Origin of the sequence: Streptomyces sp. NPDC048644, from assembly GCF_043199105.1 — a bacterium.
In the GTDB taxonomy this organism is placed as follows: domain Bacteria; phylum Actinomycetota; class Actinomycetes; order Streptomycetales; family Streptomycetaceae; genus Streptomyces.
In genome coordinates this window covers 1-115,343 of the sequence record NZ_JBICVO010000019.1, presented here as the reverse complement: position 1 = coordinate 115,343, position 115,343 = coordinate 1, and the positions used below count along the sequence as shown (strand labels likewise).

The 115,343-nt window shown below is 73.3% G+C and carries 94 protein-coding genes (1 of these 94 running past the window's edge); 52 read left to right on the top strand and 42 right to left on the bottom strand.

The window, feature by feature from the left end; genetic code table 11:
* On the bottom strand, window positions 1–76 hold the beginning of the coding sequence (locus ACGFNI_RS31605) for a hypothetical protein (protein ID WP_393688520.1). It extends 131 nt beyond the left edge of the window; 76 of the gene's 207 nt are visible here — the first part of the coding sequence; it begins with the start codon at window positions 74–76; its stop codon lies beyond the left edge, outside the window.
* A gap of 121 nt (window positions 77–197) precedes the next feature.
* Window positions 198–1,745, bottom strand: a complete 1,548-nt coding sequence (locus ACGFNI_RS31600) for an AMP-binding protein (protein WP_393688518.1) — start codon at window positions 1,743–1,745, stop codon at window positions 198–200.
* Window positions 1,746–2,099: 354 nt separating this feature from the next.
* On the opposite strand from ACGFNI_RS31600, the gene ACGFNI_RS31595 reads away from it, so the two are divergent.
* Window positions 2,100–4,190, top strand: coding sequence for a SpoIIE family protein phosphatase (locus tag ACGFNI_RS31595; RefSeq protein ID WP_393688516.1), 2,091 nt, complete (start codon window positions 2,100–2,102; stop codon window positions 4,188–4,190).
* Between the two features lie 98 nt (window positions 4,191–4,288).
* Window positions 4,289–5,374, top strand: coding sequence for a hypothetical protein (locus tag ACGFNI_RS31590; RefSeq protein WP_393688514.1), 1,086 nt, complete (start codon window positions 4,289–4,291; stop codon window positions 5,372–5,374).
* 25 nt (window positions 5,375–5,399) lie between these two features.
* Here ACGFNI_RS31590 and ACGFNI_RS31585 read toward each other — a convergent pair whose 3' ends face one another.
* The 5 genes from ACGFNI_RS31585 to ACGFNI_RS31565 form a co-directional block, all read right to left on the bottom strand.
* A complete protein-coding gene (locus tag ACGFNI_RS31585; protein ID WP_393688512.1) occupies window positions 5,400–5,987 on the bottom strand; it encodes a MarR family winged helix-turn-helix transcriptional regulator in 588 nt (195 codons plus the stop codon).
* A 95-nt stretch (window positions 5,988–6,082) separates the two neighbouring features.
* A complete protein-coding gene (locus ACGFNI_RS31580; RefSeq protein WP_393688510.1) occupies window positions 6,083–6,952 on the bottom strand; it encodes a carbohydrate ABC transporter permease in 870 nt (289 codons plus the stop codon).
* A complete protein-coding gene (locus ACGFNI_RS31575) occupies window positions 6,949–7,884 on the bottom strand; it encodes a carbohydrate ABC transporter permease (protein WP_393688508.1) in 936 nt (311 codons plus the stop codon). Before ACGFNI_RS31575 ends, ACGFNI_RS31580 begins: the two co-directional genes overlap by 4 nt.
* Window positions 7,865–9,241 carry an ABC transporter substrate-binding protein gene (locus ACGFNI_RS31570; protein ID WP_393688506.1) on the bottom strand — a complete coding sequence of 459 codons (1,377 nt, stop codon included), beginning with the start codon at window positions 9,239–9,241 and terminating at the stop codon, window positions 7,865–7,867. Before ACGFNI_RS31570 ends, ACGFNI_RS31575 begins: the two co-directional genes overlap by 20 nt.
* A 159-nt stretch (window positions 9,242–9,400) precedes the next feature.
* A complete protein-coding gene (locus ACGFNI_RS31565) occupies window positions 9,401–10,162 on the bottom strand; it encodes a DeoR/GlpR family DNA-binding transcription regulator (RefSeq protein ID WP_393688504.1) in 762 nt (253 codons plus the stop codon).
* Between the two features lie 446 nt (window positions 10,163–10,608).
* Here ACGFNI_RS31565 and ACGFNI_RS31560 point away from each other — a divergent pair, with 446 nt between their 5' ends.
* Together ACGFNI_RS31560 and ACGFNI_RS31555 are read left to right on the top strand one after the other, a co-directional pair.
* Window positions 10,609–11,037 (top strand): STAS domain-containing protein, encoded by a 429-nt coding sequence (locus ACGFNI_RS31560; RefSeq protein ID WP_393688502.1) that lies wholly within the window; start codon window positions 10,609–10,611, stop codon window positions 11,035–11,037.
* Between the two features lie 128 nt (window positions 11,038–11,165).
* Window positions 11,166–11,930 carry a FadR/GntR family transcriptional regulator gene (locus tag ACGFNI_RS31555; RefSeq protein WP_393688501.1) on the top strand — a complete coding sequence of 255 codons (765 nt, stop codon included), beginning with the start codon at window positions 11,166–11,168 and terminating at the stop codon, window positions 11,928–11,930.
* Here the strand turns inward: ACGFNI_RS31555 and ACGFNI_RS31550 are convergent.
* Window positions 11,896–12,825, bottom strand: coding sequence for a LysR family transcriptional regulator (locus ACGFNI_RS31550; RefSeq protein WP_393688499.1), 930 nt, complete (start codon window positions 12,823–12,825; stop codon window positions 11,896–11,898). The genes ACGFNI_RS31555 and ACGFNI_RS31550 overlap by 35 nt on opposite strands.
* Before the next feature lie 315 nt (window positions 12,826–13,140).
* On the opposite strand from ACGFNI_RS31550, the gene ACGFNI_RS31545 reads away from it, so the two are divergent.
* From ACGFNI_RS31545 to ACGFNI_RS31535, 3 genes are all read left to right on the top strand, one after another.
* Window positions 13,141–14,343, top strand: coding sequence for an NAD(P)/FAD-dependent oxidoreductase (locus ACGFNI_RS31545; RefSeq protein WP_393688497.1), 1,203 nt, complete (start codon window positions 13,141–13,143; stop codon window positions 14,341–14,343).
* Window positions 14,344–14,391: 48 nt separating this feature from the next.
* On the top strand, window positions 14,392–15,798 hold the full coding sequence (locus ACGFNI_RS31540; RefSeq protein WP_393688495.1) for a 2-oxoadipate dioxygenase/decarboxylase family protein: 1,407 nt from the start codon (window positions 14,392–14,394) through the stop codon (window positions 15,796–15,798).
* A gap of 78 nt (window positions 15,799–15,876) precedes the next feature.
* On the top strand, window positions 15,877–17,460 hold the full coding sequence (locus ACGFNI_RS31535) for an aldehyde dehydrogenase family protein (protein ID WP_393688493.1): 1,584 nt from the start codon (window positions 15,877–15,879) through the stop codon (window positions 17,458–17,460).
* A 30-nt stretch (window positions 17,461–17,490) separates the two neighbouring features.
* Here ACGFNI_RS31535 and ACGFNI_RS31530 read toward each other — a convergent pair whose 3' ends face one another.
* On the bottom strand, window positions 17,491–18,252 hold the full coding sequence (locus ACGFNI_RS31530) for a hypothetical protein (protein ID WP_393688491.1): 762 nt from the start codon (window positions 18,250–18,252) through the stop codon (window positions 17,491–17,493).
* Between the two features lie 2 nt (window positions 18,253–18,254).
* The gene (locus tag ACGFNI_RS31525) at window positions 18,255–18,839 is read right to left on the bottom strand and encodes an RNA polymerase sigma factor (RefSeq protein WP_393688489.1); all 585 of its coding nucleotides are present in this window, start codon (window positions 18,837–18,839) and stop codon (window positions 18,255–18,257) included.
* A gap of 542 nt (window positions 18,840–19,381) precedes the next feature.
* On the opposite strand from ACGFNI_RS31525, the gene ACGFNI_RS31520 reads away from it, so the two are divergent.
* On the top strand, window positions 19,382–20,203 hold the full coding sequence (locus ACGFNI_RS31520; RefSeq protein ID WP_393688488.1) for an SAM-dependent methyltransferase: 822 nt from the start codon (window positions 19,382–19,384) through the stop codon (window positions 20,201–20,203).
* A 39-nt stretch (window positions 20,204–20,242) separates the two neighbouring features.
* On the opposite strand, the gene ACGFNI_RS31515 is transcribed toward ACGFNI_RS31520, so the two are convergent.
* From ACGFNI_RS31515 to ACGFNI_RS31475, 9 genes are all read right to left on the bottom strand, one after another.
* Window positions 20,243–20,665 (bottom strand): PTS-dependent dihydroxyacetone kinase phosphotransferase subunit DhaM, encoded by a 423-nt coding sequence (locus ACGFNI_RS31515; protein WP_393688486.1) that lies wholly within the window; start codon window positions 20,663–20,665, stop codon window positions 20,243–20,245.
* The gene (dhaL, locus tag ACGFNI_RS31510) at window positions 20,662–21,228 is read right to left on the bottom strand and encodes a dihydroxyacetone kinase subunit DhaL (RefSeq protein ID WP_393688564.1); all 567 of its coding nucleotides are present in this window, start codon (window positions 21,226–21,228) and stop codon (window positions 20,662–20,664) included. The genes ACGFNI_RS31515 and dhaL overlap by 4 nt, the downstream gene beginning before the upstream one ends.
* Before the next feature lie 140 nt (window positions 21,229–21,368).
* Window positions 21,369–22,361 (bottom strand): dihydroxyacetone kinase subunit DhaK, encoded by a 993-nt coding sequence (gene dhaK / locus ACGFNI_RS31505; RefSeq protein WP_393688484.1) that lies wholly within the window; start codon window positions 22,359–22,361, stop codon window positions 21,369–21,371.
* A gap of 136 nt (window positions 22,362–22,497) precedes the next feature.
* Window positions 22,498–23,499: a 3,4-dihydroxyphenylacetate 2,3-dioxygenase gene (hpaD, locus tag ACGFNI_RS31500; protein WP_393688482.1), complete on the bottom strand. Its 1,002-nt coding sequence runs from the start codon at window positions 23,497–23,499 to the stop codon at window positions 22,498–22,500.
* Window positions 23,496–24,986, bottom strand: coding sequence for a 5-carboxymethyl-2-hydroxymuconate semialdehyde dehydrogenase (gene hpaE / locus ACGFNI_RS31495; protein WP_393688480.1), 1,491 nt, complete (start codon window positions 24,984–24,986; stop codon window positions 23,496–23,498). Before hpaE ends, hpaD begins: the two co-directional genes overlap by 4 nt.
* Entirely contained in the window at window positions 24,983–25,915 is a 933-nt protein-coding gene (dapA, locus tag ACGFNI_RS31490; protein WP_393688478.1) for a 4-hydroxy-tetrahydrodipicolinate synthase, read from the bottom strand. The genes hpaE and dapA overlap by 4 nt, the downstream gene beginning before the upstream one ends.
* Window positions 25,912–27,390, bottom strand: coding sequence for a fumarylacetoacetate hydrolase family protein (locus tag ACGFNI_RS31485; RefSeq protein ID WP_393688476.1), 1,479 nt, complete (start codon window positions 27,388–27,390; stop codon window positions 25,912–25,914). Before ACGFNI_RS31485 ends, dapA begins: the two co-directional genes overlap by 4 nt.
* Window positions 27,390–28,841, bottom strand: a complete 1,452-nt coding sequence (gene hpaB, locus ACGFNI_RS31480; protein ID WP_393688474.1) for a 4-hydroxyphenylacetate 3-monooxygenase, oxygenase component — start codon at window positions 28,839–28,841, stop codon at window positions 27,390–27,392. Before hpaB ends, ACGFNI_RS31485 begins: the two co-directional genes overlap by 1 nt.
* Window positions 28,842–28,873: 32 nt before the next feature.
* Window positions 28,874–29,383 (bottom strand): flavin reductase family protein, encoded by a 510-nt coding sequence (locus tag ACGFNI_RS31475; protein ID WP_393688472.1) that lies wholly within the window; start codon window positions 29,381–29,383, stop codon window positions 28,874–28,876.
* Between the two features lie 246 nt (window positions 29,384–29,629).
* Here ACGFNI_RS31475 and ACGFNI_RS31470 point away from each other — a divergent pair, with 246 nt between their 5' ends.
* Window positions 29,630–30,169, top strand: coding sequence for a MarR family winged helix-turn-helix transcriptional regulator (locus ACGFNI_RS31470; RefSeq protein WP_393688470.1), 540 nt, complete (start codon window positions 29,630–29,632; stop codon window positions 30,167–30,169).
* A 57-nt stretch (window positions 30,170–30,226) separates the two neighbouring features.
* On the opposite strand, the gene ACGFNI_RS31465 is transcribed toward ACGFNI_RS31470, so the two are convergent.
* The 4 genes from ACGFNI_RS31465 to ACGFNI_RS31450 all read right to left on the bottom strand — a co-directional run bounded on the left by ACGFNI_RS31465 (window position 30,227) and on the right by ACGFNI_RS31450 (window position 33,793).
* A complete protein-coding gene (locus ACGFNI_RS31465) occupies window positions 30,227–30,964 on the bottom strand; it encodes a Clp protease N-terminal domain-containing protein (RefSeq protein ID WP_393688468.1) in 738 nt (245 codons plus the stop codon).
* 82 nt (window positions 30,965–31,046) lie between these two features.
* Window positions 31,047–31,760, bottom strand: coding sequence for a M24 family metallopeptidase (locus ACGFNI_RS31460; RefSeq protein WP_393688466.1), 714 nt, complete (start codon window positions 31,758–31,760; stop codon window positions 31,047–31,049).
* A 63-nt stretch (window positions 31,761–31,823) separates the two neighbouring features.
* Window positions 31,824–32,633 carry a sugar phosphate isomerase/epimerase family protein gene (locus tag ACGFNI_RS31455; RefSeq protein ID WP_393688464.1) on the bottom strand — a complete coding sequence of 270 codons (810 nt, stop codon included), beginning with the start codon at window positions 32,631–32,633 and terminating at the stop codon, window positions 31,824–31,826.
* A gap of 5 nt (window positions 32,634–32,638) precedes the next feature.
* A complete protein-coding gene (locus ACGFNI_RS31450) occupies window positions 32,639–33,793 on the bottom strand; it encodes a DUF993 family protein (protein ID WP_393688462.1) in 1,155 nt (384 codons plus the stop codon).
* Window positions 33,794–34,111: 318 nt separating this feature from the next.
* On the opposite strand from ACGFNI_RS31450, the gene crcB (ACGFNI_RS31445) reads away from it, so the two are divergent.
* From crcB (ACGFNI_RS31445) to ACGFNI_RS31390, 12 genes are all read left to right on the top strand, one after another.
* On the top strand, window positions 34,112–34,576 hold the full coding sequence (gene crcB, locus ACGFNI_RS31445; RefSeq protein WP_393688562.1) for a fluoride efflux transporter CrcB: 465 nt from the start codon (window positions 34,112–34,114) through the stop codon (window positions 34,574–34,576).
* Entirely contained in the window at window positions 34,573–34,926 is a 354-nt protein-coding gene (locus ACGFNI_RS31440; protein WP_393688461.1) for a DUF190 domain-containing protein, read from the top strand. Before crcB (ACGFNI_RS31445) ends, ACGFNI_RS31440 begins: the two co-directional genes overlap by 4 nt.
* Window positions 34,923–35,300, top strand: coding sequence for a fluoride efflux transporter CrcB (gene crcB / locus ACGFNI_RS31435; RefSeq protein ID WP_393688459.1), 378 nt, complete (start codon window positions 34,923–34,925; stop codon window positions 35,298–35,300). Before ACGFNI_RS31440 ends, crcB (ACGFNI_RS31435) begins: the two co-directional genes overlap by 4 nt.
* 248 nt (window positions 35,301–35,548) lie before the next feature.
* Window positions 35,549–36,985, top strand: coding sequence for an MFS transporter (locus ACGFNI_RS31430; RefSeq protein WP_393688457.1), 1,437 nt, complete (start codon window positions 35,549–35,551; stop codon window positions 36,983–36,985).
* A gap of 79 nt (window positions 36,986–37,064) precedes the next feature.
* Entirely contained in the window at window positions 37,065–38,627 is a 1,563-nt protein-coding gene (locus tag ACGFNI_RS31425; protein ID WP_393688455.1) for an FGGY family carbohydrate kinase, read from the top strand.
* A 77-nt stretch (window positions 38,628–38,704) separates the two neighbouring features.
* Complete coding sequence (locus ACGFNI_RS31420; RefSeq protein ID WP_393688454.1) at window positions 38,705–40,378, top strand: FAD-dependent oxidoreductase; 1,674 nt, start codon at window positions 38,705–38,707, stop codon at window positions 40,376–40,378.
* Entirely contained in the window at window positions 40,375–41,928 is a 1,554-nt protein-coding gene (locus ACGFNI_RS31415) for an FAD-binding oxidoreductase (RefSeq protein WP_393688452.1), read from the top strand. The genes ACGFNI_RS31420 and ACGFNI_RS31415 overlap by 4 nt, the downstream gene beginning before the upstream one ends.
* Before the next feature lie 43 nt (window positions 41,929–41,971).
* Window positions 41,972–42,622 carry a glycerol-3-phosphate responsive antiterminator gene (locus ACGFNI_RS31410; protein WP_393688450.1) on the top strand — a complete coding sequence of 217 codons (651 nt, stop codon included), beginning with the start codon at window positions 41,972–41,974 and terminating at the stop codon, window positions 42,620–42,622.
* Window positions 42,623–42,627: 5 nt separating this feature from the next.
* On the top strand, window positions 42,628–42,930 hold the full coding sequence (locus ACGFNI_RS31405; protein ID WP_393688448.1) for a putative quinol monooxygenase: 303 nt from the start codon (window positions 42,628–42,630) through the stop codon (window positions 42,928–42,930).
* On the top strand, window positions 42,927–44,066 hold the full coding sequence (locus tag ACGFNI_RS31400) for a zinc-binding dehydrogenase (protein ID WP_393688446.1): 1,140 nt from the start codon (window positions 42,927–42,929) through the stop codon (window positions 44,064–44,066). Before ACGFNI_RS31405 ends, ACGFNI_RS31400 begins: the two co-directional genes overlap by 4 nt.
* A gap of 862 nt (window positions 44,067–44,928) precedes the next feature.
* Window positions 44,929–46,128, top strand: coding sequence for an acyl-CoA dehydrogenase family protein (locus ACGFNI_RS31395; protein ID WP_393688444.1), 1,200 nt, complete (start codon window positions 44,929–44,931; stop codon window positions 46,126–46,128).
* Between the two features lie 115 nt (window positions 46,129–46,243).
* Window positions 46,244–48,361: a tetratricopeptide repeat protein gene (locus ACGFNI_RS31390; protein WP_393688442.1), complete on the top strand. Its 2,118-nt coding sequence runs from the start codon at window positions 46,244–46,246 to the stop codon at window positions 48,359–48,361.
* Between the two features lie 36 nt (window positions 48,362–48,397).
* Here ACGFNI_RS31390 and ACGFNI_RS31385 read toward each other — a convergent pair whose 3' ends face one another.
* Entirely contained in the window at window positions 48,398–49,705 is a 1,308-nt protein-coding gene (locus ACGFNI_RS31385; protein WP_393688440.1) for a glycoside hydrolase family 27 protein, read from the bottom strand.
* 190 nt (window positions 49,706–49,895) lie between these two features.
* Between ACGFNI_RS31385 and ACGFNI_RS31380 the strand changes: the two genes are divergently transcribed.
* From ACGFNI_RS31380 to ACGFNI_RS31360, 5 genes are all read left to right on the top strand, one after another.
* Window positions 49,896–51,467 carry a phytoene desaturase family protein gene (locus ACGFNI_RS31380; protein ID WP_393688438.1) on the top strand — a complete coding sequence of 524 codons (1,572 nt, stop codon included), beginning with the start codon at window positions 49,896–49,898 and terminating at the stop codon, window positions 51,465–51,467.
* 118 nt (window positions 51,468–51,585) lie between these two features.
* Window positions 51,586–52,689: an NAD(P)H-dependent flavin oxidoreductase gene (locus tag ACGFNI_RS31375; protein ID WP_393688436.1), complete on the top strand. Its 1,104-nt coding sequence runs from the start codon at window positions 51,586–51,588 to the stop codon at window positions 52,687–52,689.
* Window positions 52,690–52,729: 40 nt separating this feature from the next.
* Window positions 52,730–54,289: an acyl-CoA synthetase gene (locus ACGFNI_RS31370; RefSeq protein ID WP_393688434.1), complete on the top strand. Its 1,560-nt coding sequence runs from the start codon at window positions 52,730–52,732 to the stop codon at window positions 54,287–54,289.
* Window positions 54,290–54,371: 82 nt separating this feature from the next.
* Window positions 54,372–55,919, top strand: a complete 1,548-nt coding sequence (locus tag ACGFNI_RS31365; RefSeq protein ID WP_393688432.1) for a fatty acyl-CoA synthetase — start codon at window positions 54,372–54,374, stop codon at window positions 55,917–55,919.
* Between the two features lie 269 nt (window positions 55,920–56,188).
* Window positions 56,189–56,983 (top strand): VOC family protein, encoded by a 795-nt coding sequence (locus ACGFNI_RS31360; protein WP_393688430.1) that lies wholly within the window; start codon window positions 56,189–56,191, stop codon window positions 56,981–56,983.
* A gap of 260 nt (window positions 56,984–57,243) precedes the next feature.
* Here ACGFNI_RS31360 and ACGFNI_RS31355 read toward each other — a convergent pair whose 3' ends face one another.
* Window positions 57,244–58,077 (bottom strand): class I SAM-dependent methyltransferase, encoded by an 834-nt coding sequence (locus tag ACGFNI_RS31355; RefSeq protein ID WP_393688428.1) that lies wholly within the window; start codon window positions 58,075–58,077, stop codon window positions 57,244–57,246.
* Between the two features lie 124 nt (window positions 58,078–58,201).
* On the opposite strand from ACGFNI_RS31355, the gene ACGFNI_RS31350 reads away from it, so the two are divergent.
* Window positions 58,202–58,834, top strand: a complete 633-nt coding sequence (locus ACGFNI_RS31350; RefSeq protein ID WP_393688426.1) for a chorismate mutase — start codon at window positions 58,202–58,204, stop codon at window positions 58,832–58,834.
* A 126-nt stretch (window positions 58,835–58,960) separates the two neighbouring features.
* Here the strand turns inward: ACGFNI_RS31350 and ACGFNI_RS31345 are convergent, their stop codons facing one another.
* Entirely contained in the window at window positions 58,961–60,589 is a 1,629-nt protein-coding gene (locus tag ACGFNI_RS31345; protein WP_393688424.1) for an acyl-CoA synthetase, read from the bottom strand.
* Between the two features lie 164 nt (window positions 60,590–60,753).
* Between ACGFNI_RS31345 and ACGFNI_RS31340 the strand changes: the two genes are divergently transcribed.
* The 6 genes from ACGFNI_RS31340 to ACGFNI_RS31315 all read left to right on the top strand — a co-directional run bounded on the left by ACGFNI_RS31340 (window position 60,754) and on the right by ACGFNI_RS31315 (window position 66,055).
* The gene (locus tag ACGFNI_RS31340) at window positions 60,754–61,554 is read left to right on the top strand and encodes a crotonase/enoyl-CoA hydratase family protein (RefSeq protein WP_393688422.1); all 801 of its coding nucleotides are present in this window, start codon (window positions 60,754–60,756) and stop codon (window positions 61,552–61,554) included.
* Between the two features lie 118 nt (window positions 61,555–61,672).
* Window positions 61,673–62,620, top strand: coding sequence for a Zn-ribbon domain-containing OB-fold protein (locus ACGFNI_RS31335; protein ID WP_393688421.1), 948 nt, complete (start codon window positions 61,673–61,675; stop codon window positions 62,618–62,620).
* A gap of 11 nt (window positions 62,621–62,631) precedes the next feature.
* Window positions 62,632–63,684 carry a thiolase domain-containing protein gene (locus ACGFNI_RS31330; RefSeq protein WP_393688560.1) on the top strand — a complete coding sequence of 351 codons (1,053 nt, stop codon included), beginning with the start codon at window positions 62,632–62,634 and terminating at the stop codon, window positions 63,682–63,684.
* Window positions 63,681–64,844 carry a thiolase domain-containing protein gene (locus ACGFNI_RS31325; protein WP_393688420.1) on the top strand — a complete coding sequence of 388 codons (1,164 nt, stop codon included), beginning with the start codon at window positions 63,681–63,683 and terminating at the stop codon, window positions 64,842–64,844. The genes ACGFNI_RS31330 and ACGFNI_RS31325 overlap by 4 nt, the downstream gene beginning before the upstream one ends.
* A 173-nt stretch (window positions 64,845–65,017) precedes the next feature.
* Window positions 65,018–65,413: an ACT domain-containing protein gene (locus tag ACGFNI_RS31320; protein WP_393688418.1), complete on the top strand. Its 396-nt coding sequence runs from the start codon at window positions 65,018–65,020 to the stop codon at window positions 65,411–65,413.
* A gap of 141 nt (window positions 65,414–65,554) precedes the next feature.
* Window positions 65,555–66,055, top strand: a complete 501-nt coding sequence (locus ACGFNI_RS31315) for a hypothetical protein (protein WP_227049134.1) — start codon at window positions 65,555–65,557, stop codon at window positions 66,053–66,055.
* Window positions 66,056–66,127: 72 nt separating this feature from the next.
* Here the strand turns inward: ACGFNI_RS31315 and ACGFNI_RS31310 are convergent, their stop codons facing one another.
* Window positions 66,128–68,155 carry an N-acetylmuramoyl-L-alanine amidase gene (locus ACGFNI_RS31310; RefSeq protein ID WP_393688416.1) on the bottom strand — a complete coding sequence of 676 codons (2,028 nt, stop codon included), beginning with the start codon at window positions 68,153–68,155 and terminating at the stop codon, window positions 66,128–66,130.
* Between the two features lie 358 nt (window positions 68,156–68,513).
* The gene (locus ACGFNI_RS31305) at window positions 68,514–69,647 is read right to left on the bottom strand and encodes an aminoglycoside phosphotransferase family protein (RefSeq protein ID WP_393688414.1); all 1,134 of its coding nucleotides are present in this window, start codon (window positions 69,645–69,647) and stop codon (window positions 68,514–68,516) included.
* A gap of 287 nt (window positions 69,648–69,934) precedes the next feature.
* Here ACGFNI_RS31305 and ACGFNI_RS31300 point away from each other — a divergent pair, with 287 nt between their 5' ends.
* Window positions 69,935–71,458, top strand: coding sequence for a hypothetical protein (locus ACGFNI_RS31300; RefSeq protein WP_393688412.1), 1,524 nt, complete (start codon window positions 69,935–69,937; stop codon window positions 71,456–71,458).
* A 230-nt stretch (window positions 71,459–71,688) separates the two neighbouring features.
* Here ACGFNI_RS31300 and ACGFNI_RS31295 read toward each other — a convergent pair whose 3' ends face one another.
* Window positions 71,689–73,134: a PP2C family protein-serine/threonine phosphatase gene (locus ACGFNI_RS31295; RefSeq protein WP_393688410.1), complete on the bottom strand. Its 1,446-nt coding sequence runs from the start codon at window positions 73,132–73,134 to the stop codon at window positions 71,689–71,691.
* 359 nt (window positions 73,135–73,493) lie between these two features.
* Here ACGFNI_RS31295 and ACGFNI_RS31290 point away from each other — a divergent pair, with 359 nt between their 5' ends.
* Entirely contained in the window at window positions 73,494–74,918 is a 1,425-nt protein-coding gene (locus ACGFNI_RS31290; RefSeq protein ID WP_393688408.1) for a HEAT repeat domain-containing protein, read from the top strand.
* A 68-nt stretch (window positions 74,919–74,986) separates the two neighbouring features.
* Window positions 74,987–78,601, top strand: coding sequence for a hydantoinase B/oxoprolinase family protein (locus ACGFNI_RS31285; RefSeq protein ID WP_393688406.1), 3,615 nt, complete (start codon window positions 74,987–74,989; stop codon window positions 78,599–78,601).
* Window positions 78,602–78,632: 31 nt separating this feature from the next.
* On the opposite strand, the gene ACGFNI_RS31280 is transcribed toward ACGFNI_RS31285, so the two are convergent.
* The 3 genes from ACGFNI_RS31280 to ACGFNI_RS31270 are packed head-to-tail and all read right to left on the bottom strand — an operon-like array spanning window position 78,633 to window position 80,940.
* Window positions 78,633–79,514 carry a biotin-dependent carboxyltransferase family protein gene (locus tag ACGFNI_RS31280; RefSeq protein ID WP_393688404.1) on the bottom strand — a complete coding sequence of 294 codons (882 nt, stop codon included), beginning with the start codon at window positions 79,512–79,514 and terminating at the stop codon, window positions 78,633–78,635.
* Window positions 79,511–80,167, bottom strand: coding sequence for a 5-oxoprolinase subunit PxpB (pxpB, locus tag ACGFNI_RS31275; RefSeq protein ID WP_393688402.1), 657 nt, complete (start codon window positions 80,165–80,167; stop codon window positions 79,511–79,513). The genes ACGFNI_RS31280 and pxpB overlap by 4 nt, the downstream gene beginning before the upstream one ends.
* Window positions 80,164–80,940, bottom strand: coding sequence for a LamB/YcsF family protein (locus ACGFNI_RS31270; RefSeq protein ID WP_393688400.1), 777 nt, complete (start codon window positions 80,938–80,940; stop codon window positions 80,164–80,166). The genes pxpB and ACGFNI_RS31270 overlap by 4 nt, the downstream gene beginning before the upstream one ends.
* A gap of 352 nt (window positions 80,941–81,292) precedes the next feature.
* Between ACGFNI_RS31270 and ACGFNI_RS31265 the strand changes: the two genes are divergently transcribed.
* The 7 genes from ACGFNI_RS31265 to ACGFNI_RS31235 all read left to right on the top strand — a co-directional run bounded on the left by ACGFNI_RS31265 (window position 81,293) and on the right by ACGFNI_RS31235 (window position 92,092).
* Window positions 81,293–82,036, top strand: a complete 744-nt coding sequence (locus ACGFNI_RS31265) for a GntR family transcriptional regulator (RefSeq protein ID WP_393688398.1) — start codon at window positions 81,293–81,295, stop codon at window positions 82,034–82,036.
* A 208-nt stretch (window positions 82,037–82,244) separates the two neighbouring features.
* Window positions 82,245–82,958 carry a DUF969 domain-containing protein gene (locus ACGFNI_RS31260; protein WP_393688396.1) on the top strand — a complete coding sequence of 238 codons (714 nt, stop codon included), beginning with the start codon at window positions 82,245–82,247 and terminating at the stop codon, window positions 82,956–82,958.
* The gene (locus tag ACGFNI_RS31255) at window positions 82,955–83,923 is read left to right on the top strand and encodes a DUF979 domain-containing protein (protein ID WP_393688394.1); all 969 of its coding nucleotides are present in this window, start codon (window positions 82,955–82,957) and stop codon (window positions 83,921–83,923) included. The genes ACGFNI_RS31260 and ACGFNI_RS31255 overlap by 4 nt, the downstream gene beginning before the upstream one ends.
* A 64-nt stretch (window positions 83,924–83,987) precedes the next feature.
* A complete protein-coding gene (gene pcp, locus ACGFNI_RS31250) occupies window positions 83,988–84,632 on the top strand; it encodes a pyroglutamyl-peptidase I (RefSeq protein ID WP_393688392.1) in 645 nt (214 codons plus the stop codon).
* Between the two features lie 152 nt (window positions 84,633–84,784).
* The gene (locus ACGFNI_RS31245) at window positions 84,785–86,326 is read left to right on the top strand and encodes a hypothetical protein (RefSeq protein ID WP_393688390.1); all 1,542 of its coding nucleotides are present in this window, start codon (window positions 84,785–84,787) and stop codon (window positions 86,324–86,326) included.
* A gap of 73 nt (window positions 86,327–86,399) precedes the next feature.
* Window positions 86,400–87,317, top strand: a complete 918-nt coding sequence (locus tag ACGFNI_RS31240) for a hypothetical protein (RefSeq protein WP_393688388.1) — start codon at window positions 86,400–86,402, stop codon at window positions 87,315–87,317.
* Between the two features lie 59 nt (window positions 87,318–87,376).
* On the top strand, window positions 87,377–92,092 hold the full coding sequence (locus tag ACGFNI_RS31235; protein ID WP_393688387.1) for a hypothetical protein: 4,716 nt from the start codon (window positions 87,377–87,379) through the stop codon (window positions 92,090–92,092).
* Window positions 92,093–92,172: 80 nt separating this feature from the next.
* On the opposite strand, the gene ACGFNI_RS31230 is transcribed toward ACGFNI_RS31235, so the two are convergent.
* Both ACGFNI_RS31230 and ACGFNI_RS31225 read right to left on the bottom strand, forming a co-directional pair.
* Window positions 92,173–93,258, bottom strand: a complete 1,086-nt coding sequence (locus ACGFNI_RS31230) for an S-(hydroxymethyl)mycothiol dehydrogenase (RefSeq protein WP_393688386.1) — start codon at window positions 93,256–93,258, stop codon at window positions 92,173–92,175.
* A gap of 238 nt (window positions 93,259–93,496) precedes the next feature.
* A complete protein-coding gene (locus tag ACGFNI_RS31225; protein ID WP_393688384.1) occupies window positions 93,497–94,303 on the bottom strand; it encodes an IclR family transcriptional regulator in 807 nt (268 codons plus the stop codon).
* Between the two features lie 162 nt (window positions 94,304–94,465).
* Between ACGFNI_RS31225 and ACGFNI_RS31220 the strand changes: the two genes are divergently transcribed.
* Window positions 94,466–94,798, top strand: a complete 333-nt coding sequence (locus ACGFNI_RS31220; RefSeq protein WP_393688382.1) for a bifunctional 3-phenylpropionate/cinnamic acid dioxygenase ferredoxin subunit — start codon at window positions 94,466–94,468, stop codon at window positions 94,796–94,798.
* A 10-nt stretch (window positions 94,799–94,808) separates the two neighbouring features.
* Here ACGFNI_RS31220 and ACGFNI_RS31215 read toward each other — a convergent pair whose 3' ends face one another.
* Window positions 94,809–95,291, bottom strand: a complete 483-nt coding sequence (locus ACGFNI_RS31215; RefSeq protein ID WP_393688380.1) for a hypothetical protein — start codon at window positions 95,289–95,291, stop codon at window positions 94,809–94,811.
* Window positions 95,292–95,594: 303 nt separating this feature from the next.
* Here ACGFNI_RS31215 and ACGFNI_RS31210 point away from each other — a divergent pair, with 303 nt between their 5' ends.
* The 6 genes from ACGFNI_RS31210 to ACGFNI_RS31185 all read left to right on the top strand — a co-directional run bounded on the left by ACGFNI_RS31210 (window position 95,595) and on the right by ACGFNI_RS31185 (window position 101,823).
* Window positions 95,595–98,402, top strand: coding sequence for a nitrate- and nitrite sensing domain-containing protein (locus tag ACGFNI_RS31210; RefSeq protein WP_393688378.1), 2,808 nt, complete (start codon window positions 95,595–95,597; stop codon window positions 98,400–98,402).
* Window positions 98,399–98,842: a roadblock/LC7 domain-containing protein gene (locus ACGFNI_RS31205; protein WP_393688376.1), complete on the top strand. Its 444-nt coding sequence runs from the start codon at window positions 98,399–98,401 to the stop codon at window positions 98,840–98,842. The genes ACGFNI_RS31210 and ACGFNI_RS31205 overlap by 4 nt, the downstream gene beginning before the upstream one ends.
* Window positions 98,843–98,855: 13 nt before the next feature.
* Window positions 98,856–99,269: a DUF742 domain-containing protein gene (locus ACGFNI_RS31200; protein ID WP_393688374.1), complete on the top strand. Its 414-nt coding sequence runs from the start codon at window positions 98,856–98,858 to the stop codon at window positions 99,267–99,269.
* A gap of 182 nt (window positions 99,270–99,451) precedes the next feature.
* Entirely contained in the window at window positions 99,452–100,321 is an 870-nt protein-coding gene (locus ACGFNI_RS31195) for an alpha/beta fold hydrolase (RefSeq protein WP_393688372.1), read from the top strand.
* A gap of 62 nt (window positions 100,322–100,383) precedes the next feature.
* Window positions 100,384–101,001, top strand: coding sequence for a TetR/AcrR family transcriptional regulator (locus ACGFNI_RS31190; protein WP_393688370.1), 618 nt, complete (start codon window positions 100,384–100,386; stop codon window positions 100,999–101,001).
* A gap of 213 nt (window positions 101,002–101,214) precedes the next feature.
* The gene (locus ACGFNI_RS31185; protein ID WP_393688368.1) at window positions 101,215–101,823 is read left to right on the top strand and encodes an ATP/GTP-binding protein; all 609 of its coding nucleotides are present in this window, start codon (window positions 101,215–101,217) and stop codon (window positions 101,821–101,823) included.
* A gap of 169 nt (window positions 101,824–101,992) precedes the next feature.
* Here the strand turns inward: ACGFNI_RS31185 and ACGFNI_RS31180 are convergent, their stop codons facing one another.
* The 5 genes from ACGFNI_RS31180 to ACGFNI_RS31160 all read right to left on the bottom strand — a co-directional run bounded on the left by ACGFNI_RS31180 (window position 101,993) and on the right by ACGFNI_RS31160 (window position 109,046).
* Window positions 101,993–103,738, bottom strand: a complete 1,746-nt coding sequence (locus ACGFNI_RS31180) for an EAL domain-containing protein (protein ID WP_393688366.1) — start codon at window positions 103,736–103,738, stop codon at window positions 101,993–101,995.
* A 112-nt stretch (window positions 103,739–103,850) separates the two neighbouring features.
* The gene (locus ACGFNI_RS31175) at window positions 103,851–105,041 is read right to left on the bottom strand and encodes a lipid-transfer protein (protein WP_393688364.1); all 1,191 of its coding nucleotides are present in this window, start codon (window positions 105,039–105,041) and stop codon (window positions 103,851–103,853) included.
* Complete coding sequence (locus ACGFNI_RS31170) at window positions 105,038–105,496, bottom strand: Zn-ribbon domain-containing OB-fold protein (RefSeq protein WP_393688363.1); 459 nt, start codon at window positions 105,494–105,496, stop codon at window positions 105,038–105,040. The genes ACGFNI_RS31175 and ACGFNI_RS31170 overlap by 4 nt, the downstream gene beginning before the upstream one ends.
* Window positions 105,497–105,587: 91 nt before the next feature.
* A complete protein-coding gene (locus tag ACGFNI_RS31165) occupies window positions 105,588–106,460 on the bottom strand; it encodes a M15 family metallopeptidase (RefSeq protein WP_393688361.1) in 873 nt (290 codons plus the stop codon).
* A gap of 81 nt (window positions 106,461–106,541) precedes the next feature.
* Window positions 106,542–109,046, bottom strand: a complete 2,505-nt coding sequence (locus tag ACGFNI_RS31160; RefSeq protein ID WP_393688359.1) for a glycoside hydrolase family 31 protein — start codon at window positions 109,044–109,046, stop codon at window positions 106,542–106,544.
* A gap of 346 nt (window positions 109,047–109,392) precedes the next feature.
* Here ACGFNI_RS31160 and ACGFNI_RS31155 point away from each other — a divergent pair, with 346 nt between their 5' ends.
* Both ACGFNI_RS31155 and ACGFNI_RS31150 read left to right on the top strand, forming a co-directional pair.
* Window positions 109,393–111,411: an acetoacetate--CoA ligase gene (locus tag ACGFNI_RS31155; protein WP_393688358.1), complete on the top strand. Its 2,019-nt coding sequence runs from the start codon at window positions 109,393–109,395 to the stop codon at window positions 111,409–111,411.
* A 115-nt stretch (window positions 111,412–111,526) separates the two neighbouring features.
* Window positions 111,527–112,453, top strand: a complete 927-nt coding sequence (locus ACGFNI_RS31150; RefSeq protein WP_393688356.1) for a hypothetical protein — start codon at window positions 111,527–111,529, stop codon at window positions 112,451–112,453.
* 96 nt (window positions 112,454–112,549) lie between these two features.
* Here ACGFNI_RS31150 and ptsP read toward each other — a convergent pair whose 3' ends face one another.
* Both ptsP and ACGFNI_RS31140 read right to left on the bottom strand, forming a co-directional pair.
* Window positions 112,550–114,220 (bottom strand): phosphoenolpyruvate--protein phosphotransferase, encoded by a 1,671-nt coding sequence (ptsP, locus tag ACGFNI_RS31145; protein WP_393688354.1) that lies wholly within the window; start codon window positions 114,218–114,220, stop codon window positions 112,550–112,552.
* A 78-nt stretch (window positions 114,221–114,298) separates the two neighbouring features.
* A complete protein-coding gene (locus ACGFNI_RS31140) occupies window positions 114,299–114,748 on the bottom strand; it encodes a PTS glucose transporter subunit IIA (protein ID WP_393688353.1) in 450 nt (149 codons plus the stop codon).
* Window positions 114,749–115,343 lie beyond the last annotated feature (595 nt).

Genomic DNA, 115,343 nt, shown 5'->3' with positions numbered 1-115,343 from the left:
CCATGGCGGTGCCGGCGCCGCTCAGGATGATGGTGGCGGCGAGAGCGGTGGCCGAGATGACGGCGCGGATGCGCATGGATACTCCTCATGGGTTCGCGGAGATACTGGCATGGACAGAGATCACCTTCGCGAACCACTTCAAAACGCCCACTACTCCGATCGTGTGAGCCGCCCGGTCAGCGGAAGTTGACGCCCCGTCAACGACGGGCCGCCTCCTGCTCGGCCTCGGCCTGCACCCGCAGCAGCTTCTTGTCCGGCTTGCCCGCGTCGGTCAGCGGCAGCGCGTCGGTGAAGGTGAGGTGGGCCGGCTCGTACATGGCACCGCGCTCGGCGCGCACCATGTCGCGCAGCTGCTGCGCGTCGACCTCGCTGCCGGGTGCGGGGATCACGACGGCGTGCACCTGCTCCATCCGGTCCGCGTCCCGGACGCCGAAGACAGCGCTCTGCCGGACCTGCGGGTGCGTGTTGAGCAGGTCCTCCAGCTCGGTGGTGTACACGTGGCCGCCGACCACGACGATCATGTCCTTGATGCGGTCGACGATCGTCAAGTAGCCGTCGGTGTCGAGGAATCCGATGTCGCCGGTGTGCACCCAGCCGTCCCGCAGGACCTCGGCGGTCAGCTCGGGCTGCTTCCAGTAGCCCTTCATGATCATGTCGGAGCGTACGCAGACCTCGCCGTGCTCGCCGGGCGGCAGGTCGCGGCCCTGTTCGTCGCGGATGGCGACCTCGACGTCGGGCAGCACCTTGCCCGCGGAGCGCAGCCGGTCGGGCCGCTCCGGGTCGTGGTCGTCGGGCAGCAGGATGCTGATGCCGCCCGCCTCGTTCTGGCCGTAGCCCTGCATCAGGACCGGGCCGAAGGCGCGGATCGCGTCGGCGATGCGGGTGGGGGACGCCTGGCAGCCGCCGTAGGTCAGCCGGCGCAGGCTGCTGGTGTCGGTGTGCTGCGCGTCCGGGTGGTCCATCAGCTGGTAGAGCAGCGGCGGCAGCATGAACAGGTCGGTGATCCGCTCGCGTTCGATGGCGGCGAGGGCGGCGGCCGGGTCGAAGTCGTCGAGCAGCACGACGGTGCCGCCGGCGTTCAGAGTGGAGTCGGCCATGATGCCGGCGGCGTGCGCGAGGGTCGTGCAGACCAGCTGACGGGGCGGCTCGGCGTCCCCGGGGATGACCCGGTGGAGCCAGCGGGCCTGGGAGAAGGTGCTGCAGATGCCCTTGGGGTGGCCGGTGGTGCCGCCGGTGTGGCGGATGGTGCAGACGTCCTCGGGCCGTGCGTCGCCCGCGAACGGCTCGGCGCTCTGCCCGGCGGCCAGCTCCAGCAGGTCGGTGCCGGTCTTCGCGGGGCCGAGCGCGAGGATGGCTGGGACCGGCGCCAACTCCGTGACCTCGATGGCCCGTTCGGTGTAACGGGGGTCGACGATCAGAGCCTGGGTCTCGACGTCGCGCACGATGGCGGCCTGGGACTCGGCGGAGAGCTTGTTGTAGAGGTGGTTGACCCGGCAGCCGATGAGGTTGGCCGCGTAGCGCGCGGCGATGGTTTCCGGCGCGTTACCGCTCAGCAGGGTGACCGTCCGGCCGCGGCCCACGCCCTGGGCCCGCAGCGCCCGTGCCATCCGGTAGACGAGATCGCGCAGCTCACCTGCGGTGACCCGGCGGCCTTGGTGGACCAGTGTCTGACGCCCGGGGTCGACGCCGAGTGCGTCGAGGTTCTCTTCCACGTAGGTGCGGAAGGGCTGGGCAGCTGCTGGCATGGCGGGATTCCTCCTGAGACCGGGTGGCCCTGGCCGGGCGGTCCGGTGGGCGGTATACAGGTATTTAGTTGCTGGAGGCAACTAACCTCACGTTAATGGTCACGGATCAACAACTCCAATCCGATGGACGGGATCCGGACGTTGTGCGGCAGCCGCCGAACGGGCCCCGGACGGACCGGGTCGGCAGGGGCGCGAGGTCCGTCGAAGGGTCGCTCGACGGCGCCCGGCGCCGGGCATGGCCGAGTCGCGCCGCGGGAGGGATGATGGTGCGCAACGGCAGCACGGCAGGAAGGAACCGGTGTGCAGGAGCGCCACGGCTGCCGGTGGCCGGGCGCCGGCGGAAGGAGTGCCTGGATGGGTGCGACCGACGCGTTCCCCGACGACGTGGACCCCGTCGGGGCGGGCCCGTCCGGCCCCGGCGGCCTGCTGGACGCGCTGGGCGTGGCCGCCGTGATGCTGGACGCGAACGGCCGGATCGCCCTGTGGAGCCCGCAGGCGGAGGAGCTGTTCGGTTGGAGCGCGAAGGAGGCGCTCGGCGTGCCGGCCGCCAAACTCCTGGTGCCGCCGGACCGCCACGACCTCGTCCTTGACCTGTTCGCCCAGGTCATGGCCAGCGGCGAGACCTGGGCCGGAGTCTTTCCTGTGCGGCACAAGGACGGCGACACCCGGCTCGTCGAATTCCGCAACATGCGGCTCACGGACGAACAGGGCCACTCCTACGCACTCGGCCTCGCCACCGACCGGAGCGTGCTGCGCCGCGTCGAGCAGGATCTGGCGCTTTCCGTACGGCTGGTGGCGCAGTCGCCGATCGGCCTCGCGGTCCTGGACACCGACCTGCGCTACGTCATGGTCAACCCGGCTCTGGAGCGGATCAACGGCATGCCCGCGTCCGCGCACGTCGGCCGTGACGCGCACGAGGCGCTCGGCTTCCTGGACACCGCCACCATCACGGCCAGCATGCGCAAGGTGCTCGCCACCGGCACGCCGCGGCTCAACCAGTTCCTCGTCGGATACCCGCCCGACGACCCCGGCAACGAGCACGCCTGGTCGGTGTCCCACTACCGGCTCGAGGACCCGGGCGGCAGGGTGCTCGGCCTGGCGACGTCGGTCGTGGACGTCACCGAGCAGCACCGGGCCGCATCCGAAGCGGCGCGGGCCCGCCGCCGGCTCGCCGTCATCGCCGACGCGTCGGCCACCGTCGGCACCACCCTCGACGTCGACCAGACCGCCCACGAACTGGCCGACGTCATCGTGCCCGAGCTGGCCGACCTCGCCGCGGTCGACGTGCTCGACGCCGTCCTGGACGGCAGGCGCCAGGCCACGCTCGGCCCCGGCGACGCCGCCCGCTTCCGCGCGCTCGCGGTGGCCGCCGCCTTCCCGACCGACGCCGCGCAGGCCGCCGACCCGGCGGGGCAGATCGCCTCCTACGACGCCGACCGCGTCATCACCCGCTGTGTGACCACCGGCAGGCCCGTCCTGATAGCGCGGGTACGGGACGAGGACCTGGAGCGGATCGCCGTCGACAGCCAGGGGGCCGCCCTCCTGGCGCGGGCCGGGCTCCGCTCCTACCTGGCGGTGCCGCTGACCGCACGCGGTGAGGTGCTGGGTGCCCTCTCGCTCTACCGCGTCCGCAACGAGCTGCCGTTCGACGAGGACGACGTGGTGCTCGCCGTCGAACTGTCCGCCCGCGCCGCCGTCGCCATCGACAACGCCCGCTCGTACCAGAGCGAACGCCGCACCGCGCTCACCCTCCAGCGGCACCTGATGAGCCATGCACCGCCGCAGCCGACCGGCATGGAGATCGCCCACCGCTACCAGCCGGCCCGCGCCGCGGGTGAGATCGGCGGCGACTGGTTCGACGCCATCCCGGTGGCCGGCGACAAGACGGCCCTGGTCGTCGGCGACGTCATGGGCAGCGGCATCAACGCCGCCGCCACCATGGGGCAGTTGCGCACCACCACCCGCGCGCTGGCCGACCTCGACCTCGAACCCGCCCAGCTCCTGCGGCATCTGGACCACATCGCCGCCGGGCTCGACCCGGCCTTCGCGACCTGCGTGTACGCCGTCTACGACCCCCGCCGCCAGGAGTGCCGCATCGCGAGCGCGGGACACCTGCCGCCCGTCGTCGTCCGGCCTGGCCGCCGCCCCGAACTGCTCGACCTGCCGACCGGCGCCCCGCTCGGCGTCGGCGGCGTCCCGTTCGAGCAGACCGTCGTCGCCCTGCGCCCCGCCGACCAGTTGGTGCTCTACACCGACGGGCTGGTGGAAACCCGCGACGAATCGATCGACACCCGCCTGGAAACCCTCGTCGACCTGCTGGCCGTCCCGCGCGACGACCTGGAGGAGCAGTGCGACCGCCTGCTGGGCGCCCTGCGGCAGCCGCACGGCCACGACGACGTCGCCCTGCTCATCGCCCGCGCCACGGGGGCCGACGCCGTCCGGTAGCCCGCCGCCCTCCGGTGTGCGATGTGCCTCCCCGCCGCGGGGTTTCGGCCCGCGCCCACCTGGAGATGCGCAGGTGCACGGCAGCGTACGGAGGCGACATGGCTGAGGACGAGACGGACGGCACACCCGCGATACCCGACGAGGAATCCCCGGCCGGTATACCGGTCCCGCGTGCGGCGGGCGGCGCGCGGCGGCCCGCCCGCCGCACCCTGCTCGCCGCCACCGCGGCGGCCGGCGTCGGGCTGCTCGCCGCCTGCGGCGACACCGGGAGCCGCGCCGACCCGGCCCCCGGAGCGGAGCCGTCGCGCGGCACGGGCCGGGCGTCGCCCGCCCCGTCGGGCACCGGTCCGGCGTCGGGAAAGTCCGCGCATCCGGGGAGGAAACACCCTGAACTCCCGCGCGGCGGACGGGAATTGTTCCCACGCCACCGGCTGGTGGGCTTCTGCGGTCTGCCCGGCGCCGCGGCGCTCGGCAGGCTCGGGACCGGGGATCCGGACGAGCGGGCCGACGAGATCGAGAAGCGGGCCCGTGCGTACGCAGGGGACCGCGAGGTGCTGCCGGTACTCGAACTCCTCGCGGTGGTCGCGACCGCGGCGCCGGGTCCTGACGGCCGGTACCGCTCGCGGACGCCGGACGCGACGATCCGCCGCTTCCACCGGATCGCGGCCGGCCACCGGGCACTGCTGCTGCTCAACATCCAGCCGGGTCGCGCCCGCGTGCTCGACGAGGTCAAGGCGCTGCGCCCCTGGCTGCTCCGCCCCGACGTGGGGCTCGCGCTCGACCCGGAGTGGGAGATGGGGCCAAGGGAGGTGCCGGGCGACCGTTTCGGCCGTACCAGCGGGCGTGAACTGACCGGCGTGGCCGACTACTTGTCCCGCCTGGTCGCCGCGCACGATCTGCCCGAGAAGCCGCTGGTCTTCCACCAGGTGGCCGCGTCCGTCCTGCGCCAGGAGTCCGCGCTGCGGCGCAGGCCGGGAGTCGCCCTGATCAAGAGCGCGGACGGGATCGGCTCCCCCGACCTGAAGCGGGCCACCTGGCGGCGGCTCGTCGGCAGCCTTCCCGCCGGCGTCCACACCGGCTTCAAGCTCTTCTACGAGGAGGACGCGGAAGGCAGCAGCCGCCTGATGACCCCCGACGAGGTGCTGGCCCTGAGGCCGCGGCCGGAGTACGTGATGTACGAGTGAGCGGGCGGTGGCGGGCCGGCCGCGGTCACCGTGGCGCAGTGCCGTCGGCGCCACCGTGCGCCGTCCCGGGGCCGCCGGGGGAGCGGTCCGCGTCGACCGGCGCCGCGTCGGGCCGGCCCAGCGGGTAGGGGCCGGACGCCGCGCCGGGTGCGGGGGGTTCGTCGCCCGCCGCGGTGAAGGCGTCCAGTGCGTCGACGAGCGCGGTGCGCTGCTCCGGAGCCAGCCGGCCGACGATGCGGGCGATCTCGCGGCGGCGGCGTGCGGTGACCTCTTCGACGATGCGCCGGCCCTGGCCGGTCAGCCCCAGCCGGGTCTCGCGGCGGTCACCCGGGTTGACCCGCCGCTCGGCGAAACCGGCGGTGATCAGCCGGTCGGCCATGCGCATCGCGGTGGACGGATTGACCCCCAGCCAGTCGGCGACCTCGACGAGCTTGGCCGTGCCGTGGCTGGACAGCGCGACCAGCAGCCGGAACTGCGGCAGCGTCACCCGGCCTTCCACCGCGGCCAGCGAACGGGCGGAGACCGCCACCAGGACGCGGGACGCGGTCAGCACCGCGCGGGTCACGGCGTCGACGTCATCGGGCTGCCCGGAGGGGGGTGCGGCTGCGTCCATGCCCCTGTTCTATCCCGGGGTGGCCCGCCCCGCCGGGCCGGGGGCGGCGGGGCGGGCCGCAGCCCGGCCGCCGCCTCCCGGCCCGGGGCGGCCCGCTACTTCACCGCACCCAGGGACAGGCCCTGGACGAGCTTGTCCTGGGCGGCGAATCCGGCGATCAGCACCGGGAGCGAGATGACGGTGGCGGCGGCGCAGACCTTGGCGAGGAACAGGCCCTGGCTGGTGACGAATCCGGTCAGGAACACCGGCGACGTCCCCGCGACGATGCCCGTCAGGACGCGGGCGAACAGCAGCTCGTTCCAGCTGAAGATGAACGAGATCAGTGCGGTGGCGGCGATGCCGGGCATGGCGACCGGCGCGACGATGCGCAGCAGAGTGGTGCCGAGACCTGCACCGTCGATGGACGCCGCCTCCAGCATCTCGACGGGCACCTCGGCGAGGAAGGACCGCATCATCCACACCGCGATCGGGAGGTTCATCGAGGTGTAGAGGATGACCAGCAGCCAGATGCTGTCCAGCATCCCGGTGTTCTGCGCGACCAGGTAGATGGGCAGCAGTCCCGCCACCAGCGGCAGCATCTTGGTGGAGAGGAAGAAGAACATCACGTCGCTCCACTTGCGCACCGGCCGGATCGACAGGGCGTAGGCCGCCGGCACCGCGAGGAGCAGGACGAGCAGGGTGGAAACGACCGAGGCGGTCAGCGAGTTGATCAGCGGCGGCCAGGGGCTGATGCCGGTGCCCGCGCCGAAGAACTCGCGGTAGCCGTGCAGGGTGAGCGGGGCGGCGATGCTCGGCGGGTTGGTCGCCGCGTCCTGCTCGCTGTGCAGGGACGTGAGCACCATCCAGGCGACGGGCAGGAAGAAGGCGATGCCGCACAGCCAGGCGACCAGGCCCAGCAGGCTGCCACGGCGGCGCCGCCTACGCAGCGCGGGGGAAGCGGAACGGGTCGGGGACGCACTGCTCATCGGGTGACCTCCTCGCGCAGCAGGGACGACACCGCGCGCAGCGCGAACGTCGCCACCAGCAGCGAACACAGCACGACGACGACGCCCTGTGCGGACGCCCGTCCGTAGTCATGGGCCTGGTAGAAGGTCTGGTAGATGGTGTAAGGGAGATTGGCCGTTCCCAGGCCGCCCGAGGTGATGGTGAAGACCGCGTCGAAGTTCTGCACGACGTACACCGTGCCCAGCAGGGCGGCGAGTTCGAGATAGCGGCGCAGGTGGGGCAGCGTCAGATAGCGGAAGACGTCGAAGGTCGTGGCCCCGTCCATCCGGGCCGCCTCGACGGCGTCGGTCGGCCGGCTCTGCAGCCCGGCCAGCAGGATCAGCATCATGAACGGCGTCCACTGCCAGATCAGCGACACCTCAACGGCGGCCAGCGGCGAATCGGTCATCCAGTCGGGCTGCGGCGGGTTGTCGCTGCCGAACAGGCCCCATATCCAGGACAGGCAGCCGTTGATGAACCCGTACGACGCGTTGTACAGCGCGTGCTTCCACAGCAGGGCGGAGGCGACAGGCACCACCAGGAACGGCGTGATGAGCAGGGTGCGGACGATGCCGCGACCGCGGAAGCCGCGGTCGAGCAGCAGCGCGAGCCCCAGGCCGAGCAGCAGGCTCACCAGCACCACGGTCACGGTCAGCAGCACGGTCGTGCCGACCGACGCGCGCATCGCCGGGTCCGTGAACACCGCCGCGTAGTTGTCGAAGGCGGCGAAGCCGCGGTTGTCGGGGGCCAGCGCGTTCCAGCGGGTGAACGAGATCACCACGGTGGCCACGAACGGCAGTTGGGTCACGATGATCAGGAAGACCAGCGCGGGCAGCAGGGGCGCACGGCGCGCCCAGTCCTTCGCGCGCTGCGCCCGCAGGCCGCGGGCGGTCTCAGCGGTCGGTGTAGGCACGTGCCACCTCCTCGGCGAGGCGCTGGCTGTTCTTCAGCGCCGCGGGCACGCTCTGCTTGCCCGCGATGGCCGAACTGACCTCCTGGGAAACCTTGGTGCCCAGATCGGAGAACTCGGGTATGCCCACGAACTGGATGCCGGGCGCGGGCCGTGGCTGCACTCCGGGATCGTCGGGACGGGCCGACCTGATCGCCTGCTCCGTCGCCGGCGCGAAGGCACCCGAATCCTTGCGGTACGCGGGGTCGCGGTAGAGGGAGGCGCGCTTGCCGCCCGGCGCCCGTGACCAGCCCAACTCCTGGGCCACCAGCCGCTCGTACTTCTTGCTCGACGCCCAGGAAATGAACTTCCAGGCGGCGTCCTGGTGCGTGCTCGCCTTCTGGATGCCCCACGCCCAGGTGTAGAGCCAGCCCGCGCTGCGGGTCCGCTCGACCGGGGCAGGGGCGTAGCCGACCTTGCCCGCCACCTTGGAATCGGCGCTCTCCAGCGAGCCCGCGCCGGCCGTCGCGTCGTACCACATGGCGACCTTGCCCTGCTGCATGTCGTTGAGGCACTCGGTGTAGCCGGCCTGCGGTGCGCCGGCCTCGCCGTGCTTGCGGACCAGGTCGACGTAGAAGCGGGTGGCCTCGGTGAACTGCGGGCTGTCGAGCTTCGCCTTCCAGTCCTTGGTGAACCAGGTGCCGCCGAAGGTGTTGACGACGGTGCTCAGCGGCGCGGCCAGCTGCCCCCAACCGGGCTGTCCGCGCAGGCAGATGCCCTTGAGCCCCTTCCGGGATCCGTCCAGCTTCGCGGCCAGTGCGGCGACCTGCCGCCAGGTCGGGTGGGCGGGCATGGTCAGCCCCGCGGCCTTGACGAGGTCCTTGCGGTACATCAGGAACGAGGACTCGCCGTAGAACGGCTCCGCGTAGATCTTGCCGTCCGCCGCGGTGAGCGCATCGCGGACCGGCTCCAGGATGTCCTTCTGGTCGAACTCCCGGTCCTTGGCCGCCCGTTCGCCCAGCGGGGTCAGCCAGCCGTTGCGGGCGTAGATCGGCGTCTCGTAGTTGCTCAGGCTCGCCACGTCGTACTGTCCGGCCTGGCTGGAGAAGTCCTGGCTCATCTTGTCGCGCAGATCGTCCTCGGGCAGCACGGTGAAGTTCACCTTGATGCCGGTCTCCTTGGTGAAGTGGGCGGCCGTCAGCCGCTGCAGATCCACCATCTGCGGGTTGTTCACCATCAGGACGTTGATGGTGTGCGCGCCGTCGTTGCCGACGTCACCCGCGCCGCGATAGCAGCCGGCGGTGGCCAGCGACAGGGTCAGGGTGACCGCGGTCAGCGCGGTGGCGCGGCCTCGGCTGCTGCCAGGGGATCGTGCTCTCACACTCGTACCTTTCTGGGGACATCCGGTGGCCCGGCGGCCGGTGCACGCCGGCGCGCGAGCCTGCGGCGGGCGCGGGGGACCGGCCGGCGGCCGTGCGGGCCGCCGACGCCGGTGGTGTGCGATGCGGTACGGGCCGGCGCTCCGGGCGGCCCGTACCGGTCAGACCCGGAGCACCTGCGGCCCCAGGAGGGAGTAGCGGTGGGCCTCGGGCCCGGAGAGACCGGCGTCGGTGACGATCGAGTCGACGTCACCGATACCGGCGAACCGGCAGAAACTGCTCGCGCCGAACTTGCTGTGCACGCCGACCAGCACCCGCCGCCGCGACGAGCGGACGGCCTGTTCCTTCACGTCGGCGACGGCCGGGTCCGGGGTGGTCAGGCCGTGCTCACGGGAGATGCCGTTCGCGCCCAGGAACGCCAGGTCGATGACGAACCGGGCGAGCATGTCCCGTGCCCACGAACCCACCGTGGCCTGCGTCCCGGACCGCACCCGCCCGCCGGCCAGCAGGACGGTGGTGGAGTCGGAAGCCGACACCAGGGACGCGGTGCGCAGCGACGGCGTGATCACGGTCAGCGGCCGGTCGGCGGGCAGCAGCGCGGCGACCAGCTCCGGCGTGTAGCCCTCGTCCACGAACACCGTCTCGGCCTCGCCGACCAGCTGCGCCGCAGCCGCGGCGATCCGGCGCTTCTCCGCGACCTGCTGGGTCTCGCGCCGGGCCAGGGTGGTCTCGAATCCGGCGCTCTCGACCGGATACGCGGCGCCGTGGGTGCGCCGGATCAGGCCCCGGCGCTCCAGTGCGCTCAGGTCGCGCCGCACGGTTTCCCGGGCGACCCGGAACTCCTCCGCTGCGTCCGCGACGTCGACCCGGCCGGTCTGCCGGGCGAGCACGAGGATCCGGTGCTGACGTTCCTCGGCCCTCATGGTGTTCTCCTGTGCATAGCGTCGATCCGTTCGGTCACGGGCCTGCCCGTTTCTGCCCGCCCGAGGTTTATAGCAACCGTTCCCCCACCGTCGGCTGCCCGTGACCGCAGGAAAGATGCCTGTTTCTGCCCGCTGCGTGGCGCCTCGGACAGGACCGGTCGCACCGGGCGTGCCCGTACGGGCCCCCTGGGTGGCCCGCGGGCGTCCCGGTGTGTGCGATTCGGCCGGTGTCCGGTGGCCGAAAGAACACTTGTTGACCGTTTCGGACCGGCCGGGGCGCTTCGGGATCACTCGCGAGAAGGGTTCGGTACGTCCCGAGAACGGCTCTGACCGGCAGCGGGCCGCCGCCGGGGCACCGCGGCGGGGCGTCCGGGCCGGGAACCGCCCCGTGTACGCCGGTGGCCGCAGCGGTGAGGGTGGGCGCCAGGGCGCTTAGGCTGGGCGGTATGAGTGCGGAAATGCGGTCGTTGGCGGTCACTGCGATCGCGCAGGGGGACGAGTGTGCGGTCCTGCGGGTGACAGGGGAGCTCGACCTCCGCACCGAGCAGACTTTTCTCGCCGAGGCCAGGTCCGTCGTCTCGGCCGGTCATCGCTTCCTGGTGCTCGACCTGACCGCCCTGCGCTTCTGCGACTCCCGCGGCCTGAGCTGCCTGCTCGCCCTGGAATGGCTGTGCCGGAAGCTGGAGGGCCGGCTGTTCCTGGCCTCGCTCGGCGTACGGATGCTGCGGCTGCTGGTCGGCACCCAGTCCCTGAACGTCTTCTCCTGCTACCCCACCGTCGGCCACGCCCTGGCGGCGGTGCCCGACGGCAGCCGCCCGGCCTGGCCGCCGCCGATGGACGAGCCGGCGCCGACGGCAAGCGACGAGTCGGCCTGAGCCCGCCGGGACCGGCCGCGCGGGGCCCCGCACCGCCCGGCGGCGGACACCGGACGCACCCCGGCGATTGCTACGCTGCGGCCACGACCGGACACGGTGAGAGGGGGCGCGAGGTGCCGGGTGCCGAGGTGGTGCGACCACGTCGCGGACGGCCGTCCCTCCGCAAGGAGGTCGCCGACGAAATCAAGCGCCACATGCTCGACAACCGGATGCGTCCCGGCGACCCGCTGCCGACCGAGGCCGAACTGTGCGCGACGCTGCGGGCCAGCCGCTCCAGCGTCCGCGAGGCGGTCAAGTCGCTGGCCGCACTGGACATCGTCGAGGTCAGGCACGGGCACGGCACCTACGTCGGCAGCCTGGGCCTGTCGGCGCTGGCCGAGAGCATGACCTTCCGCGGACTGCTCAGCCCCGGCGACGCCTTCCGCGGCTACGCCGACCTCGTCGACGTCAGGGAACTCTTCGAGCGTGGCAACGCCGAACGCATCGTCGGCGCGCTCACCCCAGGACACCTGGACAGACTGGACGGCCTGGTGGCGGAGATGGAGCGGCACCGCGCGGGCGGCGACGCGTTCCTGGCCGCCGACCGCGCCTTCCACGCCCTGCTCGTCGAACCGCTCGGCAACGACCTCATCAGCCAGCTGTCCCAGGCGTTCTGGGACAGCTACGCCGGCGTCGGCCCCCACCTCGGTCTGATCACCATCGAGGACGGGCGGCACACCGTCGACGTGCACCGCCACCTCACCGACGCCGCCAGGGCCCGCGACGCCGCCGCCTTCGCCACCGCCGTGACCGACCACTACACACCGGTACGCCGACGGCTGGCGAAGGCCCGCACCGCGGCCGGGAACGGCGCGTCCGCTACGGTGCCGTGCCGTCGCGCAGCGCGCCGATGAGCGCCGCCACCGACGGCCGCCGGCGTGACGCGGCACCGACGGCGACCACGAGCTGCCGCTCCACCCGGTCCTGCAGCGGCACCGAAGCGATGCCCTGCGACCGCAGCCGCAGCATCAGCTCCGTCAGCGGCGCGACCCCGAGACCCGCCGCGACCATCGCCAGCGACGTCGCCGTATCGGTGACCTCGTGCACCACGTGCGGCTCGAACCCGGCGCGGCGGCAGACCACCCGCATCGCCCGCCCGTAGTACGAGCCGGCCGTCGGCAGGATCCAGTCGAGACCGGCCGCGTCGGCCAGCCGCAGCGGGGCGTACGGCGGCCTGGCCTCCCGCGGCACCCGCTCGCCCGGCGGCGCGGCCTGGGCGGGCACGGCCAGCGAGAACCGCTCGGAGCGCAGCCGCACCACCTCCACGTCGCCGTCCCTGGCGAGCGGCGCGTCCGGATAGTCGAGGCCAAGCGCCAGGTCCACCCGCCCGGCGCACACCTCGGCGTACGCCTGGTCCACGTCCACCTCGCGGCTCACCACGCGGACCCCCGGATGCCGGGCCCGCAGCCGGTCCAGGGCGGGCGGCAGCAGGGCGGCGGCTGCGGTGCCGAAGACCCCGAGCCGCAGCCGCGCCACGACCTCGGCGCGGCCGTGCTCCAGGGCCGCCACCGCCTCCGCCTGCGCGGCCAGGATCCGCTCCGCGTGCCGCGCGAGGGTGTGCCCGGCGTCGGTCAGCTCCACCCTGCGGCCCGTCCGCCGCACCAGCTCCGCGCCGGTGGCCCGCTCCAGCGCGGCGATCTGCTGCGAGACGGCGCCCGGCGTGTAGCCGAGCGCCGCGGCAGCCGCGGTCATCGTGCCGCTGCGGGTCAGCTCCAGGAGCGTTCTGAGCTGAACTCCCGGAAATTCCATGGCAAGAGGGTAGAGCGCGCCCCGCAGCCGCGCCGCCCGCGGAAGCCGGGAGGAGGCGTACGACGGCGTGCCCGTCCGCCGGAAGCGTCCTGGCGCGCCCCTCCCGCAGCGTTCCTGATAGATCACCTTGAGCAACTGTGCATGGACGCAGAGCAGTCCGGTGCCGCACCATCGGAAGGAACCCACCACGTGCCGGCTGCCCGCCCGTCCCACCAGGGACGGGCACCCGCACCGCGGGCCACCGCCGGACGGCACCACCCCAGGAGCGGAGCGACCCCGGGAGAGAACCACCACACGACGGGAAGGCGGCCCCCGATGGCTTCCACCGCTGCGCGTGTCCCTGTCCCCGAAGAAGCCGACGTCGTGATCATCGGCGGCGGCGTGATCGGCGCGAGCATCGCATTCCACCTGGCTGAGGCGTCCGCCGGCCGAATCCTCCTGCTGGAGCGCGACCGCCCGGCCTCCGGCTCGTCGGGCAAACCGCTCGGCGGCGTCCGCGCACAGTTCTCCGACCCGCTGAACATCAGGCTCGGCCTGCGCAGCCTGGACGCCTGGCGGGACTTCGGCCGCCGCCCGGGAGCCGACCTCGGCCTGGAGAACGTCGGCTACCTCTTCCTCCTCGGCGACGCGGCCGAACTCGCCACCTTCGAGGCGGGAGTCGGCATCCAGAACGCGCTCGGCGTCCCCAGCCGCATCATCACCCCGCGCGAGGCGCACGCACTGTGCCCCTACACCGACCCCGACACCCTGGTCGCCGCCGCGTACTCGCCGTCCGACGGCTACGCCCGCCCCAAATCCGCGGTGGCCGGCTACCTCAGGGCCGCCCGCCGCCTCGGCGCGACGGTCCGCACCCGGTGCCAGGTCACCGGCATCGACACCGCCCCCGGGCCCCCGGGCAGCGGGCTCCAGGCCGTGCACACGCCGTACGGCACGGTGCGCACCCCCACCGTCATCTGCTGTGCGGGCGCCTGGTCAGCGGCCGTCGGGAAAATGGCAGGCGCCGAACTGCCCGTCACCCCGCTCCGCCGCCAGATCGCCTTCACAGGACCGCTGCGGCCCGCGCCGCCCAGGATCCCCTTCACCCTCGACTTCGGCTCCACCCTCTACTTCCACAACGACGGCGCAGGCGGCCTGCTCATGGGCCTCTCAGACCCCGCCCAACAGGCCGGATTCGGGCGGCGGTTCAGCCGCGAGTGGCTGGGCCCGTTCCGCGCAGCCGCCGCCCGCAGGGCACCCGGAATCGCCCGCTTCCCCGTCACCCGCGGCTGGGCCGGGCTGTACGAGATGACGCCTGACCGCAACGCGCTGATCGGCGAGGCGGAGCGCACGGCGGCACATAGGGGGCGTTTCCTGTATGCGACCGGCTTCTCCGGGCACGGATTCCTCCAGGCGCCTGCCGTCGGCGAGATCGTCCGCGACCTCTACCTCGGCCGGCCGCCGTTCCTCGACGTCACCCCGCTGTCCGCCGCCCGCTTCGACGGCCGCACCACCGCCAGGCCCGAAGCCCACATCATCTGAAACACCGGGCCCACCTCACCGTGAGTCCCGCACACACCGGAGGTCCGCATGGTCCCCACCTGGCGGCTGCGCGCCGCGTTCGCCCGCCGGCTGTCCGAGATGTACGGCACCGAAGTACCCGCCTACACCACGCTGCTGACCGTGACGGGCCAGATCAACGACGAGGTCGCCCGCCGCGACGAGGACGCGGGACGGCTCGGCGGCATCGACCGGGTCACCGCCGAGCGGCACGGCGCCATCCGCGTCGGCACCCCGTACGAACTGCGCCAGGTCGCGCAGATCTTCGCCGCGTTCGGGATGCACCCGGTCGGCTTCTACGACCTGCGGGACGGCGGCGCGGGCGCGGTGCCCGTCGTCTCCACCGCCTTCCGGCCGACCGACCCCAAGGAACTGGAACGCAACCCCTTCCGGGTCTTCACCTCCCTGCTGACCCCCACCGACCGCCGGTTCTTCGACGCGGAACTGTCCGCCAGGCTCACCACCTTCCTCGCCCGCCGCACGCTCTTCCCGCCGGAACTCCTGACCCTCGCCGGACGCGCCGAGACCGGCCGCGGCCTGCCGGCGGAGTCCGCCGCCCGCTTCGTACAGCTCGCCGTCGCCGCCTTCGCGCTGTCGCCGGAGCCCGTCGACCGCGGCTGGTACACCGAGCTGGAACGGATCTCCGCGGTCGCCGCCGACATCGGCGGGGTGGCCGCCACCCACATCAACCACCTGACCCCACGCGTCCTGGACATCGACGCCCTGTACCGGCGGATGGGGGAGCACGGCATCACCATGATCGACCGGATCCAGGGACCGCCGCGCTGGGACGGCCCCGATGTCCTGCTGCGGCAGACCTCCTTCCGCGCCCTCGCCGAGCCGCGGGCCTTCCGCGAGGCGGACGGCAGCGTCACCGAGGGCACGCTGCGGGTGCGGTTCGGCGAGGTCGAGGCCCGCGGCATCGCCCTCACCAGGGCGGGACGGGCCCGCTACGACGCGCTGACGACCGAGACCGACCAGCGGTCCGACGACGGCGACGGGGCGGCCAGGCAGCGCACGGCCCGCGCGCTGTGGGAAGCCGGCTTCCCCCGCACCGAGCGCCAACTCGCCGCCGAACAGCTCGCGTTCTTCACCTACCGCCCCGCACCTGGACACCCGCGCGACGGCCGGCGCCCGCCCGCCGGGCTCACGGAACTCGTGGACCAGGGATGGCTCACCGCCGACCCCGTCGTCTACGAGGACTTCCTGCCCCGCTCAGCCGCCGGCATCTTCCGCTCCAACCTCACCGGCGACGGCGTCCACGACACCGACCGCACCGGCACCCCCTTCGACGCCCAGCGCCTCGCCGAGGCCATCGGACGCCCCGTCCTCGACCCGTTCGTCCTCTACGCCGCGCAGCAGGACAGCTCGCTGCGCCGGGCGCTGCACACCATCGGAGCCCACGAAGCCCTCGCGTCCCTGGACAGCGGGGGCTGACACCGCGCCAGGACCTGCCGCAGCGGACCACCGCCCGTTCCGCCACCGCCCACCGACCGCGCCCACCAGGAGTCCGTCATGAGCCGTCCCACCCCGCCCGCAGCCGAACCGCTCCTGCCCACCACCGACGCGCTGCGCACCCGCGCCGCCGCGGCCCTGCGCCGTTGCGGTGCCGACCCCGCGGCCCTCGCGGCGCTCTCCGGAGGCGGCAGCCCGACACCCGCCACCCTCACCTCCCGTACGCCGCTCACCGGCGGCACGCTCGGCGTCCTGCCGGCCACCTCACCGGACGGGGCCGACGCCGCGGTCGCCGAGGCGCACCGCGCGTTCCAGGAGTGGCGCACCGTGCCGGCGCCACGGCGGGGCGCCCTGGTCAAACGGCTCGGCGAACTGCTCACCGAGCACCAGGAGGACCTGGCCGACCTGGTCACCGTGGAAGCCGGAAAGATCAGGTCAGAGGCGCTCGGCGAAGTGCAGGAAATGATCGACATCTGCGACTTCGCGGTCGGCCTCTCCCGGCAGCTCTACGGCCGCACCCTCGCCAGCGAACGTCCGGGCCACCGGCTCGCCGAGACCTGGCACCCGCTCGGCGTCGCCGGAGTTGTGACGGCCTTCAACTTCCCGGTGGCCGTCTGGTCCTGGAACACCGCCATCGCCCTCGTCTGCGGCGACACCGTCGTCTGGAAGCCGTCGGAACTCACCCCGCTCACCGCCCTGGCCTGCGCCGGACTCCTCGGCCTCGCGGCGGCGGACACCGGCGCGCCGCCCGGGGTGCACCGGCTGCTGCTCGGCGGCCGTGACTGCGGCGAGCGGCTGGCCGACGACCCGCGGGTGGCCCTGGTCAGCGCGACAGGATCGGTACGGATGGGCCGCGCCATCGCGCCGCGGGTGGCCGCCAGGTTCGGCCGGGTCCTGCTGGAACTCGGCGGCAACAACGCCGCCGTCGTCGCCCCGTCGGCCGACCTGGACCTCGCCGTACGCGGCACCGTCTTCTCCGCCGCGGGCACCGCGGGACAGCGCTGCACCACCCTGCGCCGGCTGATCGTCCACGAGGACATCGCCGACCGCCTGCTGCCACGGCTCGTGCACGCCTACGGCCACCTGCCCGTCGGCGACCCCTTCGACGCCGCCACCCTGGTCGGCCCGCTGATCAGCCCCGCGGCCCGGGAGGCCATGGACGCGGCCCTGGCCACCGCGCAGAAGGACGGCGGCACCCTGCTGGCCGGCGGCGAACGCCACCTCGCCCGGCAGGCGCCGGACGCCGCGTACGTCCGCCCGGCGCTCGTCCGCATGCCGGAGCAGACGGAGATCGTCCGCACGGAGACCTTCGCGCCGATCCTGTACGTGCTCACCTACCGCACCCTCGACGAGGCCGTCGCCCTCAACAACGGTGTCCCGCAGGGCCTTTCCTCCAGCATCTTCACGCGCGACCAGCAGGAGGCCGAGCGCTTCCTCGCGGCGGACGGCTCGGACTGCGGCATCGCCAACGTCAACATCGGCACGTCGGGCGCCGAGATCGGCGGCGCGTTCGGCGGCGAGAAGGAGACCGGCGGCGGCCGTGAATCGGGGTCCGACGCCTGGCGCTCCTACATGCGCAGGGCCACCAACACCGTCAACCACTCCGCCGCTCTGCCGCTCGCCCAGGGCGTCAACTTCCTGTGACCCGGCCCCTCTTGGCGCTCGGGGCGCGGCTCAGCGGGCCCGGCCCAGGTCCCGCACGAGCGTCGGCGAGGGGTGCGGGATCTCGCCGAAGTCCTCGTCGTCGCTGTCCACGGTCAGCCGGTTGATGACGTTCTCCAGCGCCGTGGGCAGCGTCGGCGCGAGGCCGCTGTGCCACTGGACGAGGAGGTTGTGGCGCGCGGAGTCGGGCAGCAACTGCTGGTCGTCGAAGGCGGGCACGGTCCTGCGCTCCTCGTCGGGGGCGTGCGCCGCCTGCTCGCGCCAGTACGCGGCGTCCCGGAACTCGCCGTTGCGGCGGTGCGAGAGGTAGAGGCAGTAGGCGGCGGTCCTGCTGCCCGCGCCGGAGCCGAAGTGCCACCAGAAGTGCGCGGCCTCGGTGCGTCCCGTGATGTGCAGCAGGCACGCGAAGACCAGCGCGCCCTCCGGGTCGATGCGGTGGTCGTTCACCAGCCGTTCGAGGCTGGCCGCCGCAGCCGCCGCGTTGACCACCAGCGCGCAGGCCAGGTCGAGTTCATGGGTGGCCTCGTCGCGGGCGCTGAGGTACGCGCTGGGCGCGCCGGCGTCGCTGCGCCGGGTGCGGACGGTGTCGGGCCCGGCCGCCGGCCACGGACCGCCGTCGTCGGCGGCGCTGTCGAGCCCGTCGAGCCCGTCGAGCACGCCGAGATCGTCCAGATCGGCGAAGCCGGCCAGGCCGGTGATGTCCGATACGTCGGCCGCGGCGTTCAACAGGGCCTCGACGGTGTTCCTGCGGCCTGCGTGATGGGTGGGTGCCATGTTCAGTTCCCCCTTGGGCTTCCTTGGTCCATGCCGAGCGCGGCGGCGAGCTTGCGCTTGCCCCGGCTCGCGTGCGAGCGGACGGTGACCTCGTCGACGCCCAGCAGCGCGCCGATCTGTGCGTCGCTGTAGCCGATCACGTGCCGCAGCACGATCACGTCGCACTGCCGCTCGGGCAGCCTGGCGATCGCCGCGTACAGCCCCAACTGGCTCTCCAGCAGCGCGAACTGCTGCTGGCATTCGCGCAACAGGGCCTGGGTGACCACGGCGAAGGCGGCGGTCTCGGTCAGCGCCGTGGGCTGCTGGTGGTCGTAGAGCCACTCCACGACGCGTTCCTTGAGCACCGACCAGGCGTACGCCTCCACCGACGCCTGCCGCAGGGCGTGCGGCCACAGCGCGGCCAGTTGCCGGTAGGCGGCCCGGGTGACGTCGGCAGCTGCGGCCTGGCTCCCGGTGTGCAGGTAGGCGTAGGTCAGCCACTTGCGGGCGTGCGTGGAGTGGAACGCCTCGAAGGTGAGGGACAGATGACGGCTGCTCTCCCGTTCCGGTTCCGCGCCGGTCGTGCGCGGGGCGCTGTATCTGCTCATGTGCGCCTCTTCTGCGTCGGCCGTCCTGGTCGCCACCGCGCGCGGTCGCAGGCCAGGCGCGCACCGGCGACCGCGCGCGGGCGCCAGGGGAGTGCGGCCGATGCCGCTGGGCGGGCGTGCGCCTCCACACACGCCGGCAGGAGTCGGTCCCGGTCTGCGCTCACGAGCCGTCCTCGTTCCGTTCGCCGTGCGCCGTCGCACGGGGCACCGGAGGTGCCTGAGGCGACGGGAGGACGGTTGTCCTCTCTTCCAATGAACAGGAAAGGAGGGCCATTTGTGGCACCCGGAGCCAAGAAATCTTCCGTTGGGTATTCATATGACTACGCATGGCCCCGTCATCTTTGCCTGGCATGACTGTGCGCCCGGCGTACGCCGCCTCATCGCGCACCGTTCCACGCGCTCGTGCGCCCCGGGCATGATCCGGCGCCCGCGGGGCAGGGCTCTCCCCGCCCGCGGACAGTGACGTGCCCCGGAATCCGATGCCACAATCGATCATGGCCGCCGGTCCGTGCGGCCCGCCGTACCAGGGGAGGCAGCGCGCGATGAGCGACCACGAAAGGCCCGCGGTGGACCTGCAGTTGGACCGGGCCCACTCGTCCCGCATCTACGACTATTTCCTCGGCGGCAAGACCAACTTCCTCGCCGACCGGATGGCGGCCGGCAGCGTCCTGGGGGTCTTCCCCGCCGCGCTGGTCGCCGCCCGCATCAACCGCGAGTTCATGCACCGCGCCACCCGGCTCCTCGCCGAATCGGGCATCCGCCAGTTCCTGGACATAGGCACCGGCATCCCGACCCCGCCCAACCTCCACGACGTCGCGCAGCGCGTGGCACCCGATGCCCGGGTCATCTATACGGACAACGACCCGATCGTCCTCGCGCACGCCGCGGCGCTGCTGCTCAGCACCCCCGAAGGCCGCACCGCCTACGTCCAGGCCGATGTCACCGAACCCACCGGCATCTTGACGGCGCCTCAGCTCCTGGAGGCCCTCGATCTGGAGCAGCCGGTCGCGCTCAGCCTGAACGCCCTGATGCACTTCGTCACCGACGAAGGACGGGGCCGGGCGCACGCCATCGTCGACTACCTCAAGGACGCGCTGCCCAGCGGCAGTGTCCTGGCCATGACCCACGCCACGACGGACTTCGCGCCCGAGGCGATGGGCAAGATCGTCAAGATCTACCGCGACGCGGGCACCGAGCTGCAGTTCCGCAGCCGCGCCGAGTTCGCCCGCTTCTTCGACGGCTGGGAGCTCCTGGAGCCCGGCATAGCCCTCTCCCACCAGTGGCGCCCCGACCGGCCCGAGGACGCCACCCACGTCACGGACGCGGAAGCCGCCTGCTACGCCGCCGTCGCCCGCAAGCCCTGAGCCGGTCGCGCGCCCGGGGCCCGCGGGCCCCGGTGGTGCCTACTCCTTGCGGTAGTCGTACGCCTCGCCCGCCGCTGCCGCCACCGCCGCCAGGTCGGCGCCGGCCGACGCGGTGACCACGGCGGCCACCGCGCCCTCGACGAACGGCGCGTCCACCAGCCGTGCGCCATCGGGCAGTTCGTCGCCCTCGGCGAGCAGTGCCTTGACGGTCAGCACCGCGCTGCCCAGATCGACGAGGAGCGCCACACCGGCCCCACCGTCCACGGCGTGCGCCGCCCGGACGATCAGGTCAGCGCTGGTGCCAAGGCCGCCGTCCGGGGTGCCGCCCGCCGCGGCGATCGGAGCCGTCGCGCCGCCGCCGGCCAGACCCGTGGCGAGCGCGGCGACGGACTCGGCCACCGGGCCGCTGTGCGACACCAGCACGATGCCGACCTGCCCGGACCCGCCGCCCGTGCCGCTCACTTGGCGGCCTCCGCGAGGGCCGCGAACAGCAGCGCCGACGACGTCGCCCCCGGGTCCTGGTGCCCGACGCTGCGCTCCCCGAGGTAGCTCGCCCGGCCCTTGCGGGCCCGCATCGGCACGGTGGCCAGCGCGCCCTCGTCGGCCGCGGCTGACGCCGCGTCGAGTGAGGCGGCCAGCGCCTCGACCGCCGGGTCCAGCGCGTCGAGCATCGTCTTGTCGCCCGGCGCCGACCCGCCGAGCTGTCCCACCGCGTCCACTCCGGCGCGCAGCCCGGCGCGCAGCTCGTCGACGGTGACCCGCTCCGCGTCGCCGAGCGCCTTGCCCGCGCGCCGCAGCAGCGTGCCGTACAGCGGGCCCGAAGCGCCGCCCACCGTCGACACCAACTGCCGCCCGGCCGCCATCAGTACGGCCCCCGGAGTCGCCGGGGGCTCCTCCTCCAGCGCTTTGGCGACGGCGGTGAAACCGCGCCGCATGTTGCTTCCGTGATCGGCGTCGCCGATGGCGGAGTCCAGCTCGGTGAGGCGGTCGGCCTCCCGGTCGACGGATGCGGCGGACGCCGTCATCCAGCGGATGAAGAACGCGGCATCCAGGGCCGATTCGGACACGGACTGCTCCTCTGCTGCTCAGTTCACGGACAGGTACGGGCGGGCGGCGGCGGGCTCGGGGACGGCAGCACGTCGCGTCGCCTTCCGGCTCGTCGGTCTCAGCGGCCCCAGCGCAGCCCCGGTGTCTGTACCGGAGCGTCCCACAGGCGGAGCAGCTCCCCGTCCACCTGGCACAGCGTGACCGAGGCCCCGGCCATGTCCAGTGAGGTGACGTAGTTGCCGACGAGCGTACGGGCCACCGCGACCTCGCGCTCGGCCAGCACCCGGTGCACCTCGGCGGTGAACCCGTACAGCTCAAGCAGCGGCGTCGCCCCCATGCCGTTCACCAGCACCAGGACCGGAAGCCTTGGCTCCAGGTCGGTGAGGACGGCGTCCACCGCCACGTCCGCGATCTCGTGCGAGGTCATCATGGCGCGCCGCTCGCGCCCCGGCTCGCCGTGGATGCCGACCCCCAACTCCAGCTCTCCCGCGGGCAGATCGAAGGTCGGGCTGCCCTTGGCCGGGGTCGTGCAGGGGGCGAGCGCCACCCCGAAGCTGCGGGAGCACGCGACGACCTGCCGGGCGACGGCCTCCACCCGCTCCAGCGGCGCGCCCTCGTCGGCGGCGGCCCCGGCGATCTTCTCCACGAAGAGCGTGGCGCCGGTGCCGCGCCGCCCTGCGGTGAAGGTCGAGTCGGTCACCGCCACGTCGTCGTCGATGAGCACGCTCGCGACCTGGATGCCCTCGTCCTGCGCCAGCTCCTCCGCCATCCGGAAGTTGAGCACATCGCCCGTGTAGTTCTTGACGAGGAACAGGACGCCCCGGCCGCTGTCGACGGCAGCCGCCGCGCGCACCATCTGGTCCGGCACCGGCGAGGTGAACACCTCACCGGGGCAGGCGGCGTCGAGCATCCCGGGGCCGACGAAACCGCCGTGCAGCGGCTCGTGCCCGCTGCCGCCCCCGGAGACCAGCCCGACCTTTCCCTCGACCGGCGCGTCCCGCCGCACGATCACCCGGTTCGCCACGTCCACGACCAGCTCGGGATGGGCCGCCGCCACCCCGCGCAGCGCGTCCGCCACGACGTTCTCGGCGACGTTCATGAGCATCTTCAACGGTTCCTCCTGTGCGGGTGCCGGTCAGGCCCCAGGGGCCTCACCCGACGTCGGCAAGCTCGTGGACACCCTCCAGTATCGAAGAGGCGCGCCCGATCGGGGAGCGACGCGTCGTGGACCGGCACCGACTCACCCCTCAGCCCAGCCCGTCCGCGCCGATCCGCAGCGCCGACTCGTCCAGCAGGGCGTCGGAAACCGTCCGGGGCGTGCCGTCGAGGCCGAGGACCGGGGTGGCCTCCTTGTACCAGGATTCGATCACCGCGTTGCCCCAGAAGTCGCGGCGCCGGTCGTCGTGGACGTTCCAGCGGTAGGTCTCGTGGTCGGGGTCGCCGGTGTAGTAGTCGGAGGTGTAGATCTCCACGCGGTGCCCGTCGGGGTCGCGCAGATAGAGGTAGAAGGCGTTGGAGACGCCGTGCCTGCCGGGGCCGCGCTCGATGTGGTGCTGCTTGCGCAGCGAGCCGAAGAGGTCGGCGCAGCGCAGCACTTGATGGGACTCGTGGGTGGCCACCCCCACGTGGTGGAGACGGGGCCCGGCGCCGCCGGTGAAGGCGACGTCGTGGACGGTCTGCTTGCGGTACATCCACGCTGCGTACAGCTCGTGCGCGTCGCCCTCGATGGTCTCCGAGCAGCCGAAGCCGAGCGACGCGTAGTGGGCGTAGGCGGCGGGGATGTCGGGGGTGCAGATGTTGAAGTGGTCGAGGCGGGCGATCTCGGCGCCGTGGCGGATGTCGTAGCGCTGGATGAGCCGCTCGGCGTGCTCGATCTCGTGGAAGAACTCGACGGGGAAGCCGAGCGGGTCGATGACGCGTACGGCGTCGCCCACACCGCGTGTGCCCTGGCCCTTGGGGACGCGGCGCACCGGCAGGCCCCGCGCGGTGAAGAACGCCGCCGCCCGCTCGACGTCGTCCGGTGTGCGCACCCGGTAGGCGAGATGGCCGAGGGCGGCGGCCTCGCCCGTGCGCAGGACCAGGGAGTGGTGAGTCAGCTCGTCGGTGCCGCGCAGGTACAGGGAGGTGGCGTCCTCGTACTGGAGGTGGAAGCCGAGCATGTCGACCCAGAACCAGCGGGCCGCGGCGAGGTCGGTGACGACGAGTTGGGCGTAGGCGGCGCGGATCACGTCGGGCACGGGGGTGTTCACGAGGCGGCTCCGAAGCGCGGGGTGTGCACCGCGCCGAGCGCGACGTGCACGATCTTGGATTCGGTGTAGAAGTCGATGCTGTGGGCGCCGCCTTCCCGGCCGATCCCGCTGGCCTTGACGCCGCCGAAGGGGGTGCGCAGGTCGCGTACGTTGTGGGAGTTGAGCCACACCATGCCCGACTCCACGGCGTGCGCGATGCGGTGGCCGCGCTGGAGGTCGCGGGTCCAGATGTACGCGGCCAGGCCGTACCGCGTGGCGTTGGCCAGGTCGACCGCGTCGGTCTCGTCGTCGAACGGCGCGACGGCCACCACCGGGCCGAAGATCTCCTCCTGGAAGATGTGGGCGTCGCGTGGCACGTCGGCGAAGACGGTGGGCCGGAGGTAGTTGCCTTCGGGCAGGTGCGCGGGGCGCGTGCCGCCCGCGACGAGCCTGGCTTCCTGCCGCCCCGCCGCCACATGGCCCAGGACGCGTGCGTAGTGCTCGGTGTGGACGAGCGCGCCCACCTCGGTGGCCGGGTCGGACGGCGGGCCCACGACCACGCGCCCGGCCCGCTCGGCGAGGCGGCGGGTGAACTCCTCGTACAGCGGGCGCTCGACGAGGACCCGCGAACCGGCCGTGCAGCGCTCGCCGTTGAGGGAGAACACCCCGAACACCACCGAGTCGATGGCGGCTTCGACGTCGGCGTCGGCGAAGACGACGACCGGGGACTTGCCGCCCAGCTCCATGGAGACGGTCTTCAGGTGCTCGGCGGACGAGCGGAGGATGTGGCGGCCGGTGGCGGTCGAGCCGGTGAACGAGATCAGCGGCACGTCCGGGTGGTCGACCAGGGCCTGGCCCGCCTCGTCACCGATGCCGTGCACGAGGTTCACCACCCCGTCGGGCACCCCGGCCTCGGCGAAGATCTCCGGCCAGAGCGAGGCGGACAGCGGGGTCCACTCGGCGGGCTTGAGCACCAGCGTGCAGCCGGCGGCGAGCGCGGGGGCGAGTTTCCAGCTCTCCAGCATGAAGGGGGTGTTCCAGGGCGTGATCAGTCCGGCGACTCCGACGGGCGTCCGTACGACATAGCTGATCTGGTCCCCGCCCTGACGGAACGCCTCCTCGCCGAGCGCGACGATGACGTCGGCGAAGTAGCGGAAGTTCTCGGCGGCGCGCTTGGCCTGCCCGCGGGCCTGGGTGATCGGCAGCCCTGAGTCGTAGGACTCGAACCGCGCGAGCCGGTCGTGGCGGGACTCGACGGCGTCGGCGACGCGGTGCAGGACGTGCGCGCGGGCGCGCTGGGACAGTTGCGCCCACGGTGCCGCCGCGGCGCGGGCGGCCGTCACGGCCCGGTCGACGTCGGCGGCCGAGCCCCGCGCCGCCCGCGCGTAGGGGGTGTTGGTGGCGGGGTCGGTGACGGGGAAGGTGCGGCCGTCGGCGGCGTCGGCCGGCTCGCCGCCGATCCAGTGCCGGATGACCGAGGGCAGTCCCTCGGGGGTGTGGGGCGTCATGCGGTTCCTCCGATCTGCGCGGTGAGGCCGCCGCCCGCGGCGAGCAGCTCCCGGACGCGGGTCAGGCCGGCGTCGGTGGGCGGGATGAGCGGGGGGCGTACGTGCGCGGATGCGATGCGGCCCTGCTGGGCGAGCACCCACTTCGCGGGGGCCGGATTGGTCTCGACGAACAGCAGGTCGACCAGCGGGTGCAGGCCGTAGTGCAGTGCGCGGGCCGCGTCGAAGTCGCCCGCATCCCAGTGCTCGTACATGCGGGCCACGGCGGCCGGCGCGAGGTTGGCGACGGCCGACACGAATCCCGCGCCGCCGAGCGCGAGCAGCGGCAGGCACAGCAGCTCGATGCCGGACCACACGAGCAGGGACCGGCCGCAGGCGTGCAGGATGCGGGAGAAGTGCTCGAAGTCCTTCGTCGTCTCCTTGACGCCGACGAAGTTGTCGAACTCCGTGAACAGCCGGCGCACGGTCTCGGGCGCCAGGTCGACGGCCGTGCGCGAGGGCACGTTGTACGCGACGATCGGCAGGCCGGGGAACTCGCGGGCCACCGTGGCGTACCACCGGTACAGCGCCTCCTGGGTGGGGCGCGCGTAGTAGGGGGTGATGACGAGCGCCGCGTCCGCGCCCAGTTCCTGGGCGGCTGCGGTCATGGCGAGGGTCTCGTCGAGCTTGTGCGAGCCGGTGCCCGGCAGGAACGGCACCCGCTCGCCGATCTCGTCGGCCGCCGTGCGCATCCCCGCGATCCGCTCGGCGACGGACTGCGCGCTGGGCTCTCCGGTCGACCCGCCGAGCGAGATGCCGTGCGAGCCGGACTCCAGCTGGAAGCGGATCAGCGCCCGCAGGCTGTCGTGGTCGACGGCGCCTTCGGCGGTGAACGGGGTGACGACCGGGGCGATCGATCCGCGGATCGTGGCCGGGTCGCTGCGGAACCTCACTGGTGGCCTCCTTCGTCGGGTCCGGGTCCGGGTCCGGGCCCGGCGCTCCGGTCGTGCCGTGCGCACCAGGCTTCGTACGGGGCGCGCCAGGCGGGGCCGAGCGGGTACAGGCCGTCGATGCCGTCTCCTGCCGTCACCCGCTCGGTGATGAACCGTTCCTGGCGCTCCTGTTCGCGGCAGTCCGCGATCAGTTCGTCGGCGAGGCCGGGGGGTACGACCACCACGCCGTCGTCGTCGCCGGCCAACAGGTCGCCGGGCTGGACGAGCGCCCCGCCGCAGGCGACCGGTACCCCCGTGTCCCAGGGCACGTGACGGCGGCCGAGCACCGAGGGGTGCGCACCGCCGTGGAAGACCGGCAGGCCGGTGGCGGCGACCGCCGCGCTGTCCCGCAGCCCGCCGTCCGTCACCACACCGGCCGCGCCCCGCTTCAGTGCGCGCAGCGCGAGGATGTCGCCGAGGGTGCCCGCGCTGGTGTCGCGTCGGGCGTCCATCACCAGGACGTGCCCGGTGCGCAGCTCCTCGATGGCGCGTTTCTGGGCGTTCAGGCCCGTTCCGTGGTGCCGGAACAGGTCCTCGCGCAGCGGCAGATAGCGCAGGGTGTGCGCGACACCCACCATGCGGGTGCCGGCGGCGGCCGGATGGACGCCGTCCACGGACATGTGGGGCAGTCCGCGCCCGCGCAACTGCGCGCTGAGGGTGGCCACGGCGACCGAACGCAGTCCGGCGTCGATGCGCGGGTCGAGCAGCGGCTGCGGCGGGTACTCAGGGCCGTGGGCGGCGGCGCGCTCGGCCGGGCCGGACGCGGGCAGGGCGCCGTACGGGGCGAGCGGTCCGCCCGCGGCAACGCGGTTGCGCAGCCGCCCTGTTGAGGCGCTGCCGCCGGATACCTCGACCTCCACCACGTCGCCCGGTGTCACGACGGACGCGCCCGCCGGGGTGCCGGTGAGCAGGACGTCGCCCGGCTCCAGCGTGACCAGCCGGGACAGGTCGGCGACGAGCTGTCCGAAGGGGAAGAGCAGCGTGTCGGTGGTGTCGTCCTGCACGGCGTCGCCGTTGACCCAGGTGCGCAACCGCAGGGCGGCCGGGTCGAGCCGGCGGGCGTCGAGCAGGCGCGGGCCGATGGGGGTGAAGCCGTCGCCGCCCTTGGCGCGGAGGTTGGAGCCGCGGTCGGCCTGGCGCAGGTCGTACAGGCCCGCGTCGTTGGCGGCGGTGACCCAGCGCACGTGCGACCAGCCGTCGTGCGGCGTCACCCGCTGCGCGCGCTCGCCGATGACCAGCGCGATCTCCCCCTCGAACGCGAGGAGTTCGCAGCCGTGCGGCCGGACGATGGCGTCCCCGGTGCCCGCCAGTGAGGACGGCGGTTTGAGGAAGTAGGAGGGCTGGGAGGGGGTGCGTCCGCGTTCCTTCGCCCGGCTGGGGTAGTTGAGGTGCACCGCGATGATCTTCGACGGGGGTGTGCCCAGCGGGTGCGCCATCAGGAGCGCTCCAGGAACGCCTGGACCTTCGCCTTGTACGGCTCGCGGTCGTACGACGTCACATACGCGCCGGCCATCCGTACCGGGTCGCCGAAGAAGTAGTACTCGTACAGCGCCTGGCGTCCGGAGAAGGCCGAGATGCAGGTGTCCCAGACCAGCCGGAAGAGCTTGACGCGGTCGGGCCCGGTGAGCGTCGCGGACTGGAGGTACGCCTCGATGTCGGCGGCTGCCGGGCCGCTGAGGTCCAGTTCGGTCGGGGTGGCCATCAGGCCGGACGCACCGAGTTTGCGCAGGATCTCGGGGAAGCGCTGGTAGAGCTTGGGGTAGAGGTTGCGGGCGGCGTTGAGCGGGGCGAAGGCGGGGGTCAGCACGCCGTACGCGTTGATCTCGGCATCGGCCTCCGCGGCCCGCAGGAAGGCGCGGAGCATCTCCAGGGTGGCGATGATCTCGGCGATGTCCCCCTGGACGTGCGGGAACTGCTCGATGCCGATGGCTTCGGTCAGCAGCGAGACCAGGCCGAGTATGTACTCGGTCTTGGCGGTGGTGCGGGTGACGACCTGGTGGGTCATGTGCACCATGGACGAGGTCTGCGCGTAGAAGCCGTTGCACAGTTCGGCGTCGCCGAGGGCGAAGCAGCGCTCGTACGGCACGTGCACGTCGTCGAAGACGACCACACAGTCGGACTCGTCGAAGCGCGAGCCCAGCGGGTGGTCGTGGGACGGCCGGCCGAGGTCGAGGGGCTCGCGGGCGAGGTAGCGCAGGCCCTTGGTGTCGATGGGGAGGGCGAAGGCGTACGAGTACGGCTTGTCATCGGGGGTGCCGCGCAGCACGGTGGAGGGGAAGACGAGGATCTCGTCGGCGAACGGCGCGCTGGTGGCGAGCATCCGGGCGCCGCGGATGACCACGCCGTTGTCGTCCTCCTTGACGATGCGCGCGGCGAGCTTGCCGCCGCCCTGCTGGGGGCCCGCGACCGAGCGGTTGACCTGCGGCGGGATGAGGGTGTGGGTGCACAGCAGGTCCGCTTCGCGCACCCGCTCGTAGTAGCGGCCGATGTTCTCGCCGAAGGCGGGGTCCGCCTGCGCGAACCAGTCGGCGGCCGAGGCCAGCGCCATCAGCGAGCTGTTCAGGAAGTCGCCGGTGCGGCCCAGCATGCCGTTGCTGTGGTCGGCCCACACCTTGAAAGCCTTACGGCGTTTGACCAGGTCGTCGGGGGTCCGCGGGGTCAGGAAGGACGTGCCGACGGGGTCGCCCGTGGTGGGGGACGGGTAGGTCAGGACGTCCTTGTGCGCGGGGGAGTGCTGGAGGTCGTACAGCTCGGCGTAGGTGCGGACCACGTTGCGGAAGGCGGGGTGGTCCTGGATGCCGCCGGTGCGGGTCTCGCCCTGGATGTGCACGGTGGGGCGGGAGGCGGAGAGTCGTTCCAGGAATTCCTTGCCGGTGCGTGCGGCCATGGGGGGGCTCCTCGAAGACGTGCGGGTGCGGGTCAGTTGAGGTGTTCGATGCCGTCGGCTGACTCGGTGGCGGTGCCGAAGCGGCTCCAGGCGTAGGTGAGGGCGTCGCCGTCGCGGTGTCCGGTGCCGGTGACGCGGCCGACGACGAGGGTGTGGTCGCCGCCGTCGTACGCGCGCCAGGGCTCGCAGGCCACCCAGGCGAGCGGACCGGCGAGGCGGGGCACACGGACGCCGGTCGCCCAGCGGGGCTCGGCGGCGCCCCGATTTCCGGCGAACTGCCGGGCCAGCGCCTCCTGTTCGGCGCCGAGCACGTTGACGCAGAAGGACCGGCCGGTCAGCGGGTCGTGGCTGCGGGCCCGTCGGGCGACGCTGATCAGCACCAGTGGCGGGTCGGTGGACACGGAGGTGAAGGAGTTCATGGTGGCGCCCCGTGGACTGCCGTCGTCGTCCACGTAGGTCACGACGGTGACTCCGGTGGCGAAGCGGGACAGGCAGGCGCGCAGGGCGCCGGGGCTGGGTGGGGCGGCGAGGGTTTCCGGCATGGGTACTCACCTGTTCTGCGAAAACGGGTGACACGGGTGAAGTGGAGGTACCGCGCGGTGCGTTGGGAAGGGGGCCGGTGCGGCTGCTCCTGGCGGGCGGGCCGGGGACAACCGCACCGAAAGAAACGATCAAAGCTTTGATTAATCGGCGACGTTACCGCCGGATGCCGACGCTGTGAACCCCTCCGTACGAAGTTCCGCCCGGCCCGCCCGGAGGCCGTGCCCGGCGCGGCCTACACTCCCGGTGTGCCCCAGGAACAGCCGGACAACGAACACTTGCACTTCTGGTCCTTCATCGACCACGCCGTGTCGCGCACCGCCCGCGAGCTGCCCGGCGTGGATCCGCTCGCCATGCGCCTGGTGCTCACCCTGCACCGCGCCGCAAACATGCTCGTCTACGACCTGGAGTCCACCGTCCACCGGCCGCGCGGCTGGTCGTGGCCCGGCTTCCGGGTGCTGTTCGCCGTCTGGCTCGCAGCTCCCGTCGAGGCGAAGAAGGTCGCCGAACTGTCCGGGATGAGCCGCGCCGCGGTGTCCGCACTGGTGAGCACCCTGGAACGGGACGGCCTTGTCACCAAGGAACGCGCGCCGCACGACGGCCGCGCGGTGCACCTGGGGCTCACCGATGACGGCATGCGGGCCATCTCCGGCGCGTTCAGCGCCCACAACGAGCGCGAGCAGGAGTGGGCGGGTTCGCTGAGTCCGGACGAGCAGGCGACCCTGATCTCCCTGCTGGAGAAACTCACCGCCCACTCCACCCACTTCGAGGCCAAGCACCGGGCGTGAAGCGCGGGCGGCCGACGGGCCCCGGGGGAGGGGACCGCCGGCCGCGGGTCCTGAAGGTCAGCCCTGTTGGCGCGCGGCGATCAGGGCGGCGATGGCCGCACCGATGTGGGCCTCGGCCCGCGCCTTGTCGATGCCGAGGCCGGTGAGCACGCCTGCGCCGTCCTCCAACTCCAGCAGTGCCAGCAGGATGTGCTCGGTCCCGATGAAGTTGTGGCCCAGCCGCAGGGCCTCCCGGAACGTCAGCTCCAGGGCCTTCTGGGCCGCCGCGTTGTACGGAATCAGGTCGGGCAGCTCACCGGCCGCTTCCGGCAGCACCGCGAGCGCCGCCTGCCGTACGGTCTCCAGCGGCACGTCCTGCGCCACGATCGCGCCGGCGGCGATGCCGTCCGGCTCGTGCAGCAGGCCGAGCACGAGGTGTTCGGGCCTGATCTTGTCGTTGCCGGCCGCGCGGGCTTCGTTCTGCGACGCCATCGCGACGTTCTTCGCCCGCTCGGTGAACCGGCTGAACCCCTGCCGGGGATCGAGGTCCGTCTCCCCTGACTCCTTGGTGACGAACCGCTTCTGTGCTGCCTGCCGGGTGACGCCCATGCTCCGGCCGATGTCGGTCCAGGAGGCGCCGGAGCGCCGTGCCTGGTCGACGAAGTGGCCGATGAGGTGATCGGCGACCTCGCCGAGGTGATCTGCGGCGACCACCGCGTCGGAGAGCTGGTCGAGGGCGTCGGTGTGCACCTTCTTGATGGCTTCGATCAGGTCGTCGAGCCGGACGGGATGTGTCGTGCGTTCGGGATCCACCATGCGTCAACCGTAAGTTGACGCGCGAGGTGCGTCAACCCGTGGTTGACGGTGAGTTGGTGCGGCCACCGCCGCACGCCCCGGATCAGCCGCCGGCGGACGCCCCGTCATGGCCGAGGTCGAGCAACTCCTCGTGAAAACCGCCGAAACCGCGCGCCGGATCGACGAGATGGATCTCCAGAATCCAGTGACAGCGTCGCCCGGACCTGTCGGTGCGCCGCATCGGAAGGCAACTGCCCGGGGCGATGTACGAGTCGGCCTCCGCGCCGGCCACCCTCTCGTGCGGGAACTCGCCCACCAGATGCCCCGAGTGCGGGCCGCCGAACTCCCAGCCGGCCTCCCGTGCCAGCCGTACGGCCTCGGCGTACAACTCCTCGCCCGTCACCTCCGGACGGCCCGCGAAGTACCGGCGGCCCGCCGCGAACAGCCTCGGGAGATCGTCCCGCAGCCGGTGCTTGACGGGATCGTCGCCGAGCACGAAGGTGCGTCCGAAATCCGCCTCCCACTCGTCGAAGAGCGGCCCGAAGTCGCAGAAGACGATGTCGTCATCGGCGATGACCCGGTCCGGCGGGTTACCCCGGTAGGGGTGCAGGGTGTTCGGCCCGGCGCGGACGATCCGCTTGTGCCAGAAGCGGCGGATGCCGAACATCTCGTACGCCAGGTCGCGGACCGCGTCGCTCACCGCCCGCTCGCCGCGCCCCGGCGCCACCAGACCGCGCCGCTCCACCTCGCCGAACAGCTCGGCCGCATCGGCCTGGGCCTTCAACAGCGCTGCCGCACGCGAGGATTCGTCCGTCATGCCGCTCAGGCTAGAAGTCCCGCGGCCCGTCGGCACCACGGATTCCGGCCGACGGGCCGCGCCTCACACCACGTCCAGGAACCGCTCCGCGGCCAGGTCGAGGACGGCGCGGGGCTCCTCGGCCCACCACCGGTCACTGAGGATCTCCACCTCCGCGAGCCCACGGAACCCGGCCCGCTCCACCCACCCGCGCATCCGCCGCAGATCGATGCAGCCGTCGCCCGGCATGCCGCGGCTGGAGAGCTGCCCCTCGATGGGGGTCACCCAGTCGGACACGTGGAAGCCGAGCAGATGACCGGCAGCCGCGGCGATCTGCGCTTCCAGGTCGTGCTCCCACCACACGTGATACGCGTCGACGATCACCCCGAGCTGCGGATCCCCGATCGCCTGCCGCAGCGCGTTGGCCTCGCGCAGGGACGTGACCGCCGAACGGTCGGCGGCCATCATCGGATGCAGCGGCTCCACACCGAGCCGCACCCCGGCCGCCCGCGCGTGCCCGAGCACCGCCTCGATGCCCTCCCGGATCATGGTCCGCGAACCGGCCAGATCCCGGCCGGTCACCGGGCCGCACACCAGCACCAGGACGTCCGCGCCCAGCGCCCGCGCCTCGTCGATCGCCCGCAGGTTGTCCGCCACCGCCGCGCGCCGGCCCGCAGCGGTGGGCGCGGTGAACATGCCGCCGCGGCACAGACCGGAGACGGCGAGCCCGGCGTCCGCGATCATCCGCCCCGCGGTCGCCGCCCCGTACGGCGCGATCAGATCCCGCCACGGCGCGATGCCCGCGACCCCCAGCCGCCCCGCCTCGCGCAGCAGCGCGGGCAGACCGAGGGCGCGCACGGTGACCGAGTTGATGCTGCAACGGCTCAGCTCCACCGCGCTCACCCGATCCCGTGCAGCCGCAGGTAGCCGGACAGCCGCTCCGCCGCCAGCTCCGGTTCGGGCAACAGCCCGATGTCGTCGGCCCGTTCCGCGAGCGCCACCAGATGCAACAGCCCACGGGCCGACTCCAGGCCGCCGAGCATCCGGAAGTGCGACTGGAGCCCCGACAGGTACGCCAGCCACGTCACGCCGGTCTTGTAGTGGTAGGTCGGCGCCTCGAAGAGCGTCCGGCTCAGCGGGAGAGTGGGGGCGAGGAGCGCGCGGTAGCCGGCGCGGTCACCGCTGCCGAGCCGCCGCAGGGCCTCGGCGGCGTGCGGCGCGAGCGGGCCGAAAGCACCCAGCAGCGCGTCGCTGTGACCGTGCGCGTCGCCCTCGATCAGGTCGACGTAGTGCAGGTCGTCACCGGTGTACAGGCGCACCCCCGCGGGCAGTTGGCGGCGCAGCGCCACCTCGCGGGCCGCGTCGAGCAGCGAGACCTTGATGCCGTCGATGCGGTCGGCGTGCCGCTCGATCAGCTCCAGGACCGTGCGCCGCGCCGCGTCGATGTCCGTACTGCCCCAGTATCCGCGCAGCTGCGGGTCGAACGCCTCGCCCAGCCAGTGCAGCACGACGGGCCGCTCGCTGTGCTCGCACAGCCGCCGGTACACGTCGAGATAGTCCCCGGGGCCGCGGGCGCTCGCCGCCAGCTGCCTGCTGGCCATCAGCACGGCACGCCCGCCGAGCCGCTGCACCCGCTCCAGCTGCTCGGTGTACGCGGCGCACACCGCGTCCAACGTGCTCTCTCCGGCGGGCAGTTGATCGGTCGTCACCCCCACCAGCACCTCGCCGCCCACCTCCGCGGCAGCGGCCAGCGTACGGGCGGTCAGCTCGCCGACGGCATCGGCGGGCAGGCCCGCGCCGCGCTGCGCGGTGTCCATGGCCTCGGCCACCCCGAGACCGAGGCGCCACAGCCGGCGCCGGACGGCCAGGGTCGCCTCCCAGTCGACGGCCCCTCCGGCGGCGCTCGTCCGCAGCGGGTCGGCGACCACATGGGCCGCCGCGTACGCCTTGCGGGTGGCGGGCGCGGGCCCGCTGTGCGGGACGGCGGCCGGGGCGCGCAGCCGCCTGCGGTACGTCGATCCATCGGGCCGGGGGAGCAGGACGCTGACGGTCATGGCGAATCCTCCTGGGCGGGTGCCGACGGGATGCCCGCGGGGCCAGAGGCGGCAGCCGCATCATAGGGACGTACCGGCCAGGACCCGAGAGGGCCGGCCGGACCCGTGTGGCGGGCGGGCACCCCGGCGCCGGGGACGGCGCCAGGACCCGGAGGTATCCTGATCACTGCGGTGCCCACGGGCGCCGCGCGGCGGTGGGGCCCGCCGTACCCGAACCGCGGCGACGACGCCGCCAACGGTCCCTACTTGCGATCAGGCGCGCCCGCAACCGGGCGCTCGGGCGAGTAGGAGAGATACGTGGTGAAGGCCCGGATTCCCTTGGCGAACGAACCCACCGATCCCGATGGGGATCTCCATGCGCCCGCGCAGCCGCGCCGGACGCCGCAGGGGCAGCGCGCGGTGCTCGGCGTGGTGGCACTCGGCGGCGCGATCGGGGCGAGCGCCCGGTACGGCGCCTCGCTGATGTGGCCCACCGCCGACGGCGCGTTCCCCTGGACCACCCTGGCCGTCAACGCCACCGGCTGCGCCGCCATCGGCGTGTTCATGGTGCTGATCAGCGACGTGTGGGCGGCCCACCGCCTGGTCCGCCCGTTCTTCGGCACCGGCGTACTCGGCGGCTTCACCACGTTCTCCACCTACGCCGTCGACATCCAGCACCTGCTGACGCACGGGCGGGCCGCCACCGCCCTCGCCTATCTGGCGCTCACCCTGGTCACCGCCCTGACCGCGGTGTGGACCGCGGCCACGCTCACCCGCCGCGTCGTGGAGTGGAGGCAACAGTGAGGACCACAGGACAGGCCCTGCGCGCGACGGTCTTCGTCGGCGAGAGCGACACCTGGCGCCACAAGCCCGTCTTCACCGAGATCGTGCACCGCGCGCACGCCGCAAGGCTGGCCGGCGCCTCCGTCTTCCGCGGCGTCGAAGGCTTCGGCAGCTCCGCCCTGATCCACACGACCAGGCTGCTCTCGCTGAGCGAGGACCTGCCGGTCGCCGTGGTCCTCGTCGACAGCGAGGAGCGGATCCGCTCCTTCCTGCCGTCCCTCGACGAGGTGCTGGGCGACGGCCTGGTGGTCATCGACGCCGTCGAGACCATCCGCTACACCCGCGACACCCACGGCGAGGAGGCGCAGTGAGCTGGCTGCTGGTCATCATCGGCGCTGCGGTCGGCGCCCCGCTGCGTTACCTCACCGACCGCACGGTGCAACGCAGGCACGACACCGTGTTCCCCTGGGGCACCTTCACCGTCAACGTCACCGGCTGCCTCGTCCTGGGCCTGCTCACCGGCGCGGTGGCGCACGGCGCCGCGTCCTCGCAGGTCCAGCTGCTGCTCGGCACCGGCCTCTGCGGGGCGCTGACCACCTACTCGACGTTCTCGTACGAGACGCTGCGGCTGGCCGAGGACGGCGCCCGCTTCTTCGCCGCGGTGAACGCCGCGGCGAGCCTGGTGGCGGGGCTCGGCGCGGCCTTCGCGGGGGCCGCGCTGGCCGGGGCCCTGTGGGCAGGCTGACGGCGGCCCGGCGCCCCGCAGGGTCACGGCAGTACGCCCGTCACATTTGGGTAACCTGCCGGAAACCCTTGACGTTTCTCCTGACACGTTCTTAATCTCACTGCTAGCTCGTACTTTGCAGTTCACGTGCTGCGGCGCTTTCCGCAGTGTTTTGACAGGCACAGACATAGACCACCTGTCGGTGGTTTTGTCGTGCCTGTTTTTTGTGCTCTGCACACCGCCGGCGGGTCCTTCCCGAAGGCGGATTCATGGCACAACGTCCGAGCGTCAAAGGCGTCGCCGACGTCGTTGGGCTCATCGATGGGCTGGGGAAGATCTCCGGCCGGGCGCAGATCATCTGGTTCCTCGTGTTCGGCGGGCTGTTCCTCGACGCGTACTCGAACGCCGCGCTGAGTGCGGGGCTCGGACCGATGACGGCCCAGATGGAGCTGTCCAGCACCCAGGTCTCGATCCTCACGGCCACCGCCCCGGCCCTGGCGATCCTCTTCAACCCGGTCGGCGGCTGGCTCGCCACCCGCGTCGGCCGCGTCCCTCCGCTGCTGATCGCGAAGGTCTTCGCCATCGCCGGCGCCCTGCTCGCCGCGTTCGCCGGTGACTTCACCGTCGTCTGGCTCGGCCGGGTCCTGGTGGGCATCGCCTACGGCATCGACTTCGCCGTCGCCATGGCGCTGCTCGCCGAGTACACCCCGGCCAAGATGGGCGGCCGGCTGAACCTCTGGCAGGCCGTCTGGTACGTCGCCACCACCAGCAACCTCGCGCTCGCCCTGGTCTTCTTCCACCTCGACGCCGGCGCGGACATCTGGCGCTGGTCGGTGGGCTCGGCAGGCGTGGTCGCCGCCCTGCTGCTGCTCTTCCAGTGGCTGATGCTGGCCGAGAGCCCCACCTGGCTGGCGAGCAAGGGACGGCTGGACGAGGCGGTCCGCAACCTGGACACGATCTACCGGATCAAGGCCGTCGCCGGTGCGCCCGACGAGGCCACCCTCGCCGCGACCGCCGCGCCGGCGATCGGGCTGCGCCAGGCCGGGCTGCTCTTCAAGGGCGCCTACCTGCCGCGCACCGTCCTGTCGTCGGTCATCTCGCTCGGCCAGTCGATGCAGTACTTCGCGGTCGGCTGGTACCTCCCGCTGATCAGCCTGTCGATCTTCGGTGAGAGCTTCGAGAAGGCGACCGTCGGCTCGATGGTCTTCAACGCCTTCGGCATCGCCGGCGGGCTGCTCTCCGCGTACGTCGGCCGCCGCATGGGCCTGCGGCTCAGCTCCGCCGCCGGATTCGCCGGGGTGTTCGTCGCCCTCGTGGCGATGGGGCTGACCTTCGAGAAGGTCCCGCTCGCCGTGGCGTTCCTGCTGCCGGTGCTGTTCATCCTCTGCCACGCCGCGGGCCCAGGCGCCAACGGCAAGTCCATCGCCGCGCTCTCGTACAGCAGCGACGTGCGCGCCCTGGGCACCGGCGTCACCGGGATGGTCGGCAGCTTCGGCAGCGTCGTCGGTCTCTACGTCTTCCCGCAGATCAAGGACGCGCTGGGGCTCGCCGACACCTTCCTGGCGCTCTCCGTCGTCCCGCTGCTCGGCATGCTCGTCTGCCTGGCGATCAAGTGGGATCCGACCAAGGACCACGCCACGCCCGACGCGACGACCGCCGCCGGGGACGGCGCCCCGCAATCCGCGCCTTCACCTGCCGCGCGCTGACCGGCCCCGCCGCCCGCCGCACCCCACGATGGTCCCCCTCCCCCGTACAGCTCGTGATGCTCGCAATGAAAGGGCTGCCATGACGCAGACGTTCCCCGGCGCCGCCGCACGGCGCGGAGTGCTGGCCATCGACGAGGGCACCACGGGCACCCGGGCCGGCGTCGTCCTCGATTCCGGCGCCGCCCACGAGGTGTTCTACCGCGCGATCGAGGTCAGCCACCCGGACGACCGCTCCGTCGAGCAGGACCCGATGGAGATCTGGACCGCCACCCTGGACGTCGCCCGCCGCGCCGTCGCCCGCGCCCACGAGGACGGCATCGAGATCACCGCGGTCGCCCTCTCCACCCAGCGGGCCACCGTGATGCTGTGGGACAAGGTCACCGGGCGCCCGCTGCTGCCCGCCGTGGTGTGGCAGGACCGGCGGTACGCGCAGGAACTCACCGCCTACGAGGCGGAGTGGGACGCCGTGCTGCTGGCCCGCCAGGGACGGCCGGTCGGCGCCCGCGCACCGTTCCTCTGGGTCGCCCGGCAGATCGCCGGGCACCCGGAGGTGGCCGCCGCCCACCGCGCGGGCCGGCTGGCCTTCGGCACCGTCGACACCTGGCTGATCTGGCGCCTCACCGGCGGCGCCGTGCACGCCACCACCCCCACCAACGCCGCTTCCACCGGCGGCTACCTGCTCAGCGCGCACGCCTGGGACGAGGAGTGGATCGGCCGCCTCGGCTTCCCCCTCGACCTGCTGCCCGAACTCCGCTCCGACGACGGCGGATTCGGCACCACCGACCCGGACGCGCTCGGCATCCGCGTCCCGCTGGCCGCCTCCATGGGAGACCAGCACGCCGCCCTGATCGCACTCGGCGGCCTCGCCGCGGGCCAGGGCATGTGCGTGTACGGAACCGGCGCCTTCGTCGACGCCGCGACCGGCACCACGCCCGCCCTGCCGCGGCCCGACATCACCGGGGTGCTCGCTCAGCCCGGCAGGCGGCAGGGCGACACCAGCCACTACAGCCTGGAGGCGTACACCTCCACGGCGGGCTCCGCACTGCGCTGGCTCTGCGACGACCTGGGCCTGTTCGCCTCGCCGAAGGAACTGGGCGAGGAAGCGGGCCGGGTGCCCACCAGGCCGGGACGCACCCCGCGCTTCGTCCCGGCGCTGGCCGGGGTCCGTACGCCGGTCTGGCACCCGGAGGCCACCGCGTCCCTCACCGGACTCACCCTCGCCACCACCCGCGCCGACCTGGCCCGCGCCGTACTCGACGGGATCGCCCACTCGGTGTGCGACCTGATCGACGGGGTCGCGGACACCATGGGCGCGCCGTTCACCCGCCTGCGGATCGGCGGCGGCGTCTCCGGCAGCGATCCGCTGATGCAGATCCAGGCCGACCTGACAGGACTGCCGCTGGAGCGGGTCGCCGACTCCGCCACCGCGAGCCTGCGCGGCACCGCCTACCTGGCCGGCGTCGCCCAGGGCCTGTGGTCCTCGCTCGAAGAGGCCGTCGACGCACAGCCGCGCGGCCGGATCTTCGAGCCGTCGGTCGACGAGCGGGAGCGGACCGCCCAACGGGCCGACTGGCGCGACCTGTTGGCGGCACACCTCAAGGACCCCGCACTGCAGCCCGACCCACCGCACACCCCCCACTGACGGCCCGTTCCGTCATACGGACGGCCGCCAGGACCCGACCCCGCGGCCGTCGCACCGAAACACCAGGAGTTGATGTTGTGATCACCATGCCCGCCCGGAAGCCGCGGCGCAGCGCCGCGGCGACCCGCCGGACGCCCCTGCTGCTCGACCGCGCGGCGACCAAGCGCCGGCTGGCCGACGACACCTACGACGTGGTCGTGATCGGCGGCGGCATCACCGGGGCTTACGCCGTGCTCGACGCCGCATCGCGCGGACTGCGCGCGGCCCTCGTCGAGAAGGACGACTTCGCCTCCGGCACGTCGTCGAAGTCCTCCAAGATGGTGCACGGCGGCCTGCGCTACATCGAGCAGGGCAACGTCAACCTCGTGCGCCACTCGCTCCTGGAGCGCCACCGCTTCCGCAAGAACGCCCCGCACCTGGTGCACCGGCTGCCGTTCCTCTTCCCGATCCTGGAGAAGGAGGGCATCTTCGACGCCCGCCTCGCCAAGGGATTCGAGGGCCTGCTGTGGACCTACGACCTGGTCGGCGGCTGGCGGATCGGCAAGCTCCACCAGCGCCTGACCGTCCCCGAGGTCCTCGCGCAGGCGCCGACGCTGCGCGCGGAGAACCTCAAGGGCGGGCTGATGTACTTCGACGCCCGCACCGACGACGCCCGGCTGGTCCTCACCCTCGTACGGACCGCAGCCGCGCTCGGCGCGACGGTGCTCAACGGCGCCGCGGCCGAGGGCCTGTTGGTGCAGCACGGCAAGGCGGCGGGCGCCCGGATCATCGCCGACGGCGACCGGATCGACGTCCGGGCCCGCGCCGTCGTCAACGCCACCGGCGTGTGGGCCGACCAGGTCGACGCGATGGCCGACGACGGGCACCGGCCGCAGGTGCGCCCCGCCAAGGGCGTCCACATCGTGGTGCCGTGGGACAAGGTGCGGATCAACTGCACGGTCACCGTGCCGATCCCCGGCCGGGCCCGCCGCGCCACCTGCACCCGCTGGGGCAACAGCGTCGTCCTGGGCACCACCGACGAGGACTACCAGGGCTCCGTCGACGACGTGCACTGCACCCGCGAGGAGATGAACTTCCTTCTGGAGGGCGCCAACACCGCCTTCGAAGGCAAGCTCACCCCGGACGACGTGGTCGGCTCCATCGGCGGCCTGCGCCCGCTGGTCGGCGGCAAGGAGGGCGCCACCCTCGACATGCGCCGCGACCACCACATCACCGTCGGCGCCACCGGCATGGTGACGGTGACCGGCGGCAAGCTCACCACCAGCCGGCACATGGGCGAGCTGGTCGTCGACAAGGTGATGACGGTCCTGGGCCGCAAGGGCGCGAGCCGCACCGCCAAGCTCCCGCTGCTCGGCGGCGCGGGCTACGACGCCGAAGCGGTCGCCGCGTCCGGCGGCATCGCCGCGCACCTGGGCGAGCGCTACGGCACCGAGGCCCGCTTCGTCGGCGACCTGATCGCCGACGACCCCGAGCTGGCCGAGCCGATCGTCGCGGGACTGCCGTACACCAAGGCCGAGGTCGTCTACGCGGCCCGCGCCGAATTGGCCCGCTCCGTCGACGACGTGCTGTCCCGCCGGCTGCGCGCCCGCCTGTTCGCCCGGGACGCGTCCGCGGACGCGGCAGCCGCCGTCGGTGCCCTGCTCGGCCGCGAACTGAACCTCACCGAGGCCGAGGTGGACCGTTCGGTCGCCGCGTACCTCGAAGACATCCGTCACGAGAAGACCGTCCTCCTCGAAGGAGCAGCAGCATGATCAGCCGTCAGACCATCACCCACCCGTTCAACCGCGGCAACTACACCATCGGCGCCCCCAGCCGCGCCAAGTGGGCGCAGAACATCCCGATCGGTGACGGCGATGCCGCCCTCCAGGCCGACCCGGTCGAGGTGCCCGCGCCGGTGATCGAGGCGCTGCGCGACGCCGCGCAGGCCGTGCACACCGCCCGCGACGAGGTCGTCACCCGGACCCGCGACTGGTGGGCCGGATCGATGATCGGCGAGACCGAGGGCCGCCCCGCGACGCCGGACGCCGTGATCGTCGAGGCGGCCGACGCCGACCAGGTCGCCGCCGTCCTGCGGATCTGCCACCAGGCCGGCATCCCGGTCACCCCGTCGGCCGGCCGCTCCAACGTCACCGGCGCGGCGCTGCCCGTCTTCGGCGGCGTCGTCCTGGACGTCTGCGCGCTGAACCGCATCACCGGCTTCGACCCCGTCTCGAACGTGGTCGACGTCGAGGCCGGCATGTTCGGCGACCTCTTCGAGAAGCAGCTCCAGGAGGAGTACGGCGTCACCACGGGCCACTGGCCCTCCGCGTTCGCCGTCTCCACGGTCGGCGGCTGGATCGCCTGCCGCGGCGCGGGCCAGCTCTCCACCCGCTACGGCAAGATCGAGGACATGGTCGTCGGCGTCGACGTCGTGCACGCCGACGGCACCCGCGCCACCTACGGCGACTACGCCCGCGCCGCGGTCGGCCCCGACCTGCGCCAGCTGTTCGTCGGTTCCGAAGGCACCCTCGGCGTCATCGTCTCGGCGCGGCTGCGGGTCCACCCGCTGCCGGAGTACGCGAACGCCGTCGCCTTCGGCTTCGACACCTTCGCGCAGGGCCTCGACGCCTGCCGCGAGATCATGCAGCGCGGCGCCACCCCGGCCGTCCTGCGCCTGTACGACGCCCTCGAATCGGGCACCCACTTCGGTCACCCGGAGACCAACCTGCTGCTGATCGCCGACGAGGGCGACCCGGCGATCGTGGACGCCTCGCTGAAGGTGGCGGCCGAGGTGTGCGCCGCGTACGGCCCCGAGCTGGACAGCCAGGCGGTCTTCGCGCGCTGGCTGGACGAGCGGATGCTGGTCGGCAAGTCGTCGGACGGCTTCACCCCTGGCCCCGGGTTCGTCGCCGACACCCTGGAGATGGCCGCGTCCTGGGCCGACCTGCCGGTCATCTACGACGAGGTGGTGACCGCGATCCAGGCGGTGCCCGGCACCCTGGCGGCCTCGGCCCACCAGTCCCACGCGTACACCGACGGCGCCTGCGTCTACTTCTCGCTGCGCGGCGACGTGGACCCCGCGGCGCGCCGCGACTGGTACCGCTCGGTCTGGGACGCCGCCAACGCCGTCCTCATCAAGCACCGGGCGGCGCTCAGCCACCACCACGGCTGCGGCCTGCTGCGCGGCCCCTACCTGGAGGAATCCCTCGGCGCCGGCTTCGCGACCTTCGTCGCCGTGAAGCAGGCCCTGGACCCGATCGGCATCCTCAACCCTGGCAAGCTGGGCCTTCCCAGCCGATTCGGTACGTCCCCGCTGCACTGATCCGGGCGGCGCGCACCCTCTCCCTCCCAGGCAGGCCCTCGCCATGAATCACTCCTCCCGGACCGCGCTCGACCCCCGGCTCTCCTCGGTCTTCGCCGAGGTGCCGGTCGTCGCGTCGGTGGTCGGCACCCAGCCGCTGCGGCAGTTCCTGACCGCACCGGCGAAGGTGGGCATCCTCGCGTCGTTCGCCGTGGGGCAATTGCCCCAGGTCGTGCCGGCGCTGGGCCGGGCGGGGAAGACCGTGTTCGTGAACGTCGACAGCAGCCCCGGTCTCGCGCAGGACCGGGGCGCGCTGGAGTTCCTCAAGAACCTCGGCGCGCACGGTGTGGTGAGCACCCGGCTCTCCCTCATAGAGAAGGGGCGCCCGCTCGGCCTGCTGACCATGATGAAGGTGTTCGTCACCGACCGTTCCAACCTGCGCCGCTCCCTCGACGCGATCTCACGCGGGGCGCCGGACCTGGTCGAGATCATGCCCGCCCCGATCATCGGCCGGATGAGCGCGCAGGCGCAGCGCGCGATGTCCCCCTCGGTCGCCGCGGGTTTCGTGGAATCGCCCGCGGACGTGGCGGTGGCGCTGGCCCTGGGCTCGGCCGCCGCCGCCACGTCCGACCCCCGTCTGTGGCACCTGCGCCGCGACCAGCTGCCGCCGGTCCCGCCGTCCGCACTCAAACGACCCGCACCACCCCAGGAGTGACCCCTGTGACCTACGTCGTCCTAGCCCGCTACCGCACCAGGCCGGATGCGGAGCACACCGTCCTCACCCTCCTCGACGCGATGGCCACCGCCTCCCGCCAGGAGCCTGGCTGCCTCGGCTACCGCGTCCACCAGGGCATCGAGGACCCGCGCGCGGTCGTGCTGTACGAGGAGTACGCCTGTGAGGCCGACTTCACCGCGCACTGCGCCTCCGCCCACTTCCAGGAGATCGTGCTCGGCAAGGTCGTACCGCTGCTGGAGAGCCGCGACGTCCTGCGCTGCGCACCGCGTGCGGAGGTGACGCAGTGAAGACCCGCGCGGTGGTGCTCCGCGGCACATCGACCGCCCGCCCGTACACCGGCAGCCGCCCCGTCGAGGTGGAGGAGCTGGACCTCGGCGCGCCCCGGGAGGGCGAGGTCCTGGTCCGTATCGCCGCCGCGTCCCTCTGCCACTCGGACCTCTCGGTGGTCAACGGCGACCGGGTGCGTCCGCTGCCGATGGCGCTCGGCCACGAAGCGGTGGGGGTGATCGAGGAGACCGGGCCCGGCGTCGGCCGGGTCGCGCCCGGCGACCACGTGGCGCTGGTCTTCGTCCCCAGCTGCGGCTTCTGCCGGCACTGCGCGGAGGGCAGGCCGGCGCTCTGCGGGCAGGCGGCGGCGGCCAACGGCAGCGGAGCCCTGCTGCACGGACCCTCGCTCCTCACCGACGCCGCGGGCGAGACGGTCCACCACCAGCTGGGTGTCTCCGCCTTCTCCGAATACGCGGTGGTGGCACAGGAATCGGTGGTCCCGATCCCGCGGGACGTCCCCTTCTCGGTGGCCTCCCTGTTCGGCTGCGCGGTCCTGACGGGTGCCGGCGCGGTCATCAACACGGCGGCGCTGCGGCCCGGACAGGCGACGGTGGTGTACGGCCTGGGCGGCGTGGGCCTGTCCGCGGTGCTCGGCGCCCGCGCGGCGGGGGCCTACCCCGTCATCGCCGTGGACCCGGTGCCCGAGAAGCGCGCCCTGGCCCTGCGGCTGGGCGCCACCCACGCCTACGATCCCGCCGACGCCATCGAGGAGATACGTGAACTCACCTCCGGCGGCGCCGAGTTGGCGGTGGAGGCGGTGGGCAGTCCCCAGGTGATGGCCGCGTGCCTGGCGGCGGTGGCCCGCGGCGGCCGGGTCGTCTCGGTCGGCCTGCCCGCCCCCGACCGGGTCCTTGAGGTACCGGCCCTGGCCTTCGCGGGCGAGGGCAAGTCCCTGCTGGGCTCCTACATGGGCGACGCGGTGCCGCGCCGCGACATCCCGCGCTTCCTCGACCTGTGGCGGGCCGGCCTGATGCCGGTGGAGAAGATGCACACCGGCACCCTGCCGCTGACGGACATCAACGAGGCCCTGGAGGAACTCGCGTCGGGGCGTGCGATCCGCCAAGTCCTCGACACATCGGGGATGCTGGAGAGCTGAGAGCTGAGAGCTGAGAGCTGAGAGCTGAGGACTGGGGGACTGAGGGCTGAGGGCGGTGCTCGGACCGTCCGGGGCGGGCGACCCCGGACGGTCCGAGCGCCGCCTCCGCCACCTCCGGCCGCGCCCTTGCGTACGCATCCGGCCCGGCTCGTCGCATACGCCCGCACCCCCGGCGTCGCCACCCTCCGTGCGCGCACCGTCACCCGGGTTTCCGGACGCCGTGCACCGGTAACCCGGGGCGGAGGACGTGCCGTCCCCGGCCCGGACCCGGTCGTGGGCCCGGGGCGGGCCGACCCGACCCGCGAAGGAGGCGCTCACCGTGACCGTGCCGCAGCCGCCGGGGCCGCCGGGCCCCACGCACCCCGACCCGCGAAGGAGGCGCTCACCGTGACCGTGCCGCAGCCGCCGGGGCCGCCGGGCCCCACGCACCCCGACCCCGTCCCGCCCACCCCGGGCCCTGGCCCTGGCCCGCCGGGCCCGACACCCGGGCCGACGCCCGGACCCGCCCCCGCTCCCGGCCCCGACCCGGTGCCGGCCCCCGTCCCGGCGCCCGAGCCCGACCCCATTCCGCCCCACCCCGCCCCGCCGACGCCGGGCCCTGCACCGGGCCCGCTCCCCGACCCGCTGCCCGCCCCGCACACCCGTCCGCCGGGCGGCTGACGGACGCCGCCCACCGGCCGCCGCACCCCGGTGGGCGGACGAGGCGCGGCGCGAGCCATCGGCCGCGCCGTCGCCGCCCCCGCGCGCGCCCTTCCGCATTTCTGCAACGCGTTCTACTCTGCTGCCGATCCGGTAACCGACGGCCCGTCAGAAACTGGGCCCCGCAGGGCCGGAGACCGGGAGCGGACGAACTGGAGGGGCCGTGCACCTCGAATACACCCCCGAACAGCAGCGGTTGCGCGCCGAACTGCGGACGTACTTCGCCGGGCTCGTGCCGGACAACGCCTACGCCCGCCACTTCGACCCCGCCGCCCAGAAACGGTTCTACCGCGACACCGTGCGGCGCCTGGGCAGCGACGGCTGGCTCGGGGTCGGCTGGCCCGTCGAGTACGGCGGCCGTGGCATGTCGCCGATGGAGCAGTTCATCTTCTTCGACGAGGCCGCGCAGGCCGGTGTGCCGCTGCCGCTGATGGCGCTCAACACCGTCGGCCCGACGATTATGCAGTTCGGCACGGACGAACAGAAGGCGTACTTCCTGCCCCGCATCCTCTCCGGCGAGATCGACTTCGCCATCGGCTACAGCGAGCCCGACGCCGGCACCGACCTCGCCGCCCTCAAGACCCGCGCACGGCGCGTGGGGGACGAGGAGAGCGGCCACTACCTCGTCAACGGGCAGAAGATCTGGACCACCAACGGCGACACCGCGGACTGGGTATGGCTCGCCGTACGCACCACGGAGCCCGCGGACGGCATCCCGCCGCACAAAGGCATCACCATGCTGCTGGTGCCGACGTCGGACCCCGGCTACTCCTGCACCCTCATCAACACCCTCGCCTCGCACGACACCACGGCCAGCCACTACGAGAACATCACGGTCCCGGCCTCCCGCCGCGTCGGCGAGGAGAACAAGGGCTGGCGGATCATCACCAACCAGCTCAACCACGAGCGGGTCACCCTCGCCGCCCACGGCACGATGGCCATCCGCGCCCTGCACGACGTCCAGCGCTGGGCGGCGGCAACCACCCTCGCCGACGGCCGCCGGGTCATCGACATCGGCTGGGTCCGCGGCCGGCTGGCCCGCACCCACACCGCACTCGACGCCATGAAACTGCTCAACTGGCAGATGGTCGACGCGCTCCAGCAGGGCACGCTCACCCCGCAGGACGCGTCGGCGGTCAAGGTCCACGGCTCCGAGGCCCGCCGCGACGCCTACGCCTGGCTGATGGAAGTCGTCGGCGCGGCCGGACCGCTCAAGGAGGGCTCGGCCGGCGCGGTGCTCCACGGCGAACTGGAACGCGGCTACCGCTCCGCCGTCATCTTCACCTTCGGCGGCGGCAACAACGAGATCCAGCGCGAGATCATCTCCTGGATCGGCCTGGGTATGCCGCGCGTACGGCGGTGACGCGCCCCGCCGCCCGGTGCCCTACAAGCGCCCCCGCTCCGCCGCCATACTGGACGGGCAGGGCACGCAGGGGGAGCTGCGCGGTGGACAGCGCGGACGGGGGCGGCGGCGGACGATGGCGGACAGCGAGCTGATGCACGGGCGTTACCGGCTGCTCGACAGGATCGGGCGCGGCGGCATGGGGGAGGTGTGGCGGGCGCGGGACACCTCGCTCGGGCGTCAGGTGGCCGTCAAGTGCCTCAAACCGCTCGGCAGTCGGCGCGATCCGAAGACGCTGCGGGTGCTGCGCGAACGGTTCCGCCGCGAGGCGCGGGTCGCCGCCGCGCTCCAGCACCGCGGGATCACCGTCGTCCATGACTTCGGCGAGGACGACGGCACCCTCTTCCTCGTCATGGAACTGCTCACCGGCCGCAACCTCAGCCAACTCCTTGAGGACAACCGCCGCCACCCGCTGCCCGTCCCCGACGTCATCGACATCGCCGAACAGGTCGCCGCGGCCCTCGCCTACACCCACGAACACGCCGTGGTCCACCGCGACCTGAAACCGGCGAACATCGTCAGGACCGCCGACGGCACCGTCAAGATCTGCGACTTCGGCATCGCCAGGCTCGGCCACGACATCGGCTTCACCGCCCGGCTGACCGGCACCGGCATCGCCATGGGCACCCCGCACTACATGTCGCCCGAGCAGATCGACGCCGGAACCGTGGACCACCGCAGCGACCTGTACTCGCTGGGCTGCGTGCTCTACGAAATCGCCACCGGGGCCCCGCCGTTCGGCGATGGCGACGCCTGGGCGGTCCTCGTCGGCCACCGCGACGCCGCCCCCGAACCGCCGCGCGCCCGCCGGCCCGAACTGCCCGAACCGTACGAGCGGATCATGCTGGAGCTGCTCGCCAAGGACCCGGACGACCGGCCGGTGGACGCCGGTGAGCTGACCGCGCGCCTCGCGGACGCCCGCCGCGGTCACCACGGCAGGCAGCCGCGGGCGGTGCAGGACACGGTGCCGGCCGCCCGCACCCGGCGGCTGCCCTCCTGGACCCGGGGGATGGGCATCGGCTCCCCGGCGGGCGGCGCGCGGTCGCCCGGACGCGGCGGCCCCGGCCCCGCCCTCGCGCAGCTCACCGGCGCCTGGACGGGACCGCCGTCCCGTGGGGCCGGAACACCGTCGGCCGGTCCGCCGCAGGCCGCCTCAGCCGACACCATCGCCGGGCTCGGCGAGCGGCACGACGCGGGCATCGGCCTCGGCCGCCTGGGCCGCTGGGACGAGGCCGCCGCCGTGCACCGCGCGGTCGCCGATGAACGCGCCTGGCTCCTCGGGCCCGACCATCCCGACACCCTCGAAGCCAGGCGCCGTACGGCCGAGGCCCTGGCCCGTCTCGGCCGGCACTTCGAGGCGCACCAGATCCTCGCGGCGGTGCTGGCCGGACTCCGCAGGGCGCGGGGCGACGACCACCCCGGCACCCTCAGCTGCCGCCACGACCTCGCGGTCGGCCTGGGCCGGCTCGGCCGCCTGGAGGACGCGTACCGCACGGCCCGCGAGGTGGCGGGCGCGCGGGCCGCGGTGCTGGGCGAGCGGCATCCCGACACGTTGTGCAGCCGCGGCGAAGCCGCCTGCCTGGCCGGCCGGCTGGGCCGGTGGACGGAGGCGCTGGGGGAGTACCGGAAGATCGCCGACGCGCGGGCGGCGGCCTGCGGCGCCGACCACCCCGACACGCTCGCCGCCCGCTCCGACGTCGCCCTCACCCTGGGCAGGCTCGGCCGCGCAGCCGATGCGCTCGAAGCCCACCGTGAGCTGGTCGCGGGCCACACCCGGACGCACGGCCCCGACGCGGCGGTGACGCTCCGGGCCCGGCACGGCCTGGGTGTGGGCCTCGGCCGCCTGGGCCGCTGGGAGGAAGCGCTCGCCGAGGCAGGGGAGGTGGCCGCGCGACGCGCCACCGCGCTCGGCCCCGGCCACCCCGACACCCTGGTCAGCCTGCGCGAGAGGGCGGTGGCGCTGGGCTGGCTCGGCCGCTGGGACGAGGCGCTCGGCCTGTACCGCGAGGTCGCGGACGTCAGGGAACGGGAGGCGGGCCCGGCCCACGCCGACACCTTCGCCGCCCGCGCCGACGAGGCCCAGTGCCTGGAGCGGCTGGGCAGGACCGACGAGGCCACCGCCCTCTACCGCAGGGCCGCCGCGCTCCGCAGGGCAGGCGCGGACCACCGGGAGCCCGCGGACCGGCCGTGGTGAGGCCGCCCCGGCGGCGACGGCGCGTCAGCCGTACGGTCAGCGCGCGGTGACGCGGTAGAGCACCGTGGCGTGCGGCGGGATGTCCTTCGCGGTGACGGCGCCGCGGCTGTGGGTGGTGCGTCCGGTGGTCAGGTCGCGCAGGCGGTAGGAGGCGGCGGGCGGCAGTCCGGCGGCACTCGCGGTGGTGGACACCGTCCGCGGGACGTCACCCGAGTTGAACAGCGCCACCGCGCGGTCGCCGTTCTTCAGCTCCTTCGACAGCACCGCCGATTCCGCGTCGCGGTGCACCAGCACGCCCTGGACACCGAGCGGGTCCTGGTCGACGGCGATGATCTCCCGGTTGCCGAGCACGTCGAGCGCCGTGGGGGAGAGCCTGGTCAGGTCGGTGCTGGAGATCAGCGGCGCGGCCATCGTCGCCCAGAGCGCCATCTGGCTGTGGATCTCCGCCGCCGTCAGGCCCGAGTCACCTGCCAGCAGGTAGTCGGGGTCGTTCCAGCGGCCGGGCTTCTGGAGGCCGGCCAGCCGGGCGTTGTAGTCGAAGTTGTAGAGGACCGACGACCACTTCGCCGCCGGCGCGTGCTTCTCAAGGGCGATGTCGCGGCCCTCACGCCAGAGGTTGCCGACCTCGCCCGACCAGCCGATGACCTGGTGCCAGGTCCGCTCGTCGTCGTACTGGAAGTAGGCAGGAGCGGACACCGAGAAGGTGATGGGGCGGCCGGTGTCGCGCAGCGCCCGGCTCATCAGGCCGTAGGCGTCGCGGTAGGTCTGCTCCTTGGTGAGCCCCTGCCGGGTGGGCAGGTTGCAGCCGTCGAACTTGAGGTAGTCGACCTTCCAGCGGGCGAACAGCTCGGCGTCCTGCCGGTAGTGGCCCAGGCTGCCGGGGTACTTCTCGCAGGTGGCCGTCCCCGCGTCCTCGTAGATGCCGAACCGCAGCCCCATGGCGTGCAGTTGGCGTCCGATGTACGCCATGCCGTGCGGGAACTTCACCGGGTCGGCCACCAGCTCGCCCCGCGGCCCGCGCTGCTTGGTCATCCAGCAGTCGTCGACGGTGACGGTGTCGTACCCCTTCTTCGCCAGGCCGCTGCGCACCAGTGCCCTGGCGTTGCCGAGTACGGTCTTCTCGTTGATGTCGCACATGTAGTACGACCAGTTGTTCCAGCCCATCGGCGGGGTCGGGGCCAGGTTCGGATAGTGCCCTGCGGCCTGCCGGGCGCCGGACTTCCCGGGGGAGTCCGGTGTGGCGGAAGCCGGCTCCGATGCCGCGAGCAGGGCCGCCGTACAGGCGGCTGCGGCGGTCAGTCCGGCGAGGGTGCGGCCGATGCGGGAAACCGGAACAGGGGGCACGGGTCACCTCAAGGGGCGTGCGGAGCGCGGCTCCTGGACGGGTGAGGTCCGGATCCGCGCCCGGCGGGGCGGGCTCGGACCCCACTCATCCAGGAGCCGCCCCCGTCCGGTCAAGACGCCCCGCTGTCGTGGGGCGAGGATTCAGCCGCCTGCGCCTGGCGGCCGTGAACACCGCGTGCTACCAAGAGGGATGCCGCAACGGACTTCGTATGACGTGGTCATCGTCGGTGGCGGGCACAACGGACTGGTGGCCGCCGCCTATCTCGCACGCGCCGGACGCAGCGTGCTGGTGCTGGAGCGGCTGGACCACACCGGTGGTGCCGCCGTGTCGACCCGGGCGTTCGCCGGGGTGGACGCCCGGCTGTCCCGCTACTCCTACCTCGTGAGCCTGCTGCCGCCGAAGATCGTGCAGGACCTCGGGCTGCGCTTCGCGGTCCGCACCCGTCCCGTCTCCTCCTACACCCCCGCGCTGCGCGACGGGCGGCCGACCGGCCTCCTGATCGGCCACGGCCCAGGCCGCACCCGCAGGTCGTTCGCCGAACTCACCGGATCCGACACGGAGTTCACCGCCTGGCAGCGCTTCCACGCGGCCACCGGCCGGGTCGCGCAGCGGGTCTTCCCGACCCTCACCCAGCCGCTGCCCGACCGGGCAGCGCTGCGCGCCAGGGTCGATGACGACGCCACGTGGGAAGCGCTGTTCGAGCGTCCGCTCGGGGAAGCGGTCGAAGCGGCGTTCGCCGACGACCTGGTGCGCGGCGTGGTCCTCACCGACGCCCTGATCGGCACCTTCGCCACCGCCCACGATCTGTCGCTGCGGCAGAACCGCTGCTTCCTCTACCACGTCATCGGCGGCGGCACCGGCAGTTGGGACGTCCCGATCGGCGGGATGGGCGCGCTCACCGACGCGCTGGCCGACGCCGCCCGCCGGGCCGGCGCCGAGATCGTCACCCGCTGCCGGGTCACGGCCCTGGCGGCGGACACCAAGGGCGCCGAAGTGACCTGCGAAGCGGGCACCGTCGGGGCCAGGCGGGTGCTGGTCAACGCCGCACCACGGGAGCTGGCCCGGCTGCTGGGCGAGCGCCCGCCGCCCGCGGTGGAAGGCGCCCAGCTCAAGGTCAACATGCTGCTGACCCGGCTGCCGCGGCTGCGGGACACCCGCGTCGATGCGCGCGACGCGTTCTCCGGAACCTTCCATGTCGCCGAGGGATACGGCCAGTTGGAGACCGCCCACCGGCAGGCCGCGGCCGGCCGGCTGCCCTCGGCGCCGCCGTCGGAGCTGTACTGCCACTCGCTGACCGACCCCTCGATCCTCGGCGCCGACCTCGTCCGCCGGGGCTACCAGACGCTCACCCTCTTCGGGCTGCACACCCCGGCCCGGCTGTTCGCGGGCGACACCCCGGAGCGTGCGGACACCCGGGACCGGCTGCTCGCCGCCACCCTCGCCGAACTGGACCGTCACCTGGCCGAACCGCTCGCCGACTGCCTGGCACGCGACGCCGAAGGCCGCCCGTGCATCGAGGCCCGCAGCCCCCTCGACCTGGACCGCGAACTGGGCCTGCCGGACGGCAACATCTTCCACCGCGAGCTCGCCTTCCCGTACGCGGACCCGGACGACGGAGCCGCCGCCACCGCCGCCGGACGCTGGGGCGTGGCGACCGGGCACCCGAACGTCCTGCTCTGCGGGGCGGGCGCGGTGCGCGGCGGCGGAGTGAGCGGCATCCCCGGGCACAACGCGGCGATGGCGGTGCTGGAGGACGGGTGAGGGACGGGTGAAGGGCGCGCCGTCGGATGTGCCGGCCACCGCCGTCCGTCCGCCCGAAAACTGACGCAGCATCAGAAAATCTCTTCCCTGATACGGCGCGCTGCGGCATCCTGCGCCCATGCAGACGGAGCTGAGCACCACGCTGGGCGTCGAGCACGCCGTCTTCGGATTCACCCCGTTCCCCGCGGTCGCCGCCGCGATCACCAGGGCCGGCGGCTTCGGCGTACTGGGCGCCGTCCGCTACACCGCCCCCGACGAACTCGCCCGCGACCTGGACTGGATGCAGCAGCACACCGAAGGGCTGCCGTACGGGCTCGACGTGGTGATGCCCGCCAAGAAGGTCGAAGGGGTCAGCGAGGCCGACGTCGAGGCGATGATCCCGGACGGGCACCGCCGCTACGCCGCCGAGATCCTCGCCAAACACCACGTCCCGCCGCTCGCCGCGGGCGAGGCGTCCGGCTGGCGGATCACCGGCTGGATGGAGGAAGTCGCCCGCAACCAGCTCGACGTGGCCTTCGACTACCCGATCGCCCTCCTCGCCAACGCACTCGGCTCGCCGCCGCCCGACGTCATCGCCCGCGCCCACGACCACGGCGTCCGCGTCGCCGCGCTGGCCGGCAGCCCCCGGCACGCCCGCCACCACAAGGCCGCCGGCATCGACATCGTCGTCGCGCAGGGCTACGAGGCGGGCGGGCACACCGGCGAGATCGCCACCATGGTCCTCACCCCCGAGGTCGTCGCGGCCGTGGACCCGCTGCCGGTGCTGGCGGCCGGCGGGATCGGCACCGGTGAGCAGATCGCGGCCGGGCTCGCGCTCGGCGCCCAGGGCGTCTGGCTCGGCTCGCTCTGGCTGACCTGCGAGGAGGCCGAACTGCACTCCCGCAGGCTCACCGCCAAGCTCCTCGCCGCAGGTCCAGGCGACACCGTCCGCTCCCGCGCGCTGACCGGCAAACCCGCCCGCCAGCTGCGCACCGAATGGACCGACGCCTGGGACGACCCGAGCGGCCCGGGGCCCCTCCCGATGCCGCTCCAGGGCCTCCTGGTGGCCGAGGCCAACTCCCGTATCCAGCGCCACGAGGTCGAGCCGCTGCTGGGTACCCCGGTCGGCCAGATCGTCGGCCGGATGAACAGCGAACGCAGCGTGCAGGCCGTCTTCGACGAGCTCACCCGCGGCTTCGAGCGGGCCATCGACCGCATCAACCGCATCGCGGGACGCGCCTGACCCCTGGACGAGGAAGCCCAGCTCCCGAGGAGGAAGCGCCATGACGGACAACTCCGCACCGCCGCCCGGCTTCTGGGCGCAGGCCGCGGCCGACCCGGACCGCACCGTGCTGATCGCCCCGGACGGTGAGGAGTGGACCGCGGGACGGCTGCACGCCGCGAGCAACCAACTGGTCCACGGGCTGCGCGCGGCGGGCCTGGAACGCGGCGACGTCTTCGCCGCCGTCCTGCCCAACGGGGTGGAGTTCTTCACCGCCTACCTCGCCGCGTCCCAGGCCGGCCTCTACCTGGTGCCCGTCAACCACCACCTCGTCGGCCCGGAGATCGCCTGGATCGTCGCCGACTCCGGCGCCAAGGTGCTGATCGCCCACGAGCGGTTCGCCGAAGCGGCCGGGTCCGCCGCCGACGAGGCCGGGCTTCCGGCCACCCATCGCTACGCCGTCGGGCACATCGACGGCTTCCGGCCCTACCGCGGGCTCCTCGACGGACAGTCCTCCTCGCCCCCGGAGGAGCGCACCCTCGGCTGGGTCATGAACTACACGTCGGGCACCACCGGACGTCCCCGCGGCATCCGCCGCCCGCTGCCCGGCATCCGGCCCGAGGAGTCCCACCTCGGCGGCTTCCTCGGCATCTTCGGCATCCGCCCCTTCGAGGACAACGTCCACCTCGTCTGCTCGCCGCTCTACCACACCGCCGTGCTCCAATTCGCGGGCGCTTCCCTGCACATCGGGCACCGGCTGGTCCTGATGGACCGCTGGCAGCCCCAGGAGATGCTCCGCCTGATCGACGCACACCGGTGCACCCACACCCACATGGTCCCCACCCAGTTCCACCGGCTGCTCGCCCTCCCGCAGGAGACCAGGGACGGCTACGACGTGACCTCCATGAGGCACGCCATCCACGGGGCGGCGCCCTGCCCCGACCACGTGAAGCGCGCCATGATCGACTGGTGGGGCGACTGCGTCGAGGAGTACTACGCGGCGAGCGAGGGCGGCGGCGCCTTCGCCACCGCGGCCGACTGGCTCCGCAAACCCGGCACGGTCGGCAGGGCCTGGCCGATCAGCGAACTGGCCGTCTTCGACGACGAAGGCAACCGGCTGCCGGCGGGCGAACTCGGCACCGTCTACATGAAGATGAGCACCGGCGGCTTCAGCTACCACAAGGACGAGGGGAAGACCCGCAAGAACCGGATCGGCGACTTCTTCACCGTCGGCGACCTCGGCTTTCTCGACGAGGACGGCTACCTCTTCCTCCGCGACCGCAAGATCGACATGATCATCTCGGGCGGGGTCAACATCTACCCCGCCGAGATCGAGTCCGCCCTGCTCGGCCACCCCGCCGTCGCCGACGCCGCGGTCTTCGGCATCCCGCACGACGACTGGGGCGAGGAGGTCAAGGCCGTCGTCGAGGCCGCCGAAGGACACCGCGCGGGCCCCGAACTGGCCGCTGACCTCCTCGCGTTCTGCGCCCGGCACCTGGCCGGCTACAAACGCCCCAAATCCGTCGACTTCATCGCCACCATGCCGCGCGACCCCAACGGCAAGCTCTACAAGCGGCGGCTGCGCGCACCGTACTGGGAGGGCCGCGAGCGCGCCGTGTAGCGACGGCCCTGCGCACGACACCGCACGGGCCGCCCCGTGCCGGTCCCTTGACCCGGCACGGGGCGCGTCCGAGTATCACGCCATGACGCGAGTGCGGAGCAATACGGTCGACGGAGTGCTGCGGCGCAGCGCGCGGCGGGTGCCGGGACGGACGGCGGTGCGGTACGCCGACCGGGCCTGGACCTACCGGGAACTGGACCGCGCGGTGACCGCGGCGGCGCGGGTGCTGCGCGGCGCCGGACTCGCCGCGGGCGACCGGGTCGCCGCCTACGGACACAACTCCGACGCCTACCTCATCGGCTTCCTGGCCTGCGCCCGCGCCGGTCTCGTCCACGTCCCCGTCAACCACGCCCTCACCGGCGACGACCTGCGCTACCTCCTGGAACAGTCCGGCAGCGCCCTGGTCCTGACCGACCCGGGGCAGGCGCACCACCTGCCGCCGTCGCTCCCCGCCATGCCGCTGCGCGACGCGCCCGGCGCACTGCTGGAACGGATCCGCGAGGCGCAGGCGGCGGACGCGGAAGAGCCGGACGTCCCGGCAGATGTGCCCGACGACGCACTCGTCCAGCTCCTCTACACCTCAGGAACCACCGCGCTCCCCAAGGGCGCGATGATGACGCACCGCGCGCTGGTCCACGAGTACACCAGTGCCGTCGTCGCCCTGGACCTCAAGGAGACCGACCGGCCGCTGCACGCCCTGCCCCTGTACCACTCCGCGCAGCTGCACGTCTTCCTGCTGCCCTACCTGGCGGTGGGCGCGGAGAACACGATCGTCGACGGGCCCGATCCGCGGCAGATCTTCGACCTGGTGGAGGCGGGCCGGGTCGACAGCCTCTTCGCGCCGCCGACGGTATGGATCGCGCTGGCGAACCACCCGGAGTTCGGCGACCGGGATCTGGGCGCGCTGCGCAAGGCGTTCTACGGTGCCTCGGTCATGCCGGTGCCGGTCCTGGAACGGCTGCGGGCCCGTCTGCCGGAACTCGCCTTCCACAACTGCTTCGGCCAGAGCGAGATCGGCCCGCTGGCCACCGTACTCGGTCCCGACGAGCACGCAGGCCGGATGGCTTCCTGTGGGCGTCCGGTGCTGTTCGTGGAGGCGCGCGTGGTGGACGAGGCGGGCGCCGAGGTGCCCGACGGCGAGCGCGGCGAGATCGTCTACCGCTCGCCCCAGCTGTGCACCGGCTACTGGGACAAGCCGCAGGAGACCGCCGCGGCATTCCGGAACGGCTGGTTCCACTCCGGCGATCTGGCGGTACGCGACGCCGACGGCTATTTCACCGTCGTCGACCGGGTCAAGGACGTCATCAACTCCGGCGGGGTGCTGGTCGCCTCGCGCCAGGTGGAGGACGTGCTGTATGCGCACCCCGAGGTGGCGGAGGTCGCGGTCATCGGGCTGCCCGACGACCGCTGGATCGAGGCGGTGACCGCCGTTGTCGTCCGGCGCACCCCGGCAGCCGACGGCCCGGAGGCGGCGGGCCCGGTGGGGGAGCGGGAGCTGATCGACGCCGCGCGGACCCGGCTCGCGGCCTTCAAGGCACCCAAACGGGTCCTGTTCGTGGACGCGCTGCCGCGCAACGCCAGCGGCAAGGTACTCAAGCGCGAGCTGCGCGCCCGTTTCGCCGACGGCTGAGCCCACGGGCCGGGGGCCGAGGGCCGGGGCCGGCCGCGCGGGGCGGCGCCGCCCGGACAGCCGCGGGCGCCGGGTGTACGGAGAGCGACTGTCAGTGCCCCCTGGCATGCTGAGAAATGGCCGGAACCCCCGCCGACGATAACTCTGTGTCACTGTCGGCCGGTTCGGCTGCACCACCGTTCGCAGCTCTCCGCGGGTCCGGACGGCACCACCCCGGCCCCGTACCGCACAGCGCCCCGCGCAGGACGAAGGACACCGGAGGACCACCCATGCTCACCACCGACTACGTACCGGGCACACCGAACTGGCTCGACCTCGGTGCCCCCGACACCGAGGCCGCGGCCGGCTTCTACACCACCGTCTTCGGCTGGACCTTCCAGTCGGCGGGCCCGGACGCCGGCGGCTACGGCTTCTTCCAGCTCAACGGCAGGACCGTCGGCGGCATCGGCCCGCTCACGGAGACCGGCGCGTCCTCCGCCTGGACGGTGTACTTCCAGACCCCGGACGCGGACGCCACCCGCAAGAGCGTCGAGCAGGCAGGCGGTTCGGTCCGCGTCCCGCCGCAGGACGTCTTCACCGCGGGCCGGATGGCGGCCTTCACGGACTCCACAGGCGCCGACTTCGGCGTCTGGCAGCCCGGCGACGTCCAGGGCCTGGAGACGGTGTCGGAGGCCAACTCCCTGTGCTGGACGGAGCTTTACACCACCGACGCCGGCGCGGCGAAGTCCTTCTACCGCTCGGTGTTCTCCTGGGACGCGCAGGACATGCCGATGGGCGACGGCATCGTCTACAGCGTCGTCTCCTCGCCGGGCGGCGGCAAGGGCGAGGACACCGGCCAGGGCGGCATCATGCAACTGCCCCGGGAGAACCGGGACGCCGGCTCGACGCCCGAGTGGCACCCGTACTTCGGTGTCACCGACTGCGACGCGACCTTCACCACGGCCACCGGCGGCGGCGCGACGGTCCTGATGGCCCCGTCCGACGTACCTGGTGTCGGCCGGATCGCCGCGCTCAAGGACCCGGCGGGAGCCCCGTTCTCCCTGATCACGGGCGACCCGTCCTGACATGGGCAGGACCGGAGGGGCCGGACCGACTCCTCGGTGGCCACCGGCCGTTCCGTGGTGCAGGAGAGCCGGATGATTTGCGTGTGGCGAACAGGCGGGCGGCATGAGGCGGACGGCCCGCGGGTACGCCGAGCCCATGAGCGATGTACGGAACGTGCAGGTGGGTGAGGTGCGGCTGGCATACCGGGTGTGGGGCGACGAAGCGGCGCCCCCGCCGTGCTGCTGCACCCGGCTCACCCGCCCGCCGCGCCCGGCCGGCCTCACTCCGGCCGGGTCGCGCTGCCGAGCAGGGCCACGGCCGGGAGCGCCACGAAGCCGTCGCCGACCGCGTGGGCGGCCACCTTCCGGTCGTACGTCCGGCGTACGGCCGCCAGCGAGCCGGGGTCGAGCCGGGAGACGACGGCGCCGGTCAGCGGGGTGCCGGCGGTGACGTCCGACCACCACTGGCCGGGGTCGACGCGGTGCAGCAGGCGAAGGGTCTCCACGTCGGCCGACGCGAAACCGGCCTCGTCCAGCAGCCGGCAGAAGGCCGTGGGCCGGTCCGGGGCCGTGGAGTCGGCCAGGAAGGGGCCGGACAGTGGCACCTCGTCCGGGTAGGGCACCCCGGACTCGGCGACGGACTCGCCGAACAGCGCCAGCGCCCGCATCGCCTCCTTCTCCCAGCAGGTCAGCGCCAGCCGCCCGCCCGGTGCCAGGACCCGGCGGATCTCCGCGAGCCCGGCGGCCGGATCGCCCAGGTGGTTGATGACGAAGTTGCCGACCAGGGCGGTGAACTCGCCGTCGGCGAAGGGGAGTTCGTCCAGGAGGGCGGTGCGGACGGCGAGGCCGGGGTGCGTTCGCGCCGCGAGGGCGGCCATCTCGGGCGAGGCGTCCACCGCGGTCACCTCGGCGCCCCGCCGCAGGGCCGCGGCGGACACCGTCCCCGGCCCGCAGCCCACGTCCAGGACGCGGCTGCCGGCGCCGACCCCCGCGGCGTCGAGGAGCGGTTCGACGAAGCGGGCGGCCAGGCGCCCGAAGCCGTCGCGGTAGGCGTCGGCGCGGCCCTGCCAGCCGGCCCGCTCGAAGCGGTCGAACGATTCCGCGTCCCAGGTCACAGCCGGCCCTGCCTCTCGTAGCTGATCTCCCATGGTGCCAGAGGCGGTTGGCGGATCAGGGCGGGTCGGGGCCCGCCCTGCGGGTACGGTCGGGCGGAGAATTCCGGTTCGAGAAGGGCTGACCGTGCACCTGACCACTTTGCCGCGCCGTCTGCTGGCCGCCGGCGCCGCAGCGACCGTCCTGTTCACCGCGACCGCCGCCGCCACGGGCACCGCGGCGGCGGCCCCGTCGCCCGCCCCGGCGGCCCGCCCGGCGCCCGCCGCGCACTCCTCCTACGCCGCGCTGCGTCCGCTCGCCGCGCTGTCGGTCGAGCGGGACGCGGTCGGCGATCTGGTGGCCGCAGCCAAGTGGGGCACCGGCGGGCCCATCGACGATCCGGCCCGTGAGCAGCAGGTGCTGGACGCGGTGGCGGCGCAGGCGCGGCAGCTGGGCGCTGACCCCGCGGCCACGAAACGGATCTTCCGGGACCAGATCGAGGCGAGCAAGGTCGTCCAGCGGGAGCTGCACCGCCGGTGGACGGCCGATCCCGGGCAGGTGCCGGCCGAGCGCCCGGACCTGAACGAGGTCCGCGAGAAGATCAACCGCATCAACACCGGTCTGGTGCGGGCCATCGCCGCATCGGATGCCGCGCGCTCGGCGCCGCAGTGCCCGGTGGTGCTGGGCGCGGCAGCCGGACAGGTGTGGCACGCGCAGCGGCTCGACGCGCTGCACACCGCCGCGCTGGCCCGCGCCCTGCGGTCGGTGTGCGGCGGCTGACCCGCCGTCGGCGGGGCGGGACGCCCGGAGTCCGTGAACGTCTGCCCCCGGCATGCCCGTTCGTCCTGGGTGCGCGCGCCGGGAGGGCCCGCTCACCCTCCCGGGTGCGCACGCCGGAGGACCCGCTCACCCCTCCCGGGTGCCCGCCGCGACCGCCTTCGCCCAGCGGTAGTCCGCCTTGCCGCTGGGTGAGCGCTGGATGTGCCGGGTGAGCACGAGGGCGCGCGGCACTTTGTACCCGGCCAGCCGGGTGCGGCAGTGGTCCTGGATCTCCGTGAGATCCAACCGCGGTGCCCCGTCCCGCAGTTGCACGACGGCGGCCACCCGGCTGCCCCACCGCTCGTCCGGCACGCCGGCCACCAGCGCGTCATAGACGTCGGGATGGGCCTTGAGCGCCTGCTCGACCTCCTCCGGATAGATCTTCTCGCCACCGGAGTTGATGCACTGCGAGCCCCGGCCCAGCACGGTGACGATGCCTTCCTCGTCGACGGTCGCCATGTCGCCCAGCAGCACCCACCGGTCGCCCCGCGCCTCGAAGAAGGTCTCGGCGCTCTTGACCGGGTCGTTGTAGTAGCCGAGCGGCACATGGCCGCGCAGCGCGATCCGGCCCGCCTCGCCCACCGCGACCGGCGCGTGTGTCACCGGATCGACCACCGCCGTACGGTCGTTGACGTGCAGCCGGAAGCCCTTCTCCGGCCCGGAGTCGTCGGTCGCCGTGCCGTTGAAGCCGGATTCGGACGAGCCGAAGTTGTTGAGCAGCATGGCCTGCGGCACCAGCGCGGTGAACTGCGCGCGCACCGTGTCCGAGAGGATCGCGCCCGAACTGCTCACGCTGAACAGGGTGGAGCAGTCGGTGCCCTTGAGCGGCCCGGCCAGCGCGTCGGCCAGCGGGCGCAGCATCGCGTCACCGACCAGTGAGACGCAGGTGACCTTCTCCCGCTCGATGGTGCGCAGCACCTCTTCCGGCACGAACTTGCGGTGCACGACGATCTTCTGGCCGAAGTGGAAGGCGATGAGGGAGGTGAGCGTGGACGTGCCGTGCATCAGCGGCGGAGTGGGGAAGAAGACCAGCCCTTCGCCGCCGGCGGCGACCCGTTCGGCCAGTTCCTGCGGCCGTTGCACCGGCTCTCCGGTCGGCGCGCCGCCGCCCGTCCCGGAGAAGAAGAGGTCTTCGTGGCGCCACATCACGCCCTTGGGCATGCCGGTGGTGCCGCCGGTGTAGATGATGATCTGGTCGTCCGCGGAGCGCGGGCCGAAGCCGCGTTCCGGCGATCCGTCCGCCTCGGCTTCGGCGAGCGGTACGGGCGCCACGGCCGGTTCCGGGGCACCGGCGGGCGGCGCGCCGACCCGCACGAGGTGGCGGAGCTTCGGCGCGCCGGTCAGGGCGGCGGCCACCCGTGCGGTGAACTCCCCGTCGAAGACGAGCCCGGCGAGGTCGGCGTCCCGGTAGAGGTACGTCAACTCCTCTTCCACGTAGCGGTAGTTGACGTTCACCGGTACCGCGCGGATCTTCAGGCAGGCGTAGAGGGTCTGCAGGTACTCGACGCCGTTGTAGAGGTGCAGCCCGACGTGGTCGCCGGGGCCGATGCCGTGTCCTGCGAGGTGGTGGGCGAGGCGGTTGGCGGCGCGGTCGAGTTCCGCGTAGGTCAGCCGGCGCTCCGCTCCGCTGCCCGGATGGTCGACGTACACCAGGGCCTCGCGATCGGGGACCGTGTCGGCGATCGATTCGAAGAGGTCGGCAAGGTTGTACTCCACGTCTCCTCCAGACCGTACCGGGCGTCGGCTCGGCGGCCATTAGAGCGCCGCGCGCAGCAGCAGGGAAGGGCCCCGGCGAAGAAAACTGACTACCTGTCAGAAAACTCTTGAAGTCGCCGTACGCCTACTGCAACCTGTTCTACGTCTGGAGACGGGAGTACGGAATGGGCGGGACGGAACATCTCACCGTGCAGCGCGTCGGCGCGACACTGGTGCTCACCCTCAACCGGCCGGAGGCGAAGAACGCGCTCTCGCTGCCGATGCTGGTGGGCCTGTACGACGGCTGGATCGCCGCCGACGAGGACGACGCGATCCGTTCGGTGGTGCTGACCGGCGCGGGCGGCACCTTCTGCGCCGGCATGGACCTCAAGGCACTCGCGGGCGACGGCATGGCTGGCGAGCACTACCGCGACCGGCTGCGCGACGACCCCGACCTGCACTGGAAGGCGATGCTGCGCCACCACCGCCCCCGCAAGCCGGTGATCGCCGCCGTCGAGGGCCACTGCGTCGCGGGCGGCACCGAGATCCTGCAGGGCACCGACATCCGGGTCGCGGGCGAGAGCGCGACCTTCGGCCTCTACGAGGTGAAACGGGGACTGTTCCCCATCGGCGGCTCCACCGTCCGCCTCCCTCGCCAGATCCCGCGCACCCACGCCCTGGAAATGCTGCTCACCGGCCGCCCCTATCCGGCGCCCGAGGCCGCACGGATCGGTCTGATCGGGCACGTCGTCCCCGACGGCACCGCCCTGGACAAGGCCCTGGAGATCGCCGAACGGATCAACTCCTGCGGCCCGCTCGCCGTCGAGGCTGTCAAGGCGTCCGTCTACGAGACCGCCGAGATGACCGAGACCGACGGGCTCGCGGCCGAACTCGCCCGCGGCTGGCCGATTTTCGACACCGCGGACGCCAAGGAGGGCTCCCGGGCCTTCGCGGAGAAGCGCCCGCCCGTCTTCCGGCGCGCCTGAATCCAGGAGCGCCGGCCCTCAGGCCCGGGGAGCGCGCCCCGCCGCGGCGTCCGGCGCACCCGCCGCGCCCGTCCGGCCCAAGGCGCTACGCCACCGCGCCTCACCCAAGGAGTCCCGCATGTCAGAGGTCCTCACGGCGCCCCTCGTCGTGGAATTCCCCTTCACCCGCTCGCTCGGCCCCGTCCAGAGCGCCTTCCTCACCGGACTGCGCGAACGTACCGTCCTCGGCGTCCGGGCGGGCGACGGCCGGATCGTCGTGCCGCCCACCGAATACGACCCGGTCACCTCCGAAGAGACCCGCGAACTCGTCGAGGTCGCCCCGACCGGCACCGTCACCACCTGGGCCTGGAACCCGTCCCCGCGCCGCGGACAGCCGCTCGCCACGCCCTTCGCCTGGGTGCTGGTCAGGCTCGACGGTGCCGGCACCGCCCTGCTGCACGCACTGGACGCACCCGGCCGGGACGCCGTACACACCGGCATGCGGGTCCGCATCCGCTGGGCCGCCGAACGGACCGGCGCCATCACCGACATCGCCTGCTTCGAACCCCACGACGGGCCGCCCGCCGAGGGCCAACCTGCGGACCACGACGGCCACTTCGCCGACCCCGTCACCGGCATCACCACCCCCGCCCGCCTCGACTACACCTACGCGCCGGGCCGCGCCCAGTCCCGCTACCTCAAGGAACTCGGCCGACGGAAGACCATCGGCGAACGCTGCCCCTCCTGCCGCAAGGTCTATGTGCCGCCCCGCGGCGCCTGCCCCACCTGCGGCGTCGCCACCGACACCCAGGTCGAGGTCGGCCCGCGCGGCACCGTCACCACCTACTGCATCGTCAACATCAAGGCCCGCAACCTCGACATCGAAGTCCCCTACGTCTACGCCCACATCGCCCTGGACGGAGCCGACCTGGCCCTGCACGCACGCATCGGAGGCATCCCCTACGACCAGGTCCGGATGGGCCTGCGCGTCGAACCTGTCTGGGCCGACGACGGGCGCTACCCCGACCACTACCGGCCCACCGGCGAACCCGACGCCGACTACGACAGCTACAAGGAGCTGATCTGATGCCCGAACCGATGCGCGAGGTCGCCGTCGTCGCCTTCGGGCAGAGCGACCACGTCCGCGACAGCGCGGAGACCTCCGAGGTCGAGATGCTGATGCCGGTACTGCACGACGTACTCGGGCAGACCGGGCTCAAGGCCCGCGACATCGGCTTCACCTGCTCCGGCTCTTCCGACTACCTCGCCGGCCGCGCCTTCTCCTTCACCATGGCCCTGGACGGCGTCGGCGCCTGGCCCCCGATCGCCGAATCCCACGTCGAGACGGACGGCGCCTGGGCGCTGTACGAGGCATGGGTCAAGCTCCTCACCGGCGAGGCCGACACCGCCCTGGTCTACGCCTACGGCAAGTCGTCGCCCGGCGACGTCCGCGAGGTCCTCACCCGCCAGCTCGACCCGTACTACGTCGCGCCGCTCTGGCCCGACTCCGTCGCGCTCGCCGCCCTCCAGGCGCAGGCCCTGATCGACGCCGGGCACGCCGACGAGCGCGAACTGGCCCGGATCGCCGCCCGCAGCCGCGCCGCCGCGGAAGGCAACCCGCACGCCCAGCTGACCGGCACGGTCCCCGCGGGCGACCACCTGGTCGCCCCGCTGCGCACCGGCGACTGCCCGCCCGTCAGCGACGGCGCCGCCGCCGTCGTCCTCGCCGCGGGCGACACCGCGCGCCGCCTGACCGACCGCCCCGCCTGGATCCGCGGCATCGACCACCGCATCGAACCCCACAGCCTCGGCGTGCGCGACCTGGCTGCGTCCCCGTCCACCCGGCTCGCCGCCGAACGCGCCGGATACTTCGAACGCCCGGTGGACACCGCCGAGTTGCACGCACCCTTCACCTCCCAGGAGGTCGTTCTGCGCCGCGCACTCGACCTCGACCCGGCCGACACGTCGGTCACCGTGAACCCCTCGGGCGGCGCCCTCGCCGCCAACCCCGTCATGGCCGCCGGACTGATCCGCATCGGCGAGGCCGCCGAGCGCATCCGGCGCGGCGCGTCCGACCGGGCACTCGCGCACGCCACGTCGGGCCCCTGCCTGCAACAGAACCTGGTCGCCGTCCTGGAGGGGGAGTCATGACCAAGGAACCTGTGGCCGTCGTCGGTATCGGCCAGACCGCGCACGTCGCCGCCCGCCGCGACGTCTCCCTCGCCGGTCTTGTCAGGGAAGCCGCCCAACGCGCCCTGGAGGACGCCGGGTTGGCCTGGTCCGACATCGACGCCGTGGTGCTCGGCAAGGCCCCCGACTTCTTCGAGGGCGTGATGATGCCCGAGCTGTACCTCGCCGACGCCCTGGGCGCCGTCGGGAAGCCCATGCTGCGGGTGCACACCGCGGGATCGGTCGGCGGCTCCACCGCCCTGGTCGCCGCGGGCCTCGTCGCCGCCCGCGTCCACCGCACCGTCCTGACCCTGGCCTTCGAAAAACAGTCCGAGTCCAATGCCATGTGGGGCCTGTCCCTGCCCATCCCCTTCCAGCAGCCGCTGCTGGCCGGCGCCGGCGGCTTCTTCGCCCCGCACGTACGCGCCTACATGCGCCGCTCGGGCGCCCCCGACACCATCGGCTCCCTGGTCGCCTACAAAGACCGCCGCAACGCGCTCAAGAACCCCTACGCACACCTCCACGAGGAGGACCTCACCCTGGAGAAGGTGCAGTCCTCGCCCATGCTCTGGGATCCCATCCGCTACTCCGAGACCTGCCCCTCGTCCGACGGCGCCTGCGCGATGATTCTCACCGACCGCACCGGGGCGGCACGGTCACCGCACCCGCCCGCCTGGGTCCACGGCGGGGCGATGCGCAGCGAGCCCACCCTCTTCGCAGGCAAGGACTTCGTCTCCCCCCAGGCGGGCAAGGACTGCGCGGCCGACGTCTACCGGCAGGCCGGTATCACCGACCCGCGGCGGGAGATCGACGCGGTGGAGATGTACGTGCCCTTCAGCTGGTACGAGCCGATGTGGCTGGAGAACCTCGGCTTCGCCGCAGAGGGCGAGGGCTGGAAGCTCACCGAATCCGGCGCCACCGAAATCGGCGGCGACCTCCCCGTCAACCCCTCGGGCGGCGTCCTGTCCACCAACCCGATCGGCGCCTCCGGAATGCTCCGCTTCGCCGAGGCGGCCCTCCAGGTCCGCGGCCTGGCCGGCGCACACCAAGTGGACGGCGCCCGGCGGGCGTTGGGGCACGCCTACGGCGGCGGCGCCCAGTTCTTCTCGATGTGGCTGGTGGGGGCGCAGCCACCGCAGTGACGGGGCCGGGGGCGCCGGGCGGGTGTGCACGGACGGCCGGGAGCGATCGAGTTGACCGGCCCGAGGCCGCCGCAGCCGGAATCGGAACACCGTCGTCCGGCCGATGCCCCCGCCCGCACCGCCCGCTCCCCGTGGACCGCACGGCCGCGTCCCCGGCACCGTAGAGTGCCGGCATGCCAGGCGAACGTGATCTCCGCACCCTGCTGCGCGGCATGCGCCCCGAGCTGCACCCGGACCGCTACGTCTTCACGACCGTGCCCGGCGCCGTCCCGCAGGGCCTCACCCCGGTCGCCACCGTCACCGAGGACGAGGGCACCACACTCGTGCTGCGCCAGGAGGACGCCGAGCGCGCGGGCCTCGGCTACGAGTACGTCGCCGCCCGGATCACGCTGCGGGTGCACTCGGCACTGGAAGCCGTCGGCCTGACCGCCGCCGTCGCCGGCGCGCTCGCCGACGCCGGCATCAGCTGCAACGTCATCGCCGGCTTCCACCACGACCACCTCTTCGTCCCCCACCCCCTGGCCGACCGGACACTGCGGGTCCTGGACACGCTCGCGGCCCGCTCCTGACCCCCGGCGGCACCCCGCCGGGAAGCCGTCCCACCTCGGACGATCCCCATCCCGCACGTTCCCCGCCGCCCGTTCGCACCGCGCGTCACCCGTGCCGCCATCCGCCGCGGCAGCCGCGGCGCGGCCACGTACGATGGCGGCATGTCCTTCCTCCGCCGCCGCAGCGCAGCCACGCCCGCCGGGCCTGACTTCGACGTCCTCGCCATGGATCCCGGCGACTGGCCCGGCAACCTCGGAGCCGGGCTGCTGCCCGCGCCCGACGGAACCTGCCAGGGCGTCTTCCTCCGCTACGACCTGTTCGGCGGCCGGGGCCCCGCGATGATCATCGGGAACCTCCCCGAGGGCTCACCCGCCCGTGAGCTGGACGACGGCGAGGTCCCCTTCGAGGTGGCCCAGCTGCTGGCCGCGCTCGACAACGACGAGCCGGTGGTCGTCGTCGAGAGCGAGGACACCCCGGTGATGCACGACGACAACCTGCTGATCGTCAAGCGCATCAAGTGCTCCGAGAGCCGCATCTCCTGCGCGCAGTTCGACCGCAGCGACGGCGTGCTGGTCACCATCGCCAGCTGGGACCGCCCGATCACCGACGACCTCTACGCCCTCCTCAAGCCGCTGCCGGCCGAGCTGTTCCAGCAGGGCTGAGAACCCCGCGCACCGCAACGGGCCGGGAAGCCGCAGCTCCCCGGCCCGTCCGTCCACAGGCGGCGGTCCGCGCTACGCCCCCGGCCGCCGGATGTCGACATCGGCGGCGCGCACATAGCCGACCCGGTGCCCGATCTGGATCTCGTAGTAGACGTCCTTGCCCCGGACCACGGCGTGCTTGCTGACGTCGAAGGTCGGCGCGTAGAGGTAATCACCGCGGGTCCTGAGCCCGACCGCGTACCGCTGGCCCGCGAGGATCGTGTACGGCAGCGGTGAGACGCTCTGCACCGGGACACCCGTGGGGTAGGCCGCCTTCTCCGGATAGGCCCGGCCGTACACCGGGATCTCCTTGCGGCCCGGCTTCGGCGTCGCCACCGCACCCCGGGAGCGGGCCGCCGTCGGCGCGGCGGCCGGGTTGTGGAACCAGGCCCGCTGCCCGAGGTACCAGATGGCCGTCCAGTCTCCCCGCTGCCCGGCGACCACGAACCGCTGCCCGGTACTCGCCCGCGCCCCGGTGTCGTTCACCCCGGTCGTCGATGCACCGCCGTCCGGATGCAGCCCGGCATCCTTGACGAGCGGCGCCTCCGGGTCGGGCGCGGTGTGCAGGCGCACCGCCTCCGAGCCGTGCGGGGCGCACGGCTCGCCGGTCTTCTCGCAGTCGGTGTAGAGGGGCTTGTTCGTGTCGTAGTCAGGGTTGACGGTGACCAGTCCGCCGACCTGCACGGACCGGCCGGCCGGCCGCGGGAACGGCTTGCCGAGCAGCGTGAAGTAGTGCGCCCAGTCCCAGTAGGGGCCCGGGTCGGTGTGCATGTCGGGGATCGTGTCCGTCGTCGTGCCCGGCACGTTGTCGTGGCCCAGGATGTGCTGCCGGTCGAGCGGCACGTCGTACTTGCGGCTCAGGTACTTCACCAGCCGGGCCGACGTGCGGTACATCGCCTCCGTGTACCAGGCGTCGGGCGCGGCCAGGAAGCCCTCGTGCTCGATGCCGACGGAGTGCGCGTTGAGGTACCAGTTGCCCGCGTGCCAGGCGACGTCCTTCGTCGGCACGTGCTGGGCGATCAGCCCGTCGGACGACCGGATCGTGTAGTGCCAGGAGACGTTCTCGGGATCCTTGACGCTCTCCAGCGTGCTGTCCCAGTAGCCCTCGGTGTCGTGGATGACGATCGCGTCGATCTTCTGGTCCGTGGGGCGGTTCGCCTTGTCGTGGTTGCCGTAGTCCCCGTCGCCGAACTCCGCGTACGCCGCGGGCACCGACCGGCAGACGACGCTGGACGGGCATTCCGGCTTCACCTCGGGGTCGGCGGCCCTGACCTCGGCCGCGGTGGAGGCGATACGTTTCACCTGCGCGGTGTCGGGGCGCAGCGCCGGCTGGCCTGCCAGGGTCACCCGCCGGCCCGTGTCGGTGGTACGCGCCCGGCCCTCGCGCAGCACGTCGTACACCTCGTCGGCGAAGGCCACGCCGCCGCCGTCCGCACCGGCGTAGCGGGCCACCGCCGCGTACCAGTCGGCCGGGTCCGCGCTGTCCGCCAGGCCCAGCGCGCGCTGCTCCGCCGCGAGCAGCGCCGCACCGCCGAGCACGTTCGCCGCGGGGTCGGTGCGCAGCTTCCCGGCCGGGACGCCGGACAGCCGGGCCGCACGCGGCAAGGTCCGCAAACGGGCCGGGAGTTCGGCGGGCAGCGCCTGCCGGTGCGCACCGCGCGGCGCCCGTTGACCGACGCCGCCGCCCACCGGCCGGGCGGCATCGCCCCGGGGATCCTCGTCCCCCGCACCGTGCTGCCCCGCCGCCCGGGACACCGCCGCGCGGGCGTCCGTCAGATGCATCGGCCCGTACCCGCCGGAGACGCTGGGCGCGCCACCGTGCCCGTCCCAGCGGCTCTCCAGGTACGCGACGCCGAGCAGCACGCTGCGGGGCACGTGAGTGCGGGCGGCGGCCTCGGTGAAGGCCCGCTCCAGATCGCCGGGCCCGGCCTTGGCGGCGCCCGCCGACGGCCCGGCCGACACCAGCGGGATCAGCAGCGCGGCAGCCGCCACCCCCGTGGCGGACCTGCGCAGGAGCGGGCGGGCGGTTCTCTTCTCGTCTTCCGGGGCGGATCCTCGCAAAGCAGCCTCCTCAAGCCGGCCCCAGCCGGGTTGGTGTGACGGATGGTGCGCGAACGGCCGTGCGGGGCGGGACTCGACGGAGTCCCTGACAGGACTTAGAGCTACCGTTTGTCCGATGGTCCGTCAATTACCGGGCGCGGCCGGGTTTCCGGCCCCGCGCCGCCTTCGCAGGGCGCTGGGCCGCGCGCCGGACGAAGGGCACGCGCCGCGTACGCACCGGTCCGCGCGCCAAAGAGCCCCCGTACGGGCTACCGGTCCGCGAGGAGGCCAGGACCGGCCGCACCGGAACGGGCGCGGACATGGGTGAGCGGCGCTTCCCCCGTACCGGGTGCGCCGCTCACAGTCCCCCGTGGTGGGGTCAGCGGGTACCGACCGCCGCCCTCACCGCACGCCGCGCCATCTGGCAGTCGTCGTGCAGCCTCCGGAGCAGCAGCCGCTGCTCCTCGCCCGCCGCCATGGCGCCGGGCACCGTCGCGCCCGGCGTCTCCGCCGGTGCGGGTTCGCGCATCGACCGCTGGACCGCGGTCTCGTACCGCCGGATCTCGCGGGTCAGCACCAGCATCAGATTCACCAGGAACGCGTCCCGGGCCGCAGGTCCCGCCGCCTGGGCGAGCTGGCTGACCTGACGGCGGGCCGCCGGCGCCTCGCCGAGCACCGACCACAGCGTCGCCAGGTCGTAGCCGGGGAGGTACCAGCCGGCGTGGTCCCAGTCCAGCAGCACCGGGCCCGCGGGCGACAGCAGCACGTTGTTCAGCAGCGCGTCGCCGTGCGAGAACTGCCCCTGGATGTGCGAGAGACCGTGCATCAGCTTCTGGAGGTCGCCCAGATCCCGGTCGGTGAGCAGCCCCAGGTCGTGGTACCTGGCGATCCGCCGTCCGTAGTCCAGCGGGGCGTCGAAAAGCCCGGCGGGCGGACGCCACAGGTTGATCCGGCAGATCGCGCCGAGCGCCGCCCGTACGTCCGCGCGCGCCGGTGCCTCGGACGGATGCCGTTGCGGGGAGGCGATGCGGCCCGGCATGCGCTCCACGACCAGCGTGCAGTTGTCGGGGTCCGCCGCGACCAGCCGCGGCACCCGCACCGGCGGCCGGTGCCGGACGAACGCCCGGTATGCCGCTATTTCCTGCTGGAACCTTTCCGCCCACGCGGGTGAGTGGTCCAGTAAGCACTTCGCGACCGCCGACATCCGCCCCGCCGTCCCCACCAGGAGGACGGACCTGCCGCCACGACGCAGCACCTGCACCGGATGGAACTCCGGACAGATGCGCTGCACCGAGGCGACGGCGGCACGCAGCTGAGCACCCTGGGGGCCGGACAGGTCGAGCCTCCCGCTGAGCGGTTGGGTGCCCGTTCCCTGCGCCCGCCGGGTACGGCCCCCGGGGATGGCGGCCACCGTCCCCGCTCCGGGAGCAGGGGCGAGATACGGCCCGCTGCCGGATGGCTGCGGGCGGTACGGCCGGGTGGGGGCGGTCACGGCGGACGATGCTGCATACATGGGTGAGACAGATCCCTTCGTGCGCCGACGAGTTGCATGCGCTCCCGTCCCGGCGGCGGGAGCCCGTAGGACGGTCCCCGTGCAGAGGGCCGGTCCAACGAGCCCCTGTACAGGGCTCGCACCCTGGGGAATGCGGTCCCGCCACCGGGCCGGGGGCTGCACGTCTACAGAACATCCGGGCGTGGGTGGCAGACCATCTGGCGCACCCTGGCGAAACCCTGGCGAATGCTGAGATGCGTGTAGTTGGCCGCTACTGTCAACTCAGTCGAGGAACCTGGGGGCTTGACGTGGACAGGGAGCCGAACACTCGTCTCGCGGACCTTTTCGGCCTGGCCGGCTGGTCCAAGGGAGAGCTGGCGAGAATGGTCAACCGGCAGGCGGCGGCCATGGGTCATCCGCAGCTGGCGACCGACACCTCGCGGGTGCGGCGCTGGATCGACATGGGGGAGACCCCCAGAGATCCGGTGCCCAAGGTGCTGGCCGCCCTGTTCACCGAGCGCCTCGGCCGTGTCGTAACCATCGAGGACCTCGGGTTCGCCAGAACCGGTCGCTCGGGGAAACGGCAGGCCGCGGACGGTCTGCCGTGGGCTCCCGAACGGACCGCAGCGGTCCTCACGGAATTCACGGGAATGGACCTCATGCTCAACCGACGCGGCTTGGTGGGCGCGAGCGCTGCGCTCGCCGCGGGCTCCGCACTCACCGGTGCCATGCACGACTGGCTCCACACCGACCCGGCTCAGCCGGCCGACACCCCGCACACCCACGATCCGTACGCTTCCGACTCCTTCGACCAGATCGGCTTCGACCGCTACGAGGCGGCCCCCGTGGGGGCGCAGGAAATCGACGCCCTGGAGCGCTCCGTCGAGGTGTTCCGCGCCTGGGACGCGGCCCGCGGCGGCGGCCTCCAGCGCAAGGCCGTGGTCGGCCAGCTCAACGAAGTGGGCGGCATGCTCGCCTACCACCACCCCGACCATCTCCAGCGCAGGTTGTGGGGGGTGGCGGCCAACCTCGCGGTGCTGGCCGGCTGGATGTCCCACGACGTGGGCCTGGAGCCGACCGCCCAGAAGTACTTCGTCATCGCCGCGCACGCGGCGCGGGAGGGCGGCGACCGCCCGCGCGCGGGGGAGGCGCTCTCCCGCGCCGCCCGCCAGATGGTGCACCTGGGACGACCCGACGACGCGCTCGACCTGATGCACCTCGCCAAGTCCGGTTCGGGCGAGGCCACTCTGCCGCGTACCCGTGCCATGCTGCACACCATCGAGGCATGGGCGCAGGCGTCCAAGGGGAACGGCCAGGCGATGCGCCGCACCCTGGGCGAGGCCGAGGAGCTGTTCGTCTCGGACAACGGCGATGTACCGCCGCCGAGTTGGATGCAGATGTTCGACGAGGCGGATCTGCACGGCATGGAGGCGCTCGCCTACCGCACCCTCGCCGAACACGACCCGTCCGCGGCGAAGATCGCCCAGAGCCACGCCAAACAGGCCCTGGAGCTGCGGGCGGGCGGCCGTCAGCGCTCGCAGATCTTCGACTACATCTCGCTGGCGTCGGCGTGCTTCATCGGCGACGACCCCGAACAGGCCGACCGCTACGCCCGGTTGGCGCTGATCTCCATCGGGGAGAACTCCTCGCACCGCACCTGGGACCGGCTGCGCGAGATGTACCGGCTCACCGGGCAGTACGCCGGATACCCGAAGATCCAGGACCTGCGCGCCGAGATCAAGCACGTGCTGCCGAAGGCGAAGCCCAAGGCGAAGGTGCCGGCGCCCGCGCCGGATCTGGACGCGCGGTTCGGCAGGAACTTCACGGTCTGACGCGATGCAGCACACCGCAGTCGCCGACGCCGCGTGCTCCGGCCACCGGGCATCCCCGGCCGGTACGTACGCGACGCGTCCCGAAAGACCCGTGCAGGAGACAGGCGCGGCGCGCGTGCAGCGGCGTACGGCCGCTCACTCACCGCGCCGCGCCCGTACCTCGGGAACGCTCTCGACCCGCGCCCGCCCGTCCGGTGTACCCCCTCCGGTCCCGGTCCGTCCCGTGGTGGTCAGGCGCTCACCCTGGCGACCAGCACACACGCGTCGTCCTCGCGCTCGGCCCCGCCGAATTCCTCGATGGCGATGCGGACGCAGTCCTGCGCGCTGCGGGCCGCCGTGAACCGCGGGGCCAGCGCGAGCAGTTGATCGGCCCCTTCGCGGGCGGCCTCCGGACCGTGGACGCGGCGCGGCAGCAGGCCGTCGGTGTGCAGTACGAGCAGATCGCCCGGCTCCAGCTGTTCGGTGCGCTGGCTGTAGTCGGCGCTGGACGTGGCGCCGAGCAGCACGCCGTCCGGCGGGTCAAGGGCGCGCCCCGTGCCGCCGCGGAACAGCAGCGGTGCGGGGTGCCCCGCCTGGGCCCACTCCAGCAGGCGGGTGGCGGGGTCGAAGCGGCAGCACACCGCGCTGCCCAGGGCGGGTTGGGCGGCGGTGTCCAGAAGCTGGTTGAGGAAGCCCATCAGCGGTCCTGGCCGGTGTCCCGCGACGGCCATGCCGCGGAGCGCGCCGAGCACCATCGCCATGCCCGATGTGGCGGTGGCGCCGTGCCCGGTGAGGTCGCCGACGCTCAACAGGGTGGTGTGGTCGGGGAGTTGCAGGGCGTCGTACCAGTCGCCGCCGATCAGTGCGCTGGTGGCGGCCGGGAGGTAGTGCCCGGCGAGGTCGAGCGATACGGGGCCGCCCTGCGGGAAGTGCAGGGGGCCGCGCCACGGAGGCAGTACGGCTTCCTGGAGCTGGACCGTGAGCCGGTGTTCGGTCTGCGCGGCGTGCCGCTGGCGCTGGAGCGAGTCGCGGGTCTCGTGCACCGCCCGTTGGTTGCGGCGCAGTTCGCTGACGTCGCGCAGCACCGCCCACATGCAGGCCGTGCCGCCGTCGGCGTCGAGCACCGGCTCGCCCGCCATATGTACGGTGCGCTCGCTCGCGTCGGGCCGCACGATGCGGAACTCGCCGTCGATCGGCCGGCCGTCCACCAGGCAGTCGGTCACCATCGTGGCGAGCCTCTCCTGGTCATCGGGGTGGACCAGCGACGGCAGCTCGTCGAGGGTGAGCGGTCCTTCGGCCCGCTCCCTGCCGAACATCGTGAACAGCTCGTCCGACCAGCTCACTTCGTCCGTCAGCAGATTCCACTCGGCGCTGCCCACCCGGCTCAGCAGCGAGCCGCGGTGCTCTTCGGGCGCGGGCGGCGATGCGTACGCGCCGTCCTCCGCGCCCTCGGCGGGCAGGCCCTCTCTGAGCTGGTCGAGATGGCCGTCGAGATCATCGAGATGGTGGACGGCGAGATCGCACAGCGCACGCTGCCAGCGCAGCTGGGGATCGGCGGTCACATCGATGGTGGCCGACGATTCGCGTACGGCGTCGAGGCCGCCGCGCAGGCGGCGGGCCTGCGTGATGAGCGCGTCGACGGTGTCGCGCTCGGGTGGCTGAGCGGCTGCATGGTCCGCGAAGCGGGGGGGCGGCATGTGTTCTCCGTGATCAGGCGGCGCCGGGCCACGGCGTGTCCTGTCCCTGTCCGCGCAGGACGCGCCCTGGGTCGGCATGAGGGCCGGGTAACGACTGTTGCACAGCCCGCGACGGTCCGTAAGGGATTTGGCATGACCCGATACGGTGGTGCACGGGGCATATGCCAGCGGCCTCCGGTGGACGCCACCGGCCCGAATCGGCGGAATGACAGATTCCAAGCTAGGCTGCGGCGGCCGTCACGCTGATGAGCCCGCCGATCCACGGTGGGAACGACGCATACGGCCCGCGGTCACCGGCAAGAATGCCGGTCAGCGGAAATCCCGTTGCCAGCCTGCCCCCCGCACCGGATGCTGACCTCATGTTCGATCCAGACATAGCGCCCAGTGGCACCCTGCTCGGCCTCCTTCAGCGAGGCCGCGGCGACGGGACACTGCATGCCCTCGCGGCGCCGCGGGCCGAGGCGCTCGCGGCACTCAACGACAGTGTGCTGTGCGACCCCCGGCGCGACTGGCAGGTCGAGAACCGCTCCTTGTACTACGCGCGCCTCTACATGCAGCTCGACGGTGGCCTCGAAGAGATCGAACGGCACCTCTTCCACCCCGACGACCGCATCGACACCGGCGAGGAACGCACCGGCCTCGCCCTCTCCGTACTGGGCCACCTCGCCGCCTACGGCAAGGACGCCGCCCGCCTGCTGCTGCGCAGCTACGCGGCGGCGGGCAGCAACTGGCGCTGGGCCCTGGACGAGCTGGCGCTGCGCGACGACGACGCCGGCCTCGCGGGCCTGGCCCCCGCCGTGCTGGCCCGCTTCCCCGCCACCACCGAGGGCGAGGCCGAGCTGGCCGCCGCGGTGCGCGACGCCTTCGAGCCACGGCCCTGGCGCCTGTGGGCACAGGACCCCCGCTACGCAGGACGGCTGGCCGCCGCGGGCGAGCAGGGCTCCTTCGACCGCTGGCAGCGGCAGCTGCGCCCGCGCGGCCCGCGGCCCGGCTGGAGCGTGGCCGAAGTGCTCCAGTGGGCACAGGACGGGCTGGAAATGGGGCAGGTCGAGGGCCGGCACGTCGCCGCCGCCCGCTGCCTGGCCGCCGTCGTCGGCCCGGCCGACCACCCGCAGCTGCTGGCCGCCGCGCGCAGCGGCCCCGACGCCGCCCGCGCCGCCGTGCTCCACCACCTCGCTGAACGCGGCGATCCCGACGCACTCGACCTGATCGGGGCCGCCGCCTGCGACCCCACCGCGAGCGCGCAGCTGGTGGCCGCCGCGCTGGCCGCGTTCGCGCGGATGCGCACCGCCGCGGCCGTCGAGCGGGCCCGGGTCTGGGCCCGGCGCGACGACCGGCTCGGCGCATCGGCCGCCGCCGTGCTCGCCCGCAGGGGCGGGCCACGGGACGCCGAGCCGGTGCTGGCCGCGCTGCGCCGCACGGTGTGTACCGAGGGCCCGGACGCGGACGGGCTGTGGGAACTGGTCGACGGCGCCGGCCGCCTCGGCGTGGCCTGCGCCGCCCCCGTCCTGCGGCACGTCTACCGCGAGACGTCCTCCTCCCACCTGCGCGGCCGGGCGGCCGGAGCCCTCGCCGCCACCGACCCCGGCTTCGCCGCGGGCTTCGCCGTCGAATGCCTCTGGGACTGCGAGGAGACCACCAGAGAGCTGGCCGCCCGGCACGCCGCGACCGGCGACGACCGGGTCGTCGAACAGCTCCGCAGGCTCGCCGCCGACCCGGCGGAAGAGGCCGAGGTGCAGACCGCGGTCCGCAGCAGATTCGGCCCGGACGCCTCGGCGGTCTGACCCGCGCAGGACGGGCGGGCGCCGCGGCGCCCCCTGGCGCGTCCGGCGTCCGCTGCCACAATGGCCGGATGACCGGACGCTGGGAGTTCTGGATCGACCGCGGTGGCACCTTCACGGACGTCGTCGGCAGACGGCCGGACGGACAGCTGGTCACCGGGAAACTGCTCTCGCACCACTCCGAGCGCTACCGCGACGCCGCGGTGGCCGGCATCCGGATGGTGCTGGGCATCGGCCCGGACGCACCGGTGCCGGCCGCGCAGGTGTCCGTCGTCAAGATGGGCACCACCGTCGCCACCAACGCCCTTCTGGAGCGCACCGGCGAGCCCACCGTCCTGCTCACCACCGAAGGCTTCCGGGACGCGCTGCGCATCGCCTACCAGAACCGGCCGCGGATCTTCGACCGGCACATCGTGCTGCCCGACGCGCTGTACGAGCGGGTCATCGAGGTCCCCGAACGGGTGGACGCGCACGGCGGGTTGGTCCGGCCGCTGGACGTGGCGGCGGTCCGCGCGGCGCTGCTGCGGGCCCGCACCGACGGGCTGCGCAGCGCGGCCGTCGTCCTGATGCACGGCTACCGTTACGCCGAGCACGAGAAGGCCGTCGCCGACCTTGCGAGGCGGGCCGGGTTCACGCAGGTCAGCTGCTCGCACGAGGTCAGCCCGCTGATGAAGCTGGTGCCCCGGGGCGACACCACCGTCGTCGACGCCTATCTCTCCCCGATCCTGCGGCGCTACGTCGACGAGGTCGCGACCCAACTGCCCGGTATCCGGCTGATGTTCATGCAGTCCAACGGCGGGCTGCGGCAGGCGGAGCACTTCCGCGGCAAGGACGCGGTGCTGTCAGGACCGGCCGGCGGCGTCGTCGGGATGGTCCGCTCGGCCGCCGAGGCGGGGCCGGGCCACGAACGGCTGATCGGCTTCGACATGGGCGGCACGTCGACCGATGTCTCGCACTACGCGGGCGAGTTCGAGCGGGTCTTCGGCAGCGAGGTGGCCGGGGTGCGGATGCGGGCCCCGATGATGAACATTCACACCGTCGCGGCCGGCGGCGGATCGGTGCTGCACTTCGACGGCCGCCGCTACCGCGTGGGCCCCGACTCGGCGGGCGCGGTCCCCGGGCCCGCCTGTTACCGCAGGGGCGGGCCGCTGACCGTCACCGACGCCAACGTCATGCTCGGCCGGGTGCAGCCGGACCACTTCCCCGCGGTTTTCGGGCCCGGGGGCGATCAGCCGCTGGACACCGGGACCGTCAAGGAACAGTTCGCCGAACTGGCCGCGCGGGCCGCCGCTGCCGTGGGCGACGACCGCGGCCCCGAGGACGTCGCGGCCGGATTCCTGGACATCGCCGTGCTCAACATGGCCAACGCGGTCAAGAAGATCTCCGTCCAGCGCGGCCACGACATCACCCGTTACACCCTCACCTGTTTCGGCGGCGCCGGCGGCCAGCACGCCTGCGCGGTCGCCGACGCGCTCGGCATCGGCGCCGTCCTCGTCCCGCCGCTCGCCGGCGTGCTGTCCGCGTACGGCATCGGCGTCGCGGACGCCACCGCGATGCGCGAGCGGGCCGTCGAGGCGGAACTCACCGGCGAAGCGGCGGCCGAGCGGGTGCGCGCGGTCTGCGACGACCTCGCCCGGCAGACCCGTCGCGAACTCCTCGACGACGGCGTGCCCGAGGAGAGCATCACCACCCGCGCCCGGGTCCTCATCCGCTACGCGGGCACGGACGCCCCCCTCGGCGTCCCGCTGGCGGGCGCCGCCGAGATGGCCGCGGAATTCGTCCGCACCCACCGGGCCCGCTACGCCTTCACCATGGACAAGCCGCTGGTGGCCGAGGCGGTGTCGGTCGAGGCGGTCGGCGCGGCGGGGGGCGCGCAGCGGCGTGACGGGCACCCCGCCGCGCGCACCGGGGAGCTGCGGCCGGCGGCGACGGTGCGGATGTACGCGCAGGGCGCCTGGCGGGACACCGCACTCCACCTGCGCACCGCACTGGGCGCGGGGGACACCCTCACCGGGCCCGCGCTGATCGCCGAGGACGACGCGACCACGGTCGTCGAACCGGGCTGGCGGGCGACCGTCGGCGAACGCGGCCACCTGCTGCTGCGCCGCACCGCACCGCGCCCCGGCACCGCCGCCGTCGGCACCGGGGCCGACCCGGTGATGCTGGAGGTCTTCAACAGCCTCTTCATGGCCATCGCCGAGCAGATGGGGGTGCGCCTGGAGAACACCGCGCACTCCGTCAACATCAAGGAACGGCTCGACTTCTCGTGCGCCCTCTTCGACGCCGAAGGCAACCTCATCGCCAACGCCCCGCACATCCCCGTGCACCTGGGTTCGATGGGCGAGTCCATCAAAGAGGTGCTGCGGCGCCGGGCTGACGGGATGCGGCCCGGCGATGTGTACGCGGTCAACGACCCGTACCACGGCGGCACGCACCTGCCGGACGTCACCGTCGTCACACCCGTCTTCGACGAGGCGGGCCGCGAACTGCTCTTCCTGGTGGCGTCCCGCGGCCACCACGCGGAGATCGGCGGGATCACCCCGGGCTCGATGCCGGCCTTCAGCCGCACCATCGACGAGGAGGGCGTCCTCTTCGACAACTGGCTGCTGGTCCGCGACGGCGAGCTGCGCGAACGCGAGACCCGCGAGCTGCTCGGATCCGGCCCCCACCCCTCGCGGGCGCCGGACGCCAACATCGCCGACCTGCGCGCCCAGATCGCCGCCAACGAGAAGGGCATCGAGGAACTGCGCCGGATGACGGGGCAGTTCGGCCTGGATGTGGTGCGCGCGTACATGCGGCACGTCCAGGACAACGCCGAGGAGTCGGTGCGCCGGATCATCGCCGGGCTCTCCGACGGCAGCTGCGACTACGAGACCGACAACGGTGCGCACATCAAGGTGGCGCTGACCGTCGACCGCGCCGCCCGCAGCGCCGTACTGGACTTCGCCGGCACCTCACCGCAGCAGCCCGGCAACACCAACGCGCCCCGCTCGGTGGTGATGGCCGCGGTGCTCTACGTCTTCCGCACCCTGATCGCCGAGGACATCCCGCTCAACAGCGGCTGCCTCAAGCCCGTCGACGTCCGCGTCCCGGAGGGCTGCATGCTGGCGCCGGTGCACCCCGCCGCGACGGTCGCGGGCAACGTCGAGACGTCCCAGTCGGTCACCGGCGCGCTCTACGCCGCGCTGGGCGTCCAGGCCGAGGGCTCGGGCACGATGAACAACCTCACCTTCGGCAACGACCGGGTGCAGTACTACGAGACGGTGGCCTCCGGCTCCGGCGCGGGCGACGGCTTCGACGGCACCGACGCCGTACAGACCCACATGACCAACTCGCGGCTGACCGACCCCGAGGTACTGGAATGGCGCTACCCGGTGCGGGTGGACGGATTCGCCGTACGGTCCGGGAGCGGCGGGGCCGGCCGCAGGCACGGCGGCTGCGGCGTCGAGCGGCGGCTGCGCTTCCTCGAACCGATGACCATCGCCCTCCTCACCGGACACCGCAGGATCCCGCCGTACGGGATGGCGGGCGGCGCGCCGGGCGCCCTCGGTGTCAACAGCCTGCGGCGCGCCGACGGCAGCGAGGAGATGCTGGCGGGCTGCGACACGGCGGAGGTCGGCGTGGACGACGTCCTGGTGATCCGGACGCCTGGCGGTGGCGGGTACGGCGAGCCGGGGACGGGCTGAGCCCGCCACAGCGACTCGCCCGCCCGTGCCGTCAGGAGGCGGCCGGGCCGCCCCGTAGCGGGAGGAACCGGATCGGGGTGCCAGGGACCGCCTGCGCCGCCGCGGCCAGATGGGCTTCGGGGACCACGCCGATCACCGGGTAGCCGCCGGTGGTCGGGTGGTCGTGCAGGAACAGCACCGGCAGACCGTCCGGCGGGACCTGGAGGGCGCCCAACGGCATGCCCTCGCTGGGCAGTTCGCCCGTGCGGGCGCGCTCCAGCGGCGGCCCTTCGGTGCGCAGGCCGATGCGGTTGCTCGCCGCCGAGACCCGGAACCGGCCGGTGGCCAGGGTGCGCCGGCCCAGGGCGGTGAACCAGTCGTCGCGCGGGCCCGGCAGGAACGGCAGCAGGAGTTCACCGGGCGGGGCCGGGTGCGGCACCGCGTCCACGGCCGGCGGGGGACCGTACGGCCGCCCCAGCGGCAGCACCGCGCCGTCCGTCAGCGGATCGGTGCCGAGGCCGGAGAGCAGGTCGGTGGCCCGGCTGCCGAGTACGGGTTCGGTGTCGATGCCGCCGGCGAACGCGAGGTGGCTGCGCAGGCCGTGGGTGGCGGGCCCGGCGTCGAGCACCGCGCCGGCCGGGACGCGGACCGCGGCGCCCCAGGGGGCGGGGCGGCCGTCGACGGTCACCGGGCAGGGCGCGCCGGTCACCGCGGCGACGGTGTCCCGGCGGACCCGTACGGCGCAGCCGGTGAGCGTGGTCTCCAAGGTAGCGGCGGTTTCCGGGTTGCCCACCAGGCGGTTGGCCAGGCGGTGCGCCGGTGCGTCGAGTGCGCCCGCGCGCGGCACCCCGAGGTGCGCGTGGCCCGGCCTGCCGAGGTCCTGGACGGTGGTGAGCGCACCGGCCCGCGCCACACAGAAGGCGTGGTCGGTCATCGGGCGGCCTCCTGGACGTGCGCGGCGGCCGGTCCCGGGCCGTCCTGCGGGACGAAGCGGACCCGGGTGCCGGGGGCGAGCAGCGCGGCGGGTTCCCGCTGCGGATCCCACAGCACGGCGTCGGTGGTGCCGATCAGCTGCCAGCCGCCGGGGGACGAGCGCGGGTAGACGCCGGTGTACGGGCCTGCCAGCGCGAGCGAGCCGACCGGAACGCGGGTGCGCGGGGTGGCCCTGCGCGGTACGTGCAGCGGCTCGGGCAGCCCGGTGAGGTAGCCGAAGCCGGGGGCGAAACCGCAGAAGGCGACGTGGAATGCGGTGCCGGAGTGGATGCGCACCACCTCGTCGGGTGTGACGCCCCACAGGGCCGCCACATCGGCGAGGTCGGGCCCGTCGTAGCGGACCGGTATCTCCACGCCGGGCCGGTCGGCGGCGTCGAGCGGCGGGATGTGCCAGCTGGCCAGTTCGGCGATCAGGCCGCGGGGGTCGGCGAGCCCGTCGAGCAGGACCGTGCGGGCGGCCGGGACGATCTCGGTGACCTGCGGCAGCGTGCCGTCGGCGGCGCGCCGCAGCAGTTCCGCGTGCAGCGCCTCCACCTCGTCGGCGGTGTCCAGTTCGATCAGCAGGCCGTGCGCGCCGACCGGCAGCGGCCTCACGCGAAGCTCCGCACCTGCACGCCGGCGGCGGTCAGTTCGGACCGTACGCGGCGGGCGAGCACGGCGGCGCCCGGGGTGTCGCCGTGCAGGCACAGGGAGCGGGCGGTGACCGTGACGGGGCGGCCGTCGAGGGAGGTGACGGTGTGGTCGCGGGCCATGCCCAGGGCGCGCTTGACGACCTCGTCGCCGTCGTGGATCACCGCGCCCGCCTCCCGGCGCGACACCAGGGTGCCTTCGTCGGTGTAGGCGCGGTCGGCGAACGCCTCGCCGACGACCGGGAGTTCCGCCTCCCGCGCCGCGGCGTGCAGCGCGGATCCCGGCAGGCCGAGTACCGGCAGCGCGCCGCCCGCGGTACGGATGCCGGCGATCACGGCGGCGGCCTGCGCGGTGTCATGGACGCAGCGGTTGTAGAGCGCGCCGTGCGGCTTGACGTAGGCCACGCGGGCTCCGGCGGCGCGCGCGAAGATGTCCAACGCGCCGATCTGGTAGGTGATTTCGTCGGCCAGCTCGTCCGGGGGCACGTCCATCGCGCGGCGGCCGAAGCCTGCCAGGTCGCGGTAGGAGACCTGGGCGCCGATGACGACGCCGCGGGCGGCGGCCAGTTCGCAGACCCGCCGCATGGTGGCGGGGTCGCCCGCGTGGAAGCCGCAGGCGACGTTGGCGCTGGTGACGACGGACAGCAGGGCGTCGTCGTCGGTGAGCTGCCAGCGTCCGAAGCCTTCCCCGAGGTCGGCGTTGAGGTCGATGACGGGAGGGCTCACCGCGTCGCTCATGTGTGTCCGCTCCAGGGGTGCTCGGTGGTCGGTGTGCGCGGCGCGCGGTGACCCGTCGGCCGACGGGGCGGAGGGGAGAGCAGGGGGCCGGCCGGCCCGTATCCGTAGTGACTCTCCCCAGAGGGCACTCGGGCCTGTCGTCGAACTCCCACCTGCCCTGCGGGCGGACGACGGGAGTTCGACGACAGGCCCTCGGGCCGACCGGCGTTGCGGCCAAGGTAAGCGATCGTTGAACGATCCGACAAGAGGTGTGTTGTTCGGAGTCGGCTTCTGGGATTGACTTCGGCGGGGACACCTCCCGGACGGCGCCCGGTGGCGCGCCGTCCACCACGGACGAGGAGCGGGGAGCGGCATGGCCGGCGGAGTGGCGAAGAGTGACCAGCGGCGGCTGTCCGAGATCGCGGGACTGGAGTCGGACCGGGTCCTGCTGGGGCGTTCCAGCACGGCGGAACGGGTCGCCGACATCCTCCGCGACCGCATCACGGAAGGCTATTTCCCGCCCGGCGCCCGGCTCTCCGAGGAGAGCATCGGCGGCGCGCTCGGGGTCTCGCGCAACACCCTGCGCGAGGCGTTCCGGCTGCTCACCCACGAGCGGCTGCTGGTGCACGAACTCAACCGCGGGGTCTTCGTCCGCATCGTGACGGTCGAGGACCTGGACGACATCTACCGGGTGCGCCTGATCGTCGAATGCGCCGCCGTCCGCGGCCTGGGGGAGGGGCCGTACGACGCCGGGGCGCAGGAGGCGATCGGGCTGATCGAGGCGGCGGTGCGGTCCGGCGAGGCGGCGTCGGAAGGCCGCGCCTGGCAGGATCTGTCCACCGCCAACATCCGCTTCCACCAGGCGATCGTGGCGCTGGCCGGCAGTCCGCGCACCGACGAGCTGATGCGCGGGGTGCTGGCCGAACTGCGCCTGGTCTTCCACGTGATGGACGATCCGCGGCGCTTCCACGCGCCCTACCTCACCCGCAACCGGCAGATCGTCGAGGCGTTGCAGTCCGGGGACGCGGCCGACGCGGAACGGCTGCTGCGGTCCTATCTGGAGGATTCGCGCAGTCAGCTGTCGGGGGCGTACGCCCAGCGGATCGCGGAGCACTAGGGCGCTTCTGACGGATCTCCGCGGCGCCCTGGCACGGGGGCGGCCTGGGGAGCCCGGCGGATCGGTGGGCGATCACCGGGTGGAGAGCGGGAGAAGAGTCATGGGTGGCAACCTCTTGTCGGATCGTTGAACAATCGCCTAACCTCCGCTGCAATCCATTCATCGTCCTCACGGTCCGCGTGGGGTCCTGTACGCGGAAGGCGGACCCATGATCGTGCTCCTCGGCGTGCTCGTGGTCGTGATCGGCTTCGCCACGAAACGCAATCCCCTCCTGGTCGTGGGGGTGGCCGGCATCGCCACCGGCCTCCTCGGCGGGCTGAGTCCCGGCAAGGTGCTCGCCGCCTTCGGCCAGGGCTTCGCCGACAGCCGGGCGGTGACGATCTTCGCCATCACCCTCCCGGTGATCGGCCTCCTGGAGCGCTACGGCCTCCAGGAACAGGCCCGCAACCTGATCGCGCGGTTCGGCAAGCTCACCACCGGGCGGTTCCTCGCCCTCTACCTCGGCATGCGCCAGATCGGCGCGGCACTCGGCCTGACCGACGTCTTCGGACACGCCCAGACCGTCCGCCCGCTGGCCGCCCCCATGGCCGAGGGCGCCGCCGAGCGCAAGCACGGCGCGCTGCCGCAGAAGGCGCGCGAGCGCATCAGGTCGCTCGCGGCCAGCGCGGACAACGTCGGCCGGTTCTTCGGCGAGGACGTCTTCCTCGCCGTCGGCTCGATCCTGCTGATCACCGGCTTCGTCAACACCACGTACGGCACCCACCTCGAACCGCTGCACCTCGCGCTCTGGGCGATCCCCACCGCCGTGTGCGCGTTCGTCTTCCACGGCTGGCGGCTGCTGCGTCTCGACCGCCAACTGGAGCGCGAACTGCGCGCCGCCGACGCCGCGAACGACGCCACCGCAGCGGAGGCCGCCAAGTGATCAAGGCAGAGTGGTTCTACTGGCTGGTCGGCCTCAGCTTCCTGGTGATGGCCGCCCAGATGTTCACCGACCGCAGCAACCCCAAGCGCATCGGCACCGCCGCCTTCTGGGGCCTGATCGGCGCCGGGTTCATCTACAGCAGCTGGGTGGTGAACAAGCAGGCACCCGCCGAGCCGCTGGGTGTCGCGGTGCTCGCCATGGCGGTCCTGGCCGGGTTCGGCTTCACCGGCCGCGGCACCCCGCGCACCAGCACACCCGAGCAACGCACCGCCAGCGCGGCCAAGTTCGGCAGCCGGCTGTTCATCCCCGCGCTCACCATCCCCGTCGTCGCCATGATCTGCGCCGTCGGCGTCAAGGAGCTGTCCATCGGGGGCGAACCGCTGCTCCAGGAGGGCAGCGAGACCATCCTCGGCCTGGGCATCGGCTCGGTCGCGGCGCTCGTCGTCGCCATGGTCATGCTGCGCGAGAAGCGGATAGCGGTGCCCGTGGAGTCCGGCCGTTCGATGCTGGAATCCATGGGCTGGGCGATGCTGCTGCCGCAGATGCTGGCCACGCTGGGCACCATCTTCCAGGTCTCCGGCGTCGGCGACCAGGTAGGCAAGATCACCACCGCGGTCCTGCCCGACGACTCCCTCTACATCGCGATCGTCGTCTACTGCGTCGGCATGTTCCTGTTCACCCTGGTCATGGGCAACGCCTTCGCCGCCTTCCCGGTGATGACGGCGGCCGTCGGCTGGCCCGTCCTCGTCGGTCACTTCCACGGCAACGCGCCGGCCGTCCTGGCCCTGGGCATGCTCGCCGGGTTCTGCGGCACCCTCGTGACCCCGATGGCCGCCAACTTCAACATCGTCCCGGCCGCCCTCCTGGAGCTGAAGGACCAGTACGGGCCCATCAAGGCGCAACTGCCCACCGCTGGTGTGCTGCTCGGCTGCAACATCGTGATCATGGCCCTGTTCGCCTTCTGACCCCGGGGCCCGCCCCGCTCCCGCAGCGGACGGCCCGCCGCCCACCACCGCCGAGGATGACCGTATGACCCGGGTACTGCTGACCGGATTCGAACCGTTCGACGGGGAATCCACCAACCCCTCCTGGCAGGCGGTACGCGCCGCGGCTGCCGAACCGCCCGCCGGACTTGAACTGTTCACCGCCGAACTGCCCTGCGTCTACGGGGAATCGCGCACCGCCCTGCGCGCCGCCGTCGATGAGCACCGGCCCGACCTGGTGCTCTGCGTCGGCCAGGCGGGCGGCAGGCCCGACGTCACCGTCGAACGCGTCGCCATCAACGTCGACGACGCCCGCATCCCCGACGTCGCGGGCGCCGAACCGGTCGACGAACCGATCGTTCCGGGCGGCCCCGCCGCGTACTTCTCCACCCTGCCGGTCAAGGCGTGTGTGGCGGCCGTCCGGGCCGCCGGGCTGCCCGCATCCGTCTCCAACACCGCGGGCACCTTCGTCTGCAACCACGTCTTCTACGCGCTCGCCCACCTCATCGCCACCGAACTCCCCGGCGTACGCGGCGGCTTCGTGCACGTCCCGTACGCACCGGAGCAGGTCGTCGACCGTGCCCAGCCGTCGCTTCCGGTCGCCGCCATCGCCCGTGCGCTGCGGGAGATCGCGGTGGCCGCGGCCGGAAACCGGGAGGATCTGCGCATCGCGGGCGGGGCCACCCATTGACGGGCGCGGTCGTCCGCGTGCGGTGTCCGGGCCCGCCGTCACGGACGGTGGGCGGCACGCCGTAGACTGACGACCGGCGCAAGAGCAGGTCAGGCAGGGCCTGATCCGAGCCGTTTCGTCCGTTGTCAGTGCGAGCGCTTACTCTGTGCGACGTGACTTTTCCAGCCCCGAGGGCCGCTGCGCCCCAGCCAGCCGGGCCGCACCGGCCCGCCCCGGGCCCGGCCGCCGACGAGGGCCTGGCCCGTCGGCTGCGCGCCCTCGCGTGCACCGCGCCGCTGCACGACCTCGACGCGCGCAAGGCCAACCTCGCGGGCGAGTACGGCGGCTACGCCATGGCGGAGGTGGCGCTCGCCGTCATCGACCTCGTCACCCTCCACATGGACTTCGACACCGGAGCCGACCACGACGAGATAGTGGCCAGGGTGCTGCCCCGGATCGCCGCGCAGGCCCCGCACCGCCCCTCGGGCGAGCACGAGCGGGTCGCCCGCTGGGTGCTGGAGAACCTCATCAACGTCGGCAGCGTGGACCGCGGCTTCCGCGCCGTCTACGGCACCTTCAGCACCGAGGGCGAGTACGTCCGCCGCGACTACGACTTCAAGCTCATCGAAGAGGTGCCGGGCGCCGGCGGCAGCGTCTTCCTGCGCGCCACGGACGAGGCCGTCAACGTCCTGGTCGGCGCCCTCGACACCGACGTCACCAGCGCCCAGATCGCCGCCGAGGTCAAGCTGGAGGTGCTGGTCGACCGCGGCCGGCTGGCCGACGCCCAGCTCGCCGCCGAACAGGCCCGCTACCGCACGGTGCAGTACGCCGAGACGCTGCGCAGGACCCTCGACGCCACCCGCCGCAACGTCCGCGCCGTCGACTGGCTCCAGACCGTCCCCGACATGATCGCCGAAGCGCTCGACCACGTCGCCGACCGCTACCGCCACGAAAACGCCATCCTCACCAACATCCGCAAGGCCCGCGACGAAACCGAGGCCGCCGACGACAAGCGGGGCGAGCACAAGCGCCGCGCCGCCGAGCTGGTCGACATCGTCAAGGACTGCATCCGCCGCCACACCCAGCTCCAGTCCCGGCTCCTCGAAGCCGGCCCGCTCTTCCGCGCCGAACAGGACCGGCAGGCGTTCGCCACCCCCACGGCCCGCTCGGGACTCGACCTCTACGGCCAGCTGGTCGCCCCGCTGCTGCCGCTCCCCGCCGAGCAGGCCATCCGCGTCACCGACGCCTTCTTCGCCCGCGGCACGGGCCTGCGCACCCCCGCGGCCGTCCGCGTCGGCGACCTCGTCGACGTGCTGCTCACCCCGCCCCTGGAGCGCGAGCACCTCGGCGCCGAAATGCCCGAACCCGACCTGGTGGCCACACCCGACGACAGCCGCTTCAGCGAGGCACAGCTCGACGCCGCCACGACGCTGCTCGACCTGCCGGCCGACGCCCCGCGCCGCCTGTCCGGCCTGCTCGCCGACGCCCGCAGCAGCGGCGACCCCGAACTCCCCTACCTCGTCGCCCTGTTGGCGGTGCACGCCGCGAGCCCCCCGGTCGGCACGGCCTACCGCCAGGGCGAACAGCAGCTGCTGTTCGCCGTCGACGACGGCACGGAGCTGACCGACCCGGAATTCGGCGGCGCCGACCTCATCGTCGGCACGGCCCTGCTGGACGCGGCGGGCATGGCGGCCGACCGCTCGGAGGTGGCCTGATGCCCGAGCCGCGCGCCCTCCCGCCGAGGCAGGAGAAGTGTCCCGAGACCGTCCCCCGCAAGGAGCTTGTGCCGTGACCCAGTACGACGCCGACGAGGTGCCGCAGCAGGACCTGGGGGCCGCGGCGGGCCGGAACGTACCGTCCGCCGGCACCGAAGCGCCCGCGCCCGTCACCCCGGCCGACGCCGCGGACGCCGCGCGGCTGGTCGCCTTCGGCCTCCAGCCCAAGCTGGTGCCTGCCCGGGACGCCGGATACGCCGAACTGCTGCGCCGCCACCGCGACGAGCCCGCCTTCGCGCGGCTCGCCGACGCCGTCGCGGCCGGCCTCGGACTGATCGTCCTGGAGGTCTCCACCCGCGCCGGCATGGCCGTCGCCGCCGCCGATGACTCCGTCTTCGCCGTCCGCATGGGCGACTACGCCCGCCGCGCCTCGTCCGACTCCGCCGACCGCTTCCTGCACGGCCTGGCCCACCTGGCCGTCGCCGCGCTCGCCTTCCCGCGCCCCGAAGACCTCGCCGACGACGGCTACATCGGCCGGATCACCGTCAACGGCGTCGACGCCTTCGTCCGCCAGGCATGCCGCCGCCTGGAGGAACGCGCCGCACAGGACGGCGAGAACAGCGACCCGGCGAGCGACGCACCCGGACTCGAAGCCGCCTGGCGGATCTACGCGCGGCGCAGCGCCACCGGCGCCACCAAGGACGCCCGCAGGCTGGCGGGTTCCACCACCGGCATCATCGCCAAGGCCGTCGCCTTCCTCGTCGAATCCGGCTTCCTCCAGCGCACCGGCGACGACGCGGGCGGCGCCTACCGCACCACCGCCCGCTACCAGCTCCAGGTCCGCGACATGGCGGGCGGCGCCGCCATGACCGAACTCCTGGAACTCGGCGTCGTCCCCGTGGCCGACGGCAGCGCCGCACTGCTGCCGGGCGAGGACACCGACGCCCTCGACCTGGTGGCCGACGCGGGACTGCCCTTCCACGCGCCCTGACGGACGCCCCGCCACCACCCGCCCGATTTCCCGCCCGCTCACGACAACGAGAGTCCGCCATGTACGAGCTGTCCAGGGTCCGCCTCTACTCCATCGGACCCGCCGGCGCGCGCTACGCCGACACCGTGCTCGACCTGCGCGGCGTCGGCGCGCCCGTACCGCAACCTGCCCCGGCGCAGGCGGACTTCTTCGAGGACGAACCGGTCGGCCCGCCGCGCCGCCCGGCCCCGGCCGGCGTCCTCTTCCTGGAGAACGGCGGCGGCAAGTCCGTCCTGCTGAAGCTGATCTTCTCGGTCATGCTGCCGGGCCACCGCAACACACTCGGCGGCGCCAGCTCCGGCGTGCTGCGCAAGTTCCTGCTCGCCGACGACTGCGGACACGTCGCCCTGGAATGGCAGCACACCCTCACCGGCGAGAGCGTCGTGGTCGGCAAGGCCAGCGAGTGGCGCGGCCGGCAGGTCTCCAACGACCCGCGCAAGTTCGCCGAAGCCTGGTACAGCTTCCGGCCGGGGCCAGGCATGAGCCTGGACTCGCTGCCCGTCGCCGAGGCCACCGTCGTCCGGCCCCGCCAGGCGAACGGCGAGGGCGCGTCCGGTGCCCAGGGCCGCCGCCGCACGATGAAGGGCTTCCGCGACGTCCTCACCGAAGCAGGCAAGAACTACCCCAACCTCGACGTCGTCTGGGAAGAGGTGCACGAACGCTGGAACGAACACCTCGGCGACCTCGGCCTCGACCCCGAACTCTTCCGCTACCAGCGGGAGATGAACGCCGACGAGGGCGAGGCCGCGGGCCTCTTCGCGGTCAAGAACGACTCCGACTTCACCGACCTGCTGCTGCGCGCCGTCACCGACACCCGGGACACCGACGGCCTCGCCGACCTCGTCCACGGCTTCGCGCACAAGCTCGGCAGGCGCGCCGAGCTGACCGCCGAGCGGGAGTTCACCGCGGGCTCCCTCGACCTGCTCTCCAAGATCGCGGAAGCCGCCGAACTGCGTGAGCACACCCGCCAGGTGCACGCCGGGGCCGAGCGGCGCACCCGCACCCTCGCCCAGCGGCTGCACGCCCGCGGCACCGAGGAGCGCGGCCGTGCCGCCGAACTCGCCGAGCAGGTCGCCACCGCCGCCCACCGCGTCACCGAAGCCGAACGCACCCGCGAGCGCCGCTCCCTGGTCTCCGCCGAACTCGCCTACCGTCACGCCTCGCTGGCGCTCGCCGCAGCCGAGAAGGGCGCGACCGCCCAGCGCCGCGAACTGAACGACGCCCGCACCCTCCACAGCGCCTGGCAGGCCGCCGAGACCGCGCTGCGCCACCGCGCAGCCGCCGACCGCTCCGCCCGCGTCGCCGCCGCCATCCGCGAGGCCGAGCGGGACGCCGCGCCGGCCCTGGCCGCCCGCGCCACCGCCGCCGCCGACCTCGTCCGCGCGCTGCACACCGCGGCCGAGGCCGGCGAACAGCTCGCCAACGAAGAGGAGGAGCGCTCCGCGGCCCTCCAGGAGGCGGGCGAGGCCGCGCACCGCGACGCCACCGCCGCCGCCACCCACGCCCAGCGCGCCCGCAGTGAGGCCGACCACCTCAAGCAGCGGCTGGCCGAGGTCGCCCAGGAGACCGCCGAGGCAGTCGAGGCCGGCTGGCTGGACGACAGCGCGCCGGACGCCGACCCGGCCCGTGCCGCGCTCGCCGCGTCCGACGCCGAGAAGAGCGCGGTCGCCGCCTGGGACACCGCCCGCGAGAGTGCGGGGCAGGCCACCGACCTGGCCCGCGAGGCCGCCGCACGGCACGCCGCTGCCGAACTCGCCGCCGCCCGCGCCGAGGACGCTGCCCAGGCCGCGGGCCGCGCCCACGACGCCGAGCGGGCCGCCGCCGCGTCGATCGGCGCCGAACCACGGCTCGCCGACCTCCTCGGCCTGCCGCAGGCCCACGCGGGCGTACCGGGCCCGCGCACCCCGGCGGCCGACGACGGCGGCCCGGCCCGCACCGCGCACGCGCCCGCCGTGGAGGCCGGATCAGGGCCGCTGACCCCCGAGGAACTGGACCGCAACGCCGACGCGCTGCACGAACTCCTGGAGGGCGGCGTCGGCGCCGCCGAGCGGCAGCTGTTCGACCTGCGCACCGCGGCGGCCGACGACTCCCGGATCCTGGGCGCGCTCGGCGACGGCGGCCTGCTGCCCCCGGGGCCCGACGTCCTGGCCGCCGTCGAATACCTCGGCGAGCACGGCGTCCCCGCGCTGCCGGGCTGGCGCTACCTCGCCCAGTCCGTCGACCCCGCCGACCACAGCAGAGTGCTCGCCGCCCGCCCCGAGCTGGTCGACGGCGTCATCATCACCGACCCCGCCACCCACGCACGGGCCCGCGAGATCCTCGCCCAGGCCGCGCTGCTGCCCCGCTCCGCCGTCGCCGTCGGCACCTCGGCGGCGCTGCTCGCCCCCACCCCCGCGCCGGACGGCCAGGACACCGGCGTCTTCCTGGTCCCGCCGAACCCGGCGATGCACGACGAATCAGCCGCCGACGAGGAACGCCAGGCCCTGCGCGCCCGCGCCGTCGAGCGGGACGAGGAGATCCGCGCGCTCGCCGCGCGGCTGGCCGGGGACCGCGCGCTGGCCGCCAGGCTCGGCTCCTGGCGCAGCGGCTGCCCGGCCGGGCACCTCGCGGAACTGGCCGCCGCCGCCGAACAGACCCGCACGGCGGCCGACGAGGCCGCCGCCGAACTGGCCGAGGCCCGCGCCGCGCGCACCGAGGCCGACGAAGCCGCCGCCGAGGCACTCCGGGTCCGCGACGCACGCCAGGAGACCGCGCAGCGCGCCCGCCGCGCCGCCGACATCCTGGCAGGACTCGCCCACCGGCTGCGCGAACGCGCCGGATGGCAGTCCAGGCTCCGCGAACTCGCCGACGAAGCAGCCGAGTTCGAGGGCCGCGCCGAGGAGTGCGTGGACCGCGCCCGCGCCGCCGACGAGGACCGCAGGGCCGCCCAGCGCGCCGCCGACGACGCCCGCCGCACCGCCCGCGCACTGCGCTCCGAGCGCTCCGAGATCGCCGGTGTGCCGGACGACATCGGGGAGGCGCCCGAGGGCGCGAGCGCGTCACTCCCGGCGCTGCGCGAGGCGTACCGCGCCGCGTCCCAGCTCTACGAAAAGGTGGGGGTCGGCGCCGACCTGCGCGCCGAACAGGCCCGCGCCGAGGGCGACGAGAGCGCCGCACTCGCCGAGCTGAACCGCCTCACCAACAAGGTCCGCACCCGCGCCGAGACGCTCCTGGAGAGCCCGGACGCGGCCGACGGGCCGTCCCGGCAGGCCGCCGCGGCCCGCGCCGAGTCCCTCGTCCAGATGCTGGAGACCCGGGCATCCGCCGCCAGCGAGCAACTGGGCCGGCTGCGCGGCGAGGCCGAACGGCTGGCGCCCGCCGACGGCGAGGCGCACACCGAACTCCCCGACGACATGGTCCCCGCCGACGCGGAGCGCGCCAAGGAGCTGCTGCGCACGGCGGGCGGCGAACTGGCCACCGCCACCGAGGCGTTGGAGACCGCCCGAGCCCGGCACGACGAACTGCTGCACGGCCACCGCGCCGCCGAGGACGCGGCCGGCGGCTTCGAGGAGACCGCGGCGCTGCTGCGCGACCTGCTGCGTGATCAGCACGCCGCGGACGACCCGGCGGCCGAGCGACCCGAGCCGTACGCCGGACGGCTGGAGGAGGGCCGCAGCGCCGCCGCCGAGTCCCGCCGCTCGCTGCGCGGCTGCGCCGCCGACCTCTCGTCCGCCGACGCCGCGGTCCGCGAGGCGAGCGACATCCTCGTACGGCACGCCAACTCCACCCGCTACGAGCAGGTCCGCACCCCCGCGCGCCAGCAGATCCGCGAGCTGCCCGCCGCCGCGCTGCCCGACCACGCGGCCAAGTGGGCGGAGGCGTTCGCGCCCCGGCTGCGGGTGCTCACCGACGAACTGGAGCAGCTGGAGCGCAACCGCGACAGCATCGTCGACCGGCTGCGGGGCCTGGTGGAGTCCTCGCTGACGACGCTGCGCTCAGCCCAGCGGCTCTCCCGGCTGCCCGACGGCCTCGGCGAGTGGTCGGGCCAGGAGTTCCTGCGGATCCGCTTCGACGACCCGGACCAGGCCACCCTCACCGAGCGGCTCGGCCAGGTCATCGACGAGGCGACCCGCGCGGCCGTGAAGAAGAACAGCGACCTGCGCAGGGACGGCATGTCCCTGCTGCTGCGCGGGGTCAGCGCGGCGCTCCAGCCGCGCGGCGTGGCCGTGGAGATCCTCAAGCCGGACGCGGTGCTGCGCGCCGAGCGGGTGCCGGTCGGGCAGATGGGCGACGTCTTCTCCGGCGGCCAGCTGCTGACCGCGGCCATCGCCCTGTACTGCACGATGGCCGCGCTGCGCAGCAACGACCGGGGGCGGGACAAGCAGCCGCACGCCGGCACCCTGTTCCTCGACAACCCCATCGGCCGCGCCAACGCCACGTATCTGCTGGAGCTCCAGCGGGCCGTAGCCGATGCGCTCGGCGTCCAGCTGCTCTACACCACCGGCCTCTTCGACACCACCGCGCTCGCCGAGTTCCCGCTGGTCATCCGGCTGCGCAACGACGCCGACCTGCGGGCGGGCCTGAAGTACATCAGCGTCGAGGAGCACCTGCGTCCTGGCCTGCCGCAGCAGGACGCGGCCGGGGAAGCGGTGCACGGCCAGATCACCGCGACCCGGATGTACCGCCGCCCCGAAGAGCCGCAGCAGCTGCCGGATCCGGCGGCCCCTGCGGCGGGCCCGGGGGACGCCGGCCGGTGACCGGACCGGGCCGGGACGCCGCCGTCGTGCGCGTCGTGCGCGTCTCCCGGCCCGTGGGTCTCAAGGGACGACGGTGGGTCTCACAGGACGACGACCGAGCGGAGCACATCGCCGCGGCGCATCTTGGCGAAGGCCGATTCGAGGTCCGCGAGGCCGATGGTCTCCGAGACGAACCGCTCCAGGTCGAGCTTGCCGCTGAGGTGCAGGTCGATCAGGACGGGGAAGTCGCGGCTGGGCAGACAGTCGCCGTACCAGGAGGACTTGAGGGCGCCGCCGCGCCCGAAGAGGTCGATCAGCGGGAGTTCGATCCGCATGTCCGGGTCGGGGACGCCCACTTGGACCAGAGTGCCGGCCAGGTCGCGCATGTAGAACGCCTGCCGGTAGGTCTCCGGCCGTCCCACCGCGTCGATCACCACGTCGGCGCCGTGCCCCGAGGTGAGCGCGCGGACCGCCTCGACGGGGTCGGTGCCACGGGAGTTGACGGTGTCGGTGGCGCCGAAGCGCTCGGCGGCGTCCAGCTTCCCGCCGTCGATGTCGACCGCGATCACCCGGCGGGCGCCGGCCCGTGAGGCGCCGGCGATGGCGGCGTTGCCGACCCCGCCGCAGCCGATCACGGCGACGGTGTCCCCGCTGCCGACGGCCCCGGTGTGCACGGCCGCGCCGTAGCCCGCCATCACCCCGCAGCCGATCAGGCCCGCGGCTTCGGGGCGCGCCGCCGGGTCGACCTTCACCGCCTGCCCCGCGGCCACCAGGGTCTTCTCGGTGAACGCCCCGATGCCCAGGGCGCAGGTGAGTTCGGTGCCGTCCAGCAGGGTCATCGGCTGGGCGGCGTTGCGGGAGTCGAAGCAGTACCACGGCCGGCCGCGGCGGCAGGAGCGGCACTGGCCGCAGGGCGCCCGCCAGGCGAGCACCACGTAGTCGCCGGGGGAGAGGTCGGCGACACCGGGCCCGACGGCCTCGACGGTGCCGGCCGCCTCATGGCCGAGCAGGTAGGGGAAGTCGTCGCCGATCGCGCCGTCGCGGTAGTGCAGGTCGGTGTGGCACACCCCGCACGCCTGGACGGCCACGAGCACTTCGCCGGGACCGGGGTCGGGCACGAGGATCGGCAGCACCTCGACGGGCGCGCCTTTTTTGACGGCGATGACGGCGCGGGCTTCGTGCGGCATGTCTCACTCCTAAACAGCGCCTGCGTCAGAGCAGGGCGGATGCGCGCGTGGAGTCGGCACGGATGCCTGTGAGGGGTTGGAGTGGTGCGCTGCAAAAGAGAACGGGACGGCGGCGGGCGGCGCTCCGCCCACCCCTTGTGTTGCCCATGACGCGTTGCGTTGCGCCATGGGAGACATGCTGGAAGTCTGTCACCGATCCGTCAAGAGGTGACTTTTCCCGGCGTGGGCCGACACGCCGTCAACCCGCGTAGCCCATCCGCCGGGAGAGGTCGGCCGCCGCCTTGGCGGATCGTTCCGCCAGCTCCGGCAGCAGTGGCCGCTCCATCCGGTAGGCGGGCCCCGAGACGCCGATGGCGCCGATCACCGCGCCGTCGTGCGCGCGCACCGGCGCCGCCACCGCGTTGAGGCCGATCTCCAACTCCTCGGTGGAGCAGGCGAATCCGTCGTCGAGCGCGCCGGCCAGCTGCTCGCGCAGGCCGCCCGGCGTGGTGAGCGTGTGCTCGGTGAACCGCGGCAGCTTGCGCCCCACCAGGCTCTCCCTGCGCTCCCGCGGCAGATGCGCGAGCAGCACCTTGCCGCTCGCGGTGGCGTGCAACGGGGTACGCCTGCCGAGCCAGTTGTAGGCGGTGACCGCCGCCGCGCCCCTGGCCTGCATGATGTTCACCGCCGCATCGCCGTCCAGGACCGCGATGTTGGCCGTCTCCCCGGTGTCGTCGGCGAGCGCCCGGCACACCGGCTGGCCCTCCTGCGAGATGTCGAGCCGGATGGCCGCGGCGCCCGCCAGGCGCAGTACGCCGGCGCCCAGGAAGTACTTCCCGCGCTCCTTCTCCTGCTCCACCAGGCCGCGGTTCTCCAGGACCCCCAGGATCCGGAAGGCCGTCGACTTGTGGACGCCCAACTCCTCGGACAGCTCGGTCACTCCGGCCTCGCCGAGGCGGGCGAGGATCTCCAGCACGCTCACCGCGCGGTCCACGGACTGGACGGATCCCGCCCCTCCGCGCCGCTCGTCGGACCGGTCGTCTGCGGTATCGCTCGTGTTCGACATGGGTCTTCGTGTCACCACCCGGTGGCCCCTGAGGGGCACGTCTGAGGGCATCTGCCGGGAGGCTCTTGACGGCCCGCTCCCCGGCTTGGATTCTGTTGCGCATCGCGCTCTGCGATGCGTTATTCAAAACGCCATGATACCGATCAGCGCGAGGGGGACCAGATGATTCCCGTCTGCCGTATCGAAGATCTGCCCATGGGCGAGTCCTTGCGGATCACCGTTGACGAGCACACACCCGTGATTGCCGTCTTCCACGCGGAGGACGGTGAGTTCTACGCGACGGACGACCTGTGCAGCCACCAGGACGCCTCGCTCTCCGAAGGGTTCGTGGCGGGCTGCCACGTCGAATGCCCGCTGCACGCGGCCCTGTTCGACCTGCGCACCGGGGCACCGGCCTGCCTGCCGGCCCGCCGCCCGGTGCGCACGCACGGCGTCACCGTCCTGGACGGCATGGTGCACCTGCGGCCCGCCGTGCGCGAAGAGGCGGTGGCCTGAGCGCGGGCGGTCACACGGGCGCGCGGTCGACCCGGGGCGGTCCTTCCCGCTTCTTGCTGCGGGCCTGCCTGCGGGCCTCCCGACGGGCCTGCCTGCGCTCACGGCGCAACTGCCGGGCGGTACTGCTCGGCTGCGACTGCACGCCGTGGCGCTGCACCCACACCTGCCGGGTCACCCAGACGTCCAGCACCGCCCAGGTCGCGACCACGGTGCTGGCGACCGTGCTGATCACCGAGGGAAAGGCCAGCCAGGACCCGGCCAGCGTGCTCAGGAACGCCACCATCGCCTGGATCAGGGTGACCGCCACGATGAGCACCGCGCGCACCGCGGCGGTACGCACCGGGTCGGCCATCCGGCGGCGGGCGGCCGGTTCCTCCTGCCACAGCGGGCGATTGCCGGATTCCGTCAACGCGTCACACTCCCCGTACCGTCGCGCCTGTCCCGACCCCGGCCCTGCACCCGGCTCGCGCGCGGCGCACGCCAAGGGCCGCACCGCGTTCCGCGTGCCGCCCCCCGGGGTCCGCCGCCATCGTCGCCCAAGGGGGCGCCGCCGTGTTACCCGGGGTGGAGGAATTCCGGCCAGACGCCCGGCTGTCGGCCGGATAGTGGCGGGAGTGCGGTGGCCCGATGCGCGGGTGGCTTGTCCGGGAATCGCCGGACAAGCCGTGACGATCCCGCCGGGTGCCAGGAGCCGACGTCTGGCCAGGTCTTCGGGTTGGCCGTCCGGCAGTAGTAGGCTCACGCCGTTTGTTGACGGAACACCACCCCCGTGGGCCGGGGTTGACTAGGGGAGGCCATGCGCTTTCGCGGGAAGTCGATCCGTCGGAAGATCGTGGCGTTGCTGCTCGTGCCGCTGGTGTCCCTGACGGTCATGTGGGCCTTCGCGACGTACGTCACCGGTCGCGATGCCAACCAGCTGCTCGAAGTCGGCCACGTCAACCATGCGCTGGGCGGTCCGGCCGATGAGGTCGTGCAGGACCTCCAGCGCGAACGCAGACAGAGCCTGATGTACCTCGCCGACCGGCGCGACGCGGACGCACTCCCGCAACTGCGGCAGCAGACCCGCGCCACCGACGAGTCCGTGGCCCGGCTGCGCGCCGGAGCCGAAGACCCCGACGTGCGCGACGACCTCGGCGGCGCCGCGCGCCGCGCGATGCGCACCGCCGTCCAGGCGCTGTCCCAACTCCCCGCCCTGCGCGGCCAGGTCGAGAACAACACCGTCTCCCGCGACGAGGCGTTCGCCGCCTACAACGGCATGGTCGACCCGCACTACGACTTCATCGTCGCACTGCACGCGCTGGAGAACGTCGAACTGGACAAGCAGGGCCGCGCCCTGGTCACCGTCACCCGCGCCCGCGAGTCGCTCTCCCGCGAGGACGCGCTGATGTCGGCGGCGCTGGCCTCCGGCAGCATGAGCAAGAGCGACCTGCGCACGGTCTCCGACGAGGTCGCCGCCCGCCGGGTCCTGTACCGCACCAGCCTGCCCCTCCTGCCACCCCGCGACCGCGGCCTCTTCCAGGACTACTGGCGCTCGCCCGCGACCGGCGAACTCGAAGGGTACGAGAACACCGCGATCGGCGCGGGCGCAGCCGCCGCCCCGAAGGCACTCAACGCCGAACGCTGGGACACCGAGGCCACCAGGGTGCTCGACGACCTCCAGCGGATGGGCAAGGAATCGGCCGAACGCTTCCGGAGCCGGGTCAGGCCGGTCGCACTCGCCGTCGTGGCCAAGGCGGTGATCGCCGGCGTGCTCGGCTTCGTCGCCCTGCTCGTCTCGCTCGTCGTCTCCTTCCGCATCGGCCGCCGGCACGTCAAGGACCTCACCCGGCTGCGCAAGGCCGCGCACGAGGTCTCCGGCGTCCGGCTGCCCAGCGTCATGCGGCGGCTCGCGGCCGGCGAACAGGTCGACGTGGAGACCGAGGCGCCCCGGCTGGAATTCGGCCAGGACGAAACGGGACAGGTCGGCCAGGCGCTCAACACCCTCCAGCGGGCCGCGATCGAGGCCGCGGTCAAGCAGGCCGACATGCGCCGCGGCGTCTCCGAGGTGTTCGTCAACCTCGCCCGCCGCAGCCAGGTGCTGCTGCACCGCCAGCTCACCCTCCTGGACGCCATGGAGCGGCGCACCGAGGACACCGACGAACTCGCCGACCTCTTCCGGCTCGACCACCTCACGACCCGCATGCGCCGCCACGCGGAGGGCCTGGTGATCCTCTCCGGGGCGGCACCCTCCCGGCAGTGGCGCAAGCCCGTCCAGCTGATGGACGTGGTGCGGGCGGCCGTCGCCGAGGTGGAGGACTACGAGCGGATCGAGGTGCGCAGGCTGCCCCGGCTCGCGGTCGACGGGCCCGCGGTCTCCGACCTCACCCACCTGATCGCCGAACTCCTGGAGAACGCCACGGTGTTCTCCCCGCCGCACACCGCCGTCCAGGTCGTCGGCGAACGCGTCGCCAACGGCTTCACGCTCGAAATCCACGACCGCGGCCTCGGCATGGCCCCCGACCTGCTGCTCGACGCCAACCTCAGGCTCGCCGAGACCCCCGAGTTCGAACTGTCCGACACCGACCGCCTCGGCCTGTTCGTGGTCAGCAGGCTCGCCCAGCGGCAGGCCGTACGGGTGTCACTCCAGCCCTCGCCGTACGGCGGCACCACCGCCGTGGTCTTCATCCCCGGCACCATCCTCACCGAATCGGGCCCGGGTGGCCGCGGGGACCGCGAGACGGCCCGCGTGGAGTCGGCGGAAGGACCCGACCTGCCCGCGCTGGAGCCGGTCACGGGAAAGCTGGGCGCCCCGGCGCAGGTGCTGGGGCGGCGCGCGAGCCGCGTCCCCGCACTCGACGGGCCGGTCGAACTGGAGCCGCCGCTCGGCGCTGACGAGCTGGACCGGCTCGACGACGAGGACGCCCTCTTCCGCGGCAGGTCCAGGGGCCGCGGCCGGCGCGGCGCGGCGGCGCCCACCGGACCCACCCCGTCGCCAGGCATCGCACCTGTGCCCCGTCTCGCCGCCGCCGAACAGCACCAGCAGGCCGGCGACCGGACACCGGGCAGCGGCCCCGCCCCGCTGCCGCGCCGCCGCCCCCGCCCGCCGGTGCTGGTCTCCGACCACGGCCGTACGGTCGAGGACGGTGAGACCCGCGCCAGGAGCGGCGGCCCCGCGCGCCCGGAGCCCGAGCCCGCCGACCACGCTCCGCGCGCGGCCGACGAGGGCGGCGGCCGGACGCCGGACGGCCCCGCACAGGACCCGCAGGCGGGCGGCCCGCCCCGGCAGCGGCCCCCGGCCACCACACCGGGCGGGCTGCCCCGCCGGGTCCGGCAGGCCAGCCTCGCCCCGCAGCTCAAGGCCGACCCCGCGCAGCAGGCCGAAGAGGAGCGGCGGGCGGCGCAGGCGGACGACGACCGGGACGCCGAGGCGGTGCGCGCCAGAATGGCCTCGCTCCAGCGCGGCTGGCAGCGCGGTCGCCGCGACAACGAAGAGTCCGCAGCCGGTGACGGCAGCGCGGACGACCACGCCACCCAGGACGGCAGCGCGGACGGCAGTGCCGCACGCGAAGGCGACGGCGGGGGCACCACAGCACCAGGAACCACACCGGGAGGGGACGGCCCATGACCGCACCGAAGGCAGCAGCCGCCAGCGCATCGGCCTCGCAGGGATCGGGGGAGCTGAACTGGCTCCTCGACGAGCTGGTCGAGCGGGTCGGCAGCATCCGCAAGGCACTCATCCTCTCCAGCGACGGACTGGCCACCGGCGCGTCCAAGGACCTCACCCGCGAGGACGGCGAGCACCTGGCCGCCGTGGCCTCCGGATTCCACAGCCTGGCCAAGGGCGTCGGCCGGCACTTCGACGCGGGCCGGGTCCGCCAGACCCTCGTCGAGCTGGACGACGCGTTCCTGTTCGTCAGCGCGGCGGGCGACGGCAGCTGCCTGGCCGTCCTGGCCGAGGCGGAGTCCGACGTCGGCCTGATCGCCTATGAGATGACGCTGCTGGTCAAGCGCGTGGGTACGCACCTGGGCACCGCGCCCCGGAGCGAGCTGCCCACCAGCGGGTGACGACGGTGAGGTCATGAGCGATCAGGACGATCGGGCCGTGCCCCGTGGCGGTACGGCCCGTTGGTTCGACGACGAGGCGGGGCCCGTCGTCCGCCCGTACGCGATGACGCGCGGGCGCACCCGTACGGCGGCCGAGGGTCGGCTCGACCTGATCGCGCTGGTGATCGCCGAGAGCCGGGCGGACGACACGGTCGGCGATCAGATGCTGTCGCCCGAGCACGTCGACATCGTCGAGCTGTGCCGGCAGGCGCCGCTGTCGGTCGCCGAGCTGGCGGCCGAACTCGACCTGCCGGTCGGGGTCGTCAGGGTACTCATCGGCGACCTGCTGGACGCGGAGCTTGTGCACGTCAGCCGCCCGGTGCCGCCCGCCGAACTGCCCGACGAGAAGGTGCTGCGCGAGGTGATCGACGGCCTGCGCGCCCTCTGAGCCGCCCGGCCCCGCACCCGACGCCCGTGCCGCCCCTCCGGAATCGCCGGAGCGGCGGCACGGGCGTCGCGCGTGGTGGCCCGTCCGCGGCCCGACGCGCCTGCGGCCTGGGGGCGTTGAGCATCGGCCGTCACCTTGTTACGGTCCTGTTGAGCATCGGTCAACAAGAGGAGAGTGCCGTCATGGCCACGGATACGTCGCCGCACCCCTTCGAGCGCCTGGAGATCAGGGTCGGCCCGTACACCTACGATGCCCTGGCCGCCGGGCCCGCCGACGGTGAATTCGTCCTGCTGCTGCACGGCTGGCCCGAGTTCGCCGACTCCTGGTCCCAGGTGCTCCCCGCCCTGGCGGCGGCCGGCTACCGCGCCGTCGCCGTCGACCAGCGCGGCTACTCGCCCGGCGCCCGCCCGGCGCAGGTCACCGACTACGCCGTGCCCGAACTGGTCGCCGACGCCCTCGCGTTCGCCGACTCCCAGGGCGCAGGCCGCTTCCACCTCGTCTCCCACGACTGGGGCGGCATGGTCGCCTGGGCGCTGGCCGGCGCGCACCCCGACCGGCTGAAGTCGCTGACCGTGCTGGCCACCCCGCACCCCACGGCACTCGGCCGGGAGGCCGCCAAGGGCACCGACCAGTACAAGCGGCAGGACTACGTACGCCTCTTCCGCACCCCCGGCGGCGTGGCCGAAGAGACCCTGCTCGCCGACGGCGCCGCCTGGCTGCGCGCGGCCTACGGCGGCAAGGTGCCCGCCCCGCTGGTCGACGCCAACATCCGCAGGCTCTCCGAGCCCGGCGCGCTGACCGCCACCCTCAACTGGTACCGCGCACCCGAGGAGACCCTCGCGGTGCCGGCCGGACGGATCTCCGTGCCCACCCTCTACATGTGGGGCAGCGAGGACATCGCGCTGGGCCGTGCCGCCGCCGAGGCCACGGGGGAGTGGGTGGACGGTCCTTACCGCTTCGAGACGCTGGAAGGCGTCAGCCACTGGCTGCCCGAAGAGGTCCCCGACCAGGTCAACCCGGCGATCGTCGAGCATCTCGGCCGGTACAGCTGACCCGCAGCGGGCCGGGGCACGGCGCCCGCCCCGGCCCGCACGGCCCGCCGTACACTGCGGGCATGTCCGGCAAGCGCGTCACCCGACTCACCCCCGACCAGCGGCGCGAGCAACTGGTCGGCATCGGTCTGGAGATGCTCGCCGACCGCTCTCTGGACGAACTGTCCACCGACGAGGTGGCCCGCCGCGCAGGGATCTCCCGCGGCCTGCTCTTCCACTACTTCGAATCCAAGCGCGACTTCTACCGCGCCGTCGTCCGCACCGCCTGCGCCCACTTCACCGACGCCACCGAACCCGACCCGGCACTCGGCCCCGTCCCCTGGATGCGGGCCTTCATCGCCGGCTTCGTGGACTACGTCCTGGAACACCGGCAGATCTACCTCGCGCTGGTCCGCGGCGCGGCCGGCAGCCACCCCGCGGTCACCGACATCCTCGGCGAGACCCGCGACGTACTCGCCCGGCGGCTGTGCGAGGGCCGGCGCAGGCTCGGCATGCCCGACACCCCGCGCAGCGCCGTGGCCTCCCGCGCCTGGATGGCGTTCGCCGAGGAAGCGGTCATCAGCTGGCCGTCAGGGGAGGCCGGCGGCCGTGACGAGCTGTGCGCCTTCGTGGAGTCCGGCCTCGTCGGCCTCCTGGACGTCCTCGACCGGGACCGGCCGGCGGTACTCGGGCCGCGCTGACTTCCGGCCCGCGCCCCCCAACCCGCCGTACATCGCGCCCCTTTCGGGGCACTTGGGGCGTCAGGACCGGCCGGCCGGATTCCGCTTCGTACCTCAAGTGGGCGCCAGGGTGCGCACGTTGTACGGTTCCCTTGCAGCCGCAGGCCGGTCCCCTGCCCTCACCGCTCGTGCGCGAGGTCCGCTGCACACACGGCACTACGGGAGAAGAGGCCCATGGTCTTCGGGCGTTCTGAGCGCCGCAGGTCCGCCGCCGTCGATCCGATGACGCTCAAGATCCTGGTCGCGGGCGGTTTCGGCGTGGGCAAGACGACGCTGGTCGGCGCGGTCAGCGAGATCAAACCGCTGCGTACGGAGGAGCGGCTCACCGAAGCGGGCCGTCCGGTCGACGATCTCGACGGAGTGGAGAGCAAGACCACCACCACCGTCGCGATGGACTTCGGCCGGATCACCGTCAACGACGAGCTGGTCCTCTATCTCTTCGGCACACCGGGGCAGGACCGCTTCTGGTTCCTGTGGGACGAGCTGGCGCTCGGCGCGCTGGGCGCCGTCGTCCTCGCCGACACCCGCAGACTCGCCGACTCCTTCGCCGCCATCGACTACTTCGAGCGCCGCGGCCTGCCTTTCACGGTCGCCGTCAACTGCTTCGACGACGCCGACCACCACCCGCCGGACTCGGTGCGCGACGCGCTGGACCTCGACCCCGAGGTGCCGGTGATGCTCTGCGACGCCCGGCACAAGGAGTCGGTGCGCGACGTGCTGATCGCCGTCGTCCAGCATGCGATGGACGTCAGCTCCCGGCAGCAGGAGCCCGCACTGCCCTGACGGACGCACGGGCACGGCCCGTACCCCGCCGTCCGAGGTACGGGCCGCGCGTCCGCGGTCCGGCCGCCCCGGGTGTGGCGCCGACCGGCACCGGAAGTGTTGACCGGCCGTGCGGGAGCGTCAAGGCCCGGCGCAGCGCGGGGCGTTCCGCACGGCGTGGCCCGTGGCCTCAGGCGGACCCCGAAACGGCCCCTCGCCGGTCGGCCCGTGCGTCCTCCTGGCCGACTGCGGGCGTACCGTCCCCGCCCGCCGGGCCCGGCACCCGCGCGGGTGCCCCGCGCCGCGTCTCGAACCGCTCCGAGCCCGGCCTGCCGACCACCCAACTCGCCCCGGACAGCGCCTTCGCCGCCTTCTTCAGCGGCGCCAGCGCCGCTGCCGCCTGCTGGTGGCCAGGCACGCCGCCCGGCGGGCACACCACCGTCGCCAGCGACAGCGTCACCGGCGCGCCGCCCGCCGACCAGGCGACGTCCAGCAGGGCGGCGGCGAACGGCTCCAGGCCGCCGGGCTCGGCCAGCACCAGGAAGTCATCGCCGCCGATGTGGCCCACCCGGGCGTCCGCGTCATGCCCGGCGACCTCGGCGAGCGCCCGCCCCACCGACCGGATCAGCTCATCGCCGGCCGCGAACCCCGCCCCGTCATTGACCTGCTTGAAGCCGTCCACGTCCACCCAGCTCAGGGCGAACGGCCGCCCCGCGGCGATCCGCCGGTCCACCTCGCCGTTGACCGCGTCGGAACCCGGCAGCCGGGTCAGCGGATTGAGCCGCGCCGCCTCCTCCACCCGGCTCTCCGCCAACGCCCGCAGAATGTCGGCCAGATGCACCACACCCATGCACCGGCCCCGCTCGTCCACCACCGCCACGTCGTCGTCGGTACGCACCCGCTCGCCGTCGGTGATCACGTCCAGCACCTCCCAGGCCGTCGCCCCCGCGCCGACCGTGCGCGGCCGGTCCGCCAGCCGCAGCGCCGGACGGTCCGCGTAGAGGGCGTGGCCGTACCGCGCCGACAGGGACAGCAGGAAACGGTCCCGGTCCACCGCCCGTACCGGCACCCCGTCGGCATCCACCAGCAGGACGCCGGACACCTCGGGGAAGGCGGTGAGGTGGCTGCGCACCGCGCCCGCCGACGCGGACATCGGCAGCAGCGCGGCGGGCTGGAGGAACTGCGCGACCGGCGGCCCCGAAGGCGCACCGTACGGCGCGGCGGCGACCGTGGCGGGCGCGGACTCGGCGGGCGGCAGGTAGACGTCGGCGGCCGGGCGCCGGGCGGGTGGTGCGAACAGGTTGCCCTGCGCCAGCTGCACCCCGGCGTCCCGCACCGCGGCGTACTGCCGCTCGGTCTCCACCCCTTCGATGGCGAGCAGCCCGCCGGTCTGTTCGCACAGCCGGCCCATCGCGGCCACCACGGCCCGCGCCCCGGCGTCGTCGGTCAGGCCCGCGCACAGCGAGGCGTCGAGCTTGACGAGGTCGGGCGCCAGCTCGCCGAGCAGCCGCAGCGGGAGATCGCCGTCGCCGATCCCGTCGGCGCAGATCCGGTACCCCTCGTCGCGCAGCTCCGCGACCCCCGCGAGCAGCGCCCGGTGCGGTACGTGCGTGAAGGGACCGACGAGGTCGAGGGTGATCTCCCACGGCCGCCGGCCCGCGTCGTGCACGGCCTTGCCCAGCGCCGTAAGACCCGGCAGCTCGGCCACGGTCGCCGCGAAGACGTTGACGTGCAGCGGCAGCAGGACCTCCTGACGGGCCGCCGACTGCACGGCGAGGCCCGTCAGTTCGGCGTCGACGTCGGGGGAGCGGCGCGCCGAAGCCAGCACGTCACCGCACTCGGGGCGGGCGAGTATCTCCAGCGCGGCGACCGAGCCGGTCGCGAGGTTCACGACGGGTTGGAAGGCGAATCGGAGCTGGTCCGTCCAGGCAGGCACGGCAGCAGCATGCCGCGTCCCCGGCCCGTCCCGTGGCCGGTTCACGCACTGTTCACGCAGGGTTTCGCGGGGGTGCGAGGCGGCCACCGCACCACCGGAAGGCGGCCACGGATCACCGGACCGCGACGACCGCCGAACCGTGTCCGAACAATCCCTGATTGACCGTCATGCCGACGCGGGCGCCCGGCACTTGACGCTTCCCCGCCTGCCCGCGCAGCTGCCGGGTCAGCTCGCAGACCTGGGCGATGGCCTGTGCGGGCACCGCCTCGCCGAAGGAGGACAGGCCGCCGCTGGGGTTCACCGGCAGCCGCCCGCCGAGCGCCGTGGCGCCCTCCCGCAGCAGCTTCACGGCCTCACCGGCGGCGCACAGGCCCAGGTCCTCGTACCACTCAAGTTCCAGCGCGGTGGACAGGTCGTAGACCTCGGCGAGCGAGAGGTCATCGGGGCCGATGCCCGCCTCCTCGTACGCGCTGCGGGCGATCGAGGCGCGGAAGCCGGTCGCCGGCTCAGGTATGGCCGCCGCGGAGTCGGTGGCGATGTCGGGCAGATCGAGGACGGTGCGCGGGTAGTGCGGGGTGGCGGTGGACACCGCGCGGATCCGCACCGGGTCCGCGGCGCCGTGCCGACGGGCGAACTCCATGCTGGTCAGCACGAGGGCCGCGGCGCCGTCCGAGGTGGCGCAGATGTCCAGCAGGCGCAGCGGATCGGCGACCACGGCGGACGCGGCGACCTCCTGGGTGGTGACCGGTGTGCGGTAGCGGGCGTACGGATTGGCCGCGCCCGCCGCCGAGTTCTTCACCTTGACCTGCGCGAAGTCCTCCGTCGTATCGCCGTACAGCGCCATCCTGCGGCGCGCGTACAGGCCGAAGTAGGCGGGGTTGGTGGCGCCCAGGACGCGGAAGCGCAGCCAGTCGGGATCGTCGGGGCGCTCGCCGCCCGCGGGGGCGAAGAACCCCTTGGGGGCGGCGTCGGCGCCCACCACGAGCGCCACGTCCGCCATCCCGGCGAGGATCTGCGAGCGCGCGGTGTTGATCGCCTGCGCACCCGAAGCGCACGCCGCGTAGACGCTGGTCACCCTGGCGCCCTGCCAGCCAAGGGCCTTGGCGAAGGTGGCGCCCGCGACGTACCCGGGATAACCGCCGCGTACGGTGTCGGCCCCGACCACGCTCTGGACCGCCTGCCAGTCGAGCCCGGCGTCCGTGAGCGCTTCGCGCGCCGCCTTCGTCCCGTACTCGACGAAGCTGCGCCCCCATTTGCCCCACGGGTGCATGCCCGCGCCCAGCACCGCCACGTCGCCCGTCATGACGCCTCCCCGGAGCGCGCCGCCGCGGGCCGCCAGTGCCAGGTCGTCCAGGTGGTGTCGGCGTCCTCGTACAGCACGCCGGGCACCAGCTCGACCTCGGATCCGACCGGCAGGTCCGCCACCGTGACCCCGGGCGCCGCCTGACCGAGCACCACCATCCGCTCGGCGGCCAGCTCCACCGCCACCAGCGTGTACGGCTCCCAGGGGGTGTCCGGGTCGCTGGGGTAGGGGGCGGGCGGACGGTAGCGGCCGTCCGTGCAGGACCACACCGTGCCGTGCCGGGAGAGCGGCACCTCGTCCAGGACGACTCCGGCGCAGCCGGGGTTGCGGCAGAAGGAGTCCTCGCGCGGGAAGAACACCGCGCCGCAGTCCCGGCAGCGCGTCCCCCGCAGCCGGAAATCCGTCGCGTCCTGATCGAACCAACCCGCCACCACGGGCTTGCGTAGGCGTGGCACGGCGCCCCTCCCGGTGCTCGGCACAGTTTTCTGACGATGCGTCAGGAGTGTGGCACGCCGCCGCCCGCTGCGGAACCCCGGCCGCCGCCGCTCACCGCCCGCCGAGCGAGAGCCACGACACCGGGAAGTCGAAGTAGGTGTCGGGGAATGTCTCCGGCGTGAAGGTGTAATGCCACCATTCGTACGGGTAGTTGACGAAGCCGGCCCGCTCCATGCCCTTCTTCAGCAGCATCCGGTTCGCCCGCCGCTTCCCCTTGATCCGCGGATCGAGGGTGTGCGCCAGGGTGTCGAAGCAGTCGAAACCGGTGCCCATGTCCAGGGAGTTGTCCGGGAAGCGGGTCGCCTGCGGCCCGTAACAGGGGGACAGCGGCTCACCAGGAACGTACGGCCGGGTCGGCAGCGCGGGCAGCGGCACCAGCGTGAGATCGACGGTGCTGCCCCGGCTGTGCCCCGACGTCTCGTCGATGTACCCGTCCTTGAACAGCATCGACTTGTCGACGCGCGGATAGAACTCGCCCTTCATCCGCTGGTCGCCGAGATCCTTGGCCCAGGCCACGAAGTGGTCGACGGCCCGCTGCGGGCGGTAGCAGTCGTACACCTTCAGCGCGTAGCCGCGCCGCAGGAAGGACCGCTGCGCACGGTGCAACGCGCGCGCCGTGTCCCGCGTGACGAGGCACACCGGCGCGTGGTACCCGGTCACCCGCACCCCCATGAAGTCGTGCGGCGTGAAGTACCGCATCTCCTGGATGATCGTCGGATCCACCTCGCGCAGCGCGACGAACTCCTCGGGGGCGCGGGGCTCCGCGCCGGGCCCCCGGACCTCGTACGCAGAGCCTGCGGGGTGCACGGCGGCAGCGGCGGCCACCGCACTCGACGGCACAGCGGAGACGGTCAGCACGGCACAGACGGCAACGGCGAGCCCGCGCAGCGCGGCGGCGACTCCCGGCCGGAAAATACTTGGCATGGACATCATCTAGCAGCCGGACCGGCGCGAAGGGAACCCCCGCTCACCCGGCAGCCCGGACGGCGGGAGGGGAACCCCCGCTCACCCCTCCGCCCCGCGCACCCGCACCCGGTACCCGGCGGGGCCCCCGTCCTGCCGCTCCACCACCACCCGCCCGTCCTCAAGCCGCGAAACGAACCGCTCGACAACCGGCCGCCGCCCCCCGCCGGCGTCCGCCGCCACCGTCCCGCCGCCGTTGCGCCCCGCAGTCGGCGCCCACACCTCCAGCTCCGTCCCGCCGTCCGCACCCGTCACCGGCAGCACCGCACCCGCCCGCGCCAGCACCGGTATCCGCGACAGCGGCGCGTCCACCCGCACCTGCCCGGGGCCCTCGTACGCCCGCCCGGTCGCGGTGTCGTACCACCGGCCCCGCGGCAGCCGCACCGCCCGCCCGCCGCCGCCCGGCTCCAGCACCGGCGCCACCAGCAACGCGTCACCCAGCAGGAACGCGTCCCCGCAGTCCCGCAGCGCACGGTCCCGCGGCGTGTGCCACCACACCGGACGCACGTACGGCGCGCCCGTCAGCCGCGCCACCTGCGCCAGCGTCTCGAAGTACGGCAGCAGCCGCTCCCGCTCGCGCAGCGCGGCCCGCGCGTGCGCCAGCACCTCGGGCCCGAACTCCCATGGCTCCCGCCGCCCCGACCGGTCCGCCGCCCGGGTACGGAACAGCGGCAGATACGCGGCCAGTTGGAGCCGGCGCAGATACAGCTCACGGGACGGCACCGCCGCCCCGCCGGCATCGGGCCCGCTGTAGGGCACCCCGCACAGCCCGAGACCCAGCACCAGCGCCAGCGACGCCCGCAGCCCAGGCCACCCCGTCGCCACGTCCCCTGGCCACGCCCCGCCGAACCGCTGCATCCCCGCCCAGCCCGACCGGGAGAACAGGAAGGGCCGCTCATCGGGCCGCAGCGCGCTCAGCCCCTCGTAGCAGGACCGCGCCATCTCCAGCGCGTAGACGTTGTGCGCCTCCCGGTGGTCACCGCCCCTGCCGTCCAGCGCGTGCCGGGCCGAACGCGGCAGCGTCGGCTCACCGAACGCCGCGAACGCCGACGGCTCGTTCATGTCGTGCCACACCCCGGAGAATCCCTGCTCAAGACGCTCCGCGTACAGCCCGCCCCACCACCGGCGCACCGCGGGATCGGTGAAATCCGGGAACACCGACGCACCGGGCCACGCCACCCCCCACACCTCCCGCCCCCGCGCGTCCCGCACGAACGCCCCCGCCGCCACCCCGCTGTCGTACACCGGCTCACCCGGCTGCGCCCTGACCGCCGGATGCACCACCGACACCAGACGCACCCCGTCCGCCCGCAACTCCCGCGCCAGCCCCGGCAGATCCGGGTACCGCTCCCGGTCGACGGTGAACACCCGGTGCCGGTCGTGATGACCGATGTCCAGATGGACGGCGGACAGCGGCAGACCGCGCTCCCGGTACCCCGCCACGACCCGCCTGACCTCCGCCGCCCCGCCGGACCCCTGCCCGGCGCGCTGATGCCCAAGCGCCCAGCGTGGCGGCACCGCGGCGGCGCCCGTCAGCGCGGCCCAGCCCAGCAGCACCCGGGCCGGGGTGCCCGCGAGCACCCAGTACCGCAGCGGCCCGCCGTCCATCCGCAGCGCGCAGGCCCCCAGCCGGTCGTGCCCTGACCCCGCGCCCTCCCGGCCCTCGCGCAGCGTCACCCAGCCGTCCCAGGAGTTGTCGTGGAAGACCAGATGCGTTCCGGCGTCCGCGACCACCAGCTGCACCGGCATCGTCAGCGACAACGGCACATCGTCGGGGCCCGACGCGTCACCGGGCCCGGTGTTCCACAGCCGGTACGCACCGTCCCGCAGCCGCGGCCCGCCCGCCCGGCCGCCCAGTCCGAAGAACCGCGCGTCGGCGGCCACTTCGGAGCGCTGCACCCACCGCGAGCCCGCCGCCCGCTCGGCGGCACCGGGGGCGGCACCGTCCGTCCCGGGAGTGCCGTCCGCCCCGGCCGTCCCGTCCCCACCGGCCGCGCCCGCACCCGCGGCCTCACCGGCTCCTCGCGGACGGCCCGCCCCGTCCATCCTGTCCGTCCCATCCGTCCCATCCGTCCCATCCGCACGATCCCACCACCGCGGCGGCAACTCCCGCCGCAGCAGCGCCCCGCCCGGCGTCCGCACCTCCACCGCGCCGTACCGGGAGACCGCCACCATCACCCGCTCGGACACCACCCGCCAGCCGCCCTCGGTGTCCGGCTCCAGCACCGCCCGCACGTCCGCCTCAGGACACGCCGCCAGCGCGTACGAAGGCTCGGGCCCCGCGCCGTCCCAGCCGCAGAACACCGCCCCGCCCGTCGCCACCCGCACCCGCAACGACGACCGCGCGAAATGGACCAGCCCGCCTCCCGGTTCCGGCTCGGCACCCAGGGCCTCCCCGGGCACCCGCGCCCGCTCCCGCCCGTTCCGCGGCAGCGCCACCGCATCCGCCCGTCGCCGCTGCCACGCCGCCCGCACGGACCGCAGCCCCTGCGCCGCCCCGACCGCCCGCACCACCCGTACCGACCGCACCAGATCACGCCCGTTCATGCTGCTCACACTGTCATCGCCGCCGCTGCGCGAAGGCGTCGTTCAACTGTCGTTCACCTGAGAGACCACCAACCGCCGCCCGGTGGCCGAAACCCCCCACACGACGGCCCCCACCCACCACAGGAAGCCCGCGCACCACCCCCGCAGCGCCGCCGTACGGCCCCACCCGCACACCGTCCGACCAGGCCCTGAGCCCGCCGCCCCGGCATCCGCAGGACCCCCTGATGCCCGGCCCACCCTGGTGCGCAAGTCGATCACATGGCATCGTCCTGGCAAGCCGCGTCCCGCGCACACCCCCGCCGTGCGCGACCGACGCCCACCACGCGCATCGCCCGGGAGCCGCATCATGACCACCGCACCGCAGCCCGCCTCGCAGCCACGTCCCCTCTGGCAGCCTGGCCAGGACCGCATCGCCGGGGCACAGGTCACCCGCTTCCAGGAATGGGCCGCCACCCACCACGGCGCACCCGCCGCCACCCCGGGCGACCCCGCCACGAGCTACGCCGACCTGCACCGCTGGTCCGTCGAAGCGCTCCCCGCCTTCTGGCAGGCCGTCGCCACCTGGTTCGACGTCCGCTTCAGCACCCCCTACGAGACGGTGCTCGCCGACGAGGCGATGCCAGGCGCCCGCTGGTTCCCCGGCGCCACCCTCAACTACGCCGAACACGCCCTGCGCACGGCCGACGACCCGGAGCGCGCCGCCACCCCCGCCCTGCTGTACGCCGACGAGACCCTGGAACCCGCCCCCGTCAGCTGGGCCGAACTCCGCGCCCAGGTGGGCTCACTCGCCGCGGAACTCCGCGCCATCGGCGTCCGTCCGGGCGACCGCGTCAGCGGCTACCTCCCCAACATCCCGCAGGCCGTCGTCGCCTTCCTCGCCACCGCGGCCGTCGGAGCCGTCTGGACCTCCTGCGCCCCCGACTTCGGCGCCCGCAGCGTCCTGGACCGCTTCCAACAGGTCGAGCCCGTCGTCCTGTTCACCGTCGACGGCTACCGCTACGGCGGCAAGGAACACGACCGCCGCGACACCGTCACCGAGCTGCGCGCCGAACTCCCCACCCTCCGGGCCGTCGTCCACGTCCCCCTCCTCGGCACCGAAGCCCCCGAAGGCACCCTGAACTGGTCGGACCTGACCACGAACGACACCGAACCGGTCTACGAACAGGTGTCCTTCGACCACCCGCTGTGGGTCCTGTACTCCTCGGGCACCACCGGCCTCCCCAAGGCCATCGTCCAGTCCCAGGGCGGCATCCTCGTCGAGCACCTCAAACAGGCCGGCCTGCACTGCGACCTCGGCCCCGACGACCGCTTCTTCTGGTACACGTCCACCGGCTGGATGATGTGGAACTTCCTCGTCGGCGGCCTCCTGGTGGGCGCCACGATCGTGCTCTACGACGGCAGTCCGGGCCACCCCGACATCGCCGCCCAGTGGCGGGTCGCCGAACGTACCCGCGCCACCGTCTTCGGCACCTCCGCCGCCTACGTCATGGCCTGCCGCAAGGCCGGCATCCACCCCGCACGCGACCTCGACCTCTCCGCCATCGGCTGCGTCGCCACCACCGGATCCCCGCTACCCCCCGACGGCTTCCGCTGGCTGCACGACTCCTTCCAGGAGGCGGGCGCCGACCTCTGGACCGCATCCGTCAGCGGCGGCACCGACGTCTGCAGCTGCTTCGCGGGCGCCGTCCCCACCCTCCCCGTGCACATCGGCGAACTCCAGGCCCCCGGCCTCGGCACCGACCTCCAGGCATGGGACGCCCAGGGCAAGCCGGTCATCGACGAGGTCGGCGAACTCGTCGTCACCCGCCCCATGCCCTCCATGCCGATCCGCTTCTGGAACGACCCCGACGGCAGCCGCTACCACGACAGTTACTTCGACATGTTCCCCGGCGTCTGGCGGCACGGCGACTGGATCACCCTCACCTCCCGGGGCAGCGTCGTCATCCACGGCCGCTCCGACTCCACCCTCAACCGCCAGGGCGTCCGGATGGGCTCCGCCGACATCTACGAAGCCGTCGAACGCCTCCCCGAAATCCGCGAATCGCTGGTCATCGGCCTCGAACTCCCCGACGGCGGCTACTGGATGCCGCTCTTCGTCCACCTCGCCCCCGGCGCCACCCTCGACGACGACCTGCGCACCCGCATCAAACAGACCATCCGCACCGAGCTGTCCCCGCGCCACGTCCCCGACGACATCATCGAAGCGCCCGGCGTCCCGCACACCCTCACCGGCAAGCGCATCGAGGTCCCCGTCAAACGCCTCCTCCAGGGCACCCCCCTCGACAAGGCCGTCAACCCCGGCTCGGTCGACGACCTCGAACTGCTCCGCTTCTACGAGCGCATCGCCCACGACCGCGCAAAGTAACGGCCCCCGGCACCCAGGCCGCCATTGTCAGACCCCCCGATTACTCTCAGTGATAAGTGAAGTCCGCGGCGGCACCACCCGCCGCCGCGGACACCCAGCTCACCGAGGGGGAGTCATGACATCCACATCCAGGCCCGCCGACCACGGCGCCCACGACCTGCTGCGCCGCGAAGTCCCCAGCACCGCAGCCGTCCTGGCCGACGAACAGGACTTCGCGGCCATGCGCCGCTACCGCACCTTCCCGTTCGACGACCACGCCGGCTACCTCCAGCAGATGGAGTCCCTGCTGCGCACCCTGGCATCCCAGGGCGTCCGCACCACCCTCGCCCTCTTCGACCCGGACGCCTACGACACCTACTGCGACGACCTCGGCCTCGACCCGGACCGCACCGACAGCCGGGCCCGCTACGCCGCCGAACTCGCCTGCGCCGGCGCCACCCTGCCCTACGCGGGCGAACCCCTCGCCCAACTCCTCCCGCTGCTCATCGAAGAGGCCGACCGGCAGGCCACCTGGGAACAGGCATCCGCGTTACTCGCCCGCACCGGCACCTGCGAGGAATGCGGCGAAGACCTCGCCCACGCCGCCTTCGCCCGCGCCACCGCCGTACTCAAACAACTCCTCGAAGGACTCGGGGACGGCACCCACCACCTCGTGTGCAGCATCCCCGCAGGTGACCCGCAACTCCTCGCCGTCCTGCACACCACCGCACGCGAAGGCGGCAGGCAGCACCTCTCCGAATCACGGACCCTGATCTTCTGCACGGTCCTGGCCGCCGGCATGGCCCTCAACACCCCCGGCGGCATCGTCTCCCGCAGCACCACCGCCGACACCGCCCCCGGCCTCCCGCCCGACGCCACCCGCGACACCGTCCGCGGCTGGTCCCTGCGCGACGGCTGGCCACGCCCGCTCACCGCGGCCCAGGTCTTCACCGCCTACTGCACCGACGCCGACACCGGCGAACCCATCCCGCCCGAACACCGCGTCGACCACGCCGCCGGCCTCCCCCTCACCCCGCCACCCGAGACCCACCGGCACCACTGACCCCCAACCACCGCCGCCCGTACGGCAGATGGCCGCCCCGCCACACAGGGCGGGACGGCCATCGGCACCGGAACGCGACGCTCACGCCGCCCGGCATCACTCTCCGGAGAGCACCGCCTGCGCCGCCGACCGCGCGTCGTCGGCGGTGTCCGCGGCCCGCGCCGCCGCCGCCGCACGCTCACACTGCGCCAGCGTGTGCTTCGACAGCGTCGACCGCACGTAGGGGATCGACGCCGCACCCATGGAAAGGCTGGTGACACCGAGCCCGGTCAGCACACACGCCAACAGCGGATCGGCAGCCGCCTCACCACACACACCACAGCTCTTGCCCTCGGCCTTCGCGGCCTCGGCCGAAACCGCGACGAGATCGAGCAGCGCCGGCTGCCACGGATCCTGAAGACGCGACACCGCACCGACCTGACGGTCCGCCGCGAAGGTGTACTGCGCCAGGTCATTCGTCCCCAGCGAAAGGAACTCGACCTCCTGCAGAATCGACCGGGCCCGCAGCGCGGCGGACGGAATCTCCACCATCGCACCGAACTTCGCCTGAAGACCGGCCTCCCGGCACGCGTCGGCGAACGCCTTGGCGTCGGTACGGTCCGCCACCATCGGCGCCATGACCTCGAGGTAGACCGGCAGCCCCTCGGCCGCCTTCGCCAGCGCGGTCAGCTGGGTACGCAGCACGTCGGGGTGGTCGAGCAGCGTCCGCAGGCCCCGCACTCCCAGCGCGGGGTTCGGCTCGTCACCCGGCGTCAGGAAGTCCAGCGGCTTGTCCGCACCGGCATCCAGCACCCGCACCACGACACGGCCCTCGGGGAAGGCCGACAGCACCTTGCGGTACGCCTCGACCTGCTTGTCCTCGGACGGCGCCTTCTTGCTGTCGTCCAGGAAGAGGAACTCGGTACGGAACAGACCGACACCCTCCGCCCCCGCCTCGACCGCCGCCGGCACATCCGCGGGACCGCCGACATTCGCCAGCAGCGGCACCTTGTGCCCGTCCGATGTGGCACCCGGACCGGACGAAGCCGCCAGCGCCGCCTTACGCGCCGCAGCCGCCTGCTCGAGCCCCGCACGCTTCTCGGCACTCGGCTCGACGAAGATCTCACCGGTGCTGCCGTCGACGGCGATCACGGTGCCCTCGACCAGCTCACCCGCGCCCGGCAGCGCCACCACGGCCGGCACCCCCAGCGCCCGCGCGAGAATCGCGCTGTGGCTGGTCGGCCCGCCCTCCTCGGTCACGAACCCGAGCACCAGCGCCGGGTCGAGCAGCGCGGTGTCGGCCGGCGCGAGATCCCGCGCGATCAGCACGTACGGCTCGTCGCTGTCCGGCACACCCGGCATCGGCACACCCAGCAGCCGCGCGACGATACGGTTCCGCACGTCGTCGAGGTCGGCGACCCGCCCCGCCAGGTACTCCCCGGCACCCGCCAGCAGCGCCCGATAGGCGGCGAACGCGTCGTACACACCACGCTCGGCCGTGCTCCCGACCGCGATCCGACGCTCGACGTCGGCCATCAGCTCCGGGTCCTGGGCCATCATGGCCTGCGCCTCGAGCACGGCCTGCGCCTCACCCCCGGCCAGGTTCCCCCGCGCGATCAGGTCCGCGGCAACAGCCTCAACGGCCTGACGGGCACGCCCCTGTTCGCGCTCTGCGTCCTCGGCCGGAATCTGCTTGGCCGGCGGTTCGAGAACCGCCGTGCCCATGTGCCGCACCTCGCCGATCGCCACACCATGGCTCACGCCGACGCCTCGCAGCGTTGTCTCCATTTCACCCGTCTCCGGTTGATGCGGCGATACGCGCCGCCGCGGTGGATGTCGTAACTGCCGTCGCAGGACGGCACCCGGCTACTGCCAGGAGAAGAGCGTCTCGCCCGCCTTGATCTCGCCGTCCTCACGGACCTCACCGAGCGAGTCGGCAGCGGCCTCCAGCGCGACGACCGGGCACACCGGCGACTTCCCGGCCTCCTCGACCGCGGCCGGATTCCAGCGCACGACCGCCTGGCCGCGCTGAACGGTGTCGCCCTTGTTGACGAGCAGCTCGAAGCCCTCGCCGTTGAGCTGGACAGTGTCAATACCGAGGTGCGTGAGCACCCCGTGGCCGGCGGCGTCCACAACGACGAACGCATGCGGGTGCAACGAAACAACGACGCCGTCAACGGGCGAGACGGCCTCGGACGGCTCGCGCACGGGGTCAATGGCGGTACCGGGGCCCACCATCGCGCCGGAGAAGACCGGATCGGGCACAGCCGCGAGTCCGATGGCACGTCCGGCAAGCGGGGACGACACGGTGGTCATGGGAAGCCTCCCAGGGGCGGAGATTCATCAGGCCGCCGTCACTACCTGTCCTGGACGGCGCACCGCTCAGAAGCGTAAGTCATAAGAACTGACGGTTCCGCATGAGCAACACCGCCCACAGCCCTCTCCGCCGCCGCTTCTGAGCACCCCATCGATTTGCCTCGCCCCAAGCGGGCCTGTACTGTCTGAGACCTGCCCCGGAAAGCCAACACCGCACAACTGCGGTCCGGCTCAGTGGGCAGCAATCCTTCGAATCATGATTCGGAATATCGAATCGAGCTTCTGCATGCCTGCAGAAGGACAGTGATTTCGAAAGGCCGGAAAGCGAAAGCCGGAAGGCCAACCTCGCTCCAACAGGGGGCCGGATACGGAAACGGATCTGGTAAGGTTGGAAACGCGAAAAGGCCGAAAGGCTGGATCGCACCGGCGGAAATCAGGACCGCGAGGATCTGATAGAGTCGGAAACGCAAGACCGGAGGGAAGCGCCCGGAGAGCCTGGCGAAACAGGCACAAAGGAAGCGTCCGTTCCTTGAGAACTCAACAGCGTGCCAAAAGTCAACGCCAGATATGTTGATACCCCGTCCACTTCGGTGGA

Excerpts from the sequence above, each read along its gene's own strand:
- ACGFNI_RS31580 (WP_393688510.1), bottom strand. The coding sequence starts at position 6,952 with ATGAGCAGTGCGTCCCCGACCCGTTCCGCTTCCCCCGCGCTGCGTAGG.
- ACGFNI_RS31175 (WP_393688364.1), bottom strand. The coding sequence starts at position 105,041 with ATGACGGGCGACGTGGCGGTGCTGGGCGCGGGCATGCACCCGTGGGGC.
- ACGFNI_RS31390 (WP_393688442.1), top strand. The coding sequence starts at position 46,244 with ATGGCGGACAGCGAGCTGATGCACGGGCGTTACCGGCTGCTCGACAGG.
- ACGFNI_RS31205 (WP_393688376.1), top strand. The coding sequence starts at position 98,399 with ATGACCGCACCGAAGGCAGCAGCCGCCAGCGCATCGGCCTCGCAGGGA.
- ACGFNI_RS31340 (WP_393688422.1), top strand. The coding sequence starts at position 60,754 with ATGGGCGGGACGGAACATCTCACCGTGCAGCGCGTCGGCGCGACACTG.
- ACGFNI_RS31380 (WP_393688438.1), top strand. The coding sequence starts at position 49,896 with ATGCCGCAACGGACTTCGTATGACGTGGTCATCGTCGGTGGCGGGCAC.
- ACGFNI_RS31540 (WP_393688495.1), top strand. The coding sequence starts at position 14,392 with ATGGTCCCCACCTGGCGGCTGCGCGCCGCGTTCGCCCGCCGGCTGTCC.
- pcp (WP_393688392.1), top strand. The coding sequence starts at position 83,988 with ATGACCCGGGTACTGCTGACCGGATTCGAACCGTTCGACGGGGAATCC.
- ACGFNI_RS31565 (WP_393688504.1), bottom strand. The coding sequence starts at position 10,162 with ATGAGGGCCGAGGAACGTCAGCACCGGATCCTCGTGCTCGCCCGGCAG.
- ACGFNI_RS31225 (WP_393688384.1), bottom strand. The coding sequence starts at position 94,303 with ATGTCGAACACGAGCGATACCGCAGACGACCGGTCCGACGAGCGGCGC.
- ACGFNI_RS31295 (WP_393688410.1), bottom strand. The coding sequence starts at position 73,134 with ATGCCGCCCCCCCGCTTCGCGGACCATGCAGCCGCTCAGCCACCCGAG.
- ACGFNI_RS31140 (WP_393688353.1), bottom strand. The coding sequence starts at position 114,748 with ATGACCACCGTGTCGTCCCCGCTTGCCGGACGTGCCATCGGACTCGCG.
- ACGFNI_RS31185 (WP_393688368.1), top strand. The coding sequence starts at position 101,215 with ATGGTCTTCGGGCGTTCTGAGCGCCGCAGGTCCGCCGCCGTCGATCCG.
- ACGFNI_RS31195 (WP_393688372.1), top strand. The coding sequence starts at position 99,452 with ATGGCCACGGATACGTCGCCGCACCCCTTCGAGCGCCTGGAGATCAGG.
- ACGFNI_RS31290 (WP_393688408.1), top strand. The coding sequence starts at position 73,494 with ATGTTCGATCCAGACATAGCGCCCAGTGGCACCCTGCTCGGCCTCCTT.
- dhaL (WP_393688564.1), bottom strand. The coding sequence starts at position 21,228 with ATGACGGCGTCCGCCGCATCCGTCGACCGGGAGGCCGACCGCCTCACC.
- ACGFNI_RS31200 (WP_393688374.1), top strand. The coding sequence starts at position 98,856 with ATGAGCGATCAGGACGATCGGGCCGTGCCCCGTGGCGGTACGGCCCGT.
- ACGFNI_RS31375 (WP_393688436.1), top strand. The coding sequence starts at position 51,586 with ATGCAGACGGAGCTGAGCACCACGCTGGGCGTCGAGCACGCCGTCTTC.
- ACGFNI_RS31535 (WP_393688493.1), top strand. The coding sequence starts at position 15,877 with ATGAGCCGTCCCACCCCGCCCGCAGCCGAACCGCTCCTGCCCACCACC.
- ptsP (WP_393688354.1), bottom strand. The coding sequence starts at position 114,220 with ATGGAGACAACGCTGCGAGGCGTCGGCGTGAGCCATGGTGTGGCGATC.
- ACGFNI_RS31520 (WP_393688488.1), top strand. The coding sequence starts at position 19,382 with ATGAGCGACCACGAAAGGCCCGCGGTGGACCTGCAGTTGGACCGGGCC.
- ACGFNI_RS31425 (WP_393688455.1), top strand. The coding sequence starts at position 37,065 with ATGACGCAGACGTTCCCCGGCGCCGCCGCACGGCGCGGAGTGCTGGCC.
- ACGFNI_RS31450 (WP_393688462.1), bottom strand. The coding sequence starts at position 33,793 with ATGACCGTCAGCGTCCTGCTCCCCCGGCCCGATGGATCGACGTACCGC.
- ACGFNI_RS31595 (WP_393688516.1), top strand. The coding sequence starts at position 2,100 with ATGGGTGCGACCGACGCGTTCCCCGACGACGTGGACCCCGTCGGGGCG.
- ACGFNI_RS31410 (WP_393688450.1), top strand. The coding sequence starts at position 41,972 with ATGAATCACTCCTCCCGGACCGCGCTCGACCCCCGGCTCTCCTCGGTC.
- hpaB (WP_393688474.1), bottom strand. The coding sequence starts at position 28,841 with ATGGCCGCACGCACCGGCAAGGAATTCCTGGAACGACTCTCCGCCTCC.
- ACGFNI_RS31260 (WP_393688396.1), top strand. The coding sequence starts at position 82,245 with ATGATCGTGCTCCTCGGCGTGCTCGTGGTCGTGATCGGCTTCGCCACG.
- ACGFNI_RS31235 (WP_393688387.1), top strand. The coding sequence starts at position 87,377 with ATGTACGAGCTGTCCAGGGTCCGCCTCTACTCCATCGGACCCGCCGGC.
- ACGFNI_RS31230 (WP_393688386.1), bottom strand. The coding sequence starts at position 93,258 with ATGCCGCACGAAGCCCGCGCCGTCATCGCCGTCAAAAAAGGCGCGCCC.
- ACGFNI_RS31430 (WP_393688457.1), top strand. The coding sequence starts at position 35,549 with ATGGCACAACGTCCGAGCGTCAAAGGCGTCGCCGACGTCGTTGGGCTC.
- ACGFNI_RS31590 (WP_393688514.1), top strand. The coding sequence starts at position 4,289 with ATGGCTGAGGACGAGACGGACGGCACACCCGCGATACCCGACGAGGAA.
- hpaE (WP_393688480.1), bottom strand. The coding sequence starts at position 24,986 with ATGACGCCCCACACCCCCGAGGGACTGCCCTCGGTCATCCGGCACTGG.
- ACGFNI_RS31525 (WP_393688489.1), bottom strand. The coding sequence starts at position 18,839 with ATGAGCAGATACAGCGCCCCGCGCACGACCGGCGCGGAACCGGAACGG.
- ACGFNI_RS31415 (WP_393688452.1), top strand. The coding sequence starts at position 40,375 with ATGATCAGCCGTCAGACCATCACCCACCCGTTCAACCGCGGCAACTAC.
- ACGFNI_RS31220 (WP_393688382.1), top strand. The coding sequence starts at position 94,466 with ATGATTCCCGTCTGCCGTATCGAAGATCTGCCCATGGGCGAGTCCTTG.
- ACGFNI_RS31330 (WP_393688560.1), top strand. The coding sequence starts at position 62,632 with ATGCGCGAGGTCGCCGTCGTCGCCTTCGGGCAGAGCGACCACGTCCGC.
- ACGFNI_RS31550 (WP_393688499.1), bottom strand. The coding sequence starts at position 12,825 with ATGGAATTTCCGGGAGTTCAGCTCAGAACGCTCCTGGAGCTGACCCGC.
- ACGFNI_RS31265 (WP_393688398.1), top strand. The coding sequence starts at position 81,293 with ATGGCCGGCGGAGTGGCGAAGAGTGACCAGCGGCGGCTGTCCGAGATC.
- ACGFNI_RS31305 (WP_393688414.1), bottom strand. The coding sequence starts at position 69,647 with ATGTATGCAGCATCGTCCGCCGTGACCGCCCCCACCCGGCCGTACCGC.
- ACGFNI_RS31285 (WP_393688406.1), top strand. The coding sequence starts at position 74,987 with ATGACCGGACGCTGGGAGTTCTGGATCGACCGCGGTGGCACCTTCACG.
- ACGFNI_RS31165 (WP_393688361.1), bottom strand. The coding sequence starts at position 106,460 with ATGCCAAGTATTTTCCGGCCGGGAGTCGCCGCCGCGCTGCGCGGGCTC.
- ACGFNI_RS31315 (WP_227049134.1), top strand. The coding sequence starts at position 65,555 with ATGTCCTTCCTCCGCCGCCGCAGCGCAGCCACGCCCGCCGGGCCTGAC.
- ACGFNI_RS31370 (WP_393688434.1), top strand. The coding sequence starts at position 52,730 with ATGACGGACAACTCCGCACCGCCGCCCGGCTTCTGGGCGCAGGCCGCG.
- ACGFNI_RS31270 (WP_393688400.1), bottom strand. The coding sequence starts at position 80,940 with ATGAGCGACGCGGTGAGCCCTCCCGTCATCGACCTCAACGCCGACCTC.
- ACGFNI_RS31155 (WP_393688358.1), top strand. The coding sequence starts at position 109,393 with ATGACCACCGCACCGCAGCCCGCCTCGCAGCCACGTCCCCTCTGGCAG.
- ACGFNI_RS31465 (WP_393688468.1), bottom strand. The coding sequence starts at position 30,964 with ATGGTGGATCCCGAACGCACGACACATCCCGTCCGGCTCGACGACCTG.
- ACGFNI_RS31560 (WP_393688502.1), top strand. The coding sequence starts at position 10,609 with ATGAGTGCGGAAATGCGGTCGTTGGCGGTCACTGCGATCGCGCAGGGG.
- ACGFNI_RS31585 (WP_393688512.1), bottom strand. The coding sequence starts at position 5,987 with ATGGACGCAGCCGCACCCCCCTCCGGGCAGCCCGATGACGTCGACGCC.
- ACGFNI_RS31600 (WP_393688518.1), bottom strand. The coding sequence starts at position 1,745 with ATGCCAGCAGCTGCCCAGCCCTTCCGCACCTACGTGGAAGAGAACCTC.
- ACGFNI_RS31360 (WP_393688430.1), top strand. The coding sequence starts at position 56,189 with ATGCTCACCACCGACTACGTACCGGGCACACCGAACTGGCTCGACCTC.
- ACGFNI_RS31210 (WP_393688378.1), top strand. The coding sequence starts at position 95,595 with ATGCGCTTTCGCGGGAAGTCGATCCGTCGGAAGATCGTGGCGTTGCTG.
- ACGFNI_RS31530 (WP_393688491.1), bottom strand. The coding sequence starts at position 18,252 with ATGGCACCCACCCATCACGCAGGCCGCAGGAACACCGTCGAGGCCCTG.
- ACGFNI_RS31485 (WP_393688476.1), bottom strand. The coding sequence starts at position 27,390 with ATGGCGCACCCGCTGGGCACACCCCCGTCGAAGATCATCGCGGTGCAC.
- ACGFNI_RS31320 (WP_393688418.1), top strand. The coding sequence starts at position 65,018 with ATGCCAGGCGAACGTGATCTCCGCACCCTGCTGCGCGGCATGCGCCCC.
- ACGFNI_RS31280 (WP_393688404.1), bottom strand. The coding sequence starts at position 79,514 with ATGACCGACCACGCCTTCTGTGTGGCGCGGGCCGGTGCGCTCACCACC.
- ACGFNI_RS31335 (WP_393688421.1), top strand. The coding sequence starts at position 61,673 with ATGTCAGAGGTCCTCACGGCGCCCCTCGTCGTGGAATTCCCCTTCACC.
- ACGFNI_RS31460 (WP_393688466.1), bottom strand. The coding sequence starts at position 31,760 with ATGACGGACGAATCCTCGCGTGCGGCAGCGCTGTTGAAGGCCCAGGCC.
- ACGFNI_RS31545 (WP_393688497.1), top strand. The coding sequence starts at position 13,141 with ATGGCTTCCACCGCTGCGCGTGTCCCTGTCCCCGAAGAAGCCGACGTC.
- ACGFNI_RS31190 (WP_393688370.1), top strand. The coding sequence starts at position 100,384 with ATGTCCGGCAAGCGCGTCACCCGACTCACCCCCGACCAGCGGCGCGAG.
- ACGFNI_RS31160 (WP_393688359.1), bottom strand. The coding sequence starts at position 109,046 with ATGAACGGGCGTGATCTGGTGCGGTCGGTACGGGTGGTGCGGGCGGTC.
- ACGFNI_RS31475 (WP_393688472.1), bottom strand. The coding sequence starts at position 29,383 with ATGCCGGAAACCCTCGCCGCCCCACCCAGCCCCGGCGCCCTGCGCGCC.
- ACGFNI_RS31365 (WP_393688432.1), top strand. The coding sequence starts at position 54,372 with ATGACGCGAGTGCGGAGCAATACGGTCGACGGAGTGCTGCGGCGCAGC.
- ACGFNI_RS31325 (WP_393688420.1), top strand. The coding sequence starts at position 63,681 with ATGACCAAGGAACCTGTGGCCGTCGTCGGTATCGGCCAGACCGCGCAC.
- ACGFNI_RS31150 (WP_393688356.1), top strand. The coding sequence starts at position 111,527 with ATGACATCCACATCCAGGCCCGCCGACCACGGCGCCCACGACCTGCTG.